112 protein-coding genes, 1 tRNA gene and 1 pseudogene (2 of these 114 cut by a window edge) are annotated in these 110,022 nt (G+C 65.3%); 25 read left to right on the top strand and 89 right to left on the bottom strand.

Going from position 1 to position 110,022, the window contains the following annotated elements; all coding sequences use genetic code 11:
• The 3 genes from ACQR1D_RS11930 to ACQR1D_RS11920 form a co-directional block, all read right to left on the bottom strand.
• Window positions 1-1,401, bottom strand: the 5' portion of a protein-coding gene (locus tag ACQR1D_RS11930) for a hypothetical protein (RefSeq protein WP_434838331.1). It extends 2,229 nt beyond the left edge of the window; only the first 1,401 of its 3,630 coding nucleotides appear in the window; its start codon is at window positions 1,399-1,401; its stop codon lies off the left edge, out of view.
• A 7-nt stretch (window positions 1,402-1,408) separates the two neighbouring features.
• Window positions 1,409-2,161, bottom strand: a complete 753-nt coding sequence (locus tag ACQR1D_RS11925) for a hypothetical protein (protein WP_315804858.1) — start codon at window positions 2,159-2,161, stop codon at window positions 1,409-1,411.
• Window positions 2,162-2,383: 222 nt separating this feature from the next.
• Window positions 2,384-2,779, bottom strand: coding sequence for a hypothetical protein (locus ACQR1D_RS11920; RefSeq protein ID WP_315804857.1), 396 nt, complete (start codon window positions 2,777-2,779; stop codon window positions 2,384-2,386).
• 592 nt (window positions 2,780-3,371) lie between these two features.
• On the opposite strand from ACQR1D_RS11920, the gene ACQR1D_RS11915 reads away from it, so the two are divergent.
• The 3 genes from ACQR1D_RS11915 (at window position 3,372) to ACQR1D_RS11905 (ending at window position 5,894) form a co-directional block, all read left to right on the top strand.
• Complete coding sequence (locus ACQR1D_RS11915; protein ID WP_316216072.1) at window positions 3,372-4,559, top strand: acyltransferase family protein; 1,188 nt, start codon at window positions 3,372-3,374, stop codon at window positions 4,557-4,559.
• Between the two features lie 796 nt (window positions 4,560-5,355).
• Complete coding sequence (locus ACQR1D_RS11910; RefSeq protein ID WP_315804960.1) at window positions 5,356-5,538, top strand: hypothetical protein; 183 nt, start codon at window positions 5,356-5,358, stop codon at window positions 5,536-5,538.
• 161 nt (window positions 5,539-5,699) lie between these two features.
• Entirely contained in the window at window positions 5,700-5,894 is a 195-nt protein-coding gene (locus ACQR1D_RS11905; RefSeq protein WP_315804854.1) for a hypothetical protein, read from the top strand.
• Window positions 5,895-5,960: 66 nt separating this feature from the next.
• Here ACQR1D_RS11905 and ACQR1D_RS11900 read toward each other — a convergent pair whose 3' ends face one another.
• The 4 genes from ACQR1D_RS11900 to ACQR1D_RS11885 all read right to left on the bottom strand — a co-directional run bounded on the left by ACQR1D_RS11900 (window position 5,961) and on the right by ACQR1D_RS11885 (window position 8,386).
• On the bottom strand, window positions 5,961-6,407 hold the full coding sequence (locus ACQR1D_RS11900) for a host attachment protein (protein ID WP_315804853.1): 447 nt from the start codon (window positions 6,405-6,407) through the stop codon (window positions 5,961-5,963).
• 69 nt (window positions 6,408-6,476) lie between these two features.
• Entirely contained in the window at window positions 6,477-6,890 is a 414-nt protein-coding gene (locus tag ACQR1D_RS11895; protein ID WP_315804852.1) for a DUF3775 domain-containing protein, read from the bottom strand.
• Window positions 6,891-7,096: 206 nt separating this feature from the next.
• The gene (locus ACQR1D_RS11890; RefSeq protein WP_315804851.1) at window positions 7,097-7,561 is read right to left on the bottom strand and encodes a hypothetical protein; all 465 of its coding nucleotides are present in this window, start codon (window positions 7,559-7,561) and stop codon (window positions 7,097-7,099) included.
• Between the two features lie 114 nt (window positions 7,562-7,675).
• Window positions 7,676-8,386: a hypothetical protein gene (locus tag ACQR1D_RS11885; protein ID WP_434838332.1), complete on the bottom strand. Its 711-nt coding sequence runs from the start codon at window positions 8,384-8,386 to the stop codon at window positions 7,676-7,678.
• Window positions 8,387-8,608: 222 nt separating this feature from the next.
• On the opposite strand from ACQR1D_RS11885, the gene ACQR1D_RS11880 reads away from it, so the two are divergent.
• Window positions 8,609-8,992, top strand: coding sequence for a VOC family protein (locus ACQR1D_RS11880; protein WP_315804849.1), 384 nt, complete (start codon window positions 8,609-8,611; stop codon window positions 8,990-8,992).
• 16 nt (window positions 8,993-9,008) lie between these two features.
• Here the strand turns inward: ACQR1D_RS11880 and ACQR1D_RS11875 are convergent, their stop codons facing one another.
• The 9 genes from ACQR1D_RS11875 to ACQR1D_RS11835 all read right to left on the bottom strand — a co-directional run bounded on the left by ACQR1D_RS11875 (window position 9,009) and on the right by ACQR1D_RS11835 (window position 22,589).
• Complete coding sequence (locus ACQR1D_RS11875) at window positions 9,009-9,464, bottom strand: hypothetical protein (protein WP_409997977.1); 456 nt, start codon at window positions 9,462-9,464, stop codon at window positions 9,009-9,011.
• Window positions 9,465-9,589: 125 nt separating this feature from the next.
• Entirely contained in the window at window positions 9,590-12,271 is a 2,682-nt protein-coding gene (locus tag ACQR1D_RS11870; RefSeq protein WP_434838333.1) for a PAS domain-containing protein, read from the bottom strand.
• 113 nt (window positions 12,272-12,384) lie between these two features.
• A complete protein-coding gene (locus ACQR1D_RS11865; RefSeq protein WP_316237757.1) occupies window positions 12,385-13,188 on the bottom strand; it encodes an NUDIX hydrolase in 804 nt (267 codons plus the stop codon).
• 2 nt (window positions 13,189-13,190) lie between these two features.
• The gene (locus tag ACQR1D_RS11860; RefSeq protein WP_316237756.1) at window positions 13,191-14,144 is read right to left on the bottom strand and encodes a dihydrodipicolinate synthase family protein; all 954 of its coding nucleotides are present in this window, start codon (window positions 14,142-14,144) and stop codon (window positions 13,191-13,193) included.
• 118 nt (window positions 14,145-14,262) lie between these two features.
• A complete protein-coding gene (locus ACQR1D_RS11855) occupies window positions 14,263-15,141 on the bottom strand; it encodes an SDR family oxidoreductase (RefSeq protein ID WP_316182076.1) in 879 nt (292 codons plus the stop codon).
• Between the two features lie 159 nt (window positions 15,142-15,300).
• On the bottom strand, window positions 15,301-16,161 hold the full coding sequence (locus ACQR1D_RS11850) for a MaoC family dehydratase (protein WP_316183707.1): 861 nt from the start codon (window positions 16,159-16,161) through the stop codon (window positions 15,301-15,303).
• Window positions 16,162-16,598: 437 nt separating this feature from the next.
• Window positions 16,599-16,988: a Zn-ribbon domain-containing OB-fold protein gene (locus ACQR1D_RS11845; RefSeq protein WP_315800936.1), complete on the bottom strand. Its 390-nt coding sequence runs from the start codon at window positions 16,986-16,988 to the stop codon at window positions 16,599-16,601.
• A complete protein-coding gene (locus ACQR1D_RS11840; RefSeq protein WP_316183709.1) occupies window positions 16,988-18,136 on the bottom strand; it encodes a thiolase domain-containing protein in 1,149 nt (382 codons plus the stop codon). Before ACQR1D_RS11840 ends, ACQR1D_RS11845 begins: the two co-directional genes overlap by 1 nt.
• 961 nt (window positions 18,137-19,097) lie before the next feature.
• Window positions 19,098-22,589 carry an indolepyruvate ferredoxin oxidoreductase family protein gene (locus tag ACQR1D_RS11835; protein ID WP_434894036.1) on the bottom strand — a complete coding sequence of 1,164 codons (3,492 nt, stop codon included), beginning with the start codon at window positions 22,587-22,589 and terminating at the stop codon, window positions 19,098-19,100.
• 77 nt (window positions 22,590-22,666) lie between these two features.
• Between ACQR1D_RS11835 and ACQR1D_RS11830 the strand changes: the two genes are divergently transcribed.
• On the top strand, window positions 22,667-22,843 hold the full coding sequence (locus ACQR1D_RS11830) for a hypothetical protein (RefSeq protein WP_316237754.1): 177 nt from the start codon (window positions 22,667-22,669) through the stop codon (window positions 22,841-22,843).
• Window positions 22,844-22,906: 63 nt separating this feature from the next.
• On the opposite strand, the gene ACQR1D_RS11825 is transcribed toward ACQR1D_RS11830, so the two are convergent.
• On the bottom strand, window positions 22,907-23,551 hold the full coding sequence (locus ACQR1D_RS11825) for a trimeric intracellular cation channel family protein (RefSeq protein WP_316177159.1): 645 nt from the start codon (window positions 23,549-23,551) through the stop codon (window positions 22,907-22,909).
• Between the two features lie 148 nt (window positions 23,552-23,699).
• Here ACQR1D_RS11825 and ACQR1D_RS11820 point away from each other — a divergent pair, with 148 nt between their 5' ends.
• Together ACQR1D_RS11820 and ACQR1D_RS11815 are read left to right on the top strand one after the other, a co-directional pair.
• Window positions 23,700-24,113, top strand: coding sequence for a hypothetical protein (locus ACQR1D_RS11820; protein WP_434894035.1), 414 nt, complete (start codon window positions 23,700-23,702; stop codon window positions 24,111-24,113).
• A gap of 211 nt (window positions 24,114-24,324) precedes the next feature.
• Window positions 24,325-24,633: a hypothetical protein gene (locus tag ACQR1D_RS11815; protein WP_434894034.1), complete on the top strand. Its 309-nt coding sequence runs from the start codon at window positions 24,325-24,327 to the stop codon at window positions 24,631-24,633.
• A 68-nt stretch (window positions 24,634-24,701) separates the two neighbouring features.
• Here ACQR1D_RS11815 and ACQR1D_RS11810 read toward each other — a convergent pair whose 3' ends face one another.
• Both ACQR1D_RS11810 and ACQR1D_RS11805 read right to left on the bottom strand, forming a co-directional pair.
• Window positions 24,702-25,520 (bottom strand): isocitrate lyase/PEP mutase family protein, encoded by an 819-nt coding sequence (locus tag ACQR1D_RS11810; protein ID WP_434894033.1) that lies wholly within the window; start codon window positions 25,518-25,520, stop codon window positions 24,702-24,704.
• 46 nt (window positions 25,521-25,566) lie between these two features.
• Window positions 25,567-25,881: an NIPSNAP family protein gene (locus ACQR1D_RS11805; protein WP_316177153.1), complete on the bottom strand. Its 315-nt coding sequence runs from the start codon at window positions 25,879-25,881 to the stop codon at window positions 25,567-25,569.
• A 75-nt stretch (window positions 25,882-25,956) separates the two neighbouring features.
• On the opposite strand from ACQR1D_RS11805, the gene ACQR1D_RS11800 reads away from it, so the two are divergent.
• Window positions 25,957-26,655, top strand: a complete 699-nt coding sequence (locus tag ACQR1D_RS11800; RefSeq protein ID WP_434894032.1) for an ArsR/SmtB family transcription factor — start codon at window positions 25,957-25,959, stop codon at window positions 26,653-26,655.
• A gap of 105 nt (window positions 26,656-26,760) precedes the next feature.
• Entirely contained in the window at window positions 26,761-27,765 is a 1,005-nt protein-coding gene (locus ACQR1D_RS11795) for an alpha/beta fold hydrolase (RefSeq protein ID WP_434894031.1), read from the top strand.
• Between the two features lie 95 nt (window positions 27,766-27,860).
• Here ACQR1D_RS11795 and ACQR1D_RS11790 read toward each other — a convergent pair whose 3' ends face one another.
• The 5 genes and pseudogenes from ACQR1D_RS11790 to ACQR1D_RS11770 all read right to left on the bottom strand — a co-directional run bounded on the left by ACQR1D_RS11790 (window position 27,861) and on the right by ACQR1D_RS11770 (window position 31,967).
• Window positions 27,861-28,220: a twin-arginine translocation signal domain-containing protein gene (locus tag ACQR1D_RS11790; protein WP_316216058.1), complete on the bottom strand. Its 360-nt coding sequence runs from the start codon at window positions 28,218-28,220 to the stop codon at window positions 27,861-27,863.
• A gap of 128 nt (window positions 28,221-28,348) precedes the next feature.
• Window positions 28,349-28,662, bottom strand: a pseudogene (locus ACQR1D_RS11785) (hypothetical protein).
• Between the two features lie 56 nt (window positions 28,663-28,718).
• Complete coding sequence (locus ACQR1D_RS11780) at window positions 28,719-29,423, bottom strand: alpha/beta hydrolase (protein WP_410051913.1); 705 nt, start codon at window positions 29,421-29,423, stop codon at window positions 28,719-28,721.
• Window positions 29,424-29,599: 176 nt separating this feature from the next.
• Complete coding sequence (locus ACQR1D_RS11775; RefSeq protein ID WP_316177147.1) at window positions 29,600-30,058, bottom strand: hypothetical protein; 459 nt, start codon at window positions 30,056-30,058, stop codon at window positions 29,600-29,602.
• 376 nt (window positions 30,059-30,434) lie between these two features.
• A complete protein-coding gene (locus tag ACQR1D_RS11770) occupies window positions 30,435-31,967 on the bottom strand; it encodes an acyl-CoA carboxylase subunit beta (protein WP_434894030.1) in 1,533 nt (510 codons plus the stop codon).
• A 125-nt stretch (window positions 31,968-32,092) separates the two neighbouring features.
• On the opposite strand from ACQR1D_RS11770, the gene ACQR1D_RS11765 reads away from it, so the two are divergent.
• The 3 genes from ACQR1D_RS11765 (at window position 32,093) to ACQR1D_RS11755 (ending at window position 34,389) form a co-directional block, all read left to right on the top strand.
• Entirely contained in the window at window positions 32,093-32,527 is a 435-nt protein-coding gene (locus ACQR1D_RS11765; protein ID WP_316177145.1) for a DUF4260 domain-containing protein, read from the top strand.
• Window positions 32,528-32,834: 307 nt separating this feature from the next.
• Window positions 32,835-33,803, top strand: a complete 969-nt coding sequence (locus ACQR1D_RS11760) for a dienelactone hydrolase family protein (RefSeq protein WP_316177144.1) — start codon at window positions 32,835-32,837, stop codon at window positions 33,801-33,803.
• 100 nt (window positions 33,804-33,903) lie between these two features.
• Window positions 33,904-34,389 carry a hypothetical protein gene (locus ACQR1D_RS11755; protein ID WP_316177142.1) on the top strand — a complete coding sequence of 162 codons (486 nt, stop codon included), beginning with the start codon at window positions 33,904-33,906 and terminating at the stop codon, window positions 34,387-34,389.
• 164 nt (window positions 34,390-34,553) lie between these two features.
• On the opposite strand, the gene blaOXA is transcribed toward ACQR1D_RS11755, so the two are convergent.
• From blaOXA to ACQR1D_RS11735, 4 genes are all read right to left on the bottom strand, one after another.
• Window positions 34,554-35,372 (bottom strand): OXA-1091 family oxacillin-hydrolyzing class D beta-lactamase, encoded by an 819-nt coding sequence (blaOXA, locus tag ACQR1D_RS11750; protein ID WP_434838340.1) that lies wholly within the window; start codon window positions 35,370-35,372, stop codon window positions 34,554-34,556.
• Window positions 35,373-35,454: 82 nt separating this feature from the next.
• Window positions 35,455-35,736, bottom strand: coding sequence for an EscU/YscU/HrcU family type III secretion system export apparatus switch protein (locus tag ACQR1D_RS11745; protein ID WP_315714536.1), 282 nt, complete (start codon window positions 35,734-35,736; stop codon window positions 35,455-35,457).
• Complete coding sequence (locus ACQR1D_RS11740) at window positions 35,733-37,382, bottom strand: flagellar hook-length control protein FliK (protein ID WP_316177138.1); 1,650 nt, start codon at window positions 37,380-37,382, stop codon at window positions 35,733-35,735. The genes ACQR1D_RS11745 and ACQR1D_RS11740 overlap by 4 nt, the downstream gene beginning before the upstream one ends.
• A gap of 61 nt (window positions 37,383-37,443) precedes the next feature.
• Window positions 37,444-38,226: an ATP12 family chaperone protein gene (locus tag ACQR1D_RS11735; protein ID WP_316177137.1), complete on the bottom strand. Its 783-nt coding sequence runs from the start codon at window positions 38,224-38,226 to the stop codon at window positions 37,444-37,446.
• Window positions 38,227-38,315: 89 nt separating this feature from the next.
• Here ACQR1D_RS11735 and ACQR1D_RS11730 point away from each other — a divergent pair, with 89 nt between their 5' ends.
• Both ACQR1D_RS11730 and ACQR1D_RS11725 read left to right on the top strand, forming a co-directional pair.
• Window positions 38,316-38,756, top strand: a complete 441-nt coding sequence (locus ACQR1D_RS11730; protein WP_316177135.1) for a hypothetical protein — start codon at window positions 38,316-38,318, stop codon at window positions 38,754-38,756.
• Window positions 38,757-38,814: 58 nt separating this feature from the next.
• Complete coding sequence (locus ACQR1D_RS11725) at window positions 38,815-38,988, top strand: RNA polymerase sigma factor region1.1 domain-containing protein (protein ID WP_316177133.1); 174 nt, start codon at window positions 38,815-38,817, stop codon at window positions 38,986-38,988.
• A 9-nt stretch (window positions 38,989-38,997) separates the two neighbouring features.
• Here the strand turns inward: ACQR1D_RS11725 and ACQR1D_RS11720 are convergent, their stop codons facing one another.
• Window positions 38,998-40,380: an RluA family pseudouridine synthase gene (locus ACQR1D_RS11720; protein ID WP_434838341.1), complete on the bottom strand. Its 1,383-nt coding sequence runs from the start codon at window positions 40,378-40,380 to the stop codon at window positions 38,998-39,000.
• A 106-nt stretch (window positions 40,381-40,486) separates the two neighbouring features.
• Here ACQR1D_RS11720 and ACQR1D_RS11715 point away from each other — a divergent pair, with 106 nt between their 5' ends.
• Window positions 40,487-41,434, top strand: coding sequence for an alpha/beta hydrolase (locus ACQR1D_RS11715; protein ID WP_434838342.1), 948 nt, complete (start codon window positions 40,487-40,489; stop codon window positions 41,432-41,434).
• A 156-nt stretch (window positions 41,435-41,590) separates the two neighbouring features.
• On the opposite strand, the gene ACQR1D_RS11710 is transcribed toward ACQR1D_RS11715, so the two are convergent.
• Genes ACQR1D_RS11710 through ACQR1D_RS11700 form a run of 3 tightly spaced genes read right to left on the bottom strand, consistent with a single transcriptional unit; the run spans window position 41,591 to window position 44,754 of the window.
• Window positions 41,591-42,925 (bottom strand): replication-associated recombination protein A, encoded by a 1,335-nt coding sequence (locus ACQR1D_RS11710; RefSeq protein ID WP_434838343.1) that lies wholly within the window; start codon window positions 42,923-42,925, stop codon window positions 41,591-41,593.
• Entirely contained in the window at window positions 42,922-44,316 is a 1,395-nt protein-coding gene (locus tag ACQR1D_RS11705) for a DegQ family serine endoprotease (protein WP_315800958.1), read from the bottom strand. Before ACQR1D_RS11705 ends, ACQR1D_RS11710 begins: the two co-directional genes overlap by 4 nt.
• A gap of 60 nt (window positions 44,317-44,376) precedes the next feature.
• The gene (locus ACQR1D_RS11700) at window positions 44,377-44,754 is read right to left on the bottom strand and encodes a winged helix-turn-helix transcriptional regulator (protein WP_431334774.1); all 378 of its coding nucleotides are present in this window, start codon (window positions 44,752-44,754) and stop codon (window positions 44,377-44,379) included.
• A 117-nt stretch (window positions 44,755-44,871) separates the two neighbouring features.
• Here ACQR1D_RS11700 and ACQR1D_RS11695 point away from each other — a divergent pair, with 117 nt between their 5' ends.
• Complete coding sequence (locus ACQR1D_RS11695) at window positions 44,872-45,888, top strand: zinc-binding alcohol dehydrogenase family protein (RefSeq protein ID WP_434838344.1); 1,017 nt, start codon at window positions 44,872-44,874, stop codon at window positions 45,886-45,888.
• 229 nt (window positions 45,889-46,117) lie between these two features.
• Here ACQR1D_RS11695 and ACQR1D_RS11690 read toward each other — a convergent pair whose 3' ends face one another.
• The gene (locus ACQR1D_RS11690) at window positions 46,118-46,513 is read right to left on the bottom strand and encodes a hypothetical protein (RefSeq protein ID WP_316177125.1); all 396 of its coding nucleotides are present in this window, start codon (window positions 46,511-46,513) and stop codon (window positions 46,118-46,120) included.
• A gap of 211 nt (window positions 46,514-46,724) precedes the next feature.
• Between ACQR1D_RS11690 and chrA the strand changes: the two genes are divergently transcribed.
• Window positions 46,725-47,954, top strand: coding sequence for a chromate efflux transporter (gene chrA / locus ACQR1D_RS11685; protein ID WP_434838345.1), 1,230 nt, complete (start codon window positions 46,725-46,727; stop codon window positions 47,952-47,954).
• A 79-nt stretch (window positions 47,955-48,033) separates the two neighbouring features.
• Here the strand turns inward: chrA and ACQR1D_RS11680 are convergent, their stop codons facing one another.
• Window positions 48,034-48,330, bottom strand: a complete 297-nt coding sequence (locus tag ACQR1D_RS11680; protein WP_316216044.1) for a hypothetical protein — start codon at window positions 48,328-48,330, stop codon at window positions 48,034-48,036.
• Window positions 48,331-48,692: 362 nt separating this feature from the next.
• Here ACQR1D_RS11680 and ACQR1D_RS11675 point away from each other — a divergent pair, with 362 nt between their 5' ends.
• On the top strand, window positions 48,693-50,156 hold the full coding sequence (locus tag ACQR1D_RS11675) for a hypothetical protein (RefSeq protein ID WP_316177119.1): 1,464 nt from the start codon (window positions 48,693-48,695) through the stop codon (window positions 50,154-50,156).
• A gap of 139 nt (window positions 50,157-50,295) precedes the next feature.
• Here ACQR1D_RS11675 and ACQR1D_RS11670 read toward each other — a convergent pair whose 3' ends face one another.
• The 34 genes from ACQR1D_RS11670 to rpsL form a co-directional block, all read right to left on the bottom strand.
• Window positions 50,296-51,633: a chloride channel protein gene (locus tag ACQR1D_RS11670; RefSeq protein WP_434838346.1), complete on the bottom strand. Its 1,338-nt coding sequence runs from the start codon at window positions 51,631-51,633 to the stop codon at window positions 50,296-50,298.
• A gap of 21 nt (window positions 51,634-51,654) precedes the next feature.
• Complete coding sequence (locus tag ACQR1D_RS11665) at window positions 51,655-51,951, bottom strand: DUF1330 domain-containing protein (protein WP_316216042.1); 297 nt, start codon at window positions 51,949-51,951, stop codon at window positions 51,655-51,657.
• 8 nt (window positions 51,952-51,959) lie between these two features.
• Entirely contained in the window at window positions 51,960-52,754 is a 795-nt protein-coding gene (locus tag ACQR1D_RS11660; protein ID WP_434838347.1) for an SDR family NAD(P)-dependent oxidoreductase, read from the bottom strand.
• Window positions 52,755-53,076: 322 nt separating this feature from the next.
• Complete coding sequence (gene rplQ, locus ACQR1D_RS11655; protein ID WP_006611863.1) at window positions 53,077-53,490, bottom strand: 50S ribosomal protein L17; 414 nt, start codon at window positions 53,488-53,490, stop codon at window positions 53,077-53,079.
• Window positions 53,491-53,607: 117 nt separating this feature from the next.
• The gene (locus ACQR1D_RS11650) at window positions 53,608-54,639 is read right to left on the bottom strand and encodes a DNA-directed RNA polymerase subunit alpha (RefSeq protein ID WP_315800968.1); all 1,032 of its coding nucleotides are present in this window, start codon (window positions 54,637-54,639) and stop codon (window positions 53,608-53,610) included.
• Window positions 54,640-54,751: 112 nt separating this feature from the next.
• Complete coding sequence (gene rpsK, locus ACQR1D_RS11645; RefSeq protein ID WP_006611861.1) at window positions 54,752-55,141, bottom strand: 30S ribosomal protein S11; 390 nt, start codon at window positions 55,139-55,141, stop codon at window positions 54,752-54,754.
• Window positions 55,142-55,270: 129 nt separating this feature from the next.
• Window positions 55,271-55,639, bottom strand: a complete 369-nt coding sequence (rpsM, locus tag ACQR1D_RS11640; protein ID WP_315714555.1) for a 30S ribosomal protein S13 — start codon at window positions 55,637-55,639, stop codon at window positions 55,271-55,273.
• Between the two features lie 195 nt (window positions 55,640-55,834).
• Window positions 55,835-56,704 carry an adenylate kinase gene (locus tag ACQR1D_RS11635; RefSeq protein WP_434838348.1) on the bottom strand — a complete coding sequence of 290 codons (870 nt, stop codon included), beginning with the start codon at window positions 56,702-56,704 and terminating at the stop codon, window positions 55,835-55,837.
• Window positions 56,705-56,788: 84 nt separating this feature from the next.
• Window positions 56,789-58,123 (bottom strand): preprotein translocase subunit SecY, encoded by a 1,335-nt coding sequence (gene secY, locus ACQR1D_RS11630; RefSeq protein ID WP_315714557.1) that lies wholly within the window; start codon window positions 58,121-58,123, stop codon window positions 56,789-56,791.
• Between the two features lie 156 nt (window positions 58,124-58,279).
• The gene (gene rplO, locus ACQR1D_RS11625) at window positions 58,280-58,765 is read right to left on the bottom strand and encodes a 50S ribosomal protein L15 (protein WP_009031841.1); all 486 of its coding nucleotides are present in this window, start codon (window positions 58,763-58,765) and stop codon (window positions 58,280-58,282) included.
• An 11-nt stretch (window positions 58,766-58,776) separates the two neighbouring features.
• The gene (gene rpmD / locus ACQR1D_RS11620; protein WP_006611856.1) at window positions 58,777-58,968 is read right to left on the bottom strand and encodes a 50S ribosomal protein L30; all 192 of its coding nucleotides are present in this window, start codon (window positions 58,966-58,968) and stop codon (window positions 58,777-58,779) included.
• Window positions 58,969-59,012: 44 nt separating this feature from the next.
• A complete protein-coding gene (gene rpsE, locus ACQR1D_RS11615; RefSeq protein ID WP_006611855.1) occupies window positions 59,013-59,585 on the bottom strand; it encodes a 30S ribosomal protein S5 in 573 nt (190 codons plus the stop codon).
• Window positions 59,586-59,633: 48 nt separating this feature from the next.
• On the bottom strand, window positions 59,634-59,996 hold the full coding sequence (rplR, locus tag ACQR1D_RS11610; RefSeq protein WP_006611854.1) for a 50S ribosomal protein L18: 363 nt from the start codon (window positions 59,994-59,996) through the stop codon (window positions 59,634-59,636).
• Window positions 59,997-60,007: 11 nt separating this feature from the next.
• Window positions 60,008-60,541: a 50S ribosomal protein L6 gene (gene rplF, locus ACQR1D_RS11605; protein ID WP_172108074.1), complete on the bottom strand. Its 534-nt coding sequence runs from the start codon at window positions 60,539-60,541 to the stop codon at window positions 60,008-60,010.
• A 13-nt stretch (window positions 60,542-60,554) separates the two neighbouring features.
• Window positions 60,555-60,953 (bottom strand): 30S ribosomal protein S8, encoded by a 399-nt coding sequence (gene rpsH / locus ACQR1D_RS11600; RefSeq protein ID WP_315714559.1) that lies wholly within the window; start codon window positions 60,951-60,953, stop codon window positions 60,555-60,557.
• Between the two features lie 13 nt (window positions 60,954-60,966).
• Window positions 60,967-61,272 carry a 30S ribosomal protein S14 gene (gene rpsN, locus ACQR1D_RS11595; RefSeq protein ID WP_315800970.1) on the bottom strand — a complete coding sequence of 102 codons (306 nt, stop codon included), beginning with the start codon at window positions 61,270-61,272 and terminating at the stop codon, window positions 60,967-60,969.
• Between the two features lie 43 nt (window positions 61,273-61,315).
• Window positions 61,316-61,873, bottom strand: a complete 558-nt coding sequence (rplE, locus tag ACQR1D_RS11590) for a 50S ribosomal protein L5 (protein ID WP_315800971.1) — start codon at window positions 61,871-61,873, stop codon at window positions 61,316-61,318.
• Window positions 61,866-62,180 (bottom strand): 50S ribosomal protein L24, encoded by a 315-nt coding sequence (rplX, locus tag ACQR1D_RS11585; protein WP_315737601.1) that lies wholly within the window; start codon window positions 62,178-62,180, stop codon window positions 61,866-61,868. Before rplX ends, rplE begins: the two co-directional genes overlap by 8 nt.
• Entirely contained in the window at window positions 62,180-62,548 is a 369-nt protein-coding gene (gene rplN / locus ACQR1D_RS11580) for a 50S ribosomal protein L14 (protein WP_006611848.1), read from the bottom strand. The genes rplX and rplN overlap by 1 nt, the downstream gene beginning before the upstream one ends.
• Window positions 62,549-62,647: 99 nt before the next feature.
• Window positions 62,648-62,896 (bottom strand): 30S ribosomal protein S17, encoded by a 249-nt coding sequence (gene rpsQ / locus ACQR1D_RS11575; RefSeq protein ID WP_015667612.1) that lies wholly within the window; start codon window positions 62,894-62,896, stop codon window positions 62,648-62,650.
• 10 nt (window positions 62,897-62,906) lie between these two features.
• Window positions 62,907-63,113, bottom strand: coding sequence for a 50S ribosomal protein L29 (rpmC, locus tag ACQR1D_RS11570; RefSeq protein WP_006611846.1), 207 nt, complete (start codon window positions 63,111-63,113; stop codon window positions 62,907-62,909).
• Between the two features lie 5 nt (window positions 63,114-63,118).
• Entirely contained in the window at window positions 63,119-63,532 is a 414-nt protein-coding gene (rplP, locus tag ACQR1D_RS11565; RefSeq protein ID WP_008963467.1) for a 50S ribosomal protein L16, read from the bottom strand.
• Window positions 63,533-63,572: 40 nt separating this feature from the next.
• Window positions 63,573-64,283 carry a 30S ribosomal protein S3 gene (gene rpsC, locus ACQR1D_RS11560; RefSeq protein WP_012045041.1) on the bottom strand — a complete coding sequence of 237 codons (711 nt, stop codon included), beginning with the start codon at window positions 64,281-64,283 and terminating at the stop codon, window positions 63,573-63,575.
• Between the two features lie 21 nt (window positions 64,284-64,304).
• The gene (gene rplV / locus ACQR1D_RS11555) at window positions 64,305-64,685 is read right to left on the bottom strand and encodes a 50S ribosomal protein L22 (RefSeq protein ID WP_315714562.1); all 381 of its coding nucleotides are present in this window, start codon (window positions 64,683-64,685) and stop codon (window positions 64,305-64,307) included.
• Between the two features lie 10 nt (window positions 64,686-64,695).
• Window positions 64,696-64,974 carry a 30S ribosomal protein S19 gene (rpsS, locus tag ACQR1D_RS11550; protein ID WP_006611842.1) on the bottom strand — a complete coding sequence of 93 codons (279 nt, stop codon included), beginning with the start codon at window positions 64,972-64,974 and terminating at the stop codon, window positions 64,696-64,698.
• 12 nt (window positions 64,975-64,986) lie between these two features.
• Window positions 64,987-65,820, bottom strand: coding sequence for a 50S ribosomal protein L2 (gene rplB / locus ACQR1D_RS11545; RefSeq protein ID WP_006611841.1), 834 nt, complete (start codon window positions 65,818-65,820; stop codon window positions 64,987-64,989).
• Window positions 65,821-65,832: 12 nt separating this feature from the next.
• Entirely contained in the window at window positions 65,833-66,132 is a 300-nt protein-coding gene (locus tag ACQR1D_RS11540; protein ID WP_172108066.1) for a 50S ribosomal protein L23, read from the bottom strand.
• Window positions 66,129-66,749, bottom strand: a complete 621-nt coding sequence (gene rplD, locus ACQR1D_RS11535; protein WP_006611839.1) for a 50S ribosomal protein L4 — start codon at window positions 66,747-66,749, stop codon at window positions 66,129-66,131. The genes ACQR1D_RS11540 and rplD overlap by 4 nt, the downstream gene beginning before the upstream one ends.
• Window positions 66,750-67,469 carry a 50S ribosomal protein L3 gene (gene rplC / locus ACQR1D_RS11530; protein WP_006611838.1) on the bottom strand — a complete coding sequence of 240 codons (720 nt, stop codon included), beginning with the start codon at window positions 67,467-67,469 and terminating at the stop codon, window positions 66,750-66,752. It lies immediately after the preceding gene.
• Between the two features lie 57 nt (window positions 67,470-67,526).
• The gene (gene rpsJ / locus ACQR1D_RS11525; protein ID WP_002712302.1) at window positions 67,527-67,835 is read right to left on the bottom strand and encodes a 30S ribosomal protein S10; all 309 of its coding nucleotides are present in this window, start codon (window positions 67,833-67,835) and stop codon (window positions 67,527-67,529) included.
• Between the two features lie 90 nt (window positions 67,836-67,925).
• Entirely contained in the window at window positions 67,926-69,116 is a 1,191-nt protein-coding gene (gene tuf, locus ACQR1D_RS11520) for an elongation factor Tu (RefSeq protein ID WP_006611837.1), read from the bottom strand.
• 39 nt (window positions 69,117-69,155) lie between these two features.
• The gene (gene fusA / locus ACQR1D_RS11515) at window positions 69,156-71,228 is read right to left on the bottom strand and encodes an elongation factor G (protein ID WP_434838349.1); all 2,073 of its coding nucleotides are present in this window, start codon (window positions 71,226-71,228) and stop codon (window positions 69,156-69,158) included.
• A 33-nt stretch (window positions 71,229-71,261) separates the two neighbouring features.
• The gene (gene rpsG, locus ACQR1D_RS11510) at window positions 71,262-71,732 is read right to left on the bottom strand and encodes a 30S ribosomal protein S7 (protein WP_006611835.1); all 471 of its coding nucleotides are present in this window, start codon (window positions 71,730-71,732) and stop codon (window positions 71,262-71,264) included.
• 30 nt (window positions 71,733-71,762) lie between these two features.
• The gene (rpsL, locus tag ACQR1D_RS11505) at window positions 71,763-72,134 is read right to left on the bottom strand and encodes a 30S ribosomal protein S12 (RefSeq protein ID WP_006611834.1); all 372 of its coding nucleotides are present in this window, start codon (window positions 72,132-72,134) and stop codon (window positions 71,763-71,765) included.
• A 649-nt stretch (window positions 72,135-72,783) separates the two neighbouring features.
• Here rpsL and ACQR1D_RS11500 point away from each other — a divergent pair.
• The gene (locus ACQR1D_RS11500; RefSeq protein ID WP_434838350.1) at window positions 72,784-74,016 is read left to right on the top strand and encodes an FAD-dependent oxidoreductase; all 1,233 of its coding nucleotides are present in this window, start codon (window positions 72,784-72,786) and stop codon (window positions 74,014-74,016) included.
• Here the strand turns inward: ACQR1D_RS11500 and ACQR1D_RS11495 are convergent.
• The 15 genes from ACQR1D_RS11495 to ACQR1D_RS11425 all read right to left on the bottom strand — a co-directional run bounded on the left by ACQR1D_RS11495 (window position 73,944) and on the right by ACQR1D_RS11425 (window position 98,447).
• Window positions 73,944-76,268 carry an ABC transporter ATP-binding protein gene (locus ACQR1D_RS11495; protein ID WP_434838351.1) on the bottom strand — a complete coding sequence of 775 codons (2,325 nt, stop codon included), beginning with the start codon at window positions 76,266-76,268 and terminating at the stop codon, window positions 73,944-73,946. The two genes, ACQR1D_RS11500 and ACQR1D_RS11495, sit on opposite strands and share 73 nt — an antisense overlap.
• 86 nt (window positions 76,269-76,354) lie before the next feature.
• Window positions 76,355-78,418, bottom strand: coding sequence for an FAD-dependent oxidoreductase (locus ACQR1D_RS11490; RefSeq protein ID WP_434838352.1), 2,064 nt, complete (start codon window positions 78,416-78,418; stop codon window positions 76,355-76,357).
• 338 nt (window positions 78,419-78,756) lie between these two features.
• Window positions 78,757-82,956 carry a DNA-directed RNA polymerase subunit beta' gene (gene rpoC / locus ACQR1D_RS11485; RefSeq protein ID WP_315800976.1) on the bottom strand — a complete coding sequence of 1,400 codons (4,200 nt, stop codon included), beginning with the start codon at window positions 82,954-82,956 and terminating at the stop codon, window positions 78,757-78,759.
• Between the two features lie 131 nt (window positions 82,957-83,087).
• The gene (gene rpoB, locus ACQR1D_RS11480) at window positions 83,088-87,206 is read right to left on the bottom strand and encodes a DNA-directed RNA polymerase subunit beta (RefSeq protein ID WP_315800977.1); all 4,119 of its coding nucleotides are present in this window, start codon (window positions 87,204-87,206) and stop codon (window positions 83,088-83,090) included.
• 548 nt (window positions 87,207-87,754) lie between these two features.
• A complete protein-coding gene (rplL, locus tag ACQR1D_RS11475) occupies window positions 87,755-88,132 on the bottom strand; it encodes a 50S ribosomal protein L7/L12 (RefSeq protein WP_172108050.1) in 378 nt (125 codons plus the stop codon).
• Window positions 88,133-88,192: 60 nt separating this feature from the next.
• On the bottom strand, window positions 88,193-88,711 hold the full coding sequence (rplJ, locus tag ACQR1D_RS11470; protein WP_434880768.1) for a 50S ribosomal protein L10: 519 nt from the start codon (window positions 88,709-88,711) through the stop codon (window positions 88,193-88,195).
• 723 nt (window positions 88,712-89,434) lie between these two features.
• Complete coding sequence (locus ACQR1D_RS11465; protein WP_434894029.1) at window positions 89,435-90,082, bottom strand: Isoquinoline 1-oxidoreductase subunit; 648 nt, start codon at window positions 90,080-90,082, stop codon at window positions 89,435-89,437.
• Window positions 90,079-92,262, bottom strand: a complete 2,184-nt coding sequence (locus ACQR1D_RS11460) for a molybdopterin cofactor-binding domain-containing protein (RefSeq protein ID WP_434894028.1) — start codon at window positions 92,260-92,262, stop codon at window positions 90,079-90,081. The genes ACQR1D_RS11465 and ACQR1D_RS11460 overlap by 4 nt, the downstream gene beginning before the upstream one ends.
• A gap of 2 nt (window positions 92,263-92,264) precedes the next feature.
• Window positions 92,265-92,729 carry a (2Fe-2S)-binding protein gene (locus tag ACQR1D_RS11455; RefSeq protein ID WP_315800980.1) on the bottom strand — a complete coding sequence of 155 codons (465 nt, stop codon included), beginning with the start codon at window positions 92,727-92,729 and terminating at the stop codon, window positions 92,265-92,267.
• A 214-nt stretch (window positions 92,730-92,943) separates the two neighbouring features.
• Window positions 92,944-93,894 carry a 2-hydroxyacid dehydrogenase gene (locus tag ACQR1D_RS11450; RefSeq protein ID WP_316237728.1) on the bottom strand — a complete coding sequence of 317 codons (951 nt, stop codon included), beginning with the start codon at window positions 93,892-93,894 and terminating at the stop codon, window positions 92,944-92,946.
• Between the two features lie 76 nt (window positions 93,895-93,970).
• Window positions 93,971-94,663, bottom strand: coding sequence for a 50S ribosomal protein L1 (gene rplA / locus ACQR1D_RS11445; protein ID WP_315754183.1), 693 nt, complete (start codon window positions 94,661-94,663; stop codon window positions 93,971-93,973).
• A gap of 6 nt (window positions 94,664-94,669) precedes the next feature.
• Window positions 94,670-95,098, bottom strand: coding sequence for a 50S ribosomal protein L11 (rplK, locus tag ACQR1D_RS11440; RefSeq protein ID WP_012045056.1), 429 nt, complete (start codon window positions 95,096-95,098; stop codon window positions 94,670-94,672).
• Window positions 95,099-95,481: 383 nt separating this feature from the next.
• Window positions 95,482-96,039: a transcription termination/antitermination protein NusG gene (nusG, locus tag ACQR1D_RS11435; RefSeq protein WP_009031827.1), complete on the bottom strand. Its 558-nt coding sequence runs from the start codon at window positions 96,037-96,039 to the stop codon at window positions 95,482-95,484.
• Window positions 96,039-96,230: a preprotein translocase subunit SecE gene (secE, locus tag ACQR1D_RS11430; protein ID WP_315800982.1), complete on the bottom strand. Its 192-nt coding sequence runs from the start codon at window positions 96,228-96,230 to the stop codon at window positions 96,039-96,041. Before secE ends, nusG begins: the two co-directional genes overlap by 1 nt.
• A gap of 288 nt (window positions 96,231-96,518) precedes the next feature.
• Entirely contained in the window at window positions 96,519-98,447 is a 1,929-nt protein-coding gene (locus ACQR1D_RS11425; RefSeq protein WP_434838355.1) for an invasion associated locus B family protein, read from the bottom strand.
• A gap of 296 nt (window positions 98,448-98,743) precedes the next feature.
• Between ACQR1D_RS11425 and ACQR1D_RS11420 the strand changes: the two genes are divergently transcribed.
• The gene (locus tag ACQR1D_RS11420) at window positions 98,744-99,964 is read left to right on the top strand and encodes an ABC transporter substrate-binding protein (RefSeq protein ID WP_434838356.1); all 1,221 of its coding nucleotides are present in this window, start codon (window positions 98,744-98,746) and stop codon (window positions 99,962-99,964) included.
• Window positions 99,965-100,053: 89 nt separating this feature from the next.
• On the opposite strand, the gene ACQR1D_RS11415 is transcribed toward ACQR1D_RS11420, so the two are convergent.
• Window positions 100,054-100,129, bottom strand: a tRNA-Trp gene (locus tag ACQR1D_RS11415).
• A gap of 150 nt (window positions 100,130-100,279) precedes the next feature.
• Here ACQR1D_RS11415 and ACQR1D_RS11410 point away from each other — a divergent pair.
• The gene (locus ACQR1D_RS11410; protein WP_315800984.1) at window positions 100,280-101,515 is read left to right on the top strand and encodes a serine hydrolase domain-containing protein; all 1,236 of its coding nucleotides are present in this window, start codon (window positions 100,280-100,282) and stop codon (window positions 101,513-101,515) included.
• Between the two features lie 294 nt (window positions 101,516-101,809).
• Here the strand turns inward: ACQR1D_RS11410 and ACQR1D_RS11405 are convergent, their stop codons facing one another.
• On the bottom strand, window positions 101,810-102,577 hold the full coding sequence (locus ACQR1D_RS11405; RefSeq protein ID WP_434838357.1) for an SDR family NAD(P)-dependent oxidoreductase: 768 nt from the start codon (window positions 102,575-102,577) through the stop codon (window positions 101,810-101,812).
• A gap of 152 nt (window positions 102,578-102,729) precedes the next feature.
• The gene (locus tag ACQR1D_RS11400; protein WP_434838358.1) at window positions 102,730-103,437 is read right to left on the bottom strand and encodes a histidine phosphatase family protein; all 708 of its coding nucleotides are present in this window, start codon (window positions 103,435-103,437) and stop codon (window positions 102,730-102,732) included.
• Window positions 103,438-103,582: 145 nt separating this feature from the next.
• Here ACQR1D_RS11400 and ACQR1D_RS11395 point away from each other — a divergent pair, with 145 nt between their 5' ends.
• Window positions 103,583-104,368, top strand: a complete 786-nt coding sequence (locus ACQR1D_RS11395) for an SDR family NAD(P)-dependent oxidoreductase (protein ID WP_316237726.1) — start codon at window positions 103,583-103,585, stop codon at window positions 104,366-104,368.
• 1,057 nt (window positions 104,369-105,425) lie between these two features.
• Window positions 105,426-105,704, top strand: a complete 279-nt coding sequence (locus ACQR1D_RS11390) for a hypothetical protein (RefSeq protein ID WP_316177091.1) — start codon at window positions 105,426-105,428, stop codon at window positions 105,702-105,704.
• Between the two features lie 121 nt (window positions 105,705-105,825).
• On the opposite strand, the gene ACQR1D_RS11385 is transcribed toward ACQR1D_RS11390, so the two are convergent.
• Both ACQR1D_RS11385 and ACQR1D_RS11380 read right to left on the bottom strand, forming a co-directional pair.
• Complete coding sequence (locus ACQR1D_RS11385) at window positions 105,826-106,884, bottom strand: phosphotransferase family protein (protein ID WP_434838359.1); 1,059 nt, start codon at window positions 106,882-106,884, stop codon at window positions 105,826-105,828.
• A gap of 226 nt (window positions 106,885-107,110) precedes the next feature.
• Complete coding sequence (locus tag ACQR1D_RS11380) at window positions 107,111-108,346, bottom strand: acyl-CoA dehydrogenase family protein (protein WP_316177088.1); 1,236 nt, start codon at window positions 108,344-108,346, stop codon at window positions 107,111-107,113.
• 226 nt (window positions 108,347-108,572) lie between these two features.
• On the opposite strand from ACQR1D_RS11380, the gene ACQR1D_RS11375 reads away from it, so the two are divergent.
• Both ACQR1D_RS11375 and ACQR1D_RS11370 read left to right on the top strand, forming a co-directional pair.
• Window positions 108,573-109,241, top strand: coding sequence for a TetR/AcrR family transcriptional regulator (locus ACQR1D_RS11375; protein ID WP_434838360.1), 669 nt, complete (start codon window positions 108,573-108,575; stop codon window positions 109,239-109,241).
• A 33-nt stretch (window positions 109,242-109,274) separates the two neighbouring features.
• Entirely contained in the window at window positions 109,275-109,520 is a 246-nt protein-coding gene (locus ACQR1D_RS11370) for a hypothetical protein (RefSeq protein WP_315800992.1), read from the top strand.
• 164 nt (window positions 109,521-109,684) lie between these two features.
• On the opposite strand, the gene ACQR1D_RS11365 is transcribed toward ACQR1D_RS11370, so the two are convergent.
• On the bottom strand, window positions 109,685-110,022 hold the 3' end of the coding sequence (locus ACQR1D_RS11365; RefSeq protein WP_316216030.1) for a CaiB/BaiF CoA transferase family protein. Its footprint extends 889 nt past the window's final position; 338 of the gene's 1,227 nt are visible here — the last part of the coding sequence; its start codon lies off the right edge, out of view; the stop codon is at window positions 109,685-109,687.

The raw sequence follows: 110,022 nt of genomic DNA, 5'->3' as shown, positions 1-110,022 counted from the left end.
CGGCGCCGATTGCAGGATCGCGACGTCCTCGGCGCCGGCGCCGGCCTCAGCCGCAGCGTAGATCGCGCTGCCTTCGGGCTCTGCGAGATAGTCGACGGCGCCGCCTCCGGAGACGATGGTCACCCAGGAGGTCTGATGCTCGTCCGTCAGGCGCGCCGCGACGGCACCGCTCGTGGGACGGTTGAGGTCCGCCGTCTCGAATGGAAACACCGGCGCGTAGCCCGGCTTCGAGGGAATGGCGTTGAGACGATCGTTCTGGGCTGCAGGCAGGCTGACGTCGTACGCCTTGAAGCTCAGCGCTTCCGATCCGAACAGTCCGCCCATCAGCTTCGCCAGCTGCCCCGCCGAGCTGCCATCGGCGCCGAGCGCGTAGTGGCCGGCCAGGCTCAGATAGGTCGTGCCTGTCTCGACCGCGACCGTCTTGGCGGCGCTGGTCGCAAAGGCGAAGCCCCCTGCCCCGAGCGCCGGCGCCGTATCCGTGCTGCCAGCCCCGAGCGGCGTCAGTTGCACGACACGCCCGCCGGTCGTACGGAATTCGCTGGTCAGCGCCGGCGCCCCCTTGATGGCGAAACCCGAACGCAGATAGCCCTGCTCGAGCTGCTCTCGGCCGATCGCGCGGTTGGCCGGATCGCCGAGGTCGAAGGCGCCTGCGATCGAAAGCTGCGACGGCAACGCCGCCACCGTAATGGCGGCATATTGCGCAGCTTGCGGCGACGTCGTCGCGTTGTTGTTGATGACGTAGCGGACGCCCTGCTCCAAGCCCTGGCTGACGAACGCCTGCTTCGAATCGAGCAGCCCATCAAAGGTGACGCAACCGGTGTTGGCACCGCCGAACGGCACGTAGGCGTAGATGCGATTGTTGGAGGTCCGCGCAAGCCGAATGCCGAGCGGGTTGTCGCCCTTGCCCGAGAAGCCGACGAACGGAGGCGAGCTCAGCGCCGAGCCCGACAGGCGCAGCGCCCCACCATCGATCTCGATCCGGGTCTGATCGAGAATGTAGAATTTGGCGTTGCGGGCGAACCAGAGGTTCAGGTTGCCCGAGACCTGGTAGACCGGCGGCAGGTTGATGAAGGAGATGCCGTAACTCTCGAAGTCGCCAAACCTGACCGGATTGGCCGAGGCCAGCCAGACGACGGCGCGGTTGCGCGTCGCCTTGCTGATATAGGTCCGCACACGCTCGGCGAACCCGCCGGGATCACGATCAAGATCGGCGGGCCGCTGCGTCGCGAAAATATAGCTGCCACCGTACTTCTTCAGCGAGTCATCGTAGTTGATGAACGGTGGCAGCGACGAGCCCGTGCCGAGAAGGTAGCCGGCCCAGCCAACCGAGCCGGCAACCCTGGTCTCGTAAATCGCAGAGGAGTCGACCTGCTCGAACTGCGCTGACGCGGACGCGTCCATGCTCGTATCACCCGATCGGGAAAATGCCGAGCAAGGTGCCCGCCAGTGAATAGAGAGCGCGATCGTCGATGATATCGCCCTTGATGATGGTCACCGTATATTGCGCCGAGCCCAGCGCAGCATATTGCACCGTGATGCCCGCCTTCCACGTCGTCGCGCCGATCGTGATATCCGCGGCGAGAACCGCGGTGATCTGGGACTGCGAGACGATCGGCGTCCAGACCGGGATGCGGCCCTGGTACTGGAACGAAACGTAGGTCGTGTTGTTGGTGTCGCCGCTTGGCGTCGTCACCACGTTGCTGTTCGGACTGGTCGGCGTATTCACCGTCGGCAGCGCCGTGAAGGCGGCGCGCGGATACTCTTCGGTCCGCGTAGTCGCGGGCGGCGCTGCCTTGACATCCAAACCGATCGGGAAGATGCCGAGCGTCACGCCCTGGAGCAGGTAGAGCCCACGATCGTCCACGATCTCGCCCGAGATGATGGTCACGGTGTACTGGGTCGATCCCAGCGCCGCATACTGGATCGTAATGCCCTTGCGCCAAGTCGTTGCGCCGATCGTGATGTCAGTCGCCAAAACGACCTGAGGTTGCGCCTGCGAGACAACCGGCGTCCAGACCGGAATGCGCCCCTGATACTCGAACACGAGCTGCGTCGTGTTGTTTTGATCGCCCGTCGGCGTCGCGACGACCTCGGTGTTGGGGCTTGTGGGGGTGGTGACAACGGCGGGAGCCGAAAAACGAAGGCCTTCATGATGAGCCATGGCTATCTCCTTTTCTAAAACACAGATTGAAACCCGCAGTACGCAACCGCCGGCGCGGCTGAAACGAATGGAAAATCAACTAAGCTACCAATGATTGAAATCTATCAGAGGTTGTGGCGTGTAACAGGGTTCGCCGCGGTGGTCAATCGGGCCAGATCACAGTCTTCCCCCCACGCCCGGTCACATTCTGGTGTTTACATTTCAGGCGAAGCCGGGCGCCGCTCAGCGGCTGACTTGTTTCCGGAGCATCTGCATTGCACGCTTCATCGCTGCGGACCGGATGAACGAGCCGAGCACGAATCCGGTAAAGCTGCTCTCCTTTCCGGAATCGACAATCTCCCCGCTCATCGTGACCGTGTAGTAGCGACCCATCGGGTGCATGGTCACGGTCAGTCCCTTGCGCAGGACGATGCCTGCAATGGCAATGTCCTCGGTCAGCTCGACCTCCACTTCGCCAATCGACACCAGCGCTCTCCAGCACGGGATCGTACCGTTGAAAAAGAAGGTCACCCAGGTGCTGTCATTCGTGTCGAACGTTGCAGCCACCTGCGCATTGCAATTCGTCGTCAGCTGGGTGTTGACGGTTTGATCGGTGAGCTGAGATGGCGCAGCGAGCAAGGCGACTCCCGTTCTCTTCAGGCGCTCAGCGTCGTGCAAAACGACCCGCTAGAGGGTAACAAATAACTAGCTGTGGTCGGTTTGCGAGTCCATTTGCAATCCGGCCCCTGCACCAGTCCGGACGGGGGCTCTGCATCTCACGCAGGGGCGACCATGCCCCTGGCCGTCACGTCCCGCGGATCGAGGAGTCCAGGCGGCTTTTCGCAACCGGCCCGATCCGCTGCAAGAGCTGCTCTTCCCAGGTTTCCTCAAACTCTAGCAGCCCTGTTGCCCGCTCCTTCCCCCCCCGCCGATCGCATGCCGCGCGCCGGGAAACGCCTCGACCGGTGGTCGGACGCTGCTGACGGCAAAGTTGATTTTTCCATATTTTTCAATCCGTTGTCGTGACTGCAACGTGAGATGCCGCCGCGGCGGACGTCGCAAGCGGCAGACGCCGGAATGATCAGGCGCAGAATCATCTCCGGCCTGGACGCCTGATCGTCGCTCGGCGGGCGGCAATCCCGTCTCCGGCGGCGTGCGTCGGGTTGCCTCCAGGCCCTGCTGTTTCTACAACAGCCGGAGCGCCTCCCAAGCATCAGGACCATCCCCAAAAGTGAACGAGCAACGCTTCATCGGCTCGCTGACCGGCTTGCGCTTCGTCGCGGCCGCAACGGTCGCCATCGGCCATGGCGCCCCGTCGTTGGCGCAAGGCCCGCTGCCGGAGCTCATCGCACAAATCAGCAGCATCGGAATGACGATGTTCTTCGTGCTGAGCGGATTCGTCCTGTGGCTCAACTACGCCGAGCGCTTCCAGTCGCAACCGCTCGGAAGCGCTCTTCGCGAATTTGCCATCGCGCGCTTCGCCCGGCTCTACCCCATGTACGCCGTGATTGCGCTCGCAGTCGTCGCATACATCGTGATTGCGCGAGGTCTTTCGGCCCCGTCGCTCGGCTTCATCCTCACGATGACGCAAGCCTGGTTTCCCGTGCAGAACGGCACCATGCTGGTCGCAGTCGTGCCATCGCTGCAGCACCTCTGGTCCATCAGCGTGGAGCTGTTCTTCTACCTGCTGTTTCCATTCGTCTGCCTGCTGTTTGCAGCCGTCGTCCGGCTGCAAACGATCATCTGGATCGCGCTGGTGAACATCGTGACGTTCGCGCTGACGATCGCGGCCGCCTTCACCTTCGGGGATGCGTTGCTGCGGGCCGTCGCGCCGAGCCTGACGCAAAACGGGATGCAGTGGCTCACCTACTACTCTCCCTATCTTCACATCGCTCAGTTCCTGGCCGGCTGCCTTGCCGCCATGATCTACAGGAACCGCGCCGATGCCAGCGTCGGTGACGGGGAGCGGCGCTGCGTGAGGCTCCTGTTCTGGCTTTCGCTGGTGAGCCTCATCTGTGCGCCTGTGCTGCTGTTTCTGCAGCCTCGTCTGCCCGGCTGGTCATTCGCGATCGAACTTGCCGTACGTCTCATCGAGATCTCGGGATTTTCGATCGTCTTCGTCGCCGCCAGTCGATACGGCCATGCCCCCTGGCTGTCGTCCAGAGCCCTGATCATTGGTGGCGAATGCAGCTATTCGATCTATCTGCTGCATCCCTTTCTCATTCGGCTTGCGATGATCGGAAAGTCAGATGCTCCTGGCGCTCTTGAGCTCGCACTGCGGCTCGGTCTGTTCGTTGCGATTGCGACGGCGATGGCCTGGATCACCTACATGCTCATCGAGGCACCGTCGCGGGCATGGTTACGGAGAGCCTTCCGCACCAGCGCACCACGCGACGTGATCCATGCGAGGCCGGTCTGAGCGCCGGAGCTTCGTCTTGCTCCTGATACAAGGCACGGCTCGCGACAGCCGGCGGTCCGACCCACGTTCTCGCGCCGGTGATCAGCCCTCGTATATTCACCTGCTGACACAGGCCTTCGCCTGTCTGCTCCATTTGAACGCGGTTCCGCACGGCGGTCTTGGCCGAGCGCCCGCGGGGCATTCGTTCCACACCGGCGCTCCCACCTCCCAGCCATTCACGACGCAGCCGCCATTCGGCGCGACGTGGCACCCTGGGCCGCAGGACTCATTGGCGTCCATCCGGCCGGCCCCTGCCGCAAGGCCGGTCAGTAGCACGACCGAGAACATCAGCCTCATCGCTTCGCTCCGTTGCCTCTGAGACGACGAGCCCATGCGACTGCGCCCCAGCTGAAACCATGAACGTGCCAAACCGTTCCTCAGTTTGTCGCAGCCTGCTCGAGCTGCTTTCGTCGGAGATCGTCGCCGCCAGCCTGTGACGAAACACCGCGCCGCCACCACACTCCAGCCCCACTACGCGCACGACTGCGCCATATCCGTGCACGGGAATGGGAAACCATCGTAGCGAGAAGGTTTTCACCATGTTGGGCGATGATTGCGCAGCCTGGGCGAGCCGGAAGCGGAAAAGTCACCTCTCCACGCCAGTTTGATCGTGGTGAGGCGCTGGGGCGCGCGCTTAGAAGCGGGACGAGCCAAACAACATCAAGAACCGGCGGCACGAACTGCCGGCCAGCCTTGGATCGTCCGGATGTATGCCGGACGGGCCCGTGGCGAATGCAGGGAGCGACAGATCGACATCATGACACGAAAGCTTTCAGTCCGCGAAGTCATTGCCAGATCCTATCCCAGTTGGGACTATGCCATGGCGGACCGGTTGATCGCATGGCTCGATCATTGTGGTTACGAGATCGTGGAGAAGAAGCCGGAGCGCACCGCGGCTCTCGTGACCGATGACGCGCGGCCACACGTGATCGGCGCTTGATGAATTGAGCGCCTTTCGCCGGGGCGCGGTGAACGATCAGCGCTCCTTGAGCGGCAGCGCTCGGGCGCCGCAGGAACTGTGCATCCCGTCCTGGGGTTCAGGATGACAAGACCAACGCTCGACGTTTCATCGAGCACCATGAGATCAGGGAAGGATCACCAATGTCTCGCAAGCTCACGCCACGCCAGGTCATCGCACGCTCCTACCCGACCTGGGATTACGCCATGGCCGATCGCTTGATCGCCTGGCTGGACGATTGCGGCTACGAGATCGTCGAAAAAGGAGCTGCGCATGTGGGCGCAAGCCTCGTGCCTGCGGCGCCGGAATCGACACCGTCGCATGAAAGCACACATTGATCCCGTCGCGATCACCGAGACCGCGAACGGGGTCTCCGGACACTCATTGGCATGAGACAGCCTGGCTCAGGCAAGCAGTTGCTTCTCGATTTCGTAGACCGGAAGCTTGACCAGATCCTTGTGGACCTCGCCATGCAGCGCCTTTCGTACCGCGTCGGAATAGTCGGCGCGGATGATCCCGAGCGCGCGCGGCGACGCCACCATCGTGACGGCTTTGGTTTCGCCTGAAATGACAGCATGATGCAGGCGATCGGCAAGCTGCTTGAGAAAGATGCGCTCAGCCTGATCATGCCAATCCGTCTGATCCACTGAACTCCGAGCATTGCCAAATGACGGCTGCACCGAGCCGGGAGCGTCCGTACCCTGAGCGCTCGTGCGGTCGTTCTCCTGTTCACGGACCTCTTTGGTGTGCAGGTTCGGAAACATGCTGTCACCGACGTTCTCGAGGATCAGCGCCTTGCGCCCGTCGCACACGACGATCCAATCACCGGTTCCGACCTTCATCTTGTCCATGAGATTACTCCATCATCCGAATTACAGCGAAGAATGTGCCGGCGAGCTCATCGGGAGAAGCCGCCGCAGCTATATGCCTTCTTCGAAATCTTCCAAGGAAAGGCCGAACTCCGAGAGAGCCTCCTCCAGATAGTCGCCGAGCATCGGCGTTTCGATCAGATACGTCGCCGTGCGATTGTTGTGCGCCTGAGCGGCCTGCGCACGAAGCTCATCCCAATTGTCCAGCGAGCCGTCGCCCCGGCCCAGCCACATCAGCGTGACCAGATCGATCTGTTCGTCGACATTGAGGCCCCTGATGAAGCTGACGAGCTCCGACCGGTCCGTTTTCAGGCCTCGCCCACCGGTACCGGGCGCCGTGTCGTCATCTGCCAAATCTGCCAGCAATTCGGGTTCGGCCGCTTCCATTTCGTGCTGGTGGATCTTGGTCACGACGAAGGCGACCTTCTCCGGCGAGATCGAGAGGGTGGGCGTGGTAGTCGTCATTCAGCGTCTCCTGGGTCCCCGGGCAAACGCCCCCAGGTCCCGTGCAGAGACGCTAGGCGTTCCGGAAGGAGCGCACTTTGCGCAAGATCAAGGCAGCGTAGCGGCGTGAAAACCGGCGCAGCACCCCGCGCGAGCCCCGGAGCGCGATTGCAGCGGGACCGGCAGCGGGACCGCTTGGATCGACCAGGGACCGCGGGCGATCGATACTACCAAGTCCAATCGAGAGAGCCGACATGCGGCTGCTGCGCGACCAGAATCATCGGTCTGCCCGGATGAGCTTTTGCGGTCCTTCGCTTCTTCGCCTCTGCAGCCGGCTTGCCTGTGTCGGCAATCCGCGTCGCGCGAGGCTTCTCGGCGGACTTCACGGCCGCAACCTGCGGGTTGGTCTCGACGGCGCTCATCTGCGCGAAGGCGTCGCGGGCACTGGGCTTGGCCACTTCTGCCGCAGGCTGCTCCGCCTTCGCGAGCTTCACCGGAGCCGGCGTGGCGATCGAGGTGTCCATCACGATCCGCTCCGGCCACTTTCTGGTGGACTGAATGCGCACCGGGGGAAGGTCCGACGCAGACGACAGGCTTGCAGGCAATGGTACGCTGGGAAGCACGGCATCCGCCAGGACCAGCAGCGCCAGCAGAGTTCCACCGACGAAAAGAAAGTAACGCAGAATGGGCATAATTTACCGCTCCGTCGGCACCTGCGCCGACATCCACCTAACGGAGGATCATGACAGTATGTTCCCGCGTCGAACGCTCGGGTTCAAAAACCGTGGGAGACTAGCGCGACATAATTAGATTTTCGTCGCTGCAACCAGCGCGCATTTGGCCGTGCTGACGTTAACGTTGACGAATCCGACATGGACCGCCGCGAAGGTCTTCCGGCTGCGCGGCCCGACTTGGCCAGGCACGATCCGTCGGCGGTCGCTGACATGACTACCGTCCCGCCGGCTGAAGGCGCAGGTGATTTCGACGTCCTTGATTGCGAAACTGTTGGCATTCTGTACCGTGAAGGTCACCAGCGCCCTCGACCCAAGACCGCCGCGCCGCCAGGACTGGGAACTGATCCGCAGGCCGGACAGAGCGGCCGGGTCGAGCGCAGGGGATGAAGCAGGCGTCATCGTCGGCGAAAGGCTGGCATTGGCGTCCATGACGGTCCGGCCGGAGCCGACCACCGGGGACGAATCGGGGTGCGCGCTGGACTTGGCCGCCGGGCTGGGCACCACCAAGGAGAGTCCACGCGACGTCTCCGTCCCGTCTTCATCCCCTTCATAGCCGCTGCTCGGGGAGGCCGATCCGACCCGCGTGAGGCTGGAGTCGGCCACCTCCTCCTCTTCGACCGACATGATCAGCCACCCGACGACGCTGAACATGATCAGCGCGAGGATCGCCAACCCCGACACCGCAGCTCCCAATGGGATGGACGCTCCGTCGCTTCGGCGCATGGCCAGCGACGCCGTGGCATCGGGCTTGCGCCCCAGCAAACGAGAGAGACCCGCGCTCATGTCTGCACCATCGGCTGCCCGGCGGGGGCATCTGGAAGCTTCAATCGGCAAACATCGATAGGGTTGCATGCAAAGCCGACAATTGGAGGGCAGGCCCGGATACCGGTCGGTATGCCGGGCTGGCGCGGCCGGTGACGGGCCGGTAAACATCCGACCCGTTGCCGGCACCTCAAGAAACGCCGCCGCGCCGCAGGCGGTTCACTCCTTCGAAAGATCTCGACGATGTTGAATGTCACGTGGGACCACATCCATCTCCGCAGCCCGGACCCGGAAGCCACCGCTAATTGGCTTCACGACATTCTCGGCGGCGAGATCATCCGCAATCCCGGCCGCATCGACGTCAGGCTCGGCGGCGCCAGCGTGTTCATCGCCAAGGTCGAGCCGAACGACGGCGTCAACGCGCCGCCTGTGACGCCGCACCAGGGCCTCGATCATTTCGGCCTCACCGTGAAGGACATTGACGCCGCGGCCGCCGAGCTCAAGGCCAAGGGCATCACCTTCACGACCGAGCCGACCACGATCCGCCCCGGTGTTCGCATCTGCTTCATCCGCGGGCCGGAGGGCATTTCCATCGAGCTGCTGGAGCGCGACAAGAAATACACCTGAGCGCCGCCCCGTCCGGCTACGACATGCTACCCGGCATGAAGCAGCGGATCTGGAGGCCCTGATAGCCGCGCATCGGCCACACCATCGTGCGGCCGACCCGGTTGGGCTCCGTGATGACAGCGTCGTCGGGAACGTCGAGCCATTCACCCTCGATGCGGACGCGGTAGTGACCGCCCCTGCTCTCCCAGTCGACATCGCTGACGGCGCTGCCATCGGCGTCCGAACAGCACGGGCCCTTGCCGCTGCGCAGGCCGTCGAACCATGCCTTCATCTCCGGCGACGAGTTCGCGTACTGGCCGCGATCGCGCGCCAGTGACGGTGGCGCGGCGAGTGCGATCAGCAGCGCCGCACTGCCGACCTGGACAGGTGGCTTCCATCGCGCGGCCGCCTGCGGCCTCGAGACCGTCCTGCTGATGTCGGAGCGATCAGCTCGATGCGGCTCACGGCCGCGGCAAACAATCCATCTGCTCATTTCCATCTGGTCCATCTGGCTCCTGCACCACCCCAGGGTGCACGGATAGAAATGCATCAACCGGGCCAGATTTCGTTTCGATCTCGGCTTCGTGAGAGTCAATCCGGGGTTTTACGCAGACCGCCCTATTCGGCCGCCTGCTCCAGCGGCGCGACCCGCGGCAGAATGATCTGGACGCGCGTGCCGGCGCCCGGCTCGGAGTCGAGATCGAGCCGGCCGCCGAGCCGGCTGGTCACGATGCTGTAGACGATGTGCAGGCCGAGCCCGGTGCCGCCCTGGTCGCGGCGCGTCGTGAAAAAAGGATCGAAGGCGCGGCGGCGAACGTCGAGCGACATGCCGCAGCCATTGTCGGAAAAGATGATCTCGACATTGTCGCGGCCGGACTCACGCGCCCTGATTTCGATCACGCCGCTCCTTCCGTCCGGAAACGCGTGCGCGACCGCATTGAGGAACAGATTGGTCAGGACCTGCCCGTACGGCCCGGGGTAGCTGTTCATCACCAGGTCGGGCTGGCAATCCACATTCACCGTCAGGTTCTGTCTGCGCACGCCCGGGCGAAGACTCATCACCACCTGCTCGGTGAGATCGGCGAGATCGAAGCTGCGTTGATCGGAGTAGTTGCGGTCCGCCGCCACCTGCTTGAACGACTGGATCAGCTCGGCCGCGCGATTGAGATTGGCGACGAGCTGTCCCGCGGCGCTGCGGCTCATCTCGATGAACTCAGTGAGACTCGACCGCCGCAGCTCGCCCCGCGTGACCGCCTCGCTGAAGCGCTCGGTCTTGCGCTCGAGCGCGGAAGCGACCGTCAGGCTGATGCCGACGGGGTTGTTGACCTCGTGAGCAACACCGGCGACCATGCGCCCGAGCGCCGCGAGCTTCTCGGCTTCGATCAGCGAGGCCTGGGTCTCGCGCAGGTTCCGGAGCGCGGTCTCGGCGGCCTCCTTGGCCTTGCGCATCTCCAGTTCGCTCTTCTTGCGCTCGCCGATGTCGAGCGCCACCGTGACGATCTTGTCGACCTCGCCGTCGGCATCGAGAAGCGGTAGCTTGTTGACCAGCCATTGCCGCATGACGTTGCATGAATCGAGGTATTCCTCCTCGTAGAACCCGAGGCCCGCCTTCGTCGCCAGCACGCGCTTGTCGTTCGAGTCGGTCTTGTTCGCGCCGTAGCGCGACATCAGCTCGCCCGTGGTACGACCGAGCGCATCCTCGGGCTCGACGTTGAAGATGCCGGCCATATAGCGGTTCATCAGGACATAGCGCAGCTCGCGATCCTTGACGTTGATCACCGCCGGCACCGTGTCGATGACCTGCTGCAGCAATCGCCGGCCTTCCGCGATCGCGTCCTCGGCGCGCTTCTGATCCGTGATGTCGCGGACCACGCCTTCGTAGCGAACCACCTCGCCGCTCTCGTCCCGCACCACCGTGGCGCTGTCGGAAAGCCAGCGGACCTCACCGGTGCGCCGGCGCACCTGGTATTCGAACTCGCGCACCATGCCGTCGCGCCGCATCAGCCGCTGATAGCGTTCGCGCGCCAGGGGATGGACATAGATCGTATCCGCGATGTCGTTGACGCTCTGGATCAGCTCGCTCGCGGATTCGTAGCCCATGATGCGCGCGAGCGCCGGATTGGCATTGAGCACAAGACCGCTCGGTGTGGTCACATAGATGCCGTCGATCGAGGCTTCGAACAGCTTGCGATAGCTCTCCTCGGCCAGCCGCTGCTCGGCCAGCGCGCGGACCGCCGCCTCGCGCGCCGCGTCGGCGTCCTGCAAAGTCTGCCGGAAGACCTCGGCCGCCCGCGCGATGTCGCCGATCTCGTTCTGAACGTCGGTCTGGGGGATCGACGCCGCCTTTTCGCCTGCCGCCAGTGCCCTGATCGAGCGTGCGATCGAGGCCAGCGGCCGCACGGTGCGCCGGACCACGAAAGACGCAGCGAAGATGCCGATCAGAACGCCCGCCGTGCCGAAGATGATGCTCTGCCATTTCGTCTCCGCCAGGGTACGGGCGAAGTCGCGCGACAGCACCTTGCCCTGGCTCGCGCTCAAGGCGCGCAGCAACTCGGTGACCCGGCCGATCAGCCGCCCCTCGATGCCCAGCACCTCCTTGTCGAGCCGCGCGATCTCGTCCTCGGTGCCGGCGATGGCGATGATCGCCTCGGCATAGCGGTCGGCGGCCGCACGAAGCGCGCCGTCCTCGATCGGCATCGCGCGCATGCTGCGGGCGGCCTGCTCGGCGCCGGCCGGGTCACGCGCCAGCAGCGCCGCGCCAACCTGGTTCTGCACCTGGAACAAGGCCCGCGCCGTGCCCCGATCGGTCAAGCCGGCGATGGCGTCCTCGAAGCCCTCGCGCGCCGCCGGCAAACCCGACAGCAGCTCGGCACGCCGGGCGATCAGCGCACTGATCCGGTCGATGCCCTCGCGGTAATTGGCGAGCCGCTGGGCGACGCCATCGATGGTCGCCTGCTGCTCCGGCGCGAGCTGCAGGCGCGTCTTCTTCAGGAGCGCGCTGAGCTCGGTCGCCGCCTCCATGGCCCGGTCGGAACGCGAACCGGGATCGGTGACAAAATCACGCGCCGCGAGCCGCAGCTCGTTCATGCGCTGGTCGATCTCCTCGGCGAGATCGCCGACGCCCTGCAGCCGCTGCAACTCGGCAAAGGTCGAATCGATGTGACGGATGGCGATCACGCTCGCCATGCTGGTTGCGGTGATGACGGCGAGCAGCAGCAAAAAGCTGCCAAAGATCATCCGCCCGATCGTCATCGATCGGAGGCTGCTGCAGGCCGTGTCGAGGTCCGGTAATCTACTCATGGGATCCGATGGTCGGAACCGCACTATATACGAGCCGCCGCGCGGCTGAATGAACAAATAGAGAACAATTCCCGTCTGCGCATCATCCGCCGGACGAAAAATAGCCTGTGCGGTTAACCGGCCGCACCGAACTCGAACACCTCCCCATCATAGCCTGCCTCGCGGGGAATGCGCAGCTGACGGCCGCCCTCGGCGGTCTTGGTCATCACCGGCATCACGGTGACGATGTCCATGTCGCGCGCCGCCGCCAATGCCCCGGCCACGGCCGGCTGTTTGCCCAGACGGATCAGGTTGCGGGTGGTCGGGAACGGCAGCTTGAAGCGACCGTCCTCGCCGCCCGCCAGCGCCTCGCGCGGCGAGACCCAGACGGAGTCGGTCGATTCCCGGCCGTCATGGGCGCCCAGCTGGTCCGGCGGCGCGGCCGCCAGGAAGAACCAGGTGTCGAAGCGCTTCGGCATGCCCTCGGGCGTGATCCAATGCGCGTAAGGGATGAGCGTGTCGAGCGCCAGCACCAAGCCGTGCGCCTCGATGACCTCGAGAAAGCTGGTCTTGCCCTCGCACAACGCCAGGCGATGCGCAGCCTCGATCTCGCGGGCGGCCGCGGCCTCGATCAGCGTGCGCGCGCCGCGCGCTCGCGCCAGCAGGATGCCGCTCTCCTCGAAGGTCTCGCGCACCCCGGCGATGCGGAAGCCGAGCGCCTCGGCGTCCAGGCCATCGTCGCCGGCATAGAGCTCCGGCCTGCCGGCGATCTCCTGATCGCCCTTGTCGACGCTGCCGCCTGGAAACACCAGGGCGCCCGAGTTGAACTCGATCTGATGGTGGCGCACCATCATGAATACCTCGATCTCACGTGCGGCTGCGCTGTCGCGCAGCAGCAGCACGGTCGAGGCGGGACGGACGGCGGCAGCGTCAGCCATGGTCACTCCGCGGCGGTGGCTCGGGGTTGCAGATTGGCGCGGGCGTCGGTGCGGGCGACACGCGACAGCAGATAGTCGACCTCGGCCTTGGCGGCCGCCGTGATCGCCGAGCCCGGCTTGCGCTGTGCGCTGGAGGCGATCGCGCCGCGCTTCTGCAGCACGTATTTGCGCACGGCAAGGCCGGCGCCGGGCTGCTGCTCGTAGCGGACCAGCGGCAGATGCGCGTCGAACAGGTCGTGCGCGGCGTCGCGCTTGCCGGCCTGCGACAGCTTGACGACGTCGACCAGCATTTCCGGGAAGGCGTAGCCGGTCATCGCGCCGTCGGCGCCGCGCTCCATCTCGAAGTCCAGGAACAGGCCGCCATTGCCGCACAGGATCGACAGCGGCCGCAGCGAGCCGTCCTTCTGGAAGCCGCGGAGCGCCGAGATCTTCTCCAGGCCCGGCCAGTCCTCATGCTTGAGCATCACGCAGGACGGACTGTCCATGACGATCCTGCGGATCACCGCCGGCGTGAACTGTACGTTCAGCGTCAGCGGATAGTCCTGCAGCACCCACGGAATGTCCTCGCCGATCGCCTCCTGGGCCTGCTTGAAATAGCCCGTGATCTGATCGTCGGTGCGCAGGGTCGGCGGCGGCGCGATCATCACGCCGGCAGCGCCGGCATCCATCGAGGCGCGCGCCAGCGCGCGCATCGTCGCGAACCCCGGCGCGGAGACACCGACGATGATCTGCAGGTTCTTGGCGCGCTTGGCAAAGCGCACCGCAACCTGCTCGGATTCCGCCGCGTCCAGCTTCGGCGCCTCGCCCATGATGCCGAGCACCGTGATGCCGTCGCAGCCTGCCTCGGCATAGAAATCGACCAGCCGGTCGATCGAGGCGTCGTCGATGCGGCCGTCATCATGGAACGGGGTCGGCGCGATCGCGAAGGTGCCCTTGGCGGCGGCGGTGAGCTTCATCATCTGTCTCCAATCTCTCTGGCGTCATTCCGGGATCGTCCGCAGGACGAGACCCGGAATCTCGAGATTCCGGGTTCGCTCGCCGTCGCGAGCGCTCCGGAATGACGACCTGAATACATCAAAACCGCCGTGCGGACTTGGCTATCTCGGCCTCCGAAAAGAATATCTCCCCTGCATGGGCGGCGATGTCCTCGGCCTTCCAGGCCGACGACGGCGGTTTCCATCCGTCCATTTCCATCATGCGCAACTCGCGCACGCCGCGTGGGCCGGAGACGCCGAGCACCTTGCCGGTCTGATCCCCCGAGAGACTGCTGACCATGTAGAGCACGGCCGGCGCAATGCCCTCGGGCGTCAGCGCCGCGCCCGGGTTCTCCTTGTAGCGCGGCAGGTCGGCCGTCATCCGCGTCAGCGCGCCGGGCGCCAGGGTCCACACCCGGATGTTGTACTTGCGGCCCTCGATTGCCAGCACGTTGGACAGGCCCCAGATACCGCCCTTGGCGGCGCCGTAGTTGGACTGGCCGAAATTGCCGATCAGGCCCGAGGTCGATGAGGTGTTGACGATGACGCCGCCGCCATTGTCGCGCATCCAGCGGAACACCGGCAGGGTGCAGCAGAAGGTGCCTTTGAGGTGCACCTGGATCACCTTGTCCCAATCCGCTTCGCTCGACTTGGCAAAGGTCTGGTCGCGCAGGATGCCGGCATTGTTGACCAGGATGTCGGCGCGGCCGAAATGCCGGATGGCGTCGTCGAACACAGACTGCCCGCCGGCCATGGTGGAGATGTCGGCGGCGTTGGCGACGGCGTGGCCGCCCTCGGCCTTGATCGCGGCCACCACCTGCTCGGCCATCGACAGGTCGGAGCCGGAGCCGTCGCGCGGCCCGCCAAGGTCGTTGACCACCACCGCCGCGCCCTCGCGCGCGAACAGTTTGGCGTAGGCCTCGCCGAGGCCGCCACCTGCGCCGGTGATCAGCGCCACCTTGCCGTCGAGCAGTCCCATGGGTGCGTCCTCCGCTTATGTTCTTGCTTTCTCCGTCATGGCCGGGCTTGACCCGGCCATCCATCTCCTGAACCGTCCATCCATCACCAGAAGAGGATGGATGCCCGGGTCAAGCCCGGGCATGACGATAACTAACAGCTGTGCCTCACATCACGAGGATCATCCCAGCACTGTCTTGCCGTTCTTGATCACCGTGACGTTGCGCGACTTCACGCGCGCTTCGAAGGAGATCACATCGCCATCCTTCCAGAGATCGACCGTCACGGTCTCGCCGGGGAACACCGGCGACGAGAACCGCGCGGCGTGCTGGCGGAACGCCGAGGCGTCGTAGTCGGCATAGGTCTGCAGCACGGCGCGGCAGGTGAGGCCGTAGGTGCACATGCCGTGCAGGATCGGCCGTGGGAAACCGGCGCGACGGGCAAACTCGGGATCGGAGTGCAGCGGGTTGCGGTCCCCGCACAGGCGGTAGATCAGCGCCTGGTCAGGCCGTGTCGAGATGTCGACGCTGCGATCCGGTGCGCGGGTCGGCACCGGGTGCGGCTCGGGAATGCCGCCAGACGGACCGCCGAAGCCGCCGTCGCCGCGGGCGAAGCGTGAGGCGACCAGCGTCGTCAGCGGCGCGCCGCCCTCGTCGCGCAGGATGGTCTGATGGCGGATGACGGCGCCCTTGTCCTTGCCCTTGTCGGACACCGCGAGCACGGAGGAGTCGGCCGTGATCTTCGCGGCCACCGCCAGCGGCTTGTGAAAGGTGATGTCGCGCTCGCCGTCGACCACCAGCACGCGGTTGAGCTTCATGTCGCCGGGACCGGCGCCCCAGGCCGCGACGGAGGCAAAGGTCGGCACCACCTTCAGCGGCCGCGGCTCGGCGGTGGCCTCGTTGACGAAGGCGAGCTCCTTCTCATCCATGGGATCGGCCCCCATGCCGATGCCATAGGCGTACAGCATCACCTCGCGATCACCGTAGGCATAGGGCTGCCCGATCGCCTTCATCGCCATCAGCTCATCGTAGTTGATCGGCATGTCGCCTCCCCGAACTTCGTTCTCTTGTAGGGTGGGCAAAGCGAAGCGTGCCCACCGCCTTTCTTGTTGTATATCGGTGGGCACGGCGCTCCGCGCCTTAGCCCACCCTACGCACGTCTTCCGATGCCCATTGCTGCGCCCTCTCCCCTTGTGGGAGAGGGCAGCGCAACTATCAATTCCGACCTCACTCGGGTGAGGGGTTGTCTCCACAGCCGCACTGTCTGCGCGGAGAGAGACCCCTCACCCGGCTCAATCTCGCTTCGCTCGATCTCGCCACCCTCTCCCACAAAGGGAGAGGGTACACCATTGTTGGAGCACGCAGATGCATGCCCCATCGTCATTGCGAGCGGAGCGAAGCAATCCAGGGCTGCGCGAGGACTCTGGATTGCTTCGTCGCTTCGCTCCAATGACGTGGAGCCGCATCCGTGCTCACTCACCTACGCCGGTGTAAAGAACGGCAGCGGGGCGCCGTCGGTGGGCTTGAACACAACCCTCACCTTCTGGCCGATCTTCAACGCATCGAAATCGCAATCGACGAAATTGGTCTGCAGCGACGGCCCCTCCTTCAAGGTCACGTAGCCGATCGCATAGGGCCCGGTCGGCGACTTGCGCATGATCGAGAACGTGTAGATCTCGCCCTCGCCCGCGCTCTGCTCCCACACCGTCTGGTCGGAGAAGCAGAACGGGCAGATCGAGCGCGGGAAATAATGCGCCTCGCCGCATGCCGTGCAGCGCTTGATCATGAATTTGCCCTCGGCGGCGGCATCCCAGAACGCCTTGGTCTCGGGATTGGTGACGGGGGCCGGAAGTTTCTTGGCTTCGGACATCAGACGCGCTCCAGAATGCAGGTCGAGGCGGCGTGGCGCACGCCGAGCAGGCCGCCGGTGCCATGGGCGATGGCGAGGTCGCAATTCGGCACCTGGACCTTCGGATGAGCTTCGCCGCGCAGCTGGCGCACGGCCTCGATCACCTTGGTCATGCCGCCGCGGTTGACCGGATGGTTGCTGCACAGGCCGCCGCCATCGGTGTTGAACGGCAGCTTGCCGACGCCGGAGATGAGGTTGCCGTCGGCGACGAACTTGCCGCCCTCGCCCTTCTTGCAGAAGCCGAGGTCCTCGAGCTGCATCAGCACCGTGATGGTGAAGCTGTCATAGATCGAGGCGTATTTGATATCATTCGGGGTCACGCCCGCCTCCTCGAAGGCGCGCGGGCCGGACCACACACCGGCGGAATAAGTGAGATCGAGGTCCTTGCCGCCGCGCGGCCCCTTCATCGCCTCGCCATGGCCGATCAGCCGCACCAGCGGCTTCTTCAGGCTCTTGGCGATCTCCGGCGTGGTCACGATCAGCGCACCGCCGCCGTCGGTAACGACGCAGCAATCCATGCGGTGCAACGGATCGGAGATCATCGGCGAGTTGATCACGTCCTCGACCGTCACGACCTCCTTCAGCATCGCATGCGGATTGTACTGCGCGTGATGCGAGGCCGCGACCTTGATCCAGGCGAGCTGCTCCGACGTGGTGCCATAGTCGTGCATGTGGCGCATGGCGCACATGCCGTAGGCATTGTGCGTGGTGGCGCCATAGGCCATCTCGAAGTCGGCTTCCGCGCCGGCGGCGCGCGGCGGCATCGGGCCGGTGCGCGGCTTGCCGGCCAGCGTGATCAGCGCGATCGAGCATTTGCCGGCGGCAATCGCCTCAGCGGCGTGGCCGACGTGGATCAGATAGGAGCAGCCGCCGGTCTCGGTGGAATCGATGTGCCGCACCTTCAAACCGAGATAGTCGACCATCGGCCACGCGCCGCCCGGCGCATCGCCGGCGCAGAAATAGCCGTCGACATCTTTCGCGCTCAACCCGGCATCCTCCAGCGCCCCCTTGGCGACCTCGGCATGCAGTTGTGCGGTCGATTTGTCCGGTGCGTGCCGGGTCGGATGCTCATAGATCCCGGCAATGTAGGCCTTGCCCTTGATGGTCAATTCCGTCTCCGCTTGTCGTCGTTTCCTGCCCGATGGTTGGAGATTTTCTGGACCCTCGCATGAGGCTTGGCAAGCGGTGAAAATATTCCGCGCGGTGGAGATGACGCATGGTCTCGCCCTTCACTCCGCCGTCGTCCCGGGCTTGACCCGGGACCCATAACCACCGGCGGATCTTGTTGGACTCGATGGTCGCCCCGCGTGCCCTCTCACACCCGCCGGTGGTTATGGGTCCCGGGTCAAGCCCGGGACGACAGCGATCGTGTGGCGCGAGCGAGCACATATCGAACTACACGTGACCCAGCACTCCCGCGACATCACTGCCCGGGTCATGCTGATCTTGTTCGCCCTCGTCGAATCGGAGGGCGCAGGGAAGGCCAGGCGTCGGCTGACGCCTGCGGCCCGCCTGCGAAAAAAATGCAGGCGGCAGGTACCACAGGTGCAGCCGAGAACACCCGGCCTTCCCTGCGCGATGGTCTTCACGCTTATACGCAGTCTGCCTGGTGCGCCGGGCTTGTTGGCCACCATGATCCGCGCGGCGCGTCAGCGCCGTCACGAACGTGACACCAGCGTCGGGGTGCCAGCACGCTGCGACTTCACGTCCGCGCCGAACCGTTCGTCCGCGCATCCCTCAAGGACACGCTGCGGCTCCATCGCGGCCATCGCTCCCCGCCCCGCGTGTCGTGACGATCGCGCGCAACGCCCCTTCCGAGTGAGGCGGGATGGCGGCAATAAAGCATGATTTCCGATATTCGTCAATATAAATCTGTAAATCAGAATTTGAACGAGGCCTGTCACCCGGGTGAGCGCAGCGACACCCGGGACAGCCGTCTCGCATATCGCTTCGCTCATGCGGGCTACGGCTCTCTCCGCGTCATTGCGAGCGAAGCGAAGCAATCCAGAGTCCCGCGATGGCTCTGGATAGCTTCGTCGCTGTGCTCCTCGCGATGACGGAGAGAGCGCCCTACTCCGCCGCCATCTGGCGCGGTGCCGGCGGCGGGTTCGCCAAATCGGCGGCGAGCTGGGCGTAGCGCGCCTTGGCGTCCTGCACGGCCTTGTCCTTCACCGGGCCGTAGCCGCGGATCTTGTCGGGCAGCGACAGGAATTCGACGGCGATGTCGGCATTGGCGGGCGACAAGAGGCTGAGCACCGTCGCGACGTCCCTTTCGTAGCCGGCGATCAGGTCGCGCTCCATCTTGCGCTCGGCGGAGTAGCCGAAGATGTCGAGCGGCGTGCCGCGCAGGCCCTTCAGCCTGGCCAGCAGCCGGAACATCTTCATCATGCCCGGGCCATAGCTCTTCTTCTTCGGCCGGCCCTGGGGATCGAGGCCGGAATTGAAGATCGGCGGCGCCAGGTTGAAGGAGATCTTGTAGTCGCCTTCGAAGGCGTCGTGGAGCTGCTTCTCGAAGGTGCCGTCGGAGAACAGCCGCGCCACCTCGTACTCGTCCTTGTAGGCGAGCAGCTTGGCGTAGTTGATCGCAACGGCGCGCGGCAGTGCCTCGCCGTAGCCGCCCTTGTCGGCGGCCTCGCGCACCTGGTCGACCAGCTTGCGGTAGCGCTTGGCGAGCCGGGCGTTCTGGTAGGCCGTGAGATAGGTCATGCGATGGGCGATGATCTCGTCCAGCGTCATCGCGTCGAGCGATTTCGGCGGCACCGTCTCGTCCTGTCCGGTCATCATGCCGGCGACACGCTCGGGGTTGACCACCACGAGGCGGCCGAGCCGGAATGCCTCGGTGTTCATCTTGACCGCGACGCCGTTGATCGCGATCGCCTTCTCGATGGCCTCGGCCGAGAGCGGCAGCAGGCCCTTCTGATAGGCATAGCCCATCATCATCATGTTGGTGGCGATGGAGTCGCCGAGCAGTGCCTCTGCCGGCTTGGTGAAGTCGAAGAACGTCGAGTCCTTGCGCAGCGCCGTTTCCAGCAGGCTCGTCACCTTGCGGTTCTGGAAGTTGAAGTCGCGGTTGAGCACGAAGTCGGCGGTGGGAATGAGATGGCTATTGATGACGCCATGGGTGCGCTCGGCATCGCACAGCGTGATCGTCTCCTTGGCACCCGCGACCACCTCGTCGGCGGCGATGACGAGATCTGCGGTGCCGGTGACGATGCGCGAGCAGGTCACGTCGGCGGTGTTCTCCGACAGGCGGACGTGGCTGAGCACCGCGCCGCCCTTTTGCGCGAGGCCCGACATGTCGAGGATCATCGAGGCCTTGCCCTCGATATGGGCGGCCATGCCGAGCAGCGCGCCGATGGTCAGCACACCGGTGCCGCCGACGCCGCCGACGGCGACATTGTAGGGCCGCTCCAGCGACGGCTTGGTCAGGGGCTCCGGCATCACGCCGATGTCGCCGAGCTCGGCCGGAGCCCGCGAGCGCGGCTTGCCGCCGTCGATGGTCACGAAGGACGGGCAGAAGCCCTTCACGCAGGAATAGTCCTTGTTGCAGGACGACTGGTTGATGACGCGCTTGCGGCCGAGTTCGGTCTCCAGCGGCTCGACCGAGATGCAGTTCGACTGCACCGAGCAGTCGCCGCAGCCTTCGCAGACGGCCGGGTTGATGAAGACGCGGCGCTGCGGATCCTCCATCGTGCCGCGCTTGCGGCGGCGGCGCTTCTCGGCGGCGCAGGTCTGCACGAACACGATGGCGGAAGCGCCTTTGGTCTGGCGCAGCGTCTTCATGACGTTGTCGAGCTCGTCGCGATGCGCCAGCTTGACGCCGGGCGCGATGCTGTCACTCGGGTACGAGTCTGGATTCTCCGAGACCAGGTAGATCTCGCGGATGCCTTCCGAATGCAGCTGGAAGGTGATCTGCTGCGGCGACAGATCGCCGTCATGGCGCTGGCCGCCGGTCATCGCGACGGCGTCGTTATAGAGAATCTTGTAGGTGATGTTGGCCTTGGAGGCGACCGCCTGGCGGATCGCGAGGCTGCCGGAATGGAAATAGGTGCCGTCGCCGAGATTGGCGAAGATGTGCCTCTCATCGGTGAACGGCGCGATGCCGACCCACGGCACGCCCTCGCCGCCCATATGCGTGAACGTCTCGGTGTTGCGGTTCATCCACAACGACATGAAGTGGCAGCCGATGCCGGCCAGCGCGCGGCTGCCTTCGGGCACTTTCGTCGAGGTGTTGTGCGGACAGCCGGAGCAGAAATACGGCGTGCGCGCCACCGGCGAGACCAGCTGCATCTGCGAGGCGTCGCGGCCGTTGAACCAGTCGGCCTTGGCACGCAGCATCGCCTTGATCTCGGGATTGAGGTCGAGGCGGAGAAGGCGTTCCGTGAGCGATGTCGCGAGCGAGGCGACGGAGAGCTCGGTCGCGAACGGCAGGAAGCGCTTGTCGTGGTCGTCCATCTTGCCGACGATGCGCGGGCGGACGTCATCGCGCCAGTTGAACAGCTCCTGCTTGACCTGGTTCTCAACGATCTCGCGGCGCTCCTCGACGATGAAGATCTCCTCGAGCCCGACCGCGAACTGCCGCACGCCTTCCGGCTCCAGCGGCCAGGGCATGCCGATCTTGTAGAGCCTGAGACCGATCTTGGCGGCGACCTCCTCGGTAATCCCCAACTCGCGCAGCGCCTGCCGGATGTCCTCGTAGCTCTTGCCCGACGCCATGATGCCGTAGCGGGCGTTCGGCGAATCCATCGTGATGCGGTTGACCTTGTTGGCGCGGGCGAAGGCGATCGCCGCAAAGCCCTTGTAGTCCTGCAGCCGGCGGTCCTGGTCGAAGCGATCGTCGGGCCAGCGCAGGTTGAGGCCGCCCGGCGGCAGCTCGAAGTCGGTGGGAACGACGAACGGCGTCATCTCGTCGTTGAGGTTGATCTCGGCGGTGGTCTCGACCGTCTCGGTGATCACCTTCATGCCGACCCAGCAGCCGGAGTAGCGCGACATGGCGATGCCGAGCAGGCCCATCTCGATCATCTCGTGGATCGAGGACGGATAGAGATAGGGCATCAGCGCCGACATGAAGGCGTGGTCGGACTGGTGCGGCACGGTAGAGGACTTGGCGCCGTGGTCGTCGCCGGCGAGACAGAGCACGCCGCCGTTCTTGGCGGAGCCCGCGGCATTGCCGTGGCGGAACACGTCACCACAGCGGTCGACGCCGGGGCCCTTGCCGTACCAGATGCCGACCACGCCGTCATACTTGCCGCCGGGCGACAAATGAAGCTGCTGCGAGCCCCACACGGCGGTCGCTGCCAGGTCCTCGTTCACCCCGGGCTGGAACTTGATGTTGTACTGCTCGAGATGCTTGCGCGCGGAGAACAGCTGCTGGTCGTAGCCGCCGAGCGGCGAGCCGCGATAGCCGGAGATGAAGCCGGCGGTGTTGAGGCCGGCGGCGCGGTCGCGCCGGATCTGGGCCATCGGCAGCCGCACCAGCGCCTGGATGCCGGTCAGGAAGATGTGGCCGGAGCTTGCGGTGTATTTCTGGTCGAGATTGATCTCGCTCTCGTTGATGCCCATTCCGCCCTCTTGCCGTGCTTTATCAGGGGTGCGCGGCTGCCGCCAGACGGCGGAAGCGCGCGTTCTGCCAATCATTTATGTCTGCTTTTGAAGAATGCGCATCACAAATCTCGTCCGCGCAGGGCAGCCAACCGAAATCGCAATTTCATGGCGGCAGCCGGCTGCGGCTTTTGCGGTTTGTGTCGAAAACGGCGGCTGCCGCGAAATGGGATGATGCGCGCGATGGCTTTGGCGGCTCGGCGGACGGTGACTGAACCGTTGTAGCCGGCGCGATTCTGGCCCCAACGAATTGTGCAATGCGATAGGACCGCCGCCGTTCAGCCGCGCTCCTCACCTGAAAATACGAAGCGCGGCATGTTCCATTTATAGCGGATCGCGAGCAGCCGGAACGACAGTCCGAGCGCGAAGGTCAGCGCCGTCCACCATCCGCTGGCGATGCCGAGCGACAGCCCCGTCGCATAGACCAGGCCCGTGACGAGGGAGACGCTGGCGTAGAGCTCGGCGCGAAACAGCAATGGCACGTCATTGCACAGGATGTCGCGCAGCACGCCGCCGGCGCAGCCGGTGATCATCCCGGCGACGATGACGATGCCGATCGGCACGTTCATCTGCCAGGCGATGTCGCAGCCGGTCATCGTGAACACGACGAGGCCGACGGCATCGAGAACGAGGAACGCCATCGTCAGCCGGTGAACCAGGCGCGCCATGGCGATCGTCACGAACGGCGCCAGCACCGTGAGCAGCAGCAGGGACGGCCGCTCGACCCAGGCGAGCGGATAGTGGCCGAGCAGAACGTCGCGCAAGGTGCCGCCGCCGAGCGCGGTGATCGCCCCCAACAAACAGACGCCCATCCAGTCCATGCTGCGGCGTCCCGCCGCGAGCGCGGCCGTCATCGCCTGCGCCGCCAGCGCCACCCAGGTCAACAGATGCAGCACACTGTCACCGGGCGGCAGGTTCCACATCGAAAGGCTCCAACAACAGGACGACGAATCGCGGTGCGGGAGGAACCTTAGCGCGCCGTGCAGCGGATCGACTGGGGAATTCGCAAGGTTTCGCGGAACAGAGCCGGGGCTGCGCTGGTTGTCGGGTGACAATTGCAAGGAGGACATCATGGCCAACGAACGGCTCCCGAACGAACGCTATCCCGACGGCATGAACCGGCCGGACGTGACCACCCGGCCCGGCACGGTCGGTGCTGACATGACCGGCGCCGAGTACGAGCGCGCGGCGCGGATGGACAGCCAGCTGCAGCCCGATCCCGAGCTGAGGGAAGGCTCCGCCTCGACCGGCCGTATTGCCGCCTACGCCCTGGGCATCGCGATCCTGCTCGGCGCCGTGTTCTACGGCCTCAACAACATGTCGATGCGTAGCGATCAGGCGAGCACGACGCCCGCCTCGCAGTCGGCGTCGACGAGCAATGGCAGCAGCAACAGCTCGTCCGGCGTGACCACCGGCGCCGCGGGCGACCGCACCACGCCGCCGCCGGCCCCGAAGGCTCCGACCACGACCAACAACATGAAGTAATTCGTTGATCTCGCGGACGGCATGATGCCGTTCTCAACTTGGGCGGCGGGTGAGCGATCACCCGCCGCTCTTTTGCGGCTGATCATCGAGAAGGTTGATATCGGCTCGCACGTCACGGCGACAACAAACAGGTTTCGGGGGTGGAACCATCTGCGCGCCTGCCGATTGCCTGTGCGGCACTTTGACCCACACTGATTGGAGGAGATTTGTGATGAAGGCTTTCATTCTCGCGGCCGCAGCAGGCACGCTCGTGATGACCGCAGCACAGGCTGCGCCGCTCTCGGTCGATGTGTCGGCCGTCCCCCAGCGCGACGTCCAGACCGTCCGCATGGTCTGCAACGAGGACGGCCATTGCTGGCGCGAGCGCCACGAGCGCCGTGTGATCATTCACGACGACCGCGACTCCTACGCCTATGCGCCGCGCGAGCGCTACATCGAACGACGCACCTATGAACACCGCGACGGCATCGGCATTCGCGCCCCCGGCGTGAGCATCGGAATCGGAACGGACCGCGACTGAACAGTTGTAGCGAATGGATCGAAAAGCCGCGGCAGGTCCGCGGCTTTTCTGCATGCGCGTAGCCCAACTCAACCAAAGAGCTTGTTCAGCTCGCCACCGGGATAGCCGCCTGCCAGCTCGCTGAAGGTGCCCTGCTCGGCCATCTCCTTGGCCGCCCGGACGAAGCCGGCCCAGGCCACCCGCGCCAGCGACCCGCCGACGCTGATGCGGCGCACGCCGAGCTCGGCGGCCTGGCTCAGCGAAAGACCGGAGGCGCCGATCAGCAGGTTGACCGGCTTGGGCGCCACCGCTTTGACGACAGCCGTGATCTCCTCGACCGACTTGATCCCGGGAGCGTACAGACAATCCGCGCCGGCCTCGGCATAGGCCGCGAGGCGGTCGGTCACCAGCGCGAGGTCGGGCTTGCCCCAGAGAAACGCCTCGCAGCGGCCGGTCAGCAGGACATCGCCGCCGCTGGCATCGATCGCCTGGCGCGCGGCGCGGATGCGCGCCACCGCCAGTTCGCGTTCGTAGAGCGGATCATCCTTGTCACCCGTGGAGTCCTCGATCGACAGACCCGCGACGCCGGTCGCGACCGCACGCGTGACGTTGGCGGCCACGCCCTCGGGGGCATCGGCGAAGCCGCCCTCGAAATCGGCATTGACGGGAATGTCGACCGCCGCTGACAGCGCCGCCAGATGCGCGAGCATCTCATCGAGCGTCGTGCCGGTGTCGGCCTTGCCGATCGACCACGCGAAGCCGGCGCTGGTCGAGGCGACCGCCTTGAAGCCGAGATGCTGCAGCATTTTCGCCGTGCCGGCATCGAACGGGTTCGGCAAAATAAAGCAGCCGGTCTCGTGCAATTTGCGAAAGGCCGCACGCTTGTCCGCCGTGCTGGTCACCGTCATGTCATCCTCCCATGCATCTCTTCGTTGCACCAGGATAGTCCCGCTCTCATGGCGCCGCCACGACATTGCGCAGAAATGTTCGCTCTTCGCCCAGAATGAGTTTGTGCTCCTCCGCGAGTGCGAAGTTCGCCCGTCCCTCGCCATCGCTGCGCAAGGTTGCGCGATAGCGCTCGTAAGCCGCGAGACTGTCGAATGAAATCAGGCCATAGGCGACGTCGTTCGTGCCTTCATGAGGCATGAAATAGCCGATCAGGTCGCCGCCGCAGCGGGGAATGATCGACAGCCAGCGCCTGGCGTAGGCTTCGAACACGTCGCGCTGATGCGGATCGATGCGATAGCGGATGAAGACGGTGATGGCCATGACAACCTCCGGTAAGTTTCGTATCATCGACACTATCCGCTTGCGGGGCGAGAATGCTTCGGCTAGCATCGAACTATGAAATCGGGTCCGGACATTGCGATGGTGGCGGCGCTGGTCGGCGATCCCGCCCGCGCCAACATGCTGACGGCGCTGCTCTCGGGCCGGGCGCTGACCGCGACCGAGCTCGCCCAGGAAGCGGGCGTGACGCCGCAGACGGCGAGCTCGCATCTTGCCAAGCTCGAAGGCGGCGGCCTGGTCGAGCCGGAAAAACAGGGCCGTCACCGCTACTACCGGCTCGCCGATCCGGACGTCGCCGACGTGCTGGAGAAGCTCGCCGGGCTCGCCGCGCGCGCCGGCCACATGCGGGTGCGCACCGGACCGAAGGAGCCGGAGCTGCGGCGCGCGCGCATCTGCTACGACCATCTCGCCGGCGATCTCGGCGTGCAGATGCTCGACAGCATGACGCGGCAGAAGCTGGTGCGCCGGCGCAAGCAGGAGATAGTGCTCACCGAGGACGGCGAGCAATTCCTGGCGCGCCATTTGCGGATCTCGCCGGAAATGCTGGCGCATCCGCGCCGGCCCGTCTGCAAGGCCTGCCTCGACTGGAGCGCGCGGCGGCATCATCTCGCCGGCACGCTCGGCGCAGCGTTGATGAAGCGCTTCACCGAGCTGAAATGGGCGGCGCGCGATGCCACTCCAGGCAGTCGCGTGGTCAATTTCAGCCGCGCCGGCGAAAAGCATTTCGCGGCGCTGTTCGGTCCGGCCGAGGACTGACGATCACGTGCTGTTTATCGCAGCAATGCCTTCGTGCATTGCGGCCAGAGCGAACGCAGGGCACGGCGAGACGGTTGACGACCCCATCTCGCTCCCGGAGTCTCCATGTCCCGTTTCGCTGCCGCGCTCTGCGCTGCCCTGCTCACCGTCGCGCCGATCGCCGCCCGCGCTGCGGAGATGCCGCGCGAGCCCTATGGCATCAACCTCGAAGGCTTCGCCTATCCCTACCCGGTCAGCCTGCTGCCCCTGGTCAACGACAGCGAGCAGCTGCGCATGGCCTACATGGATGTCGCGCCGGCGCAGCAGAACGGCCGCGTTGCGCTGCTGCTCCACGGCCGCAACTTCCCCTCGAGCTACTGGGCGCCCGTGATCAAGACACTGACCGACGCCGGCTTCCGCGTCGTGGTGCCCGACCAAGTCGGCTTCGGCAAATCATCCAAGCCGTCGGGCGAACTGCATTTCGACACGCTGGCGCGCAACACGATGACGCTGCTCGATCACCTCGGCATCGCCAAGGCCGACATCGTCGCGCATTCGATGGGCGGCATGCTGGCCGTCCGCATCGCCCGCGCCCATCCCGACCGGGTCGCGCATCTCGTGCTGACCACGCCGATCGGGCTCGAGGACTACCGCGCCTACGTGCCGCCGGTCCCGTCGGAAAAGATCAGCGAGAGCGAGGACCGGCTGACGTCGGACGGCTATCGCAAGCAGCTGGAGACCAACTACGCGCTGAAGCTGCCACCGGAGCAGGTCACGCCGTTCATCGATGCCCGCTTCAACCTGAAGCAAAGCGCCGACTATCCGCGCTGGCTGAAGAGCTTCGTCAGCTCCTATCAGATGATCTACCGCGAGCCGGTGGTGCACGAGATCCCGCTGCTGACGCAGCCGACGCTGTTCATCATGGGCGCGGACGATCACAACGCGCCGGGACGGCCGAACGCGCCGGAAGCCTTGAGAGCGAAGATGGGCCAGAACGCCGAGCTGGCAAAGGACCTGGCCAGCCGGATGCGCGATGCCCGCGCCGAGGTGGTCGCCAATGCCGGCCACCTCGTCTTCCTCGACGCGCCGGACAAATACGACGCGCTGCTGCTGGACTTCCTCGGCAGGTAGTTCAAACGGACACGACCGGCAGGGATCGCGCCGATCCCTGCCGTGCCGCAATCACGAGTCCGAAACGGCGCCTGGCCGCAACGCGGCCGGGCCGATCACCAGGAGTGGCGCCGATGCCAATGGCGGCGCCAGTGCCGATGATGGTGACGCCAGCCCCAATGGCGGCGCCGCCAACCCCAATGCCGCCGGCGCCAGCCCCAGTGATGGCCGTGGCCGTGATGTCCGTGATGATGACCGTGGTGTCCCCAGCGCACCTGCTCCGGCGCGAGCCGATCGGCCTCGTCCTGCGAGCCGACCGCGCGCTCGACGTGCTGATCCCTGGCTGAAGGCGCGGCTTCGTTCAGCGGCGACGGCGAGAGCGGCGCGGCGACCGCATCGCTGGTGCGAAGCACGGCGCCGGCCGCCGCTGCACAGCCGAGCCCCAATGCCAGCTTGAGGAAATTCCGTCGTTCCATCGCACGCCTCCATGATCCACGAGCCAGAGCATGACGGAGTATTCGGCCGATCACCTGAACGTGAGCTGAACCGGATCGCAGTACGGTGATGGAAGCGCCACGCCTTCGTCGTCGAAGGCAACGCAAGCTCAGCCGTCGACCGTCTGCGCCAGCACGAAGCTCTCGCGCGTCCGGGTCACGTCGGGCCAGTCGCGATTGAAATCGGCGGTCAGGCGTTTCATCTCGCGCCGCCGATCGCACGCTCCACCGCGGCGATGGCATCGAACTGATACATCGCCTGATGCACCCTGGGATCAGCGAGACTCCACACCCGCCACGCCTTGCGCACGCCGAAGCTCCTGATCGCGTCGGGCAGATGAACGTCGCGATACCAGCGGTCGAACGCATCGCGTTTCGCCGGATCCGACACGGTGGCGCGGACGACGAAGATGGCTGACGGCATCGAGTTTCCTCCGGACCACGTCGCTTTTGTTCCGGAGTCTACCCGCAATCCGGCGCTCAGCGAAACCCCGCGGCCAGGCCGACCACCTGCCCGTCGAGCCCGTTGAAGCCGTGATGGCCGCGCGCCTGACAGGGATCCCCCTCTTCCGCGCCGCCCGACAGCCACTTCGCGCGCGCCCGGCCGCCGGACCATCTGATGAACGGGTCGACGCCTGCCGGCAGCGTGAACTTGCAGGCGTCGCTGGTATGATGGATGACCAGCGTCCGCGGCAAGGCCGAGGGCGAGCCGAGGATCGACATCACGTTCGAGGAGCTCCCCGACTCCGGACTGAGGAAGCCCGAGGTCAGCACCAACGCATCCGGCCGGGCACCGCGCGCGATGCCTTCCGCGGCGCGCAACGTGCCGCGGCTGGTGCCGATCACCGTCACCGGCCGCTTGATCGTGGCCATGTAGTCCACCGCGGCCTTCAGATCGGTACTGGTGTCCGCGACCATCACGGCGAGCCCGCGTGCGGCATAGGCGTTGCGCGTGCGCACCAGCTGGTTGCCGAGCAGGCCGTGAATGTCGCCGCGCTCGCCGACATGGATGGCGCCGTCACCGCCGGGCAGCAGGATCACGCTGGCGCGCACCGAGGCCGGCCTGATCAGCGCGACGCGGGAGCCGCCGATCGTCACGGTCTCATCGGCGAAGGCTGCTCCGGCTGCGACAGCCGACATCGCAACTGCCAGCCAGATACGTATCCAATTCGCCGGTCTGATCATCGGAGCCTCCCCGCGCGGACTCGCGCTGCCGCGGGAGGCTATCAGAAATCAACGAGGCCCGGAGTGCCTAGGAGTCCGGGCCTCGTCACCTCGCGACCTCGCGCGAGCGAAGCCGGTCGGTATTTGACAATGTCTAGCGTCCGATCACGCCGATCGCATTGAGCTGGCTCAAGACGTCAGTAGCAGCGCGTGATCGTGACGGTGTGATCGCCGCCGCGGCGTCCCGGCACCGTCACGGTCTGCATCGGGCAGCTCGATACGTAGGGGCGATCGGATGGCACGACGTTCGGTGGAAAGCGGTGGGCCCAGTCCCACGGGACGTCGTAGGTATAGGTGTAACGCACGTCGGCCGAGGTCCGCTCCGGGATCTGCTGCGGCACGGGCTCGTCATAACCGCCATAGGCGAAGGCGCCGGCGGCCGGCAGATAGGCGCGAGCGCCGCGATAATGGTGATGACGCAGGCCGGGCCTGATCCCAGGCGCCGGCCGGACGACCTGGCTCGGTCCAACGGGACCGGCAGCCACTGCGGCGCCAGACCGGGCCGATGCGGCCTCGGTCGAGAAGATCAGCGCAGCGGCCGCCGCGCAGACGACGAAAACGCCTGAATTCCGAAATGCCGATGTTCTGTCAGCCATGATACGCGACCCTACTCTTCCGACCCACCCGCAACCCGGCAAAGCTAGGCCAGCGGCCCAGTTCCCGCAAACCCATCGTTAAAGGTTAGTTAAGCGACAGGCTTAACGCCAGGGCGAGAGAAGGCGCCCGATTGCCGCATTCTCCGTGATGCAGGCCGGGCACGAGCCCCTGGATTGCTTCGTCGCTGCGCTCCTCGCAATGACGATGGGTGCGACGGGCTTTCATCCCCGGCCGACACAGCGGGACGAGGACAGCGCCCGGCGCGCGCGCCGCGTTCTCCGTCATTGCGAGCGAAGCGAAGCAATCCAGGGCCACGCGGCAGCTCGCAATGATTTTGTCGCCGCCGCCCGCGAGGACGACGGCTCGAGCCGATGCCTACAGCGGCAGATTGTCGTGCTTCTTCGCCGGCATCTCCATCTTCTTGTCGCGGAGCATCGCGAGCGCACGGGCGATGCGGCGGCGGGTGGAGTGCGGCATGATGACGTCGTCGATATAGCCGCGCTCGGCGGCGATGAACGGCGACAGGAAGCGGTCCTCGTATTCCTTGGTGCGCGCGGCAATTTTCTCCGGGTCCGCCATGTCGGCGCGGAAGATGATCTCGACGGCGCCCTTGGCGCCCATGACCGCGATCTGCGCCGTCGGCCAGGCGTAGTTCATGTCCGCGCCGATCTCCTTCGAGGCCATGACGTCGAAGGCGCCGCCATAGGCCTTGCGGGTGATGACGGTGACGAGCGGCACGGTGCATTGCGAGTACGCGAACAACAGCTTCGCGCCGTGCTTGATCAGGCCGCCATATTCCTGCGCGGTGCCCGGCAGGAAGCCCGGCACGTCGACGAAGGTGACGATCGGAATGTTGAAGGCGTCGCAGAAGCGGACGAAGCGCGCCGCCTTGCGCGAGGCATCCGAGTCGAGCACGCCGGCCAGCACCATCGGCTGGTTGGCGACGAAGCCGACCGTGCGGCCCGCGATGCGGCCGAAGCCGGTGACGATGTTCTTGGCAAAACCTTCCGCGATCTCGAAGAAGTCGCCCTCGTCGACGACCTTCAGGATCAGCTCCTTCATGTCGTAGGGCTTGTTCGGATTGTCCGGGATCAGGGTATCGAGCGACATGTCGACGCGCTCGATGTCGTCGAAGCTCGGCCATTCCGGCACGCCGTCGCTGTTGTTCGACGGCAGGAAGTCGATCAGGCGGCGCATCTGCAACAGCGTCTCGACGTCGTTGTCGAAGGCGCCATCGGCGATCGAGGAGCGCGTCGCATGCACCGAGGCGCCGCCGAGCTCTTCCGCGGTGACGACCTCGTTGGTCACGGTCTTCACGACGTCGGGTCCGGTCACGAACATGTAGCTGGTGTTCTTCACCATGAAGATGAAGTCGGTCATGGCCGGCGAATAGACGTCGCCCCCGGCGCACGGGCCCATGATGACGGAGATCTGCGGGATCACGCCGGACGCCAGCACGTTGCGGCGGAAGACGTAGGAATAGCCTGCGAGCGCCGCGACGCCCTCCTGGATGCGGGCGCCGCCGGCGTCATAGAGGCCGATGATCGGCGCGCGCGCCTTCATCGCCATGTCCTGCAGCTTGGTGATCTTCAGCGCGTGGGTCTCGGACAGCGAGCCGCCGAACACGGTGAAATCCTTGGCGAAGACGAAGGTCTTGCGGCCGTTGACGGTGCCCCAGCCGGTGACGACGCCGTCGCCGGGGACCTTGGTCTTCTCCATGGAGAACTCGGTGGAGCGGTGCTCGACGAACATGTCGAACTCCTCGAACGAGCCCTTGTCGAGCAGCAGCTCGATGCGCTCCCGCGCCGTCAGCTTGCCGCGCGCATGCTGCGCCTCGATGCGCTTCTCGCCGCCACCGAGCTTGGCGCCTTTGCGCCGTTCCTCGAGGGTGTCCAGAATGTCCTTCATGCGCTTCCCGCCCGTTCCCGATGTCGTGACTGTTGGCGGCCTTCTAACACGGCTATTTCGAAGCCGGAAAGCCGCTTTCGGCAGTGCCGCCCCTCCTCCCACAGCTCGGAATTGGAAGCAGAATCATGGATATGGCCGCGCAACCGGACCTGGTCACTGAGCCCTTGGGCACATCGCGTGGCGCCGTCCAGGGCGGCCTGCGCCTGCTGCTGCGGCTCGAAGGGCTGGTGCTGGCGGCCGCCGCGATCGCCTTCTACGCCCACCAAAGCGGCTCGTGGTGGCTGTTCGCGGCCCTGTTCCTGGCGCCCGACGTCAGCTTCGCCGCCTATCTCGGCGGCCCGCGGATCGGCGCCGTGGCCTACAATGCCGTCCACAGCACGCTGGCACCCGCCGCCCTGCTCGCGATCGGGCTGGCGGCCGGACAGCCACTGGTGGTCGAGATCGCCACGATCTGGCTGGCCCATGTCGGCGTCGACCGGCTCGCCGGCTACGGCCTGAAATATGCCGACGGCTTCGGCTTCACCCATCTCGGCCGGATCGGCGGAGTTCGTCGACCCTGACACCGCGGTCCGAGATGCCGGAGTCTCAAAGAGGCCCGCGGCCCCTTGTTTCGCGGCGCACCAGGCTCGGTGTTGTCCACCGCTGTCAGCCAGCGCGCCGCGCACGGCTGTTTGACAGCTCCGCGATCGCTCGTTCTACTTGGTTGCAAAGCCGCGCCACAAGCGGCGAGCCAGGAGGACGGTCATGGAGCGACACATTGTTGCTGCCTCATCGACGCTTGCCGTGGACGCTCGTGTTGCCGTCTCGCATCGACCGCGCCGCGCCGTTGGAGGGTCCCGTTGCCGACAGGCGGTGGTGGCCGTGACGATGCTGCTGACAGCCTTGGCCGGTGACTTCGGCAGCAGCGCCAGCGCCCAGGGCTTCACCAAGGATATGCCCGCCCGGGTCGAGATGTATCCGATCCCGTCGCTGACCTTATCCGATCGGCAGTTCCTCTCCGGCGACGACGGCGGCAAGCCGGTGACCGTCGTCGGCGAAATGCGCGTCGCGCAGGGCAGCGGCAGGCTGCCGGTGGTGGTGCTGATGCACGGCTCGGGCGGCGTCGGCGCCAACATCGCGGCGTGGAGCCGCACCTTCAATGCGATGGGGATCTCGACCTTCGCGATCGACGGCTTCACCGGGCGCGGCATCACCGCGACCAGCACCAACCAGGCCCAGCTCGGCCGGCTGAACCTGATCATGGACATCTACCGTGCGCTGGACGTGCTGGCGAAGCATCCGCGCGTCGATCCCGAGCGCATCGTGCTGATGGGCTTTTCACGCGGCGGTCAGGCGGCGCTGTATGCGAGCCTCGAGCGCTTCCACAGGCGCTGGAACAATTCGGGGCTGCAGTTCGCCGCCTATATCCCGTTCTATCCCGACTGCTCGACGACCTATCTCGGCGACACCGACGTCGTGGCGCGGCCGATCCGGATCTTTCACGGCGGGCCGGACGACTACAATCCGGTGCGGACCTGCAAGGCCTATGTCGAGCGGCTGAAGGCCGCGGGCCGCGACGTCGCGCTGACGGAATACGCGGACTCGCCGCACGGCTTCGATCTCGGCCTGCTCGGCGCCAACATGCTCGCAGTCGCGCCGAAGGCGCAGACCGTGCGCAACTGCCGCATCAAGGAGAGCGACGGCGGGATGCTGATCAATGCCGACACGCAGCAGCCCTTCACCTATCAGGACGCCTGCGTCGAGTTCGATCCGCATGTCGGCGGCAATCCGGCCACGGCCGAGGCGGCGCGCCAGGCGGTGACGGATTTCCTGCGCGCGCTGTTCAAGCTGTCGTGAGCAAAAATAGAACGATTTGGATCAATTTTTGAGGTGACAGATCGAACGTATCGGGTCTTGCTGCGTTGTCGCTCGCTTTTCGACGATGAAACGGAGCCCGATGATGCGCGCCTCTCGCCTTGCGATCCCCACTTTGCTGACCGCCCTCGCCTTGGGCGGCACGGCCCATGCGGCGCCTGCCGCGCCGTTCCGGGGGCTGCAGGGCTCCTGGACCGGCGGCGGCGTGATCAGCCTGTCCGACGGCAACCAGGAGCGGCTGCGCTGCCGCGCGGCCTATGACGTCGGCGGCGCCGGCGAGCAGCTCCGGCTCAACATCCGCTGCGCCAGCGACAGCTACAACATCGATCTCTCCAGCGACGTCGCCTATCGCGGCGGCGAGATCTCGGGGCAATGGAGCGAGTCGAGCCACAACGCGTCCGGCACGATCGAGGGCCGCGCCGTCGGCAACCGCATCGAGGCCCAGGCGCGCGGGCAGACGTTTTCCGCCGGCCTGTCGCTGACGACGCAGGGACGCCGGCAGACCGTGTCGATCCGCCCGGCCGGCACGGACATCAGGGGCGTCGACCTGGAGCTGGCGCGGCGGTGACGTACGCTAGGTCGCCACGATATCGTTGCTTCGCGTAGCAACGCGCCGCTCTATCCACGTCGTTGCGAGCGCAGCGAAGCAATCCAGAGTCCCACACACCACACTGGATTGCTTCGCTACGCTCGCAATGACGGTGGCGAGAGCATGCGCGCCTCACGATTCGCTCACAGCGCGCCGATCTCCTTCAGGCACGCTTGGGTCAACGTCATGCGGGCTTCGACGTGGCGCGGCTCCGGGCAGTCCATGTTGAGCGCGAACACGGTCGGCTGGTCACCCTTGTCGACCCAGCCGACCATCCAGCCGAGTGAGCCCTGCTCCTTGCCGAGCAATCCCGACTTGAAGTGAATGACGGCGTCGCCGACCTTGGTCGTCGGAATGATGTCGCGCGTCAGATCCTGGCTGCGCTTCGACACCGTCAGCGCGCCACGGCGCAGGCGATCGATGAAATCGACCTGCTCCACCGGATCGATGCGAAGCGCGCCGGTGAGCCAGAACTGGTCGATGCCGCCGCCGATGTCGTGATTGCCGTAGTCGAGCTCCTCGAGATATTTTTGCATCCGCTCGGGACCGATGCGGCGCGCGATCTCCTGATAGACCGGCACGGCGGAGACCGCGATCGCGCTGCGCAAGGTGTGATCCCTGTTCCAGGCCTCGATCGATCTCGTGACGCCATCCCATTTGAACACATCCTTGTCGGGATCCTCGACGACGCCCGTCTCCAGCGCGATCAGCGAGTTCGCGATCTTGAAGGTCGAGGCCGGCAGCTTCGCCTCGCCGGAGCGATCGGCATCGCTGGCGATGATGAGATATTCCTCGACCTTGTAGGCCAGGAACGTGCCCTTGGTGCCCTCGTCGGTGAAGCGCTTGGTGAGCTCGCCGCGGATCTCGTTGCGTGGCGGTGCGACATGCGCAAATGCGCGCGCGGGCAACAGGCTGGCGCCGGTCATCAGGGCGAGCGCGTGGCGGCGGCTCATCATGGGCATCGCAAATCTCCGTCGTCGTTCGCCCTCCCTACCACAGGGCGGTGACGACCGACGCATGACGGAGATCACAAATGCGGCGCGCTCAGCGCATCGGCCGCGACAGGTTGAGCACGAACACCAGCACCTCGGCGACGGCCTTGTAGAGCTCCTCCGGGATCTCGTCGCCGAGCTCGACATTGGAGAGCGCGCCGGCCAGCACCTCGTTCTCCTCGATCGGGATGTCGTGCGCCTTCGCGACCTCGATGATCTTGGCGCCGATCGTGCCCTTGCCCTTGGCGACGACGCGCGGCGCGCCCTGGCCCTTGTCGTAGTGCAAGGCGACGGCGAGCTGGGTCTTGTTGGCGGCCTTCACCTCGATGCTCATAGCGCGCGATCCAGGAAATGGCCGGCCCTGGGCGGCATCACGGCCGGCGGCGCGCCGTCCTGCACCACGAGATCGCCCGGCGAGAGCTCGGCACGGCTGAGGGCCTGGCTGAGGTCGGCAAGGCCGGCGCGCAGCCGCGCGGCGGTGACCGGACGCTCGGCCCACATCCGCACGGAGGTGCGCTCGGCGCTGAATGAGATCATCGCATGCACCGGGCCGGCCGGCTCGACGTCGAGCGAGAAGCGCGCCCGCCAGACGCGCTTGGCCGCGTCCGGCGATTGCGTGCCGCCGTCGCGCGCGATCTCGAACTGCGCCATGGCCGTGCCCTGCGGGGTGGCGAAGGGAATCTCGAAGTTCCAGCGCGGCGGCGCCGGGTCGGTGCGCGCGGTCGAGGCGTCCGGGCGATCCGGCAGCGAGGCGACCTGCAGCAGGGTCTGGCGCGACAGCGCCTGGTCGGTCTCGTCGAGCAGCCGGTGCGCGATCGCCGACAGCGGCGTGTCGGGACCGAGCGTCGGCATCGCCACGGCCTGCGGCATCGGTGCAGCCCCGCGGAACGGCGGCGGCGGGGTGTTGGTGCGCACGACCATATCGGCGCGGCCGTTGGCGTTGCGTCCGGGAACGAGGCCCGCGGCGCGCGGAATCTGCTGCTGCGCTTCCTGCAGCACGGCCAGCACCGTGCCGGGCGTGAGCGACTGCGCCTTGGCGCCCGTCAGGGCCTCGATCAGCGCCGAGCCGGTGAAGCCGGCAGACGCGGCGTCGGGCCGCCCCATTCCCGTGGCCCAGGGCTGGGGCGGCAGCTCGATCTCGATGTCGGGCACCAGCGAGGGAGCGCCGCTCTGTTGCTGCGCGGCGGCGGCGCGGCCGGCCTCCGACAGCACCGAGGCATAGGAGCCACCGGGCGACGGCTGCGCCGATGCCGCCATACCGGGATCGGCGGTCTGCAGCACCGTCGCCAGCGTCTGGCGCAGCACGATCAGCGCCGCCTTCAGGTCGGGCGTGCCGGTGCCGGTAGTGCCATTGGCGAGCGAGGATTCCAGGAACAGGCCGGATTGCTGCACGGCGGTCTGCACATCCTCCGCAGTCAGCGCCGGCGAGAGCGGGGTCTGCTGCGCCAGCACCTGGGCCACGGCGGCTCGCAAGGCCGGTGGAAGGTTCGGCGAGTCGGCGACGGCCTGGAGATCGGCGAACAATTGGCCCTGGCTGCCCTGGCGGGTCGCCGCCTCCTCGCTGGCGATCGACAATGCGAGCCGCTCCAGCCCGGTCAGCGGATCCGGCGGTGGCGGCAGCGCCGGTGCCAGCCGGCCGGTGACGTCGACGACGGTGGCGGCCGGCGTCGGGGTGCCGGTGGTGCCAGTGGCAGCGCTGCCGCCCTGCCCGACGATGGCGAGCTGCAGCCCTTGCGCGGTCTGCGACACCGCGACCTGCACGGTCTGGCCGGCCTGCAGCGGCAGCTCGCTCGCGAGCTCCATCGACAGGTTTCCGATCGCGACCTGGACCAGGTTCTCGGCGAGCACCTGCTGCACCCTGGCGCTGACCAGTGCGCCGGCCTGCAGCGTGGTCGCTGCCGCCACCGTGGTTCCGGCCGGCGAGCTGCCGACGCCGCGGACGGCGCTCACGGAAGGCGACGGGGTGACACTCTGGACCATGCGCGTACTCGGGTTACGCGCACAGCCTAGCGGGTGCCCCTAAACCCGGCGTTAACCGGCCTCAGAGCGCGGCGTCGACTGCCCGGAGGATGCGGACGGCGGCTTGGTAGTCGATCTGCTTGGCGGCGCGGCGGCTCATCGCCTCCTCGTCGGCCCCCCATTGCGCGACGTTCCAGTCCTCGTCGACATGGGCTGCCGCCCAGACCTGATCGGCGTCGCGCACCCCATGCACCAGCGCCAGCGCCAGCAGCGCCGAGCCGGTCAGTGTGGTGACGACATGCGCGGCCGCCACCGTCCACGGGCCGGTCGGCAGCGCAGCGCGCGCGGCCTGGACCGCAGCCTCCGGCTGGGCCACATGCATGATGCCTTCGGACAGGATGAAATGCGCGCCCAGGCCGTCGCGCGCCCAGTCCAGCACCGGGTCCCAATGCTCGGCCTCGCGCGCGACCAGCCCCTCGGGATGACCGGCCCGGTAGAACAGCAGGTCGGACTGGAGATATTTGGCAATGTCCTCGCGCACCGCGTCGGTGCGGTCGACCACCGACTGCACGACGCTGTTGGCGAACCGCGTCAGCGGCATCGTGGCGGGATCGATGTTCTCACCCTGGGCCTGCCACTCGGCGGCGACGGCCTCCGCCAGCTCCCCGGCGGGAACGATGACGACGCGCCCCGACGGCGTGCGGATCGGCCGGCCATCGAGGGTGACGTTGAAGCCGCCCTCGGCCGCGGCGGTCCCGGCCTCCTTATAGAAGCGCTTGCGCAGCGGCGTCCGCATCGCCTGGCGCGCCGATTCCTGCGGATCGAGCGGCGACCGGCCGACGACCTCGTCAAACAGTTCACGCATCAGAATTCCAGCCCTCTCGCGGGATGATCACACGGGATCCGTTGTTTTCGCGGTAGATAAGCCCTGTCCGCCCGAAATGCGAGCTGCCGATGCGTCCGCTGCTCTCCGCCCTCGTCCTGCTCGGCAGCGCCGTTGAGGCCGCCGCCGGCTTCCGCTCGCCGGAATCGCTGGTGCGCAACGTCTATGCGCATTACGGCCGGGGCGCGCCGGAGCTCTCCGCCGGGCTGCCGCGGACGGCCGAGACCGCGCGGCAGTTCTTCGATCCGAGCCTCGCCGGGGCCTGGGCGGCGCCGCGGCGTGAGCCCTACGATTTCCTGGTGCAGAGCCCACGCTGGAAGCTCGGCCCGGTCGCGATCTCGATCTTGCGCAAGCAGTTCGACAAGACCTATGTCGCCGCCAGCTTCGACAACCAGGGCCACCGCGTGACGATGAACTTCATCGTGGTCAAGGGGCCGGACGGCTGGGTCATCCTCGACGTCGAAACGCCGCACGATTCGCTGCGGTTATTCCTGGAGCAGTTCCGGAAGTGAGCCGCGGCGGGATCGACTCTCCTCGCCTTAGATAGAGGCCCACCTCAGGAGGATAACCATGACTGTGGCCGAGATCATTCGTCGCGCGATCGCGCTGAGTGAGCCGGACGGCGAGATCACGTTCGACGAGCTGAACGACCTTTTCGGTCCGGAACGCCCGCCCGAGGACGTCGAAGACGTGTTCTTGGCGCTTCATGACGCGGGCATTCAGCTCGTTGAGCAGAGGAGCTGAATCTGCCGCTCACTCCTCCGGCGCGTTCTCGATCGGGTCGAAGCGGTCGTGCTCGAGGCCGAGCAGGTTCCACGACTGCAGCATGTGCGGCGGCAGCGGCGCGGTGGCGTCGATGAATCCGCCGCGCGGATGCGGGATGACGATGCGGCGCGCCAGCAGATGCAGCCGGTTCTGCAGGCCGCCGGGCAGCGCCCAGTTCTCGATGTTGAAATATTTGGGATCGCCGACGATGGGATGGCCGATATGGGCCATGTGCGCGCGCAGCTGATGGGTGCGGCCGGTCACCGGTTTCAGCGACACCCAGGCGAGCTTGTTGGCCGAGGCCTCGACCACCGCGTAGTAGGTCACGGCGTGGCTGGCGCCCTCGTCGCCATGGGCGGCGACGCGCATGATGGTGTCGTCCTCGCTCTCCTCCTTGGCAAGATAGGTGGAGATGCGGCCCTGCTTGGGCTTGGGCACGCCCGCCACCAGCGCCCAGTAGATCTTGCGCGCCGAGCGGCTGCGGAAGGCGCCGGTCAGATGCGTCGCGGCGAAGCGGGTCTTGGCGATCAGCAGGCAGCCGGAGGTCTCGCGGTCGATGCGGTGCACGAGCCGCGGCTTCTGGCCCTTGGCGTCGCGCATAACCTCCAGCATCTGGTCGATATGACGGGTCATGCCGGAGCCGCCCTGCACCGCGAGCCCGGCCGGCTTGTTGAGGACGAGCACGTCGACGTCCTCGTACAAGGTCATCGCCTTGAGGCTCTCCAGCGTCTTGCGCTCGCCCTCGGTGAGGCCGGCGCGCTCCTTCGGCGCGTCCAGCTTGAGCGGCGGAATACGCACGCTCTGGCCTTCTTCAAGGCGATCCTTGGAGTCGGCGCGCTTGCCGTCGACGCGCAGCTCGCCTTTGCGGACGATGCGCTGGATGTGCGAGAACGACAGGCCGGGAAAGCGCGCCTCGAGGAAGCGGTCGACGCGCATGTTGTTCTCGTCGGCCGTGACCACCACGGTCTGCACCTTCGTCGGCAGCAGCGGCGTCTCCGGCTCGACCTTCTTCGGCGGCGGCGCCGCAGGCCTGCGCTCGGCACGCTCCGAGCTGAACCGCGCGGGCTTGCCGGCACCGGCGCGCTTGGCCGGCGGCCGCTCGCGCGGGGCGAAGCTGTCGCGGCGATCCTCTCCCTCGGCGCGCGGCGCACGGCTGCGCTCGGCCTTGCCGCGCCCGAAATCGCCGCGCGGTGCCGCCTCGCGGTCACCGGCAAAACGGTCGCGCCGCGGCCGCTCGGCATCGGGACGCTTCGCAGACTCACGCTTGGCCGCGGCGCCTGCGCTGCGGGCGGCCTCGGCCTTCGGCCGCTCGCTGCGGCGATCGGTCGGGCGATCGGATCGGGTCTGGGTTCGCTTGATACGGCGGCTCATGGCAGGTTGCGTATCGCAAAAGCCCCTGCCAGTCACGGCGAAATCGCGATAAATCCGCTTGTGAGTCGGCCGCTTGGGCCATCGATACTGATCGGAGCGAATTCGAATGACGCTCACGCGACTGGGCCTGGCGATCCTGGCAGCCACGCTGGCGACGACCGCCACGCAGGCGCAGCAGAGCCCCATGCCCGACGACATCGCCTGGAAGCTGATCGAGATCGGCCGGGTCATCGCCCCGCCGAAGACCGCCGCGATCTACACGCCGCTGCAGGCCAAGGAACCCTACACCGGCGTCAAGGTGCAGCGCGATGTGAGATACGGCACGGCCGAACGCAATCTGCTCGACGTCTTCACGCCGGATGCCGCGGCCGCGCCCCGGCCGGTGCTGATCTTCGTGCATGGCGGCGCCTTCATCGGCGGCAACAAGCGCACCACGCCGGACGGCCCGTTCTACGACAACATCATGCTGTGGGCGGTGAAGAGCGGCTTCGTCGGCGTCAACATCACCTACCGCCTGGCGCCGAAATTCTCCTGGCCTGCCGGCGTCGAGGATGTCGCCAGCGCGGTGCAATGGGTGGCCGCCCACGCCGCCGAGAACGGCGGCGATCCCGCGCGCATCTATCTGATGGGCCATTCGGCCGGCGCGGTGCACGTCGCGACCTATGTGGCGCATCCCGAATTCCACAAGGTCGCCGGCGGCGGCCTTGCGGGCGCGATCATGGCCTCGGGCGTCTACGACCTCACCGCGACGCCGCTTGGCGACCAGGAGATGGCCTATTTCGGCACCGATCCCTCGCGCTTCAAGGAGCGCTCGTCGCTGCAGGGGCTGCAAGCCTCGCCCTTGCCGCTGATGATCGTCTCCGCCGAGCTCGACCCGCCGCGCTTCGTCGAGCAGTTCGATCTGCTCAAGCAGGCCGCCTGCAAGCGACCGTCCGGCTGCGCCCGCGCGGTGATGCTGCCGCAGCACAGCCACATGTCGGAGGTGTATGCGATCAACACCGAGGACGACCGGCTGACGCGGGAGATTGCGGAGTTCGTCAAGACGGGGAAGTAGTAGCGCGCTCCCTCCACCGTCATTACCCGCAGCGAAACAATCCAGGGCGTCGCGAGGACTCTGGATTGCTTCGCTGCGCTCGCAATGACGTGGAGAGAGCATGACGCAACATAAGCAGCGCGACACGCGGTGACAGAACGAGCGGCGTCGGGGCTCCTACCCACCCCGCTCCTTCCGCAGCTTCGCCCAGTAGTCCAGCCGCTTCCTGATCTCGCGCTCGAAGCCGCGCTCGGGGGGATCGTAGAACTGCTGGCGGCCGAGGGCGTCGGGGAAGTAGTCCTGGCCCGAAAACGCGTCCGGCGCATCGTGGTCGTACTGATAGCCCGCGCCGTAGCCTTCGCCCTGCATCAGCTTGGTCGGCGCGTTCAAGATGTGCTTTGGCGGCAGCAGCGAGCCGCCCTCTTTCGCCACGCGCTTGGCGGCGCCGAACGCTTTGTAGGCGGCGTTCGATTTCGGCGCGGTCGCGACATAGATCACGGCCTGCGCGATCGCGAGCTCGCCCTCGGGTGAGCCCAAGAAGTCATAGGCATCCTTGGCGGCGTTGGCGATCACCAGCGCCTGGGGATCGGCGAGGCCGATGTCCTCCACCGCCATCCGAACGATGCGGCGAGCAAGGAACAGCGGATCCTCGCCGGCGTCGAGCATGCGGGCGAAGTAGTACAGCGCCGCATCCGGATCGGAGCCGCGCACCGATTTGTGCAGGGCCGAGATCAGGTTGTAGTGGCCGTCGGCCGATTTGTCGTAGATCGGCGCACGGCGCTGCAGGATGTCCTGCAACTGCACCGCGTTGAAGATCTCGTCCTTGCGCGCCGAGCGCCAGACTTCCTCGGCGAGCGTCAGTGCGGCGCGGCCGTCGCCGTCGGCCATGCGGATCAGCACGGCGCGCGCCTCGTCGTCGAGCGGCAGCTTGCGGCCCTCGGCGGCTTCCGCGTTGCTGTAGAGCTTCTCGATCGCGGCGGCGTCGAGCGAGTGGAACACCAGCACGCGCGAACGCGACAACAAAGCGGCGTTGAGCTCGAACGACGGATTCTCGGTGGTGGCGCCGACCAGCACGACGGTGCCGTCCTCCATCACCGGCAGGAAAGAGTCCTGCTGCGCGCGGTTGAAGCGATGCACCTCGTCGACGAACAGCAGCGTGCCCTGCCCGGTCTCGCGGCGCGCGCGCGCGGCGTCGAAGACTTTCTTCAGGTCGGCGACGCCGGAGAACACCGCCGAGATCTGCTCGAAATGCAGCTCGGTAGCATCGGCCAGCAGCCGCGCCACCGTGGTCTTGCCGGTGCCGGGCGGGCCCCAGAAGATCAGCGAGCCCAGCGTGCGCGTCTCCAGCATGCGCGTCAGCGCGCCGTCGGGACCGAGGATGTGGTCCTGCCCGACGACGTCGGACAATTTGTGCGGACGCAGCCGCTCGGGCAGCGGCCGCGGCGCATCCTGCTCCATCCCCGCCGCGGCGAAGAGGCTCGGGCCTCCCTGCTGGGGACGCTTCGGGCTCATCCGCCGAGCGTGACGTTGATCTGCTGGCCGCCGCGCAGCACGGTGATGCGCCAGATGCGCGCGGCCTCGCGCGACGCCTTGTCGAGGTCGGCGGTCTTGGCGATCTTCTGGTTATTCACGGCCATGATCACGTCGCCCTTCTGGAAGCCGACATTGGCCGCGGTGGTGCCGTCGCCCGGCTCGAGCACGACCACGCCCTCGGTGTCGGCATCGAGATGCAGCTCATCGGCGACCGCCGGAGAGATGTTGGCGACCTTGGCGCCCTGGAACGGCGAGCGGCCGTTGATCACCATCTCGTTGCGTCCGGTGTCCGGCGCGGTCTCCAGCGCGACCGCGACCTTCACCGGCTTGCCGCCGCGCTGCAGCTCGATCTGCGCCGTGCCGCCGAGCGGCCGGGTCGCGAAGCGATAGTCGAACGCGTTCGGGTCATCGACGGTCTGGCCGTCGATCGACACGATCAGGTCCGACGACTTGATGCCCGCCTTTGCCGCCGGGCTGTTCGCGACCACGGAAGCGACCAGCGCGCCGGTCGGCGAGCGCAGGCCGAGGCTCTCGGCGATCTCGGGCGTCACCGCCTGCAGCCGCGCGCCGAGCCACGGGCGCTTCACCGCCTTGCCGCCGCTCTTCGCCGAAGCCACGACCACGCGCACCATGTTGGCAGGGATCGCGAAGCCGATGCCCTGCGAGCCGCCGGACTTGGAATAGATCGCGGTGTTGATGCCGACGAGACGTCCGGTCATGTCGACCAGCGCGCCGCCGGAATTGCCGGGATTGATCGCGGCATCGGTCTGGATGAAGAACTGATAGTCGGTGATCCCGACCTGCGTGCGCGCCAGCGCCGACACGATGCCGTGGGTCACGGTCTGGCCGACGCCGAAGGGATTGCCGATCGCTAGCACGACATCGCCGACCAGGAGATCATCGGAGTTGGCGAGGTCGAGCGTCGGAAACTGCTCCTTGGTGCCCTTCAGCTTGAGCACGGCCAGATCAGTGCGGCTGTCCTTCAGCACGATCTCGGCTTCGAACTCGCGCTTGTCGGCGAGCGAGACCTTCACCTCGTCGGCGCCCTCGATCACGTGCACGTTGGTGACGACGAGACCGGACGCATCGATCATCACGCCCGAGCCGAGCGAGCGCTGCATCTGCTCCTGCGGCCCGCCCTGCAGGCCGAAGAAGCGGCGGAAGATCGGATCGTCGAGAAAGGGATTGCGGTTCTGCACCACCTTGGCGGCATAGACGTTGACGACCGCCGGCTGCACGCGCTGCACGATCGGCGCATAGGACAGCCGCAGCTCGGCCGCGGACTGCGGCACGCGCCGGTCCTGCGCCGCGAGCGGAGTGGCTGCCAGCAGAGACAGCAGCAGGACCAGTGTGGAGCGAATCAACGTCATGCGAACAATCCTGGGAAAATGACGGCTTGGATATAGGCGGAACGGCCGCCGCGGCCAAGCTCAGGCGGCCTGATGCGGCGTTTTGATGGTCTCTGCAACGGGGCCGCAGGACAGCCGTTCCTGGTGCCGCTCGCCCCAGCTCCTGAGGACCTCGATCACCGGCCGCAGGCTCTCGCCGACCTCGGACAGGGTATAGTCCACCCGCGGCGGCACCTCGGCATAGACCTTGCGAACCACCAGCCCGTCGTCCTCGAGCGCCCGCAGCTGCTTGGTCAGCATCCGCTGGGTGATGCCGGGCATCAGGCGGCGCAGCTCGCCGAAGCGCTGGCTGCCGCCCTGCAGGTGGTAGAGGATCACGCCCTTCCACTTGCCGTCGATCAGATCGAGCGTGGCTTCGACCGCGCAGCCCGGACGGCGGGTGAAATTCTTCCGTTTCATCGCGTTTTGGCCCAATAGTATCCAAACGGGGACTAGTTCCCCATTTTTACAGTACTTGCTGAAATGACGCCAGAAGGACAAACAGATCCTATCGCCAAGCCAACCAGGAGGTTGTTCATGAAGGCCGTCGGATACCAGCAGTCGCTCCCCATCACCGAGGACCGCGCGCTGTTCGACTTCGAGACCGCCAAACCCGAGCCGAAGGGACGCGACATCCGCGTCGCAGTGAAGGCGGTGTCGGTCAATCCGGTCGACACCAAGGTGCGCAAGCGCGCCGCACCGCCCGCCGGCGAAACCAAGATCCTGGGCTATGACGCCGCTGGCGTGGTCGAGGCTGTCGGCCCGGACGTGAGCCTGTTCAAGCCCGGTGACGAGGTGTTCTACGCCGGCTCGATCCTGCGCCAGGGCACCAATGCCGAATTCCATCTGGTCGACGAGCGCATCGTCGGACGCAAGCCGAAGAGCCTGTCGTTCGCCGAGGCCGCCGCCCTGCCCCTGACCTCGATCACCGCGTGGGAGCTGCTGTTCGACCGGCTCGGCGCCGTCCCCGGCAAGAGCCTCGATGACCGCACCTTGCTGATCACGGGCGCCGCCGGCGGCGTCGGCTCGATCCTGATCCAGCTGTCGCGCCGCCTCACCGGCCTGACCGTGCTCGCTACCGCCACCCGGCCCGAGTCGCGCGACTGGTGCCTGAAGCTCGGCGCCCATGCCGTGATCGACCATGGCAAGCCGATGAAGGCGCAGATCGATGCGCTGAAGCTGCCGCCGGTCGCGCTCATCGCGAGCCTCACCCACACCGACCAGCACTACAAGGCGATCGCCGACTTCATGGCGCCGCAGGGCAAGTTCGGCCTGATCGACGATCCCGCCGAGTTCTCACTCGCAGCCTTCAAGGGCAAGGCGATCTCGATCCACTGGGAATCGATGTTCACGCGCTCCTCGTTCACGACGCCCGATATCATCGCGCAGCACAACCTGCTCAACGATGTCTCTGATCTCATCGACAAGGGCGTGATCCGCACCACCCTCGGCGACAACTACGGCACCATCAACGCCGCCAACCTCAAGCGCGCCCATGCGCTGATCGAGAGCAACACATCGCGCGGCAAGATCGTGCTGGAGGGGTGGGGTTAAGTAATAGCGCTCATAGGGTGGGCAAAGGCGTGGCTCAGGTCTCTCCACGTTCGAGGTCGCGGTGGCGCCGTGCCCACCATCTCGCCGGTGCACTCGCTGACGGACGGTGGCACGCTGCCGCCTGACGGCGGCTGCTTTGCCCACCTACGGCACCGCCACCCTCAACTAACAAGCCCGCGCTTCATAGCTTTCCGTCATTGAGAGCGAAGCGGCAACGGCGTCCGGTCGCTCATTGCCGCGCTGGTCCCCAAGCGTAGGCCTCATCGGGAGTGCTGAACGCCCTGATCACCGGCTCGGAAAAGCCGAGCGCCTCGTAGCAGTACTCACTGCCGACGAAACTGAAATGCCGGGGTCGACGGCCGACCGGATCGATCGCCTCATAGGCATTCAACAAGGCCGATTGCTCGGCCTCCTTGATATAGACGCCGCCGTCGTACACGACGGTGTCGGCGCCATGCGCCGACACCGCGTAAGCGACCTCTTCGAACCCGGCATAGATCTGGCACGCGATCTCGATGCCGTAGGCGCGCAAACCGGGCGGCGATGCCACGACGATCAGGTGGAGCACGCCGCGCCAGAGACCTTGATCGAAGACCGCAGGCGGTCGTTCGATGCCGTCGATCATCGAGGGGTAAGGACGCCATTTGATGGAAGGGTCCGGAAACAAGAAACCTCCAGGCAGATCTTGATCATGGATCATAGCGCGGCATGTAGGGGCTGCATATTCGCCCTGCATTCGATAATTCGGAGGGCTGCGAGGCCATGATGGGCGAGGACTGGCCGGCCGGGCCGATCTCCTTTAACGAAGCGCGACATTCGCATCTGGAACGGCGTCCGTGAGCAGCCTCGAGCAAGAGACCCATTCGTCCGCCGATCGCGGCCCGCGCAGCGGATCGCCGCTCGAGGTCCTCAGCATCTTCCTCAAGCTCGGCCTCACCTGCTTCGGCGGGCCGATTGCCCATATCGGCTATTTCCGCGACGAGTTCGTCGTCAGGCGAAAATGGATCGACGAGCATGCCTATGCCGATCTGGTCGGGCTGTGCCAGTTCCTGCCCGGTCCCGCCAGCAGCCAGGTCGGCTTCTCCATCGGGCTGATGCGCGCCGGCTATCTCGGTGCGCTCGCGGCCTGGACCGGCTTCACTTTGCCGTCGGCCGCCGTGCTCATCCTGTTCGCCTATGGTGCGGGCCGATTGAGTGGACCGATCGGCAGCGGCCTGCTGCACGGGCTGAAGCTGACCGCAGTCGCCATCGTCGCACAGGCGGTCTGGGGCATGGCGCGCACGCTCTGTCCCGATCGCACGCGCGCCTCGATCGCGGTCGCCGCAACGTTGATCATTCTGCTCAGTTCGGCCTCGGCCGCGCAGATCGGGGCCATCGTGCTCGGCGGACTCGCCGGCCTCTGGCTGTGCCGCGGCGAGGCGGCGCCGTCGGGACACGTCGCGATCCCGGTGTCGCGGAGCGTGGGGGTCATGGCGCTCGTGCTGTTCGTCGTCCTGTTGGCGGGACTTCCGCTGCTGCGCGGCTCAACGGGATCGACGCCGCTTGCCTTGTTCGACGCGTTCTATCGCTCCGGCGCGCTCGTGTTCGGCGGTGGACATGTGGTGCTGCCGCTGTTGCGCGAAGCCTTCGTCGGACCAGGCTGGCTGAGCGACGACGCCTTTCTCGCCGGCTACGGTGCGGCGCAGGCCGTCCCGGGCCCGCTCTTCACCTTCGCCGCCTATCTCGGCACCGTGGTCGCTCCGAAGCCGCATGGGATCATCGGGGCCGCGCTCGGTCTCCTCGGAATCTTCCTTCCGGGCATGCTGGTCCTGCTCGCCGCGCTGCCGTTCTGGGACTCGTTCCGCAAGCGCGCCGGCGCCCAGGCCATGATGCGGGGTGTCAACGCTGCGGTCGTCGGTGTGCTGGGAGCAGCCCTGTACAACCCGGTCTGGACAACCACCGTCCATAACGCGGCAGATTTTGGCATCGCGCTGGTCGGTTTCGTCCTCTTGGTCGCCTGGCGCGCGCCGCCGCTCGTCGTGGTGACGTTCAGCGCGATTGCCGGCGTCGCGGCCGCGCTGGTGTAAGCGGCGGCGCCGCCGCATCACATGGTTGGCAAAGCGCCGCCGAAGCGGCGCTCTGCCCCCAGCGAGCTGCCGTGCGCGGCTAGTTATGCTTCTTCCAGAAGATGCGCGCGCCCTGCACGGATTGCGCGACGTTGATGCGTGCACGCTCGAACGGCGTCACCATGCCGTCGGCCTTGGCCTTGTTTTCCAGCTTCTGCACGTGGATCTGGCCGCGGACGAGCTGCTGCGCCTCCGGATAGGTCAGCCGCCCGCTCACGATGCCATTGTAGATGCGATGTGACTGGTTGCGCTGACGCGCATCGATCAGCGGCGTGCCCGCAAGGCTTGCGCCCGACGTCAGCGCGAGCAGCAACACAGCGGCCATGATGGACTTCATTTCACTCTCCTGTGGTTGTCGTCCACCGGCGTGAAGACGTCATTGTCCGCACTCGTCCAGCGAACGGCCGCCAGGATGCGCGCGATCGGCCGTGTCGACCGTGCCCGGGCTCACACGCGGCCGTGTCGTCCGATGACGACGAATGCTGCAGTGATCGATCGTCGGGTGGAGCCGCATGTCACGCCGCGGGGGCCTCCGCAAAAAAATTGCGGCTTGCGTGAGCTGCCGGTCTTGCAAATCTCACCTTTGGGTGCATGTTCGCCGCGCACTACTTTTGAATGAATCATTTTTAACAATCATTGGCGACGCATGGCGGCGAGACCAACAGCCCATCCCAGCGCGCACATCCATGGAGACCGGCCATGAGAACGATTCAGTGGCTCATGCTCACTTTCGCGACGACCGTCACCGCAAGCGGCCTTGCCGGCGCCCTCAGCCCTGCGAGCGCCGCCCCGCCTCCGCCGGCGAAGAACTGCCCGGCCTTCGGCTGGTCGGAGGGACTTGGCAGTTATCTCAAGCCGGACGCCGCCTTCCCCACCTCCGACACCAAGACCATCCCGACGCCGGACTGCAATTTCCATCAATGGTCGTGGGAGGCCTTCGTCTGGGCGACGGCTCTGGTGAAGGATTCGGGCTCCGGCGCCGCCGTGCCGCGGTTCATGACCTTGGCGACGCCCGACGAGTTGCTCAACAACGCCGAGAATGCCGGCGCCCCACGGCCGCGCCCGCTGACCTTGGCGGCCCGTGCCCAGGTCTTCCATGGCATGGCCGGCTTCACCGAAGGCGCCGGCGCCATCGTCGAAGCCGACGGCAACATGCTGGTCGCGCAGAACGGCTATCCCGTCTACGCCTCGGTTCACATGAACCAGAGCTATTTCAACACCGCGCGCAAGAACCTGATCGCGACCGGCGGCTACCAGAGCCAGCCGGCAGATTCCTCCTTCGCCGTGGGCGATGCGGTGTTCAAGGCGACGTGGCTGCGGCTCGACCCCGGCCAGGCGCCGCCCGCGGGCGCCTATACGACCCAGGCACAGGTGCCGGTGCTGGAGAACAACGTCACCCCCGGCCTGATCACGATCCGGCCGGCGCCCGGCAAATTCGTCACGGTGACGGTGGCGCTGGTCGGCCTGCACGTCGTCGGCTACACCGAGAACCACCCTGAATTCCTGTGGGGCACGTTCGAGCTGAAGAACAACTCACCGCAGACGCCGGACAACACCTTCGCGCCCTCGGCAAGCCGCTCGGATCCGAAGAACTATACGCTCTACAAGGGCAGCACGCCGTTCTCGCAGGTCAACATCGCGGCGCAGCCCGGCGCCAACCGGCCGCAACTGCGGCTCGATCCGGCGACCCAGAAGCTGACGCCGGTGACCAACGTCGTGCTCGAAAACCAGACCGGCGGCGAGAACCAGCCCAACGGCGTCGGCAACATCTTCGCGATCACGGCGCAAGCCCAGGGCTTTCTCTCCGGCCTGAAGGGCCCGCAATCGACGTTCGCGAACTACGCCCTCGACGGCACCGTCTGGATGCTCCCCAACTCGTACAATCTGAACAGCAACCAGACCAATGCGGTCGGTTCGGTCAATCTCGCCAACGCCACCGCCGAGACCTTCGTGCAGAACGCCGACAACACGCCGATCAAGAACGTGCTGAACTGCTTCCTGTGCCACAACCCGACGTCCTATTCGTTCCAGACGCCGCCGCCGGCCAAGCTGCCGAACCGGCTGATCGCGCTCAGCCACGTGCTGTCGATCGGCTCGCCCTACGAGGTGCCGAACTCGATCTCCGGCCGGCTCCTGATGCGGCCGGATCCGTTCAGGAAGTAGACCGACGACGCTTGCGCGGCGGCGCCGGCAACGGGGCCGCCGCCGTTTCGAGCCGATGGCAGATCTCAGGATCTGCCATCAAGCGATTGAACCGACGCCGGCTATCGGCGCGCTCCGAACCGCTGCTTGAGCGCTGGGATCAGGATGGCGCGGCAACCTGCTTCGGCTCCTGCGCTGCCTCAGCCTTCGTCTCAGCTCTGGCGACGAAGCCCTTGGCGAGGGCGTGATAGAGCCCCTCCTCGCAGATCAGGCGCGAGGTGCCGTAGGCGATCAGCGACGCCATCATCAGCGGCACCACCATGGCGTGGTTGTCGGTCATCTCGGTGACGATGACGAAGGCGGTGATCGGCGCCTGCACCACGCCGGCGAAATAGGCGACCATGCCGAGCAGCATGATCGGCGCCAGCGGCGACTGCTGGAACAGGCTGGCGACGTTGGCGCCGATGCCCGCCCCGACCGCCAGCGACGGCGCGAAGATGCCGCCGGGAATGCCGCTGATCGCGGCAAAGGTGGTGGCGAGGAATTTCAGCACGCCGAAATCGCTCGGCAGCGGCGTGCCGGTCTCCAGCGCGCCTTTCACCTGTGCATAGCCGGTGCCGTAGACCGTATCGCCCGAGGCCAGCCCGCACAGCGCGACGGCAAAGCCGCAGGCGAGCGCGAACGGCAGCGGGTGGCGTTTGATGAGGCGGCCGCCAGCGCCGGACAGTCCGCGCGCCATGGTGATCAGGATGCGGCTGAACAGGCCGCCGGCGGCGCCGCCCAGGACCCCGCAGACGGGCACCGCCAGCCAGTCGATGCCCTTGCCGAGCGCGATCGGCGTCGTGCCGAAATAGGCGTAATTGCCCATCAGGGCCAGCGAGGTCAGGCCCGCGGCGATCACGGTGGCGATGATGAGGCTCGAGGTCCGCGTCTCGAAGGCACGACTCATCTCCTCGATGCCGAACACGATGCCGGCGAGCGGTGTGTTGAAGGCGGCCGCGACCCCGGCGGCGGCGCCGGCCAGGATCAAGCCCGGCTGCCGCCGCGGCGATAGCCGGCCGAGCGCGAACATGATGGAGGCGCCGACCTGCACTGTCGGGCCCTCGCGGCCGACCGAGCCGCCGCACAGCAGCCCCAGCAGGGTCAAGAGCACCTTGCCGATGGCGATGCGGATCGACACCAGCGGGCTGCGCGCGCTCGTGTCGGTCAGGTGCCGAGCGGCGATCGCCTGAGGGATGCCGCTGCCTTGCGCGTTCGGGAAGAAGCGCTGGGTCAGGTAGACCGACAGCGCGAAGCCGGCGGGCGTCACGATCAGTGAGGCGTAGCGTGATTTCGACAGCAGCCAGTTGAAGGCGAGCTGGGCCAGGTCGGCGAGCTCCGCCAGGGCCACGGCCGCCGCGCCCACCACCAGGCCGCCGGCCACGAACAGCACCCGCCGCTGCCAGCGCGCCGAGGTCAGCTTGAGCCAACGCTTGCGGCGGGGGGTGATGGTCAGCATGGGCGCAACGGAGTCCGTTCTCTACGCAGGTGCAGCACCCTCGACGAAAATCAGCCGGCGGTCCAGCGCCTTCCCGCGCTCGCCCAGGGCGTCGGCGTATTCGGCCGACGCATACCATTCGCGCAGCCGGGCCATCGACGGGAACTCGACGATGATGAGGGTCTTGGCCGGCGGACCGCCTTCGACCGTCTCGGAGATCCCGCCGCGGACCAGATAGCGCCCGCCATACTGCGCGATCGAGCGCGCCGCGAGCATGCGGTAGCGCTCCATCGCTTGGGCGTCGCGAACCTCGGCCTCGGAGATGACGTAAGCCGCCATGGCCGGCCTCAGGCGATGGTGTCGAGGATGCCGCCCTCGGCGCGTAGCGCGGCTCCGTTGGTGGCAGAGGCCTGCTGCGAGGCGGCATAGACGACCATGTTGGCGATCTCGTCGACGCTGGCGAAGCGCTGCAGCAGCGAGGCTGGCCGGTGCTGCTTGACGAAGGACGAGGCCGCCTCCTCCTCCGACTGGCCGTTCTGGCGGGCGAGATCCCTCACAAAGGTCTCGACGCCTTCCGACATCGTCGGACCCGGAAGCACGGCATTGACTGTGACGCCGGTGCCGCGGGTCAGCTTGGCAAGCCCGCGCGAGATCGCGAGTTGGGCGGTCTTGGTCGTGCCGTAGTGGATCATCTCGGTCGGAATGCTCACCCCGGACTCCGAGGAAATGAAGATGATGCGGCCCCAGTTGCGCTTCAGCATGCCCTGCATGTAGGCGCGTGCCATGCGCACGCCGGACATCACGTTGGTCTCGAAGAAGCGGCTCCAATCCTCGTCGGGAATGTCGAAGAAGTCCTTGGGCTCGAAGATGCCGGCATTGTTGACGAGGATGTCGACCTCGGGGAGCGCGGTGACGATGGCATTGCAGCCGTCGATCCGAGCGACGTCGCCGACGACGCCGCGCAGCCGGGCGGCCGGGACAAGCTGCTTGAGCTTCGCGACCGTCTCGTCGACCCGGGCTTGGCTGCGACCATTGATGACGACCTCCGCGCCGGCCGCGGCCAGCCCCTTGGCGATGGCAAAGCCGATGCCGGCGGTCGAACCCGTGACGAGGGCGGTCTTTCCCGAGAGGTCGATGTGCATGAGCAGCTCTCCGTTGTGCTGAAGCAACGGATGTGGGGCGTCGTCGCGCCAACGCAACGCAGAGCTGATCCTCGAGAAGAACGGTGAATGGCGCGGGCAAATGCCGCCGGCGGCCTCCGTAGGGTGAGCAAAGCGGCCGCCGAAGGCGGCGGCGGGCCCACCATCGATCGACGAATTCTCGGTGAGATGGCGGGCGCGGCGCCGCCAAGAGCACGTGCGAGGCGACGGCGTCGACCCGTCTTTGCCCACCCTAGAAGCGACCACCCTCAAACGAAAACGGCGCCCGAAGGCGCCGTTCTGAAAACTCGGGTCGGATCGCCGCTTACGCGGCTTCCGAGGTCTCCTGCACCGGGCCGGAATCCTGCCCCTTGGCATCGACGTCGCGGTCGACGAACTCGATCACGGCCATCGCGGCGTTGTCGCCGTAGCGGAAGCCGGCCTTGATGATGCGGGTGTAGCCGCCGTTGCGGTCCTTGTAGCGGGGCGCCAGCACGTCGAACAGCTTCTTGACCTGGTCGACGTCGCGCATCTCGGCGATCGCCTGACGGCGCAGCGCGAGTCCGCCCTTCTTGCCGAGGGTGACGAGCTTCTCGACGATCGGCCGCAGCTCCTTGGCCTTCGGCAGCGTGGTGACGATCTGCTCGTGCTTGATCAGCGCGGCGCACATGTTAGCGAACATCGCCTTGCGGTGCTCGGCGGTGCGGTTGAGCTTCCGATGAACCTTGCCGTGACGCATAGTGTTAGTCCTTCATTTCAATCTGCCGCGACGGTTCGTCGGACATGTTGCTCAGGTGGGCTGCCTGCGTTCGCCCGGGTGGTTACGGTGGCGGGTAGGACCCTACCCGCCCGCCGCTCAGTAGTGATCCTCGAAGCGCTTGGCCAGCTCGTCGATGTTCTCCGGCGGCCAGCCGGGCACTTCCATGCCGAGATGCAGACCCATCTGGGCCAGCACTTCCTTGATCTCGTTCAGCGATTTGCGGCCGAAGTTCGGGGTGCGCAGCATTTCCGCTTCCGACTTCTGCACGAGGTCGCCGATATAGACGATGTTGTCGTTCTTCAGGCAGTTCGCCGAACGCACCGACAGCTCAAGCTCGTCCACCTTCTTGAGGAAGGCCGGGTTGAAGGCGAGGTCCGGGATGATCTCCTGAGCGACTTCCTTGCGCGGCTCTTCGAAGTTGACGAACACGTTGAGCTGATCCTGCAGGATGCGCGCGGCATAGGCCACCGCGTCCTCCGGCGAGATCGCGCCGTTGGTCTCGATCGTCATGGTCAGCTTGTCGTAGTCGAGGATCTGGCCCTCGCGGGTGTTCTCGACCTTGTAGGAGACCTTGCGGACCGGAGAGAACAGGCTGTCGACCGGGATCAGGCCGATCGGCGCGTCCTCGGGACGGTTACGATCGGCGGCGACATAGCCCTTGCCGGTCGCGACCGTGAACTCCATGCGGATCTCGGCGCCCTCGTCCAGAGTGCAGAGCTGCAGGTCGGGGTTCAGAACGACGATATCGCCGACGGTCTGGATGTCGCCGGCGGTGACCGCGCCCGGACCCTGCTTCTTCACGACCATCCGCTTCGGGCCTTCGCCCTGCATCTTGATCGCGATGTCCTTGATGTTCAGCACGATGTCGGTGACGTCCTCGCGGACACCGGCGATCGAGGAGAACTCGTGCAGCACGCCGTCGATGTGCACCGACTGCACAGCGGCGCCCTGCAACGACGACAGCAGGATGCGGCGCAGCGCATTGCCGAGCGTCTGGCCGAAACCGCGCTCCAGCGGCTCGGCAACCACGGTGGCGAAACGGGTCGCGTCGGAGCCCGGCGTGACCTGGAGCTTGTTCGGCCGAATCAATTCTTGCCAATTCTTCTGGATCGTCACTGTTTCACCCATGGGCCAGTCATGGGATCTGACTGACTGGCGTTGGAGAACCGCGCTTCAGATCGCGGCAGTCGAAATGTCTCAAAAGCACGACGAGGCGGACATGCTGTCCGCCTCTTTCAGATTAGACGCGCCGACGCTTGCGCGGGCGGCAACCATTGTGCGGGATCGTCGTCACGTCGCGGATCGAGGTGACGGTGAAACCCGCAGCCTGCAGCGCACGGAGCGCCGATTCACGGCCGGAGCCAGGGCCGGCAACCTCGACCTCGAGGGTGCGCATGCCGTGTTCCTGAGCCTTCTTGGACACGTCCTCCGCCGCGACCTGCGCGGCATACGGGGTCGACTTGCGCGATCCCTTGAACCCCATCGTGCCGGCCGACGACCAGGCAATAGTGTTGCCCTGCGCATCGGTGATGGTGATGGTGGTGTTGTTGAACGACGAATTCACGTGGGCGACGCCGGAGGCGATGTTCTTGCGCTCACGACGGCGGACGCGTGCGGCTTCCTTGGCCATATAAGTACCTTTCTCGAGATCTCAACGCCGCCGTAGTGCCAGCGGCTACACCAGAAAGGCGAATGGTGAATAGCGAGTAGCGAATAGGGATCGCCCCTATCCGCCACCCGCCATCAGCAGTTCGCCAGATTACTTCTTCTTGCCGGCAATCGCCTTGGCCGGTCCCTTGCGCGTGCGCGCATTGGTGTGGGTGCGCTGGCCGCGCACCGGCAGACCGCGGCGATGGCGCAGGCCGCGATAGCAGCCGAGGTCCATCAGACGCTTGATGTTGATGCCGGTCTCGCGCCGCAGGTCGCCCTCGACGACGTAGTCGCGGTCGATGATTTCGCGGATCTGCAGGACTTCCTGGTCGCTCAGCTGGTTGACGCGACGATCCTCGGCGATCTTGACCTTGTCAATGATCTCGCCCGCGATCTTCGGGCCGATGCCATGGATATACTGGAGCGCGATCAGAACGCGCTTGTTGGTCGGGATGTTGACACCGGCAATACGGGCCACGGACTTCTCTCCTGTCACCGATCCCAGGATGGACCGGCCTTCGTTCTCGCTATCTCGGGCAGGCGTCCGCAAACGCGAACAAGACGCCCACCCCTCGATTCGTGGGGCCCGGCATCTTTGGAAAACCATCCGACTTGGATGCGGGCTTATTAATGGATTCACACGGCGGTCGTCAACCGCCCCTACAAGATTCGATCACCTCTTGGCGCGCTTTTTTGCAGCCTTTGCAGAGGTTTTCCGGGTTCCCTTGGCCGCCTTGGCAGCGGGCTTGGGAGCCTTCTTCGAGGCCTTGGAGGCTTTCTTGGGGGCCGCCTTTGCTCCCTTTTTGGCTGTCTTTGCGGCCTTTTTCGTCGGCGCAGGCGCCTTCGGAGCCTTTTTAGCGACCTTCTTGGCCGATTTGGCCGGCGCGGTCTTCCCCGCAGCCTTGGCACTGCGCTTGGCCGGGCTCGCCTTCTTCGCCGCCCGGCTGCCGCCGGTGTTACCGACGGCGGCCAGGATCCGTCCGATCTCCTCGGTGACCTGCTCGATCGGCATCATGCCGTCGACGGTCGCCAGCATCCGGTGGTCCGAATAATAGTGGATCAGAGGCTCGGTCTGGTCGCGGTAGCTGGCCAGGCGCTTGGTCAGGACCTCCGGCGTATCATCGGCCCGCACAGCCTCGCCGCGCGCGCGGGTCTCGGCGGCCCGGCGCTCGACGCGCTCAAGCAGCACGCCCTCATTGACCCGGAGCTCGATCACCGCGTCGAGCTTCATCTGCTTCTGCTTCAGCAGCGCATCCAGCGCCTCCGCCTGCGGCACCGTGCGCGGGAAGCCGTCAAGGATGAAGCCATTGGCAGCGTCCGGCTGCTCGATCCGGTCCGCGATGATGCCGACCACGACCTCGTCAGGCACCAGACCGCCCGCCGCCATGATGTCCTTCGCCTTGAGCCCGATCGGCGTCTGAGCGGCGACCGCGGCGCGCAGCATGTCGCCGGTCGACAGCTGAACGATGCCGTATTGCTGGACCAGGCGCTGCGCCTGCGTCCCCTTGCCCGAACCGGGCGGCCCCAGAAGAATGAGTCTCATCGAATTTCGCCCCCCGGCACACGGTGAGCGACCCTCCCGCACACCTTGTTCTTGGCTTGGTGGTTCCCGGGCCGCGATCCGCCGCTATCCGCGGCGGCGCCCCCGCAACTTCGACTTCCTGATCAGCCCCTCATACTGATGGGCGAGCAGATAACCCTGAACCTGCGCCACGGTATCCATCGTAACGCTGACCACGATCAGAAGCGAAGTGCCACCAAAGTAGAACGGGACGGAAGCGTAGGAAATCAGAATTTCCGGGATCAGACACACGATCGCCAGATAGATGGCGCCGAGCACGGTGATCCGCGACAGCACGTAATCGATATATTCCGCGGTGCGCTCGCCCGGCCTGATGCCCGGGATGAAGCCGCCATGCTTCTTCAGATTGTCGGCGGTCTCGGTCGGGTTGAACACGATCGCGGTGTAGAAGAAGGCGAAGAACAGAATCAGCGCCAGATACAGCACCAGGAACAGCGGCCGGCCATGGCCGAGCTGGGTGGTGATCCACTGGAACCACTCGGGTCCCTTGCCGGCGTTGAAATTGGCGACCGTGGTCGGCAGCAGCAGCAGCGACGAGGCGAAGATCGGCGGGATCACGCCCGATGTGTTCAGCTTCAGCGGCAGATGCGAGGACTGGCCCTCGAACATCTTGTTGCCGACCTGGCGCTTCGGATACTGGATCAGGAGCCGGCGCTGGGCGCGCTCCACGAACACGATGAAGGCGATCACGGCAACCGCCATCACGATGACGATCAGGATCAGGCCGGTCGACAGCGCGCCCTGGCGGCCGAGTTCCAGCATGTTGGCGAGTGCAGAGGGCAGCTCCGCGACGATGCCGGACAGGATGATCAGCGAGATGCCGTTGCCGATGCCGCGCGAGGTGATCTGCTCGCCGAGCCACATCAGGAACATGGTGCCGCCGGTCAGCGTGATCGCGGTCGAGAGGCGGAAGAACAGGCCGGGATCGGCGACGACGTTGCCGGCGCCTTCGAGGCCGACGGCGATGCCGTAGGACTGCACGGCAGCCAGGATCACCGTCAGATAGCGGGTGTACTGGTTCAGCATCTTGCGGCCAGCCTCCCCCTCTTTCTTGAGGGCTTCGAGCTGGGGCGAGACGGTGGTGAGCAGCTGAATGATGATCGATGCCGAGATGTACGGCATGATGTTCAGCGCGAAGATCGCCATGCGGTGAATGCCGCCGCCGGCGAACATGTTGAACATGCCGAGAATGCCGCCGGCCTGGGTGCGGAACACCGAGTCCCAGATGTTCGGGTCGATGCCGGGCAGCGGAATGTAGGTGCCGAGGCGGTAGACCAGCAGCGCGCCGAGGGTGAACCAAATGCGCTTCTTCAGCTCATCGGCCTTCGCGAGCGCGCCGAAATTGAGGTTTGCCGCCAGTTGTTCCGCTGCTGAGGCCATGTCTAGCTTTCTCCCGCCGCCCTTCTTGACCGCATCAGCCCCGCGAGGGCTCGCGAGGCTTGGGCAGACGTCGGATATTATCTGGTACGCGAGCGCGTTCTGTCCATTGCCCTGCCCTCTCCAGCACAAGCCGGCAGCAGGGCAATGACGCAGATGTTACGCCGCCTCGCCTTCGTCCTTGGCTGGCGCCAGGAGCTTGACGGTGCCGCCGGCCTTCTCGACCGCCGCGATCGCCGACTTCGAGGCACCATGCACCTCGATGTTGATCTTGGCCTTGAGCTCGCCGCGGCCGAGCAGACGCACGCCGTCCTTGGCGCGACGCAGCGCACCGGACTTCACGAGGGACTCGGCGTTGATCACGCTGCCGGCATCGAGCTTCTTGGCATCGATCGCCTGCTGGATCCGGTCGAGATTGATCTCGACGAAATCGAGCGCGAAGATGTTGTTGAAGCCGCGCTTCGGCAGACGGCGATGCATCGGCATCTGACCGCCTTCGAAGCCCTTGATGCGCACGCCGGAGCGCGCGGTCTGGCCCTTGCCGCCACGGCCCGAGGTCTTGCCCTTGCCGGAGCCGATGCCGCGGCCGACGCGCATGCGCTTCTTGCGCGCGCCGGCGTTGTCGGCGATATCGCTGAGCTTCATCGCCCTTCTCCTTACTTCTCGTCGACGATGCGGACGAGATGATGAACCTTGGTGATCATGCCGCGGACCGCCGGCGTATCCGGCAGCTCGGTCACGCGGCCGATCTTGTTGAGCTTCAACCCGATCAGCGTCTCGCGCTGCGAGTGATGCCGGCGGATCGGGCTGCCGATCTGCTCGATCTTGATCGTCTTGGCGCTAGCCATGGTCTTCACTCCGAGATGCGCCGGCCAGAGGCGGCGCGCGTTCGTTAGTCGGCAGCTGCCTCGGCATCGCCACCGACGCGGCGGGCCTGCAGGGTCGACACCTTGATGTTGCGGCGCGCGGCAACCGAGCGCGGTGAATCCTGGTGCTTCAGCGCGTTGAAGGTCGCGCGCACCATGTTGTACGGGTTGGACGAGCCGATCGACTTCGCCACCACGTCCTGGATGCCCAGCGTCTCGAACACGGCGCGCATCGGGCCGCCGGCGATGATGCCGGTACCGGCCGGAGCCGCACGCAGATAGACGCGGCCCGCACCGTGACGACCGAAGATGTCGTGGTGCAGGGTCCGGCCCTCGCGCAGCGCGACGCGGGTCAGGTTGCGCTTGGCGGAGTCCGTCGCCTTGCGGATCGCCTCCGGCACTTCGCGTGCCTTGCCGTGGCCGAAGCCGACCCGGCCCTTCTGATCGCCGATCACGACGAGCGCCGCAAAGCCGAAGCGCTTACCGCCCTTCACGACCTTCGCGACTCGGTTGATGTGGACGAGCTTGTCGACGAACTCGCTGTCGCGCTCCTCGCGCTCCTTGCGATCGCGACCGCCTCGTTCCCGTTCACCTGCCATGGTGCTATCCAATCTTCTGAGGGGCTCTCGCGCCCATATCCATTGATGTTAGAAGCTCAGCCCGCTCTCGCGCGCCGCGTCGGCCAGGGCCTTGACGCGACCGTGATAGAGATAGCCGCCGCGATCGAACACGACTTCCTTGATCCCCGCCTTCACCGCGCGCTCGGCGAGCAGCTTGCCCACCGCCTTCGCCGCATCGATGTCGGCACCGGTGTTGCCGGCCGAGCGCATCTCCTTCTCCATCGACGACGCGGAGGCGAGCGTCTCGCCCTTCTGATCGTCGATGACCTGAGCGTAGATGTGCTTCGACGAACGGAACACCGACAGGCGTGGACGGCCGCCGGCGGAGCGGCGCAGCGACAGCCTCACGCGCTGCTTGCGCCGGGCATTCGTAACCTTTGCTCTCGACATGTCCGGCTCCGTTACTTCTTCTTGCCTTCCTTGCGGAAGATGAATTCACCCGCGTACTTCACGCCCTTGCCCTTGTAGGGCTCCGGCGGCCGGTAGGCGCGGATTTCGGCGGCCACCTGGCCGACGCGCTGCGGGTCGATGCCCGTGACCGTGATCTCGGTCGGCTTCGGCACCGCGATCGTGATGCCCTCCGGGATCTGGTAGACGACGTCATGGCTGTAGCCGAGCGCGAGCTGCAGGTTCTTGCCCTGCATCGCGGCGCGGTAGCCGACGCCGGTGATCTCGAGCTTCTTCTCGAAGCCCTTGGTCACGCCTTCGACCAGGTTGGCGATCTGGGCGCGCGCGGTGCCGTACAGCGACCGGGCGCGCTTGGTCTCGGCGCGCGGAGCAACCTTGACCTGGCCGTTCTCGAACTTCACGTCCACGTCGTCATGGACGATGAACTGAAGCTGGCCCTTCGGCCCCTTCATCTTGACGGTCTGTCCGTCGACGGAGGCCGTCACTCCGGACGGCACCGCCACAGGCTTCTTGCCAATACGTGACATGGCTCAATCCTTCTTAGAACACCGTGAAGAGAACTTCACCGCCGACATTCGCGTCACGCGCGCTATGGTCGGCCATGATTCCCTTCGGCGTCGACAAAACAGAAATTCCGAGCCCGTTGTTCACGCGCGGCAGGTTCTTCACCGAGGTGTAGACGCGGCGGCCGGGCTTGGAGACGCGCTCGATCTCGCGGATCACGGGCTCGCCGTCGAAATATTTCAGCTCGATCTCGATCTCGCTGCGGCCCGACGGATGCTCCAGCGTGGCATAGCCGCGGATGTAGCCTTCGGACTTCAGCACCTCGAGCACGCTGGCGCGCATCTTGGAGCCGGGAGTCGAGACCTTCGACTTCGAGCGCATCTGCGCGTTGCGGATGCGGGTGATCAGATCGCTGATGGGATCGTGCGTTGACATGGTGCGATCCTCCTTACCAGCTCGACTTCACGAGGCCCGGAACCAGGCCCTTGGACCCGAGCTCGCGCAACGCGATGCGGCTCAGCTTGTTCTTGCGATAGTTCGACCGCGGACGGCCGGTCAGCTCGCACCGGTTGCGGATGCGGGTCGCCGACGAATTGCGCGGCATCTCGGCCAGCTTCAGGGTCGCGGCAAAGCGCTCCTCCATCGGCTTTTCCTTGTCGGCGATGATCGCCTTCAACCGGGCGCGCTTCGGGGCGGCGTTCTTGGCCATCCGCTTGCGCCGGTTGTTCTTCTCGACTGAACTCTTCTTTGCCATGCTTGGCTCCTGGGTATCCGCGTTTGAGAGGCTGTTCAGCGTCTCACTGCCGGAACGGGAAATTGAATGCGGTCAGAAGGGCACGGGCCTCGTCGTCGGTCGTCGCGGTGGTGCACACCGTGATGTCCATGCCCCAGCTCTCCCCGGCCTTGTCGAAGTCGATCTCGGGGAAAATGATGTGCTCCTTGATGCCGAGCGAATAGTTGCCGCGGCCGTCGAAGCTCTTCGGGTTCAGGCCGCGGAAGTCGCGGACGCGCGGCAGCGCGACGTTGATCAGGCGGTCGATGAACTCGTACATCTTGGTCTTGCGCAAGGTGACCTTGCAGCCGATCGGCTGGTTCTCGCGCAGCTTGAAGGTCGCGATGGCGACGCGCGAATAGGTCACGACCGCCTTCTGGCCGGCGATCAGCGACAGGTCGGCCGCCGCCGTCTCCGCCTTCTTGCGGTCGTTGACCGCCTCGCCGATGCCCATGTTGAGCACGACCTTGTCGAGCCGCGGCACCTGCATGACGTTGGCGTAGCCGAACTTCTCGGTCAGCTGGCTCTTGATCTTGCGATCATATTCCTCGCGCAGGCGCGGGGTGTAAGCGGTCTCAGCCATCGATCTCAACTCCCGAGCTCTTGGCAACGCGGACCTTCTTGCCGTCCGCCTGAATCTTGAATCCAACGCGCGTCGGCTTGCCGTCCTTGCCGACATACGCGACGTTAGACAGGTTGATCGGCGCCTCCTTGGAGATGATGCCGCCTTCCTGGTTCTGGGTCTGCTTCTGGTGACGCTTCACCAGGTTGATGCCGCGTACCAGCGCGGTGCCCTCGTCGGGACGCACCTCGAACACCTCCCCGGTGCGACCCTTGTCGCGGCCGGTCAGGACGATCACCTTGTCGCCCTTGCGGATCTTGGCAGCCATCACAGCACCTCCGGCGCAAGCGAAATGATCTTCATGTGGTTCTTGGCGCGCAGTTCGCGCGGCACCGGCCCGAAGATGCGGGTGCCGACCGGCTCCGACTGGTTGTTGATCAGGACGGCCGCGTTGCGGTCGAAGCGGATCACCGAGCCGTCGGCGCGGCGGATGTCCTTGCGGACGCGCACCACGACGGCCTTCATGACGTCGCCCTTCTTCACCTTGCCACGCGGAATGGCTTCCTTGATCGACACCACGATGATGTCGCCGACGGTGGCATAGCGGCGCTTCGAGCCGCCCAGCACCTTGATACACATGACACGGCGTGCGCCGGAATTATCGGCCACGTCGAGGTTGGTCTGCATCTGAATCATTGATGCACCTCGTCCTCTTCATCTGCTGCGCAGGAAAGCTGCGCCTTGTTTGATCCCGAAAGCGAAACCGGCCCCTTTGACAGGGCCGCGTCTCGCGCCTCAGGCGGTTTTCTTGTGCTCGCCCCGGATCACGGTCCAGCGCTTGAGCTTCGAGATCGGCTTGCTCTCCTCGATCCACACCATGTCGCCCGGCTTGAACTCGTTGTTCTCGTCGTGCGCGTGGTAGTTCTTCGAGCGGCGGATGGTCTTCTTGTAGATCGGGTGGGTGAAGCGCCGGTCGACGCGCACAACGATCGTCTTGGCCTGCTTGTCGCTGACGACGACGCCCTGAAGGGTCCGTTTCGGCATGTCGAGCCTCTTACTTCGTCTTGGCGCGCTGCTGCGCGGCGATGGTCTTGATACGGGCGATGTCGCGGCGCGCCTCACGCAGCCGCGCGGTATTCTCCAGCTGCCCGGTGGCACGCTGGAAGCGCAGGTTGAAGCGCTCCTTCTTCAGATTGACGATCGCATCGTCCATCTGATCGGGGCTCATCGCGCGAATGTCGGCAATCTTCATCTCGGCCATGACCATTACTCCGCAATGCGTTCGACGAAGCGCGTCTTGATCGGCAGCTTGGCGGCCGCCAGCAGCAGCGCCTCGCGCGCGATCTGGTTGCTCACGCCGTCGATCTCGAACATCACCCGGCCCGGCTTGACGCGGGCCACCCACAATTCCGGCGAGCCCTTGCCGGAGCCCATGCGGACCTCGGCCGGCTTCTTCGACACCGGAAGATCCGGGAACACGCGAATCCAGACGCGGCCGGCGCGCTTCATGTGACGGGTCAAGGCACGACGAGCGGCCTCGATCTGGCGCGCGGTGACGCGATCCGGCTCCATCGCCTTCAGCCCGAACTGGCCGAAGGCCAGCGTCGCGCCCGAGGACGCAACGCCGTGGATACGGCCCTTATGCGCCTTTCGGAACTTGGTCTTCTTTGGTTGCATCATGGCTTTGAGCCCTCAAACCTGTCTTGTCGCGGCTGATCGATCAGGCCGCGTCGCGGCGCGACCGGGGCTGCGAGCTCTCGCCGCCGCCTTCGTTCATCCGCTTGTCCTGTGCCATCGGATCGTGCTCGAGGATCTCGCCCTTGAAGATCCAGACCTTCACGCCGCAGGTGCCGAAGGTGGTGAACGCGGTGGCCACACCGTAGTCGATGTCGGCGCGCAGCGTGTGCAGCGGCACCCGGCCCTCACGATACCACTCCATGCGGGCGATTTCCGCGCCGCCCAGACGACCCGAGCAGTTGATGCGGATGCCCTCGGCGCCGAGACGCATCGCCGACTGCACGGCGCGCTTCATGGCGCGGCGGAACGCAACGCGACGCTCGAGCTGCTGCGCGATCGATTCGGCGACCAGCGTGGCATCGAGCTCCGGCTTGCGGATCTCGACGATGTTGATGACGACGTCCGACGAGGTGATGTCGGCGACGCGCTTGCGCAGCTTGTCGATGTCGGCGCCCTTCTTGCCGATCACGACGCCCGGACGTGCCGAGTGGATCGTGACGCGGCACTTCTTGTGCGGACGCTCGATCACGATGCGGGCAACGGCCGCCTGCTTGAGCTCCTTGTGCAGGATCTCACGGATCTTGACGTCTTCATGCAGCAGCTTGCCGTACTCGGCCTTGCCGGCGAACCAGCGCGAATCCCAGGTCCGGTTGATGCCGAGACGCAGACCGATCGGATTGATCTTTTGACCCATCGTATTCTCCCAGCGCCTGCTTTAAGCGCTCGCCTCGACCTGACGCACAATGATCGTCAGCTGCGAAAACGGTTTGAAAACTCGGCCCGAACGGCCACGGCCGCGCGGCGAGAAACGCTTCATCACGATTCCCTTGCCGACGAAAGCCTGCGATACGACGAGATCGTCGACCTCGAGCTCGTGATTGTTCTCGGCATTGGCGATCGCCGATTCCAGGCACTTCTTGACGTCGACCGCAATCCGCTTGCGCGAGAACTGCAGGTCGGCGAGGGCGGCCGACGCCTTGCGGCCGCGGATCATCTGCGCCACCAGGTTCAGCTTCTGCGGGCTCACCCGAAGCATCCGGGCCACAGCCTTGGCCTCGTTTTCGGGGAGGCTCCGTTCGCGCTTTGGTTTGCTCATCGCTTAATCCTCAAGCCTTCTTGGCTTTCTTATCGCCCGAATGGCCGTGGAAGGTGCGGGTCGGCGAAAACTCACCGAACTTGTGGCCGACCATCTCTTCGTTGATCGCCACCGGCACGTGCTTCTGGCCGTTGTAGACGCCGAACGTCAGGCCGACGAACTGCGGCAGGATGGTCGAGCGGCGGCTCCAGATCTTGATGACGTCGTGACGGCCGGACGCGCGCGCCGCATCTGCCTTCTTGAGCAGCGACGCCTCGACGAACGGGCCTTTCCAGACTGAACGAACCATGTCCGTCGTTCCTTACTTCTTCCGCTTGTGGCGGCTCAAGAGAATGAATTTATCGGTCGACTTGTTGGTGCGGGTCTTCTTGCCCTTGGTGGGCTTGCCCCACGGAGTGACCGGGTGACGACCGCCCGAGGTACGGCCTTCGCCGCCGCCGTGCGGATGGTCGATCGGGTTCATCGCGACACCGCGGTTGTGGGGCCTGCGGCCCATCCAACGCTTGCGGCCGGCCTTGCCGATCGAGGTGTTCATGTGGTCCGGGTTCGACACCGCACCGATGGTGCCGCGGCAGCGGCCATGCACCAGACGCTGCTCGCCCGAGTTCAGGCGGACGATCACGTAGTCCTGGTCGCGGCCGACGATCTGGGCGTAGGTGCCGGCCGAACGCGCGAGCTGGCCGCCCTTCCCGATCTTGACCTCGATGTTGTGCACGATCGTGCCGACCGGCATGTTGCCCAGCGGCATGACGTTGCCCGGCTTCACGTCGACATAGTTGCCGGCGACGATGGTGTCGCCGACCGCCAGGCGCTGCGGCGCCAGGATGTAGGCGAGCTCGCCATCCTGATACTTGACCAGGGCGATGAAGGCGGTCCGGTTCGGATCATACTCCAGGCGCTCGACGGTCGCGGGAACGTCGACCTTGTCGCGCTTGAAGTCGACCGTGCGGTACGACTGCTTGTGGCCGCCGCCGAGGAAGCGAACCGTGATGCGGCCGGTGTTGTTGCGACCGCCGCTCGACTGCTTGCCTTCGGTCAGCGCCTTGACCGGCTTGCCCTTGTACAGGGCCGAACGATCGACCATCACCAGCTGGCGCTGGCCGGGCGTCGTGGGATTGAATGTCTTCAGTGCCATGGCAGCTCAGCCTTACAGTCCGGTGGTCACGTCGATACGGTGGCCCTCTTCGAGGGTCACGATCGCGCGCTTGCTGTCCGATTGCGAACCGAAATTGCCGCGGAACACCTTGGTCTTGCCCTTGCGGACGAGCGTGTTGACGCTCTTGACCTTGACGTCGAACAGCTTCTCGATCGCTTCCTTGATCTGCGGCTTGGTCGCCTTTGCGGCCACCTTGAACAGAACCTTGTTGTGCTCCGAGGCGAACGTCGCCTTCTCGGTCACGACCGGCGCGATGATGATGTCGTAGTGGCGCGGATCGATGGTCTTCATTTGAAGCGCGCCTCCAGCGCATCGATCGCCGCCTTGGTCAGCACGAGCTTCTGACGGCGCAGGATGTCGTAGACGTTGATGCCCTGGATCGGCAGCACGTCCAGGTTCGGGATGTTGCGGGCCGCAGCGGCGAAGCCGTTGTGCAGCTCGGCGCCGTCGATGATCAGCGCGTTGGTCAGGCCGAGACCCGAGAAGTGGCCGATCAGCGCCTTGGTCTTCGCCGCCTCGAGGGTGGCGTTCTCCAAGACGACCAGATCACCGTCCTTGGCCTTGGCCGACAGCGCATGCTTCAGAGCGAGCGCACGGACCTTCTTCGGCAGGTCGGTCGCATGCGAGCGCACGACCGGACCGAAGGCGCGGCCGCCGCCACGGAACTGCGGCACGCGAGCCGAGCCGTGACGAGCACCGCCGGTGCCCTTCTGCTTGTACATCTTCTTGCCGGTGCGCCAGATCTCGGCGCGCCCCTTGGCCTTGTGAGTGCCGGCCTGGCGCTTGTTCAGCTGCCACTGGACGCAACGCTGAATGATGTCAGCGCGCGGCTCCAGACCGAAGATGGCGTCGGACAGCTGGACGGAGCCGGCTTCCTTGCCCTCGAGGGTGGTGACTTTCAGTTCCATTTATGCGCCCTCCTGCACGGCCGGCGCTTCGGCAGCCTGCTCACCCGCGACCTTGAACTTGCCGGGCTTCGGCGCTTCCTTCGGCAGCGGCTTCTTGACGGCGTCCCGCACCGAGATCCATCCGCCCTTGGAGCCGGGCACCGCGCCTTCGACCAGGATCAGGCCGCGCTCGACGTCCGTCTGCACCACACGCAGGTTCAGCGTGGTGATGCGGTCGACGCCCATGTGACCGGGCATCTTCTTGTTCTTCCAGGTCTTGCCGGGGTCCTGACGACCACCGGTCGAACCGATCGAACGATGCGAGATCGACACACCGTGCGTGGCGCGAAGACCGCCGAAGTTCCAGCGCTTCATGCCGCCGGCGAAGCCCTTACCGACCGAGGTGCCGGTAACGTCGACGAACTGGCCGACGACGAAGTGGTCGGCCTGGATCTCGGCGCCGACCGGGATCAGCGAATCCTCGCTGACACGGAATTCGGCAAGCTTACGCTTCGGCTCGACCTTGGCGACCGCGAACTGGCCGCGCTCCGCCTTCGGCATGTAGACCGTCTTGCGGCTGCCGCTGCCGAGCTGCAGCGCGACATAGCCGTTCTTCTCGGTGGTGCGGTGACCGACCACCTGGCAATTGCCGAGCTTCAGCACGGTCACGGGGATATGTTCGCCGGTCTCCGTGAAGACCCGCGTCATCCCGACCTTTTGTGCGATCACTCCGGAGCGCATCGGCGTGCTTCCTGTTCTTCTCTATGTCCGCGATGGGGCGAACGTGAATCCAAAAACTTAGAGCTTGATCTCGACGTCGACGCCGGCGGCCAGGTCGAGCTTCATGAGAGCATCGACGGTCTGCGGGGTCGGATCGACGATGTCGAGCAGGCGCTTGTGGGTACGCATCTCGAACTGCTCGCGGCTCTTCTTGTCGACGTGCGGCGAACGGTTCACGGTGAACTTCTCGATGCGGGTCGGCAGCGGAATGGGTCCGCGAACCTGCGCGCCGGTCCGTTTCGCCGTGTTGACGATCTCGCGCGTCGACGTATCGAGGATACGATGGTCAAACGCCTTGAGACGGATGCGGATATTTTGGCCGTTCATTGCCGTATCTTTCTTTGAGTAGTGAGTGGCGAGTAGCGAACGGCGAATGGATATCTCCATTCGCCACCCGCCATTCCCTATTCGCTGTTGTTACTCGATGATCGAGGCGACGACGCCGGCGCCGACGGTGCGGCCGCCCTCGCGGATGGCGAAGCGCAGCTTCTCCTCCATCGCGATCGGCACGATCAGGTGCACTTCCATCGCGATGTTGTCGCCCGGCATCACCATCTCGGTGCCTTCCGGCAGGTGAACGACGCCGGTCACGTCGGTCGTGCGGAAGTAGAACTGCGGACGATAGTTGGTGAAGAACGGCGTGTGACGGCCGCCCTCTTCCTTGGTGAGGATGTACGCCTCAGCCTTGAACTTGGTGTGCGGCTTGACCGAACCCGGCTTGCACAGCACCTGGCCGCGCTCGACGTCCTCGCGCTTGGTGCCGCGGAGCAGCGCACCGATGTTGTCGCCCGCCTGGCCCTGATCGAGCAGCTTGCGGAACATTTCAACGCCGGTGACGGTGGTCTTCTGCGTCGGACGGATGCCGACGATCTCGATTTCCTCACCGACCTTGATGATGCCGCGCTCGACACGGCCGGTCACGACGGTGCCGCGGCCCGAGATCGAGAACACGTCTTCGACCGGCATCAGGAAGGGCTGATCGATCGGACGCTCCGGCTGCGGAATGTACTCGTCGACATTGCGCATCAGCTCGAGGATGGCGTCGTGGCCGAGCTTCTTGTCCGAATCTTCGAGAGCGGCGAGCGCCGAGCCCTTGATGATCGGGATCTTGTCGCCCGGGAATTCGTACTTCGAGAGCAGCTCGCGAACCTCGAGCTCGACCAGCTCGAGCAGCTCCGGATCGTCGACCATGTCGCACTTGTTGAGGAACACGACCAGCGCCGGCACGCCGACCTGGCGGGCGAGCAGGATGTGCTCGCGGGTCTGCGGCATCGGGCCGTCAGCAGCCGACACGACCAGGATCGCGCCGTCCATCTGCGCGGCGCCGGTGATCATGTTCTTCACGTAGTCGGCGTGGCCGGGGCAGTCGACGTGCGCGTAGTGGCGGTTCTTGGTCTCGTACTCGACGTGAGCGGTCGAGATGGTGATGCCGCGAGCCTTCTCTTCCGGCGCCTTGTCGATCTGGTCGTAGGCAGTGAACGTCGCACCGCCCGTCTCGGCCAGGATCTTGGTGATTGCAGCCGTCAGCGAGGTCTTGCCGTGGTCGACGTGACCGATGGTGCCGATGTTGCAGTGGGGCTTGTTACGTTCAAACTTAGCTTTGGCCATTTGACTCTCCGTTCAGTCGCTAACTTGAGCTAACGACAATCAGGCAAACTTCTTCTGGACTTCGGCCGACACGTTGGCCGGCGCTTCAGCGTAGTGCGAGAACTGCATCGTGAAGGTCGCGCGGCCCTGGCTCATGGAGCGCAGGTTGTTCACGTAACCGAACATGTTCATGAGCGGCACCATCGCGTTGATGACGTTGGCATTGCCGCGCATGTCCTGGCCCTGGATCTGGCCACGACGCGAGTTCAGGTCGCCGATGACCGAGCCGGTGTAGTCTTCCGGGGTCACCACCTCGACCTTCATGATCGGCTCGAGCAGAACCGACTTGCCCTTCTGCAGCGCCTCGCGGAAAGCCGCGCGAGAGGCGATTTCGAAGGCCAGCGCCGACGAGTCGACGTCGTGATACTTGCCGTCGACCAGCGCCACCTTGACGTCGACCACCGGGAAGCCGGCGACCACGCCCGCGCCGAGCACGCTCTCGATGCCCTTCTCGACGCCCGGGATGTATTCCTTCGGAACCGCACCGCCGACGATCTTGGACTCGAACACGTAGCCGCCACCCGGCTCGTTCGGCTCGACCACGAGGCTCACGGCCGCGAACTGGCCGGTGCCGCCGGTCTGCTTCTTGTGGGTGTAGTCCACATTGGCCGGCTTGGTGATGCGCTCACGGAACGCCACCTGCGGCGCGCCGATGTTCGCATCGACCTTGTAGGTACGCTTCAGAATGTCGACCTTGATGTCGAGATGGAGCTCGCCCATGCCCTTGAGGATGGTCTGGCCCGACTCGTGATCGGTCGAGACGCGGAAGGACGGATCTTCCGCGGCCAGCTTCGCCAAGGCGACGCCGAGCTTCTCCTGGTCGGCCTTCGACTTCGGCTCGATCGCAATCTCGATGACCGGCTCCGGGAATTCCATCTTTTCCAGGATCACCTGGTTCGACGGATCGCACAGCGTATCACCGGTGCGGGCTTCCTTGAGGCCTGCGAGGGCGACGATGTCGCCGGCATAGGCTTCCTTGATGTCCTCGCGGTTGTTCGCATGCATCAGGAGCATGCGGCCGATGCGCTCCTTCTTCTCGCGGGTCGAGTTCACGACGCCGGTGCCCGAGGTCAGGACGCCCGAATAGATGCGGCAGAAGGTGATGGTGCCGACGAACGGGTCGTCCATGATCTTGAACGCGAGCAGCGCCAGCGGCTCCTTGTCGTCCGCCTTGCGCACGACCTCGTTGCCCTTGTCGTCGGTGCCCTTGATCGCAGGCACGTCGAGCGGCGACGGCAGATAGTCGACGACGGCGTCGAGCAGGGGCTGCACGCCCTTGTTCTTGAAGGCCGAGCCGCACAGCACCGGATAGAACGCACCGGTCAGCACGGCCTTGCGGATCAGGCGCTTCAGGGTCGCCTCGTCCGGCTCCTTGCCGTCCAGGAACGCGGTGAGCGCGTCGTCATCGAGCTCGACGGCGGCTTCCACCAGCTTCTCGCGATATTCCTTGGCCTGATCGGCCAGATCAGCCGGGATCTCGGCGTAGTCGAACTTCGCGCCGAGCGCCTCGTCGTTCCAGACGATCGCCTTCATGGTCACGAGGTCGATGCAGCCCTTGAAGTTGTTCTCAGCACCGATCGGCAGCTGGATCGCAACCGGCTTCGCGCCCAGGCGGTCGACGATGTCGGCCAGGCACTTGAAGAAGTCGGCGCCGGTCTTGTCCATCTTGTTGGCGAAGACGATGCGCGGCACCTTGTACTTGTCGCCCTGGCGCCAGACGGTCTCGGTCTGCGGCTCGACGCCCTGGTTGGAGTCGAGCACGCACACGGCGCCGTCGAGCACGCGAAGCGAACGCTCGACCTCGATGGTGAAGTCGACGTGGCCAGGGGTGTCGATGATGTTCAGGCGCTTGCCGTTCCAGAACGCGGTGGTGGCAGCCGAGGTGATCGTGATGCCACGCTCCTGCTCCTGCTCCATCCAGTCCATCGTCGCGGCACCTTCGTGCACTTCGCCGATCTTGTGGCTCTTGCCGGTGTAATAGAGGATGCGCTCGGTCGTCGTGGTCTTACCGGCGTCGATATGCGCCATGATACCGAAGTTACGGTAGTCCTCGATGGCATGTTGGCGGGGCATGAAGGTGTTCCCTGATTTCCGTTCGGGCCGCTGTTACCAGCGGTAGTGCGAGAAGGCGCGGTTGGCTTCCGCCATCCGGTGCACGTCTTCACGCTTCTTCACGGCGTTACCCCGATTGTTCGAGGCGTCGAGCAGCTCCGCCGAAAGCCGCTCAGTCATCGTCTTCTCGTTGCGGTCGCGCGCGGCCGAGATCAGCCAGCGGATGCCCAGCGCCTGCCGGCGGGTCGAACGAACCTCGACCGGCACCTGGTAGGTCGCGCCGCCGACGCGGCGGGAGCGGACCTCGATGGTCGGCATGACGTTTTCGAGGGCCTGCTCGAACACCGTCAGCGGGCTCTGCTTGGTCTTGGCCTCGATGATGCCGAACGCGCCGTAGACGATACCTTCGGCGACCGACTTCTTGCCGGCGTACATCACCGAGTTCATGAACTTGGTGACGATGATGTTCCCGAACTTCGGATCCGGAAGCACTTCACGCTTTTCGGCTGAATGGCGACGCGACATGTGATCTTGTTCCCGCTTCTCTCGAACGTCTTACTTCGGACGCTTCGCGCCGTACTTCGAACGGCGCTGCTTACGGTTCTTGACGCCCTGGGTATCCAGCACGCCGCGGAGGATGTGGTAGCGCACGCCCGGCAAGTCCTTGACGCGGCCGCCACGGATCATGACCACCGAGTGCTCCTGCAGGTTATGGCCTTCACCCGGAATGTAGCCGATCACCTCGAAGCCGTTGGTCAGGCGCACCTTGGCGACCTTACGAAGCGCCGAGTTCGGCTTCTTCGGGGTCGTGGTGTAGACGCGCGTGCAAACGCCACGCTTCTGCGGCGACTGCTGCAGCGCCGGCACCTTCTTGCGCGACTTCTGCACTTCGCGCGGATTTGCGATCAGCTGGTTGATCGTCGGCATCTTGGCCTTCACCCTTCTCAACGTTCGCACGGAGACCGCGACCGGCTTCCGCAAATTCTGTTCGAGGTTCCCCGCCTCACCGGGCCGTTTCGCGCGATCAAAACCCGCGCAAAACGAAATCGCGCCAACCGTTCATCGCTGAACGGAAAGCGCTTGACGCCACAGAGGACCGCGATCACCACCAGTCAGCTTGCGCTGGCGGGCGGCCTACCGAGGTCATGCATCCGAAATTGGTCTCCAGAGAACGAGCTCGAGAGATCTAATATCGTTTTGGCATTGCCTAGCTATGATCGACAGCGTTTGAGCGGCATTCGTCGAGGGTGGTGCCCGTCCCGCCCTGTTCCGGGTGGTCTGGGTGATCCGTACCGACGCTGGCGAAGCTCACCGCCTGTCGTTGAGTGCCGGCCTTTTATAAGCGGTAAATATCCAAGTCAAGCAAAACGACGCCGCAGGACGCGCAAAGAAGCGCTTCTGGCCGCTGCAGTTTCCGCTCCGACCGCGCCCCTACATCCTAAGGTATCTGTAGACCGCAGAGCCCTGCCCGCGCCGGCCCAGCCCCTCTCCAACCCAGGGACATATCCAGAGACATTGAAGATAAGGCTTTTTTTGGCTTTGGCCGACAAGGATGGCGCCCACGACGAGGCGCCCCGTGACAGACTATACCGATATTGCGATCATTGGCGGCGGCTTGGCCGGCTCGATCACGGCCGCCATGCTCGGGCGTGCCGGCATCCCGGCGATTCTGGTCGATCCCCACGCGATCTCCCCGTCCGACTTTCGAATCGAGAAGATCTCCGGTGCCGGGCAGATCGGCCGATTCCGTCGCACCGGGATCGCCGACAAGGCGTTAACCCAAGCCACCCTGACCCCGGAGAACTGGATCGCCCGATTCGGCTACGTGCTCGAACGGGCTCCGGTCCCGCAATACGGCATCCTTTACGACACGCTGGTGACGGCCGTGCGCGACGAGATCCGCGGCCGCGTGACGCGAATCGTCGCCAAGGCCGTGGCGATCACGCCAGGCGAGGATCGCCAGTCGGTCGTGCTGTCCAACGGGCAGACGATCTCCGCCCGTCTCGTCGTGCTCGCCAACGGGCTGAACGTTGGGCTGCGGCACATGCTGGGAATCACCCGCAAGATCACCAGCCCCGCCCATTCGATCTCGATCGGGTTCGACCTGACGCCGGCCGGCCGCGCCGCCTTCCCGTTCCCGGCCATGACCTACTTCCAGGAGCGGGCCGACGCGCGGGTGCCCTACATCACCCTATTCCCGATCGGCGAGCGTATGCGGGCGAACCTGTTCGCCTATCGCGAGGTGGACGACCCCTGGCTGCGGGCGATCCGGCGCGCCCCGGTCGAAACGCTGATGGCCGCCCTGCCCGGCCTGCGGCGGATCACCGGCCCGTACGCCGTGAGGGGGGAAGTGAAGGTCCGCCCCGCCGACCTCACCATCAACACTGGATACCGCATGCCGGGCGTCGTGCTCGTCGGCGATGCCTTCTGCACCACCTGCCCCGTCACCGGCACCGGCTCCGACAAGGTGTTCACCGACGTCGAGCGCCTCTGCAACGTCCACATTCCGCGCTGGCTGGCGACTGACGGCATGGGCGAGGCCAAGATCGCGGCCTTCTATGCCGACCCGGTCAAGATCGCCTGCGATGCGTGGTCGCTCGACAAGGCCTGGAATTTCCGATCGGTCTCGATCGGGGCCAGCCCCTATTGGCAGGCACAACGCTGGGCGCGCTTTGCGGTCTCGCTCGGCCGCGGGATTCAGCAGCGGCTGACGAAGACCAATGCGCCGCTCAACGTCTATTCCTCGTCATCGTCATCATCCTCCTCGTCGTCGTCATCCTCCTCATCATCGCTGTCGTCGTCGGCCTGATCGAGCCGGCTCGGCTGATGGCCCTGGTCGTCCCAGAGCTTGCGATAGGTCCCATTCTTCGCCAGGAGCTCGGCGTGGCTACCGCGCTCGATCGCCCGGCCGCCGGAGATGACGATGATCTCGTCCATCTCGACCACCGAGGTCAGGCGGTGGGTCGACCAGATCATGGTACGGCCCTTGGCGACCTTCAGCAGGGTGCGGTTGATCGCGGCTTCCGTGGTCTGGTCCAGCGCCGAGGTCGCCTCGTCGAGCAGCAGCACGGACGGGTTGCGGATGATGGCACGGGCGATCGCGATGCGCTGGCGCTGGCCACCGGACAGCGTGTCGCCGCGCTCACCGACGATGGTGTCGTATTTCTGCGGCAGGCTCATGATGTAGCGGTGGATCTCGGCCTTCTTGGCCGCCTCCTCCACCTCCGCGTCGGTGGCGCCCTCCTTGCCGAGCCGGATGTTTTCCCGCAGCGACATGTTGAACAGCATGTTCTCCTGGAACACCACGGCCATGCTGCCGCGCAGCGAATCGCGCGTCACCTTGCGGATGTCGACGCCGTCGATGGTGACGCGGCCTTCATCGGGCACATAGAGCCGCAGGATCAGGTTGAGCAGCGTGCTCTTGCCCGAGCCCGACGGACCGACGATCGCGATCCGCTTGCCGACGTCGAGCTTGAGGCTCAGATTGTCGAGCACCGGCGTCTGGCTACCCTCGTACTGGAAGGTCACGCGCTCGAAGGTGATGTCGTGGCTGATGCGGGGCAGATCCGGCGCGCCGGGCCGGTCGGCACCGCGGGTCGGCTCGTCCAACAACTCCTGCATGTGCCGGATCGCGGCCGCCGACGAGATCGACACCGGCACGAAGTGCATGACATGGGCGATGTTGTAGGACACCTCCCAGAATGCGCTCTCGAAGGTAACGAAGGTGCCGATCGTGATCTGGCCCTTGGTGGCGAGATAGGCGCCGAGAGCGAGCACGACGAGATGCAGCAGCAGCACCGAGATCGTGACGGTGCGCTCGACCATGGTCGACAGGAACATCGCATCGGCCATCTTGCGCCGCGCCGCGTCGTTGCGGAAGCTGAACCAGCCGAACACCTTGCGGTGCAGGCTGAAGGCCTTGATGACGGCTTGCGCCGCGATGTTCTCCTGGATCACGCCGAGCAGCGACGCTTCGTTCAGTTTCTGCTCGTAATTGGCCTGAACCGCCTTCGGCGTCAGGATGCGCGGGCCGATCAGGGTGATCGGAAACACCAGCAGCGCGATCGCAGCGAGCTGCCAGTTCAGGAACAGCATCAGAATGATGCCTGCAATCAACTCGAGGAACGGCAGCACGGCGCTGTTGGCGAAACTCTTCACGACGTTCTCGAACGCCGACATGTCGACCGAGAAGCGCGACAGGATCTCGCCGCGCTTGGTGCGCTGGAAATAGGCCGCCGGCAGGTTCTGCACGTGGTCGAACAGCCGGGTGCGGACATCCGAGATGACGCAGGCCGCCAGCCGCGCATCCCAGCGCTCGTAGAGCACGGCAATGATCGAGGTGACGATGCCTGCAACCGCGAGCACGCCGAGGATGCGATAGAGCGCCTCGAAATCCTCTTCGCCGAGCGCATCGTCGATCAGGAACTTGAGGCTGAGCGGCATGATGACGTTGAACAGGGTCTCGATCAGCACGCCGATCGACACGAAGGCGAGCATCTTCTTGTATTTCGCGAGCAGCGGCGAGACGAAGCCGTAGATGGTGGCGAGCGCGCCGGCGGCCTCGCGCGCGGTGTAGACGACGAGGTCTTCGTCGTCATCGTCGTCGTCGAGATCGTCGTCCTCGTCCTCGCCGTCCTCGTCGTCATCATCGTCGGAAGGCGGCGGCGCAGGCTTGCTGGCTTGTGGCGGCTTTGAGGGCTGCGCCGGCTTTGAAGGCGGCGCCGGCTCTGGCGGCTGTGCCGGCTTGGTCGCCTCCGGCGGCGTGCCGGCCAGTAACGGCTCGGAGGGCTGCAGCGCTTCGGTGGTCGGCGGCAGGGCGGCGGCCGGTGCTTGAGTTGCCGGCGGCGATTCGGGTGTCGTTGGCGTCGCGGCGGTTCCGGAAAGCCGCTTTGCGATCTCGGCAGCGGCGCCGGCGGCAGCCGCAATTCGTTCGCCAGCGATCCGATCGTCTTCGGTCTGACCGGGCGCAGCCGAGGCCGAACCGGGTTTCGAGCCTCGCTTCGAGCCTGATTTGGAGGCCGGACCCGACCCTGACTTGGACTCTGGTTTCTTGGGCGCCATGCAACCAACCGAAGCAGCGTGGCCGACGACGCGCCAGCCTTGCGCGTCAGGCCTTTAACATCTGCACGGCGCCGCGGCCAGCGTCCTCAGTCTTCGTCCTCGACCTTGTCGAAGAACGAGTAACGCAGGCTGTCCGCGTCGGCGTACCATTGGCCCGGGCCTTTGTTGGCCGCGAGCGTCGCGGCCCACACCTCGTCGGTGCAGTCGCGGCGATGCATGGCAAGATCGAAGCCGTTGCCGAAGAACAGCTCCGACCACTCCCACCAGGTGCCGAGCTTCTTGACCCCGCGCAGCAGGTCGTAGCGGTCGACGAGCGCCGGAGCCATGTCCGAGGTGATCGAGCCGAACACGAGGCCGGTCTTGACGACGCGGTTCAGTTCGCGAATCGCGCGCGCAACCTGCTTGTCACCGAGGTGGCAGAGGCTGGTCTCGAACACGAAATCGAACTCGCCGGTCTTGAACGGCATGTCCGTGATCGAGCCGAGCTTGTTGTACTTCTTGAGCGCCTTCGGCGTCTTGCCGTGGATGTAGCGGTTGTTTTCGATGCCCCAGGCATCGATGCTGCGCTCGCGGAGCGCTCCCACCAGTTCACCGCTCGCGGAGCCGGCGACCAGGAGCTTGTAGCCTTTGCCCTTGCCGGCCCGGTTCCAGACGATCTTGATCAGGCTGGTCAGATAGTCCGGATCGGTGAACTGCGACCACGCTTCGCTGTACGGCCCCCGCCCGCGATAATTGTCGAAATAGTCCCGGTCGATCTTGTCCGACAGCGGCATCTCGGCCTGCGAGCGGACGCGGCGCAGCCGCATCATTTCGGTCAGGATGATGTCGGTGGCGGCGTCCGAGGAATCGAGCAGTCCGTTCAAGGTTGAATCGAACAGGTAGTCACCGACCACGACGATGCCGGGGTGCTCCTTCGGCTCAGGCCGGTGATTGGTCATGACGTCGCGTACCGGCAGACCGCCGGGCAGCGCGTTGACGGACGACAGCCAGCGATGGATCTTGCCTTCCATGAAGTGCGCGCGCGCGTCGCCGAGCGCCGCCGGGAGCGACTTCAGCGCGGCATCGATCAGTTCCTGGTCCGACAGGTTGGCGAAGGCGAGCGCATCCGAGCCTGCGATCAGCCAGTTGAGCACGCCGTGCTTGCCGACATCGTGGCGCGAGCCCTCGTTGTAGATGCAGCAGCCGCCGAACGCCTCAGACATGAACCAGGAGCCCGGAATCTTCTCGCCCCAGAACGGCTCGTCGAACAGGATCGAGACGCGCAGGTAGTGCGCGGGACGATCGAAATAGGCGATGTGCTTGATCATCGACTGGCGCAGCTTCTCGCCCTCCCAGCCGACCGTCGACAGCCAGGAATGCGGCAGGCACACCAGCACGAGATCGAACTCGCGCGTCTCCGGCCCCTTGCCGTTCATCATGTTGAGCCGGTAGCGGCCCGCCTCCGTCTTGCCGATGCGGAGCACGCGATGATTGAGCTGGATGTCGGCATCGACCTCGGAGCGCAGGCACTCGATCAGTTGCTCGTTGCCGTTCTGAATCGAGTACAGGCCGATATAGTCGTCGATATCCATCACGAAGTTCTTGAGCGCATTGAGGCCGTTGGTGTTGTGGGCCTCGGTCGCGAGGTCGGAGCGCGACATCACCTTGAAGAAGCGCTTGGCGGTGGGATCCTCGACCTCCTCATCGAGCAGCTCCTCGCAGGTCTTGTAGGCCCAGGGGTGCTCGTTGTCGTGGGCGCCGACGCCCTCGTAATATTCGACCGGCGACATCACGTCGGTGCAGCGCTTGCGGAACGCCTCGACCGCGGCGGCCGTCTTCGGCCCGTATTTGCGGCGCAGCCCCGGCACGTCGTCGAGCAGCTCGCCGTCGAGCTGGACCTGCAGCGCATCCATCGGAATCGTCTGCAGCCCGAAATGCTGGATCAGCTCGCGCAGCGGATCAGGGCCGGTCATCGAGTAGTCGTAGATTTCTGCGACACCAGCCTCGTACATCGCCGGAGCGGTATCGAACTTGCGCGTCACGATCTTGCCGCCGAGCCGGTCGGATGCCTCGTAGATCGTCACCTTGCAGAGATCGCCGAGTTTGCGCCTCAGATACCAGGCGCTCATCAGGCCACCCGGACCGCCACCAACAATCGCAAGGTCAAGCATCGAAGTTCCGCCATCTCCGGCTGTCAGCGACGTTGCCGGTCGTCCATATCAGGGGTCCTGCCACCCTCGGGGCTCGATCGGCCATAGCCTACCCGGCCCGCAGAAGGTTTGCGCCGGAGCAAATCGGCGCATCGCCACGGGAGTCGACGGAAATCAGCTCAGCGGATCTGATGCTTCCAAAAGCGCCTCTGTCCCTGAAGGGAAGATGAACAACGGGGCAGCAGCGCGGCAACAGGAGAAGAAAATGTCAAAAAAAGGCCGGCAAACGCCGGCCTTTTCTACGCGTGATGAACGCACGGCAGACCCCGACACCGTCAGGGTCATGCCGCAACCGTCCGTTACTCTGCCGGCGGCAGCGCGAGCGGCTGAGGCTCGGGCTGCGCTGGCACGATCGCCGCCTGCTTCTCGCGCTCGTCGAGAATCAGCTTGTCGCGCTTGAGAGCGACTTCGCGGATGCGGGCCATCGAGGCGCCGGTACCGGCCGGGATCAGACGGCCGACGATGACGTTCTCCTTGAGACCCTCGAGCGGATCGATCTTGCCATTGACCGCCGCCTCGGTGAGGACGCGGGTGGTCTCCTGGAACGAGGCCGCCGAGAAGAACGACCGGGTCTGCAGGCTCGCCTTGGTGATGCCGAGCAGAACCGGAGTTCCCGTGGCCGGCTTCTTCGCCTCCTCCACGGCCTTCGCGTTGAGCAGGTCGAACTCGATCTTGTCGACCTGTTCGCCCGAGATCATGTCGGTATCGCCCTGGTCGGTGATCTCCACCTTCTGCAGCATCTGACGGACAATCACCTCGATGTGCTTGTCGTTGATGAGCACGCCCTGCAGCCGGTAGACCTCCTGGATCTCGTTGACCAGATAGGCCGCGAGCTCCTCGATGCCCTTGATCGCCAGGATGTCGTGCGGCGCCGGGTTGCCTTCGACGATGAAGTCGCCCTTCTCGACGATGTCGCCATCCTGCAGATGGATGTGCTTGCCCTTCGGGATCAGGTACTCGCGCGGCTCCTCGGTCTTGTCGACCGGCTCGATCGAGATGCGACGCTTGTTCTTGTAGTCGCGACCGAACCGGATGGTGCCGGCGATCTCGGCGATGATCGCGGCATCCTTCGGCTTGCGCGCTTCGAACAGCTCCGCCACCCGCGGCAGACCGCCGGTGATGTCGCGCGTCTTGGCGCTTTCCGTCGAGATACGCGCCAGGATGTCGCCCGGCTTCACCGTCGAACCGACGTCGACCGACAGAATCGCGTCGACCGACAGCATGTAGCGGGCATCGCCGCCGCGGGCGAGCTTGAGCACCTTGCCGTCCTTGCCCTTGATCACGATTGCCGGACGCAGATCCGCGCCACCGCGCGTTCCACGCCAGTCGATGACCACGCGCTTGGCGATACCGGTGGATTCGTCGAGCGTTTCCGAGATCGACAGACCCTCGGTCAGATCCTCGAACCCGATCGTACCCTCGGCTTCCGTGAGGATCGGACGGGTATAAGGATCCCACTCGGCGATGCGCTGGCCGCGCTTGATCATGTCGCCGTCGTCGACATGCATGCGCGCGCCGTACTGGATGCGGTGCGTCGCACGCTCGGTGCCGTCGGGGTCGACGATCGTCACGACCATGTTGCGGACCATCGCGATCAGGTGACCCTCGCTGTTGCGGGCGATCGCCTTGTTCTTGATGACCACCTTGCCTTCGAAGTTCGATTCCACGAAGGACTGCTCGTTCAGCTGCGCCGCACCACCGATGTGGAAAGTGCGCATCGTCAGCTGGGTGCCGGGCTCACCGATCGACTGCGCGGCGATGACGCCGACGGCCTCACCGTGGTTGACCGGCGTGCCGCGCGCCAGATCGCGGCCGTAGCACATCTTGCAGATGCCGTTGACCAGCTCGCAGGTCAGCGCCGAGCGGATCTTCACCTCCTGCACGCCAGCCTGCTGGATGGCGTCGATGTGGCTTTCCTCCATCAAGGTGCCGGCCTTGACCAGCACCGCGTTGGTCGCGGGATCGCGCACGTCGTCGCAGGGCACGCGGCCCAGGATGCGCGAGCCGAGCGAGGCCACGACCGTGCCGGCATCGACGATGGCGCGCATCTTGATGCCGAGATGGGTGCCGCAATCGTCCTGCGTGATGATGCAGTCCTGCGCCACGTCGACCAGACGGCGGGTCAGGTAGCCCGAGTTCGCGGTCTTCAACGCGGTGTCCGCGAGGCCCTTGCGGGCGCCGTGGGTCGAGTTGAAGTACTCGAGAACCGAGAGACCTTCCTTGAAGTTCGAGATGATCGGCGTCTCGATGATCTCACCCGACGGCTTGGCCATCAGGCCGCGCATGCCGGCGAGCTGACGCATCTGGGCCGGCGAACCGCGGGCACCGGAATGCGACATCATGTAGATCGAGTTGATGTCGGCATCCGCCCCCGTCGCCGTCTTCTTGGTGACGGAGATCTCCTTCATCATCTCCTTGGCGATCTCTTCCGAGGCCTTCGACCAGGCGTCGACGACCTTGTTGTACTTCTCGCCATGGGTGATCAGACCGTCATTGTACTGCTGCTCGAAATCCTTCGCCAGCGTACGGGTGGTGTCGACGATCTTCCACTTGCCCGCCGGCACGACCATGTCGTCCTTGCCGAACGAGATGCCCGCCTTGAAGGCGTTGTAGAAACCGAGCGCCATGATGCGGTCGCAGAAGATCACCGTCTCCTTCTGGCCGCAGTGACGATAGACCTGATCGATCACGCCCGAGATCTCGCGCTTGGTCATCAGCTTGTTGATGACCTCGAACGTCACGCGCGGATGCTTCGGCAGGAGATTGCCGAGCATCACGCGGCCCGCGGTGGTCTCGATCCAGCGCTTGGCGATCTTGCCTTCCTCGTTCATCCCCTCCCAGCGGTACTTGATCTTGCTGTGGAGATGGATGGCCTTGGCGTGCAGCGCATGCTCGAGCTCGGCCATGTTGCCGAACGCCATGCCCTGGCCGGGCATGCCTTCGCGCATGATCGAGACGTAGTAGAGACCGAGCACGATGTCCTGCGACGGCACGATGATCGGCTGACCATTGGCCGGATGCAGGATGTTGTTGGTCGACATCATCAGGACGCGCGCTTCCAGCTGCGCTTCGAGCGACAGCGGAACGTGCACGGCCATCTGGTCGCCGTCGAAGTCGGCGTTGAACGCCGAGCAGACCAGCGGATGCAGCTGGATCGCCTTGCCCTCGATCAGCACCGGCTCGAACGCCTGGATGCCGAGGCGATGCAGCGTCGGCGCGCGGTTCAGCAGCACCGGATGCTCGCGGATGACCTCGTCCAGGATGTCCCAGACCTCGGGGCGCTCCTTCTCGACCAGCTTCTTGGCCTGCTTGACGGTCGTCGAGAGGCCCTTGGCGTCGAGCCGCGAGTAGATGAACGGCTTGAATAGCTCGAGCGCCATCTTCTTCGGCAGGCCGCACTGATGCAGGCGCAGCTCGGGACCGACCACGATGACCGAGCGGCCGGAATAGTCGACGCGCTTGCCGAGCAGGTTCTGACGGAAGCGGCCCTGCTTGCCCTTCAGCATGTCGGCGAGCGACTTCAGCGGACGCTTGTTGGCGCCGGTGATGACGCGGCCGCGGCGGCCGTTGTCGAACAGCGCATCCACCGCCTCCTGAAGCATGCGCTTCTCGTTGCGGATGATGATGTCCGGCGCGCGCAGCTCCATCAGCCGCTTCAGGCGGTTGTTGCGGTTGATGACGCGACGGTAGAGGTCGTTGAGGTCCGAGGTCGCGAAGCGGCCGCCGTCGAGCGGCACCAGCGGCCGCAGATCCGGCGGGATCACCGGAACAACGGTCATGATCATCCATTCCGGCTTGTTGCCGGAGTGGCGGAACGCCTCGACGATCTTCAGGCGCTTGGCGAGCTTCTTGTGCTTGATGTCGGAGTCGGTCTCCTGCATCTCGGCACGCAGCGTCTGCTCGAGCTTCTCGAGCTCGAGGCCGCGCAGCAGCTCACGGATGGCCTCGGCGCCGATCATGGCGGTGAAGCTGTCCTGGCCGTATTCGTCCTGCGCCTTGAGGTACTCGTCTTCCGACAGCAGCTGACGGTCCTTGAGCGCGGTCAGACCCGGCTCGAGGACGACGTAGTATTCGAAGTACAGGATCCGCTCGAGATCCTTCAGCGTCATGTCGAGCAGCAGGCCGATGCGCGACGGTAGCGACTTCAGGAACCAGATGTGCGCGACCGGAGCGGCGAGCTCGATATGGCCCATGCGCTCGCGCCGGACACGCGACAAGGTCACCTCGACCGAGCACTTCTCGCAGATGATGCCCTTGTACTTCATCCGCTTGTACTTGCCGCACAAGCACTCGTAGTCCTTGATCGGCCCGAAGATGCGGGCGCAGAACAGGCCGTCGCGCTCGGGCTTGAAGGTACGGTAGTTGATCGTTTCCGGCTTCTTGATCTCGCCGTAGGACCAGGACAGAATCTTCTCCGGAGACGCAATCGAGATCCGGATCTGGTCGAAGACCTGAGCCGGCGTCGTCGGATTGAAGAGATTCATAATTTCTTGGTTCATCGTATTCTCCTCGCGGGCCGATCGGGGGTCGGCCGCAAATTCGAAAATCTCTCAACGGGCGCCTTGTCCTGACCCGCGGGGGAAGGCGCCGGCACCCGGCCGTCCGAGACGGCCGGGCCTGATCTCTTGACCTACTCGGCGGCTTCCGACGTCGGCGCCGGTCCGAGCTTGGAGTTGTGCAGGTCGACGTTGAGGCCGAGCGAGCGCATTTCCTTGACCAGCACGTTGAACGATTCCGGAATACCGGCCTCGAACGTGTCGTCGCCGCGCACGATCGCCTCGTAGACCTTGGTGCGGCCGGCGACGTCGTCCGACTTCACCGTCAGCATCTCCTGCAGCGTGTAGGCCGCGCCGTAGGCTTCGAGCGCCCACACCTCCATTTCGCCGAAACGCTGGCCGCCGAACTGGGCCTTGCCGCCCAGCGGCTGCTGGGTGACCAGCGAGTACGGGCCGATCGAACGCGCATGGATCTTGTCGTCGACCAGATGGTGCAGCTTCAGCATGTAGATGTAGCCGACCGTCACCTTGCGATCGAATGCATCGCCGGTGCGGCCGTCATAGACCGTCGACTGACCGGATGCGTCGAGGCCGGCGAGCTTCAACATCTCCTCGATGTCGGCCTCCTTGGCGCCGTCGAACACCGGCGTGGCGATCGGCACGCCGCGGCTCAGATTGTGACCAAGCTCGATCAACTCGTTGTCGTTGAGCGACTTGATGGTCTCGTCGTCGCCGTAGATCCGCTTCAAGGTCTCCTTCAGCGGCTTGACGTCCTGCTTCGACAGGTAGGCATCGACCGTCTGGGCGATACGCTTGCCGAGGCCGGCGCAAGCCCAGCCCAGATGGGTCTCGAGGATCTGCCCGACGTTCATGCGCGAGGGCACGCCCAGCGGGTTCAGCACGATGTCCGCATGGGTGCCGTCCTCGAGGAACGGCATGTCCTCGATCGGCACGATCTTGGACACGACGCCCTTGTTGCCGTGACGGCCGGCCATCTTGTCGCCCGGCTGGATCTTGCGCTTCACGGCGACGAAGACCTTGACCATCTTCATCACGCCGGGCGGCAGCTCGTCGCCACGCTGCAGCTTCTCGACCTTGTCGAGGAAGCGCTGTTCCAGCCCCTTCTTCGACTCGTCGTACTGCTTCCGCATGGCCTCGATCTCGGCCATCAGCTTGTCGTTCGGCGATGCGAACAGCCACCACTGCGACTTCGGATACTCGTCGAGCACCGCGCGGGTGATCTTGGTGTCCTTCTTGAAGCCCTTCGGACCGGAAATGCCCTGGCGGCCATCCAGCATGTCGGCGAGACGGCTGTAGACGTTGCGGTCCAGGATCGCCTGCTCGTCGTCGCGGTCCTTGGCCAGACGCTCGATCTCTTCCCGCTCGATCGCCAGCGCACGCTCGTCCTTGTCGACGCCGTGGCGGTTGAACACGCGGACTTCGACGATCGTGCCCTGCACGCCCGGCGGCACCCGCAGCGACGTGTCGCGGACGTCCGAGGCCTTTTCGCCGAAGATGGCGCGCAGCAGCTTCTCTTCCGGCGTCATCGGGCTCTCGCCCTTCGGCGTGATCTTGCCGACCAGGATGTCGCCGGCGCGCACTTCCGCGCCGATGTAGACGATGCCGGCTTCGTCGAGGTTCTTCAGCGCCTCCTCCGACACGTTCGGAATGTCGCGCGTGATTTCCTCCGGACCCAGCTTGGTGTCGCGGGCCATCACCTCGAATTCCTCGATGTGGATCGAGGTGAAGACGTCCTCCTTCACGATCCGCTCGGAGAGCAGGATGGAGTCCTCGAAGTTGTAGCCGTTCCACGGCATGAACGCGACCAGCACGTTGCGGCCGAGCGCGAGCTCGCCGAGATCGGTCGACGGACCGTCGGCGATGATGTCGCCCTTCTTGACGATGTCGCCGACCTTCACCAGCGGACGCTGGTTGATGCAGGTCGACTGGTTCGAACGCTGGTACTTCATCAGCCGATAGATATCGACGCCCGACTTGGTCGGATCGAGATCCTCGGTGGCGCGGATGACGACGCGGGTGGCGTCGATCTGGTCGATCACGCCCGAGCGGCGCGCCGCGATGGCGGCGCCCGAGTCACGGGCGACCACGCCTTCCATGCCGGTGCCGACGAACGGCGCCTCGGCGCGAACCAGCGGCACCGCCTGGCGCTGCATGTTCGAGCCCATCAGCGCGCGGTTGGCGTCGTCGTTCTCGAGGAACGGGATCAGCGCCGCGGCCACCGAAACCAGCTGCTTCGGCGACACGTCCATGTAGTCGACCTTGTCGGGCGTCATCGGCACGACTTCGCCGGCATGACGGCAGACCACGAGGTCCTCGGTGAAGCGGCCCTTGGCATCGAGCGGCACGTTGGCCTGCGCGACGCGGTAGCGCCCTTCCTCCATGGCGGACAGATACACCACCTCGTCGGTAACGCGGCCGTCCTTGACCTTGCGGTACGGCGTCTCGACGAAGCCATACTTGTTGACGCGGGCGAATGTCGCCAGCGAGTTGATCAGGCCGATGTTCGGACCTTCCGGCGTCTCGATCGGGCAGATGCGGCCGTAATGCGTCGGATGCACGTCGCGCACCTCGAAGCCGGCGCGCTCGCGGGTCAGACCGCCCGGTCCAAGCGCCGACAGGCGGCGCTTGTGGGTGATCTCCGACAGCGGATTGGTCTGGTCCATGAACTGCGACAGCTGCGACGAGCCGAAGAACTCGCGCACCGCGGCCGCGGCCGGCTTGGCGTTGATCAGGTCCTGCGGCATCACGGTGTCGATGTCGACGCTCGACATGCGCTCCTTGATGGCGCGCTCCATGCGCAAGAGACCGATGCGGTACTGGTTCTCCATCAGCTCGCCGACCGAGCGGACGCGGCGATTGCCGAGATGGTCGATGTCGTCGATCTCGCCCTTGCCATCGCGCAGGTCGACCAGGGTCTTGATGACCGCCAGGATGTCTTCCTTGCGCAGCGTGCGCTGGGTGTCCGGCGCATCCAGCTCGAGGCGCATGTTCATCTTGACGCGGCCGACCGCGGAGAGGTCGTAGCGCTCGGCATCGAAGAACAGCGACTGGAACATCGCCTGCGCGGAATCGAGCGTCGGCGGCTCACCCGGACGCATCACGCGGTAGATATCGAACAGCGCGTCCTCACGCGTCATGTTCTTGTCCGCCGAGAGCGTGTTGCGGATGTAGGGCCCGACATTGACGTGGTCGATGTCGAGCAGCGGCAGGTCCTTGTAGCCCTGCTCGTTCAGCACCTTGAACAGCTTGTCGGTGATCTCCTCGCCCGCCTCGGCGTAGATTTCGCCGGTCTTCGGGTTGACGAGATCCTCGGCGATGTAGTTGCCGAGCAGCTCCTCGTCCGACATGCGCAGCGCCTTCAGCCCCTTCTCCTGGAGCTGGCGGGCGGCGCGGACGGTGAGCTTCTTGCCGGCTTCGAGCACGACCTTGCCGGTGTCGGCGTCGATCAGGTCGTTGACGGTCGAATAGCCGCGGAAGCGGTTGGCGTCGAACGGAACGCGCCAGCCTTCCTTGATGCGCTTGTAGATCAGCTTCTTGTAGAAGGTCGACAGGATGGTCTCGCCGTCGAGGCCGAGCGCGAACATCAGCGACGTCACCGGCAGCTTGCGGCGACGGTCGATGCGCGCGAACACGATGTCCTTGGCGTCGAACTCGATGTCGAGCCAGGAGCCGCGATACGGGATGACGCGGGCGGCGAACAGCAGCTTGCCCGACGAATGGGTCTTGCCCTTGTCGTGGTCGAAGAACACGCCCGGCGAACGGTGCATCTGCGAGACGATGACGCGCTCGGTGCCGTTCACGATGAAGGTGCCGTTCATGGTCATGAGCGGGATGTCGCCCATGTACACGTCCTGCTCCTTGATGTCCTTGACCGACTTCGCGCCGGTCTCCTCGTCGATATCGAACACGATGAGGCGCAAGGTCACCTTGAGCGGCGCAGCGAAGGTCATGCCACGCTGACGGCACTCGTCGACGTCATATTTCGGCGGCTCGAACTCGTAGCGGACGAACTCCAGCATCGAGGTGCCGGAAAAGTCGGAGATCGGGAACACCGAGCGGAACACCGCCTGCAGGCCCTCATCCGGCCGCCCGCCCGTGGGCTCGTCCACCATCAGGAACTGGTCGTAGGACGCCTTCTGAACCTCGATGAGGTTCGGCATCTCCGCGACTTCCTTGATGTGTCCAAAGAACTTGCGAACGCGTTTGCGACCGGTGAATGTCTGCTGCGCCATCGTGGCCTCTCATTTCGTCGCCCGGAGGGGCGAACCTTCCGAAACAGCGGCTGCCACCGCCCCTTCGGGTTGAATTTCGATCCATTTCGAGGATCTGAGGCTCAAAGCCGGAACGGAAACGTCCCAGATCTGTTCTTCAGACCAGCAAAACGCAAAACGACGCGCGAGGCGCGAGGACGCACCCGCTCGTCACAACCATCTCGTCACGGACTGCAAAAGCCCGAAATTGCCTATCTCCCAGCGGCTTACGGACGGAGACGCCACTCCACCGATCAACCGGCTTTTCGTGCTGCCGACCCAATATGGGTTGACAATAATCGAGATTCGAGAGCGAAGCCCCCAAATCTCCACACTTTTCCGTGTTCAGCCCACAACAGACGGTTCCGTTGCACGCCTTTTGCAGTGATTCCGAGCCGCGCCCAATACCCCTGCAAAACTCCTTGTCCACATGATGACCGGGCGATGTTACCACCCGGCCATCATAATCTCTCGAAAGCCCCGGACCTGCCCATGGCAGCCCGGGGACTTCGTTCGCGTAATCGAAGCGATTACTTGAGCTCGATCTTGGCGCCAGCCTTCTCGAGCTGAGCCTTGATCTTCTCGGCCTCGTCCTTGTTGACGCCTTCCTTGACCGGCTTCGGAGCGCCCTCGACGAGGTCCTTGGCTTCCTTCAGGCCCAGGCCGGTGATGGCGCGGACTTCCTTGATGACCTCGATCTTCTTGTCGCCGGCCGAAGCCAGGACAACGGTGAACTCGGTCTTCTCTTCCGCCGGAGCGGCAGCGGCGCCACCGGCACCCGGAGCAGCGACGGCCACGGCGGCCGCGGCGGACACGCCCCACTTCTCTTCCAGGAGCTTGGCGAGCTCAGCGGCCTCGAGAACGGTGAGGGCCGAGAGGTCGTCGACGATCTTCTGCAGGTCAGCCATTGAAGTAGTTCCTTGATTTGGTTCGGTTCGAAACCAGGTTGTGAGTGTTTGCGAAGGGCGTCAGGCCGCTTCGCCCTTTGAGGCATGAGCCTGAATGACGCGCGCGACCTTGGCCGCGGGTGCATTGGCGAGCTGGGCGAGCTTGGTCGCCGGAGCCTGGATCAGGCCGACGAGCTTGCCGCGCAGTTCGTCCAGCGACGGCAGCGAGGCCAGAGCCTTGACGCTGTCGACATTCAGGACGGTTGAGCCCATCGAGCCGCCGAGGATGACGAACTTTTCGTTCGCCTTGGCGAATTCGATGGCAACCTTGGGCGCCGCGACAGGATCGCTCGAAGTTGCGATCACGGTCGGCCCCTTCAACAGGGAACCGATGCCGACGACGTCCGTGCCTTCAAGAGCAATTTTGGCGAGACGGTTCTTCGAGACCTTCACCGACGCGCCAGCCTGCTTCATCTGCATGCGCAGCTTCTGCATCTGGGCCACGGTGAGGCCGGAATAGTGAGCGACGACGGCAACGCCCGTGGTCTTGAAGACCTCGTGCAGCTGCTCGACCGCCTCTTTTTTTGCCGCTCGTTCCACAGCAAGCTCTCTCCGGTTGGCGGCCTTCGCCCGAAAGCGGGACCGCCGGGTTGCACCCGCCGTCCCACCAAACCTGACCTCCGGACGGAAGAACCCGAGGACACGCAAGGCAAAACGGCGATGAATAGCCTGCCCTTCCGAAAGCCCCAGGGATCCCTGGGAGGCTCGCGGAGTGTCGAGGTTCGAACCAAACCTGCATGCCACCACGACGAAGGCAGTGGACATGCCGAAATCCGGTCTTCACCCGTCTATGCAGGCTGGATGATTAAGCCATTGAGGAAATTGGATTCCACGCCGGCGCCTGCAGTCTCGGACAGGATCGGGGTGATCGGCGGACCGACCTCCCCTGCGGCATTTTCGAGAGCAGAAAGATCCTTCTTCCTTCCGAGAAATCCAAACGGATATCCTCAAAAGGAATGCTGGCTCCTCTCAACTTTCGGAATGCGCACACAGGCGCGCCAGCAACAGCCGGCCCGCCTGGAAGCCGGTTCTTTAACCGCTCGATCGCGACTTGCCAAGACCCCAAGAGCAAAAATCGCACCAGTTGGGCCATGCCGTGGAGCCGGGTAGGAGCCCCGTCGCCCGGATGAGCGACAGCCGGCGCGCGGGACGCGCGTTCGGCGATAGCGACGTGCGGGGTCTCACGTGCCCTGCCGGAGAACCCGGATGTCGCTGCGCTCATCAGGGCCACCGGGCATTGCGCGCGCAGGGCGCAATCCCGCCTCAGCCCTTCGGACAGGCCGCTCCGGCGTCGGCCCAGGCCTTGATCAGCTCGCCGAACTGCTTCTGGGTTCCCGGGGCCGGGGTCCGCCCTGCTCCCGGATTCCAGCCCCAGCCGACCAGCTCATCCTCAGCCATATGGTGAATCAGCTGCGCCATGGTCTTGCCGCCGTTGCGATTTGGATCCTTGATCTGTGCGCAGATCTGGCCGAGCGACTTGCCCTGCCAAGCCATCTCGATCGGAGCCAGCTGCCATTTGGGATTACCCGGCACGCGCGCCGCGTCGAAATTGGCCTCGTGGTGGCAGGTCGTGCAGGCGAGCCCGCCGGGCGCACCCATGCCGGCCTCGCCGCGGACCACCAGCGGCTGATGCGGAATCATCCTGTCGGTCTGGGTCGGCCGGTCGCCGGCCGGATGGCAGTTCATGCATCGCGGCGACTGCAGCACCTTTCCGGCCTCTTCGAACAGCGCCACGGCGCGCTTGTCCTTGCTCTTGATCCTGGCGAAGTCCGCCACCGGCTTGAGCACGCCGGCGACGCGCGTCGCCTCGGGCGCCGCATCGGCGCGCCGCAGTGCCGGCAGGGCTACGATCGCAACCGCAGCCAGGCTGCCAGCGAGCAGCGCCATCGTCGCCGTTCTGAACAGGCTCATGCGGTGTCTCCCGGCCGGATCGGCAGTTGGGTCGGCCGCGGCAGACCTAGCCTGGCCATGGCGTTGGCGACGGCAGGTCCCAGCGGTGGCACGCCGGGCTCGCCGACTCCCGAGGGTTTCTCGGTCGACGGCACGATCGCAACCTCGATCTGCGGCATCTCGTGGATGCGCAGCGAGCGGTAGGTGTCGAAATTGCCCGACACCGGTCGTCCCTCGTCGAGCGGCTGCTGCGCATAGAGGATGTGGCCTAGCGCAAAGCCGATGCCGCCCTCCATCTGGGCGCGGATGATGTCGGGATTGACTGCGACGCCACAGTCGACAGCGCACCAGACCTTATGCACGACCGGTCCGTCGGCGCCCATCGACAGCTCGACCACCTGGGCGACGTAGGTGTTGAAGCTCTCGACCACGGCCACACCGCGGGCACGGCCCGCTTCGAGCTTGGCGCCCTTCCAGTCCGCGAGCTCGGCGACCGCCTTGAGCACACCGGCGTGACGCGGCTTGTCGGCCATCATCGCCAGTCGTCCCTCCACAGGATCCTGGCCGGCGGCTTCGAGCAACTGATCGACAAACGCCTCGACGGCGTAGCCGGTATGGGTGTGGCCGACCGAGCGCCACCACAGCACGGGCACGCCGACATCGACCTGATGCAGGTCGCAGCGGAAATTCGGCACCTGGTAAGGGATCTCGTTGGAGCCCTCATAGGCCGTCGAATCGAGGCCGTTCTTCATGGTCATCGCCTCGAACGGCGAGCCCTTCATGATCGACTGCCCGACGATCGTATCCGACCACGCCACGATCTTGCCGTCGCGGACCACACCACGCATCCGGTGCAGGCTGAACGGTCGGTAGTAGCCGCCGCGCATATCATCCTCGCGGGTCCACACCAGCTTGACCGGACGTCCCGGCCCGATCGCCTTGGCGACCTGCGCCAGCTCTGTGGCGACGTGGGTCGACTGCTGCGCCCGCCGGCCGAAGCTGCCACCAGCGAGAATCGTCTTGAGATCGACCTTGGCGATGTCGAGCCCAAGCACCTGCGCGATCACGGCGTGATCAGGCGTCGGAAACTGGCTGCCATAGCGCGCCGAGGCGGTGTCGCCTTTCCAGTGGATGAAGGCGTTGATCGGCTCCATCGGCGCATGGGCCAGATACGGGAAGACGAACTCGGTCTCGATCAGCCTGCCGCCCCTGGCGATCTCGGCGTCAACGTCGCCCTCCTGCTTCACCAGCGCGCCCTGCTTCTTTGCGCGCGCGCGAAACTCCTCCAGCAGTTGCGCCGTCCCGCGCGTCTCCGCCTTGCTGTCGTCCCAGGAGATCTCGAGCAGGTCGCGCGCGGTCTTGGCCGGCCAGAAGCCCTCGGCATAGACGGCGACACCATTTGGCACCTCCTTGACGTCGACGACGCCAGGCACGGCCTTCGCTGCTGATGCGTCGAACGAGGCCACCCTGCCGCCGAAGCGCGGCGAGCGCGCCACCAGCACGGTCAAGGTCCCCGGATCCTTGATGTCGAGCGTATACTCGGCCGAGCCGTTCGACTTCGCCACGCTGTCGAGCCGGGTCACGGCGCCTTCCTTGCCGATCAGCTTGAAGGCGGAGGGATCCTTGAGCTGCGGGTCCGACGGCACCGGCTGCTGCATCGCCTTGGCGGCCAACGCGCCGAAACCGCTCTGCTTGCCGGAGGAATGTCGGACGATGCCTTTATCGACCGTGATCTCCTCAGCCGGCACCTTCCATTCGTCGGCGGCCGCAGCCACCAGCATCGCGCGCGCGGCGGCGCCGACCTTGCGCATCTGCTCGTAGGAATTGGCGATCGCGCTCGAGCCACCAGTGCCCTGCACCCCGAACAAGAGATTCTTGTAGAGCACCGGATTCGAGGGCGCGTGATCGGCGCGCATCTGCGACCAATCGGCATCGAGCTCCTCGGCCACCAGGGTGGCCATGCCGGTGAACGGGCCCTGTCCGAACTCGATGTGCTTGCAGAGAACGGTGACGGTGTCGTCCTGGCCGATCACCAGAAACGTGTTCGGCGCGATGTTGACGGACTTGGCCGCGGCGCCATCCTGCGCGTAAGCCACACCGTTGCGGGCGACATAGGTGGCGAGCACCAGGCCTGCGCCGGCTTTCAGGAGCGAACGCCGGGACAATGCGGTTGAGGCAGCGGGCTTCACATATGCATTCATCGTCAGCCCTCCAGCGACTTGGCGGCGGAATGGATCGCAGCGCGGATGCGGACATAGGTCGCGCAGCGGCAGATGTTGCCGTTCATCGCCAGGTCGATGTCCTGGTCGGTGGGCTTGGGATTGAGGCCGAGCAGCGCGGCCGCGCTCATGACCTGCCCCGATTGGCAGTAGCCGCATTGCGGCACATCGTGCGCGGCCCAGGCCTTCTGCACGGCGACGGCTTCAGTGGAGGTCAGCCCCTCGATCGTGGTCACCTCGCTCTTTCCGACCGCCGAGACGGGCAACGAGCAGGAGCGGACGGTCTGGCCATCGACATAGACGGTGCAGGCGCCGCACTGCGCGACGCCACAGCCATACTTCGTGCCGGTCAACCCGACATTGTCGCGGATGGCCCAGAGCAAGGGAGTTCCGGGATCGACATCGACCTGATGCTCGCGCCCGTTGATCTTCAATGTGAACGCCGCCATTGCCGCCCTCGCTGTCTTTCGTTCGACAACGCGAGTTAGATGCATTCGAGAATGGCTCGCAATTCACAGAGCCGTGCAGTGCATCAAAATATTTCTGCACCGGCGCGGAACGATCCGGCAGCGACGGAGCGAGATCCGTAGCCCGAATGAGCGGACGGCTGCGCCCGAAAGGGCGAAGGCGAAGCTCATCCGGGCTACGACACGCGTCCTGCGGCTACTTCACCGGATGCGGCATCGGCTCGCTGGCGAAGAACGCGGTAAGATTGGCGACCACGCAGGCCTGCATGGCGACGTGCGCCTCCCTGGTGTTGCCGCCGATATGCGGGGTCACCACCACGTTCGGCAGCATGGTCAGCTCATCCGGCGCATGCGGCTCGGTTTCGAACACGTCGAGGCCGGCGCCGGCGATGGTGCCGTCCTGTAGCGCCGCCAGCAGCGCGCGCTCGTCGATGACGGAGCCGCGCGAGATGTTGACGACATGGCCGTCGGGCCCCAGCCGCTTCAGGAGCCCGGCGTTGACGACGTGAGTGGTCTCGGTGCTGGCACGGACCGCGATCATCAGCACGGTGCACCATTCGGCGAGCGCCTCGAGGCTCGGAAAATATTGATACGGCAGGTCGTCGTAGCGCGTGCGGCTGAAATAGCCGATTTCGGTCTCGAACGCCGCGACCCGGGCCGCGATCTTGCGGCCGATCTCGCCCATGCCGTAGACGCCGACCTTGCAGCCGGCGAGGCTCGGCGGCGGCTTCATCAGCGGCGATGGTTTTGCGGACGCCCAGCCCCCGTCGCGGACGTAAGCGTCTGCCACCATCAGCCGCCGCGTGCTCGCCAGCATCAGCATCACAGCGACGTCCGCGACCGCCGCGGCATTGGCGCCCGGGCTGTGTGCGACGGCGATGTTACGGGCCGCGGCCGCCTCCAGGTCGACCCCGTCATAGCCGGTGCCATAGCAGACGATCGCCCCGAGCGCCGGGAGCCTGTCCATGTCGACTGCGCCGAGCGGCGTGCCGCCGGCCGTGATCAGCGCCCGGATCCGCGCGACCTCGTCCGCCGGAAAAACCTCGTGCGCCGGCTTGCCGCCGCTGTCGAGCAGTTCGAAGCGGTCGGCAAAGCGCTGGGTCAGCGACTTCGGCAGGCGGGAATAGATCAGGACCTTGTCGGGCATGGCGGCAGGCACTCCAAATGCGAAGGGCGGGATCGATGAACGATCCCGCCCTTCTAACTAACCTATGCCCGGCCGCTTACGCGAGCACGGTGCCCGGCTCGACCTTGACGCCGGGGCCCATCGTCGAGGACACCGCGACGCGCTGGACGTAGGTGCCCTTGGCGCCGGCCGGCTTGGCCTTCACCACCGCATCCGCCAGCGCCTTGATGTTCTCGACCAGCTTGTCCTCGGCGAACGAGGCCTTGCCGACGCCAGCCTGGATGATGCCGGCCTTCTCGACGCGGAACTCGACCGAGCCGCCCTTGGCGCCCTTGACGGCACCGGCGACGTCCATGGTCACGGTGCCGATCTTCGGGTTCGGCATCATGCCGCGCGGACCGAGCACCTTACCGAGACGGCCGACCAGCGGCATCATGTCGGGGGTGGCGATACAGCGGTCGAAGTCGATGTTGCCGTTCTGCACCTTCTCGACCAGGTCCTCCGCGCCGACCACGTCGGCACCGGCGGCCTTGGCTTCCTCGGCCTTGGCGCCGCGGGCGAACACGCCCACGCGCAGCGTACGGCCGGTGCCGTTCGGCAGCATGACGACGCCGCGGACCATCTGGTCGGCGTGGCGCGGATCGACGCCGAGGTTGATCGAGACCTCGATGGTCTCGTCGAACTTCGACACGGCCCGCTCCTTGATCATCTTGATCGCGTCAGCAAGCGGGTAGAGCTTGGTGCGGTCGATACCCTCGCGGGCCTTCTTCAAACGCTTTCCGAGTGCCATGGCCGCTTACCCCGCAACTTCCAGACCCATCGAGCGGGCGGAGCCCTCGACCATCTTCATGGCCGACTCGATCGAGTCGCAATTCAGGTCCTTCATCTTCTTCTCGGCGATCTCGCGCACCTGCGCCTTGGTCACCTTGCCGGCCTTGTCGCGACCCGGGGCCTTGGAGCCCGACTGGATCTTGGCGGCCTGCTTGAGGAAGTAGGACATCGGGGGGGTCTTCATCTCGAAGGTGAAGGACCGGTCCGCATAAATGGTGATGACCACCGGGATCGGGGTGTTCTTCTCTTCCTTCTGGGTCTGCGCGTTGAACGCCTTGCAGAACTCCATGATGTTGAGACCGCGCTGACCGAGCGCCGGGCCGATCGGCGGCGACGGGTTGGCCGCGCCGGCCGGCACCTGAAGCTTCAGGTAACCGGTTACTTTCTTTGCCATTGGGATTCTCCAATGCGCTCGCGACCTTGCCTGATGCGAACGCAACGCCTTGGGGCGACAAAACCCGTCGGGCGAGGTTTGGGACCGTGGTCCGGCGCGCTTGGCCCAGCTGGCAAAGCCGGTCACGCCTCCCACGAACGAAATCGCCCCCCGTTTGGGCAGCGAAGGGCGCCCGATACACGAGATCGGACAAAAAGGAAAGGGTTGAGGGCAAAGCTCCCTCCTCCCGTCATTCCGGGGCGCCCGCAGGGCGAGCCCGGACTCCATAGCCACAGGGTGCCGCGTGAGGCACGCTGGAGCTGGCACTTCGCCGTCCCATTCCCGATCGAGGCTATGGATTCCGGGCTCAGCTCTGACGGCGGAGAAAGCGTGGATCGCCGGCCTCAGCCGACGACCTTCTCGACCTGGTTGAACTCGAGTTCGACCGGGGTGGCGCGGCCGAAGATCGACACCGCGACCTTGAGGCGCGAGCGGGCCTCATCGATTTCCTCGACCACGCCGGAGAACGAGGCGAACGGGCCGTCGGCGACGCGGACGTTCTCGCCGATCTCGAACGACACCGACGATTTCGGCCGCTCCACGCCTTCCTGCATCTGGTTCAGGATGCGCATCGCCTCGCCTTCGGAAATCGGCATCGGCTTGTTCTCGGCACCGAGGAAGCCGGTCACCTTGGGCGTGTTCTTGATCAGGTGGAACGCCTCGTCGGTCAGCTTCATCTTCACCAGCACGTAGCCGGGGAAGAACTTGCGCTCGGCGTTGATCTTTCGGCCGCGGCGCACCTCGGTGACGTTCTCGATCGGCACCAGCACCTGCTCGAACAGATCCTCGAGATTGCGCTGCTTGGCCTGCTCGCGGATCGACTCCGCGACCTTCTTCTCGAAGTTCGAATAGGCGTGGACGATGTACCAGCGCTTGTCGGAGCTTTGCGTTGCGATTGCCATCAGTGGATGCCCAGCACGAGGGTGATGAGATAACGGATGATCTGATCGGCGGCGAAGAAGAAGATCGAGGCCAGCGCCACCATCACGAACACCATGATCGTGGTGATGGTGACCTCGCGACGGCTCGGCCACGAGACCTTGGCGGTCTCCGAGCGCACTTCCTGCAGGAATTTGAACGGGCTGGTAGCCATCGTCAGGGGTCCTCGTCCGTCATCGGACGATTGAAGAGTTGACTGGGAAAACCGAACAGCCGACCGTGGCCCACCCTCTTGTCGGAGAGATGAGCCGAATCCACGGGCTCGCTTGTTCGGGGAGTGAAAAGCCGCGCCGGATATCCGCGTGTAGCGGGCCGGCTGCAGGTCCTCGATATCTACTGTCGACCCGGCCGAAGGTCAAGGTACCGAGGTGAACGACGCTCCTACGGCCCTCCGGCCCGGTCGGTTGGTGGATCTGCCCCAGGCGCGTGCGGCCGACGCGTTTCACTTCGGCGTCGCAAAATAGAAGTCGACCCGCCCTGGCACCGAGCCATAGGTATACGGCTGCTGCCGGCGTTCGGTCATGTCCATCACGTCGTCGCGCACGTTGTCGAACAGGCGGCGAACCTCGAGACCCGGAACCTGCATGTTCTTGACGAAGGCCGTGGCGAACGGCGAGTTCGCTGTATCGCCGTCGAGAGCGGTCTCGCCATGCTTTGCGGCGAACACGACCAGCGTCCCGGGATCGGGCTCCATCTGCGCCAGACCGCGGCTGACGGACCTGGACGCCACCGTCATGGTTCGCTTCATCTGACTGGCGAAGGGATTGTCGCGACATGCATCCAGCAGCACCAGGCGCAGTTGCTTGGCCCGCTCCGCAGAGTTGAGCACCTGATCGATCGAGACCGCTTCGAGGCTGATGTCGCGATCGCTTGCGATCCTGGCATCGACCGGGATGAGATAGTTGACTCCTGCGACCTCCATGCCATGTCCGGCGTAATAGACGACGGCCCAGTCGGCGGACTCGGCCTGCCGTGCAAACTCGCGCAGCGCACCGACGAGTTGATCTCTGCCCAGGTCGTTCTCCAGCATCACGGTCTGAAAATTCGCCCGGCGTAGCGCGTCCGCCACCAGAGCGGCGTCCCGGCCAGGATTGGGGAGCGTCGGAACGTTCTGATAGGCCGAATTGCCGATCACCAGAGCGATTCGTTTGCCGGGTGAGTGGCCGGAAGCAAGAACGGCACCGAGGGCAGCCTGCTTGGTCTGGGCGGGCGGCGCAGCGTCGGCGCCGATGGCGTCGGCGATGTTGGCCTGCTGCCCCGTCTTGGATCCCTTCGCGCGCTGCGCCAGCTCCTGCTGCAGCTTCTTCTGCTGGGCTTCGAACGCTTTTGGGTCCGTCGGAGGACCGTCATAAGCCTTGTTGAAGTCACGCAAGGGCAGGTTCATCGAAACCACCTGCCCGGTATTCATCGTGGCCTGAACGTTGATGGTCTGACCGCGGCGCAGGCTGCCCAACAGTTCCGGGGTGAGCTCGTAGTCCGACATACAACCGTTCTTGAAGCAGATGATGAACGGCTTCTGCAGACTCCGCTCGCTGTCGATCATCAACCGGGTGCCTTCGGCGAAATCCATGCCCAACGGCAGCGTGATCCGCAGCAGCCTCTTCGGGTCGGCTTCCGGCTCGATGACCACGGCCGCGAGCAAGGGTTGGCCCGTTTCGATCCGGCCGTCCTTGCCCGTGAAGCAGACCAACTTGGCATCGGCGTCCTTGCCCTTCAGGCAGAACTTGGTCCAGGGCGCCATGATAGAGAGATTCGGTTTCAAAATCGGGAGGCTCTTGTTGTTCCTGATCTTGAACAGAGCCACGAACATCTTTCTTTGCTGCTCGTCGACAGCATTCCAGTTGCCTGCCTTGGCACCGAGCGCCTGGGCCAAATCGGCGAGCGGAAGCGGAAGCGACAGCGGTGCGCCATTCGCATTGATGGCTTGAACGACCAGGCTCTTGCCGTTCTTCAGCATTTCGATCAGCTCAGGCGTCGCATTGTAGTCCGAGACGCAGCCGTCTGCGCCGCAGAACAAATAGGTGCTCTGGATCGGCTTCTCCGCGTCGACGATGATCCGCGTTCCGTGAACGGTTTGCAGACCGAGCGGGAGAACCACCCTTAAGACCTTACGGGCCTCCCCGTCTCTCTCGACGAGCACGGCCACGACAACTCGCTCGTTCTCGGCGGACCGCGCTGTCTTGGTGGTGAAACAGATCTGCTTGCCGTCAACATCTGCTTCGCGCGTACAGGCCTTCGCCCATGGCGAATACGACAGCTTGATCTCCTGCGCGGGCTTGGTCTGCGCTATCGCGGGTGAGGCCAGCACCGACAACAAGCCGAGCGCCAGTGCGATGCCGCTCCCGACCGCCAGCGCAGCAAAACTCCTCATGCTCCCAACCTCTTTCGCGCCTTCAATGCAGGGTTGAACGGCAGCCTACCGTGTTGCCGGGTTCGCGGCACGGAAAAAACAGCGCCTGCCCGACCGACATCGAGCATTCGCTCAACGGCCGCGCGGGCCTCGAAGACTGGCCACGGATTACCGCTGCCGACCCTGTCTTTCCGCGCGATGGGAGAACGGCGGAGCACCGCGACGAAATGCCGTGGTTCATGCGCAGCCCGCGCTTGCTCATGATGATTCGGGCCCGCATGCTGCAGCCCATAAGAACAATGATCCGGAGGAAATCCATGATGTCTGCCCCGCGGAAGGGCGTGATGAGCCTTGCGGCCATCGGCCTTGCCACTCTCGTCCTCACCGCCGTCCCCGCCCGCGCCCAGGCGCCGCTCAAGATCGGCGTGCTCAGCGACTTCTCGTCGGTCTATTCGGACATTGGCGGCCAGGGCAATCTCGAGGCGACCAAGCTCGCCATCGAGGAATTCGGCGGCACGATGTTCGGCAAGCCGATCGAGGTGATCAGCGCCGATCCGCAGAACAAGGCCGACATCGCCGCCGCGATCGTGCGCAAATGGTATGAGAACGAGGCCGTCGACATGGTCATCGACATGCCGACCTCGGCCACCGCGCTCGCCGGCATGGAGATGTCGAAGCAGTTCGAGAAGCTGATGATCGTGACGGATGCCGCGAGCTCCGACATCACCGGCAAGTCCTGCTCGCCCTACACCGTGCACTGGACCTACGACACCTACGGCAATGCGCACACGGTCGGCAGCGCCATCGTCAAGAACGGCGGCAACACCTGGTTCTTCATCACCGCCGACTATCTGTTCGGCCATTCGATCGAGCGCGACACCGGCGACGTCGTGCGTGCCGCCGGCGGCACGGTGGTCGGCAGCGCCCGCCATCCCCTCAACAACCAGGATTTCTCGTCCTTCCTGCTGCAGGCCCAGGCCTCCAAGGCCAAGATCATCGGCATGGCCAATGGCGGCGGCGACACCATCAACACCATCAAGCAGGCCGCCGAGTTCGGCATCGTCGCCGGCGGCCAGAACCTCGCCGGCATCGTGATGTTCATCTCCGACATCCACAGCCTCGGCCTGAAGCTGGCGCAGGGCCTGATCATCACCGAGGCCTATTACTGGGATCTCAACGACCGCACCCGCGCCTTCGGCAAGAAGTTCTTCGAGCGGATGAAGCGGATGCCGACCATGAACCAGGCCGCGACCTACAGCGCCACCCTGCACTATCTCAATGCCGTGAAGGCCGCCGGCACCCGCGACACCAAGCCGGTGCTCGCGAAGATGCGCGAGACCCCGGTGCGCGACGCCTTCACCGACAACGGCGTGCTGCGCGAGGACGGCCGCATGGTGCACTCGATGTTCCTGTTCGAGGTGAAGAAGCCGGAGGAATCGAAGGGCCCGTGGGACTATTACAAGGTGCTGGCGGAGGTGCCCGGCGACCAGGTGTTCCGGCCGCTGAAGGACGGCAACTGTCCCTATGTGAAGCAATAAGAGGTCGCCGAAACGCATTCGGGGCTCGCGCATCGCGGGCCCCGGCCTCACCTGTCTCGTCGATTTTTGGCTTAAGTGCTTGATCTCGCTGGCAGGAGTGGAGAGGCTCGAACTCCCAACCCCCGGTTTTGGAGACCGGTGCTCTACCAATTGAGCTACACTCCTAGCGAGCCGGGACAGTGTCGCCGGTTCGCGCGCTTTGAAGCATAGACCTCCCCCCGAATGCAAGGGTGCAATGGGGCAAATCGACTGGTCAGACCACAACTTCCGCGCCAGACTTGATGCGAACCGACAACAGGACTTCAGGGAGAGCCCATGACCCCGCCGACTGCCGCATCCAGCGTGCCCCTTTCCGCGCTCCGCTCGCTGACGCCGCCGCTGCCGGATGACCGCCCCGAGGCGCTGGGCCTGTCCCAGGCTCGGCTGCAGCGGGCCTCCGATGCATTCAAGCGCGAGGCCGACAAGGGAACCATCCCCGGCGCCACCCTGCTGGTCGGCCGCCGCGGCCGGATCGGCTGGTTCGACGCCATCGGCCGGCAAACGCCCGACGCCGACACGCCGATGCGGCCGGATTCGATCTTCCGCATCTTCTCGATGACCAAGCCGATCGTCTCGCTCGGGATCATGATGCTGGTCGAGGACGGCGAGCTGCTGCTGTCCGATCCGGTCGCCAAGTTCATCCCGGAATTCGGCGAGCAGAAAGTGGGCGTCGAGACCGGCGGCCAGCTGGAGCTGGTGCCGGTCGCCCAGCCGATGACGGTCCAGGACCTGCTGCGCCACACCTCGGGCCTCGCGTATGAGCACACCGGCACCGGGCCGGTGCACCAGCTCTACCAGCAGTCGCGGGTGCGCAGCCGCAAGATCACCAATGCCGAGCACGCGACAATCGTCGCCGGCCTGCCGCTGATCTGCCAGCCGGGCGCCGAGTTCAACTACAGCCGCTCGACCGACATTCTCGGGCGCATCATCGAGGTCGTCTCGGGCCAATCGCTCGGCGCCTTCCTCGCCGCGCGCATCCTCAAGCCGCTCGGCATGAACGAGACCGCCTTCTTCACCGCGGAGGTCAATGCCGGCCGGCTCGCCGAGCCGTTCGCCAAGGACCCGTGGACCGGCGAGGCGGTCAACCTGTTCAAGATGACCGAGCAGCCTCTGATGGAATCCGGCGGCGGCGGCCTTGTCGCGACCACCATGGACTACGCGCGGTTCTGCGCCATGCTGCTCAACCGCGGCAGCCTCGATGGCATCAGGCTGGTCGGCCGAAAGACGCTGGAGCTGATGGCCTCCGACCATCTCGGGCCTCATGTGAAGACGCAGGGCACCCTGCTGTCGCCCGGTCACGGTTTCGGCCTCGGCTTCGCCGTGCGCCGCGAGGCCGGCATCGCCCCCTTCCCCGGCTCGCCCGGCACCTTCTTCTGGAGCGGCATCGCCGGCACGTTCTTCTGGATCGATCCGAAGGAGGAGCTGTTCTGCGTGTTCATGGCCCAGGCTCCCGGACAGCGCGACTACCTGCGCACGCTGGTGCGCGACGTGGTGTATGCCGCGGTGGAGTGAGGGGGCGTTTGTAGCCCGGATGAGCGCAGCGACATCCGGGATCTCCCGTACTCTTCGTGTGAACCCGCATGTCGCTTCCGCTCATGCGGGCTACGGGGCCTATGACGTTTGCCCGGATGCAGCGACAATCACAACTGTCGTCCCGGCGAACGCCGGGACCCATACCGTGTGATCTGTCGTGGGATGTCACTGCCAGTTGCCTGCCTCATGACGGCCGGTGGTTGTGGGTCCCGGCGTTCGCCGGGACGACACTGTTGGGTGAGGCCGCACCGCCGGCCACGCGAATAGTTCCCCTCAACTGATCGTCGCGCCGCCGTCGATCACCATGGTCTGGCCGGTCATGAAATTGCCGGCGGCGGAGCCGAGGAAAACCGCCGCGCCGGCGATCTCGTCGGGGATGCCGATGCGCAGCAGCGGCGAGCGCGCGGTGGAGGCCTTGAGGTTGTCCGGATTGTCCCACAAGGCTTTGGCGAAATCGGTCTTGATCAGGCCGGGCGCGATGCAGTTCACGCGCACATTGTGCGGGCCGTATTCGCAGGCGAGGTTGCGCGCGAGCTGCATGTCGGCAGCCTTGGAGATCGCGTAGGCGCCGAGGATGGTCGAGCCCTTCAGGCCGCCGATCGACGACACGATGATGATCGAGCCGTCCTTGCGCGCGATCATCTGCGGCACGACCAGGCTGATCAGCCAGTTGTTGGCGACGATGTTGTTGTCGAGGATCTTCCGGAACTGATCGTCGGAGATGCCGGCGAGCGGCCCATAATAGGGATTGGAGGCGGCGTTGCAGACCAGCACGTCGATCTTGCCGTAGATGCGGTTGGCCTCGTCGACCAGGTTCTGCAGGTTCTCCTTGCTGGAGATATTGGCGGCGACGGCCGCCGCCGTGCCTGCACCGAAGCGGTCATTGAGCTCCTTGGCGACGGCATCGCAGACATCGGCCTTGCGCGACGAGATCACCACCTTGGCGCCATGCTCGGCCATGCGCTCGGCAATGGCGAGCCCGATGCCGCGGGTCGATCCGGTGATGACGGCGACCTTGCCGGTCATGTCGAACAGGGTCATGGGGAGTCCTCCTGGGTTGAGTTGTTATGAGTTGCGGAATGGCAGCCGCGAGCTCGGTCGCGTAGCCCGGATGAGCGCAGCGACATCCGGGGTCTCACGCGCTGCAACGGTGAACCCGGATGTCGCTGCGCTCGTCCGGGCTACGAAGTTCACTACGCCAGCTTGCTCGTCGTCACCTCCGGCCCGGCCGGCTGGTGCATCGCGCGGTGCGCGGCATCGGCGATCCATGGCTGCTGGTTGACCATCGGCAACCGCCAAGTGCTGACGTCGCCAGCCACGATGTGGTCGAGCCGGGTCACCGAGCAGTTGTCGATGTCGAACGCCAACCCCTTCTCGACCAGGCCGCCGAGCGCGAGGCCCACCGCGGCCTTGATGGTGCCGCCATGGCCGACGGCGATGACGTCGCGGCCGGCTTCCGAAACGGTGATACGAGCAATCGCCGCGGTGACGCGGGTGTAGAGATCCATGTAGCTCTCGCCGCCCGGCGCCGGCTCATCGATGGCGGCGAACCAGTGGCTGCCCGCGGGACGGCTGGCCAGGAACGCGGCGCGGTTCATGCCCTGCCATTGTCCGAGATGCTGCTCGGCAAAAGCGGCCTCCCTGACCATCGCTGCGGGACGCGGGAAGCCCGCGGCCCAGATCGCCTCCGCGGTCTGATGCGTGCGCATCAGATTGCTCGCATACCACGCCGCACTGCGCGGCAGGATTTTTGCGACCGCCTCGAACACCTCGCGATCGGAGGTATCGCAGGCGATGTCGGACTGGCCGTAGATATTGCCGCCGTCGCTGCGCACCGGCGCGTGACGCACCCACCACCAGCGCGTGGTGACGACAGAAGGTTTCGTTGCATCAACCGACATCGCTCAACCCTTCCCTCCGCTCGTCTCTCGCTGTACGTGAAGGCCCAGATCGTCTCAAGCCGCTTGGCGATCTCAGCACGTTTGAAACGGCGTTTGAATTCCGTTGCGCGGCACGCAACTGATCACAATTGAAGCAGGAGGAAACATGGGCCGCCTCGAAGGCAAATCCGTCATCATCACCGGCGCCGGCAGCGGCATCGGCCGCGCCGCATCCTTGATGTTCACGAAAGAAGGAGCGCGGCTGATCGCGGTCGATCGCAGCGAAGGCGTCAAGGAGACGGTCGAGCTCGTCAAGCAGCAGGGCGGCATCGCGGAGGCCGTGATGGCCGACGCCGGTTCGGAAGCCGACGTGAGCGGCTTCATCGATCGCGCCGTTGCCACTTACGGCAAGCTCGACGTCATCTGGGCCAATGCCGGCATCTCCGGCGGCTTGATCCCGATCGCCGAACAGACCGTCGAGCACTGGCAGGAGATCCTGCGCATCAATCTGATCGGCCCGTTCCTCGCGGTGAAATACGCGATGCCGCACATGGTGCGGCAGCAGCGCGGCGCCATCGTCTGCACGGCCTCCGTTGCGGGCCTGAAGTCCGGCGCCTCGGGCCATCCCTATGCGGCGAGCAAGGCGGGCGTCATCAGCCTGGTGCAGACCACGGCCTACTCGCTGTCCGGCACCGGCGTGCGGATCAATGCGGTCTGTCCCGGCCTGATCGAGACCGGCATGACCAAGCCGATCTTCGACGGCGCCAAGGAGCGCGGCACCGAAGGCAAGATCGGCCAGCTCAATCCGTTGAAGCGCGCCGGCCAGCCGCATGAGATCGCCGCCATGGCCCTGTTCCTCGCCAGCGACGAGGCCTCCTACGTCAACGGCCAGGCCTTTCCGGTGGACGGTGGGCTGACCGCGTCGATGCCGTATGCGGGCAAGCCGATCTAATTGAATGGCTGCCTCACTCTCCGCTGTCGTCCCGGCGAACGCCGGGACCCATAACCACCGGCCGGAGTGAGGCAGGTAACTGACAGCGACATCCCTCGATGGATCACGCGGTATGGGTCCCCGCGTTCGCGGGGACGACACCTGTTGTTGCCGCACGACTGCGGCCCCTAAACCACGATTGCCCGCCATCCCCACCGCTGTCGTCCCCGCGAACGCGGGGACCCATACCCCCAGGGAGCGGTTTGAGGCAGGCTGACGGTTGGCTTTTGGCCCAACACATCTGCTGCGGCGTATGGATCCCGGCTCTGCGCACCGCCAGCGCGTTCACGCTGTCGATGCTTGGCCGCAATGACGATATCCAAACATGCGCGTTCATTCCCGCGACGCATCCGCGCCCGAGTGATCCCAAGAAACTCACCGCCCTTCGCAATCGAAGGGCGCAGGGAAGGCCAGGCGTCGGCTGACGCCTGCGGCCCGCCTGCGAAAGAAATGCAGGCGGCAGGTACCACAGGTGCAGCCGAGAACACCCGGCCTTCCCTGCGCGATGGTCTTAACGCTTATACGCAGTCTCCCTGGTGCGCCGGGCTTGTTGGCCACCATCGCCGCGCGGCGCTCAGGCCAACGCGACTTGATACCAGCATCGGGGTATCAGGACCCTGCGACTTCACGTCCGCGAACTGCCGTTCGTCCGCGTAGCAAGCTACGCTGCGACATCTCCGCGGCCACCGCCTCCCCGCCTCGCGTGTCGTGACGATCGCGCGCAACGCCCCTCTCGTTGAGGCGGGATGGCGGCCATCAAATCACAAATTCCGAAAAAGCGAAAGTAAAATCTTTCGCCTGCCCAGGCTGAACGAGGCGATCACCTTGATCACGCTCGCAAACTTTCTTTGCCGGCGCGACCGCGTCGTGTCGCAGCGGACAGCGGTCTGGTTCAAGCGCAGGCATCGGCGCTCGCTGCGATTTTTTCAGCCCACGTCTTCGAACCGCCTGCTTCGAGCCTCCGTCGAACTTCGCAAGCGGACCATTCCGGCCTCGCCGAAACCGAAGGATGGATCAGATGTCGAGATTGTCGAAACTAGCCCTGCTCACCTTGGGCGCCCTGGCGGCCGGCGCGGCCATGACGGGCGCGAGCGCGCGCGAGATCCAATGGCCGGGCTGTGAGCTGGTCTCCTGGACGGCCTGCGGCACCGATGCACAGGTGCAGCAATCGCAGCGCCGCCAGAGCCGCGATACCTCGCCGATCTACATGAAGCAGACCGATCCGCGCTACAGCGGCGCGCTGACCGCGGCCGGTGGTGGTGGCGGCGGTGGTGGTGGTGGCGGCGGTGGGCGCTGAGCCCGCACCAACGCGGGCCTGATGAGGAGCCCGGATGCGCGAAAGCGGCATCCGGGTTCAGCACTTCTGCCGGTGAAGAACCCGGATGTCGCTTACGCTCACGCTCATCCGGGCTACCAAGCTACGCCGCTCCGGCCTTCTGCGCGTAGGCCCAGGCCTGCTTGGTCATCGGCACCATGCGCTTGACGGACTCGATGGCCTTGTCGTTGGCGGCGGTGCCGTCGCGGATGCGGCCGATGATGCCCTGCAAAATGCCGGCGAGCCGGAACAGATTGTAGGCGAAGTACCAGTTGAGGTCCGGCAGCTCGGTGCCGGTGACGCCGCAATAGATTGCGGCCGCCTCCTCCATGGTCGGGATGTTCAGCGCCTTCAGGTCGACCCCGTCGAGGCCCGGCATGATCCACTGCATCAAGAGATAGGTGAAATCGGCCATGGGATCGCCGAGCGTCGACAGTTCCCAGTCCAGCACCGCGATGACGCGCGGCTCTGATGCGTGGAAGATCATGTTGTCGAGCCGGTAGTCGCCATGCACGATCGAGACGCGCTGCTGCACCGGCAAGGTGCGCGGCAACCACTCGATCAGCTTCTCCATTTCCGGCAGGTGCTCGGTCTCGGAGGCGCGATATTGCTTGGTCCAGCGATCGACCTGGCGGGCGAAGTAGTTGCCCGGCTTGCCGAACTCGGCGAGGCCGATCGCCGCCGGATCATAGCTGTGCAGCTTCGCCAAGGTCTCGATCTTGCTGGCGAAGATCGCGCGCCGCTCGGGCGCTGCGACATGCGGCAGGGTCGGATCCCAGAACACCCGGCCCTCCTCCATCGACATGATGTAGAAGGCCGCGCCGATGACGCTGTCGTCGTTGCACAGCGCATAGGCCTTGGCGACCGGGAAGCCCTGCTTGCCGAGTGCTGCGATGACGCGGAATTCGCGATCGACTGCATGCGCCGACGGCAGCAGCTTGCCGAACGGCTTTCGCCTGAGCACGTAGGAACGCGCCGGCGTGTTCAGGCGATAGGTCGGGTTCGACTGGCCGCCCTTGAACTGGAGCACGGTCAGCGGGCCCTGATAGCCTTCGACATGCTCGGCCATCCAGGCCGCGAGCTTGGCCTCGTCGAAGCGATGCCGCTCCTCGACCGGCTTGGTGCCGGAGAATTCTTCGTCCTTCTTGACGCCGTCGGCCACGACGAACTCCCTTGGTGTTACGTCTCATCCTACGAGCCGCGGCGATTGCCGTCGCTCGTTTTTTTCGTCATTGCGGGCGTCGCCTGCGATGCCCGTGAGAGGGCTCAGTTACGTAGGGTGGGCAAAGCGAAGCGTGCCCACCCTCTTGCTTCGCGCTCGACAATGGTGGGCACGCCTCCGACTGCGCGCTTTGCGCACAGCCGGAGGCCTTGCCCACCCTACGAGTTCAGTGCCGCGGCTCGTTGGCGTATTTCTTCATTTCGAGCCGGGCGATGGCGCGGTTGTGCACCTCGTCGGGGCCGTCGGCAAGTCGCAGCGTGCGGATGTTGGCGTAGTCCTTGGCGAGACCCGCATCATCCGACACGCCGGCGCCGCCGAACGCCTGGATGGCGTCGTCGATGATCTTCAGCGCCATGTTCGGGGCGGCGACCTTGATCATCGCGATCTCGCCCTGCGCGGTCTTGTTGCCGACCTTGTCCATCATGTCGGCCGCCTTGAGGCACAACAGCCGGCACATCTCGATATTGGTCCGGGCCTCGCCGATGCGCTGCTCCCACACCGAATGCTCGATGATCTTCTTGCCGAACGCGGTGCGCGTCATCAGCCGGCGCACCATCTTCTCCAGCGACTCCTCGGCCTTGCCGATGGTGCGCATGCAGTGATGGATGCGGCCGGGGCCGAGGCGGCCCTGCGCGATCTCGAAGCCGCGGCCCTCGCCGAGCAGGATGTTCTCCGCAGGCACCCGCACGTTCTCGAGCAGCACCTGGGCGTGGCCGTGCGGCGCGTCGTCGAAGCCGAACACCGGCAGCATCTTCTCGACCTTGATGCCGGGGGTGTCGAGCGGCACCAGGATCTGCGACTGCTGCTGATGCTTGGCGGCCGACGGATCGGTCTTGCCCATCAGGATCGCGATCTTGCAACGGGGGTCGCCGACGCCCGACGACCACCATTTGCGGCCGTTGATGACGTAATGATCGCCGTCACGCACGATCCGCGTCTCGATGTTGGTGGCATCCGACGACGCCACCGCCGGCTCGGTCATCAGGAAGGCCGAGCGGATCTCGCCGTCCATCAGCGGGCGCAACCATTTGCGCTTCTGCTCCTTGGTGCCGTAGCGGATGAACACCTCCATGTTGCCGGTGTCCGGCGCCGAGCAGTTGAACACCTCGGAGGCCCACGAAATGCGGCCCATCTCCTCGGACAGCAGCGCATATTCGAGATTGGACAGACCGGCGCCGCGGAACTCGTCGTCCTCATGTGGCGACGGCGGCATGAACATGTTCCACAGCCCTTCGGCCTTCGCCTTGGCCTTGAGGTCCTCCAGGATCGGGATCACCTTCCAGCGATCGCCCTCGGCGTCCTGCTGCTTGTAGATCGGCACCGCCGGGCGGACATGCTTGGTCATGAAGCTGCGCACGCGCTCCAGCCATTCCTGCTGCTTCGCCGACATCGTGAAGTCCATGGGACTCTCCTTGGGTGTTTCCTCTGAAATTTTGGCCGCAGTGTCGGCCCGCCCACGGCGTCCGTGCAAGTGTGATCTTGCGCAACACGACCGCGCGAACCGTCGCTGCAGCGCCGAAATGTCGCCCCACGGAAGAACCGTGATTGACATTGCGGCCGTCTCAAACAATAGTTTCATACAATTGTTTGAAACGCAACTCCCCGCTTCATCGTTCGGGAGGACGAGCATGGCGACCGACCAGACCCGGACTGCGATCCTGATCGCCGCCGAGCGGCTCTATGCCGAACGCGGCTTCTCCGACGTGACCTTGCGCGACATCGTGGCGGAGGCGAACGTCAATCTCGCCGCGGTGAACTATCATTTCGGCTCCAAGGACGAACTGATCGCCGAACTGTTCGTGACGCGCTCGATCGCGCTCAACCGCGAGCGCCTGCGCGAATTGCGTGAAGCCGAGGATGCCGGCGGCGGCCGCGCCGACATCTCCGACATCCTGCGCGCCCTCGTCGGCCCGATCCTGCGCGGCTGCCTCGGCCCTGAGAACCAGCGCTCGGCGGTGGCGCAGTTCATGATCCGCGCCTCGATCGAATCGGTGCCGCCAATTCGCCGCATCAAGACCAAGGAAATCGACCATCTGCGGAAGTTCGCAAGCGCAATGCAGCGCGCCCTGCCCGACAGCTCCGAGGTCGATCTGTTCTGGGGCCTGCATTTTGCGCTCGCCATGGCGCATCACACCATCCGCGAGAGTGAGCGCCTCACCAAGCTCTCCGACGGTCAATGCGACCTCGACGATGTCGAGGATGTGATCGCGCGGGTGGTGCGCGGCGCCGTGCTCGGCTTGACCACGCGCGAGAGCGCGGCAAAGTCGAAGGTCAAGATTGCAGCGCGCAGCCCGTAGCCGGGATCCCACCATCCACCATGGAGTCCACTCGTGACGTACCGACCGCACCTGTTACTCGCCTTCGTCGCGTCCACGCTCGTGATGGTGACCGCCAGCGAGCCGGTGCTGGCCCGCGGCGCCGCCGCCAGCATCATGAACTCGCCGGGCTATCAGCGCCGTCTGCAGGAATCGCGGCAGCAGCTCGGCGCGCCACCGCCCGCCCGGTACGTTGTAGAGCCGCGCTATCATGCGCCGCGGCACAAGGCGAAGCGGCACCGTCATCACAGCCACAATTAGGAGCAAACTCTCTCCACGGGTCGTCCCGGCGAACGCCGGGACCCATACCGCATGATCCGTCTTGAGGCACGCGGAGAGATATCGAGAGTCAGCACGCCGGCCGGTGGTTATGGGTCCCGGCGTTCGCCGGGACGACACCGGAGAATGACGCGACTAGCGGTGCCCTACACGACGCCCTGCTGCTTCAACGCCGCGATCTTCGCCTCGTCATAGCCCAGCCCCGACAGCACGTCCTGGGTATGCTCGCCGAGCAGCGGCGGCGCGCGATATTCGGTGATCGGGGTGCCCGAAAAGGTCAGCGCGTTGCGGATCAGGGACAGCTGCGGCTCGAACGGGTGCTCGACCTTCACCTCCATGCCGCGCGAGCGGACATGCGGATCGGCGAACACGTGCGCAAAATCGTTGACCGGCCCGCATGGCACGCCGGCCTTCTCCAGCTCCTCCAGCCAATGCGCCACCGAGTTCTTCAGGAACAGGCCGGCGAAGATCGCCATGATCTCCT

This window comes from Bradyrhizobium sp. HKCCYLRH2047 (genome assembly GCF_051168175.1).
In the GTDB taxonomy this organism is placed as follows: domain Bacteria; phylum Pseudomonadota; class Alphaproteobacteria; order Rhizobiales; family Xanthobacteraceae; genus Bradyrhizobium.
The sequence above is the reverse complement of the archived record's forward strand: the minus strand, read 5'-3'. Positions and strand labels throughout refer to the sequence as shown.

Excerpts from the sequence above, each read along its gene's own strand:
- ACQR1D_RS11925 (WP_315804858.1), bottom strand. The coding sequence starts at position 2,161 with ATGGCTCATCATGAAGGCCTTCGTTTTTCGGCTCCCGCCGTTGTCACC.
- ACQR1D_RS11910 (WP_315804960.1), top strand. The coding sequence starts at position 5,356 with ATGACACGAAAGCTTTCAGTCCGCGAAGTCATTGCCAGATCCTATCCC.
- ACQR1D_RS11905 (WP_315804854.1), top strand. The coding sequence starts at position 5,700 with ATGTCTCGCAAGCTCACGCCACGCCAGGTCATCGCACGCTCCTACCCG.
- ACQR1D_RS11900 (WP_315804853.1), bottom strand. The coding sequence starts at position 6,407 with ATGGACAAGATGAAGGTCGGAACCGGTGATTGGATCGTCGTGTGCGAC.
- ACQR1D_RS11895 (WP_315804852.1), bottom strand. The coding sequence starts at position 6,890 with ATGACGACTACCACGCCCACCCTCTCGATCTCGCCGGAGAAGGTCGCC.
- ACQR1D_RS11890 (WP_315804851.1), bottom strand. The coding sequence starts at position 7,561 with ATGCCCATTCTGCGTTACTTTCTTTTCGTCGGTGGAACTCTGCTGGCG.
- ACQR1D_RS11885 (WP_434838332.1), bottom strand. The coding sequence starts at position 8,386 with ATGAGCGCGGGTCTCTCTCGTTTGCTGGGGCGCAAGCCCGATGCCACG.
- ACQR1D_RS11880 (WP_315804849.1), top strand. The coding sequence starts at position 8,609 with ATGTTGAATGTCACGTGGGACCACATCCATCTCCGCAGCCCGGACCCG.
- ACQR1D_RS11875 (WP_409997977.1), bottom strand. The coding sequence starts at position 9,464 with ATGAGCAGATGGATTGTTTGCCGCGGCCGTGAGCCGCATCGAGCTGAT.
- ACQR1D_RS11870 (WP_434838333.1), bottom strand. The coding sequence starts at position 12,271 with ATGAGTAGATTACCGGACCTCGACACGGCCTGCAGCAGCCTCCGATCG.
- ACQR1D_RS11865 (WP_316237757.1), bottom strand. The coding sequence starts at position 13,188 with ATGGCTGACGCTGCCGCCGTCCGTCCCGCCTCGACCGTGCTGCTGCTG.
- ACQR1D_RS11860 (WP_316237756.1), bottom strand. The coding sequence starts at position 14,144 with ATGAAGCTCACCGCCGCCGCCAAGGGCACCTTCGCGATCGCGCCGACC.
- ACQR1D_RS11855 (WP_316182076.1), bottom strand. The coding sequence starts at position 15,141 with ATGGGACTGCTCGACGGCAAGGTGGCGCTGATCACCGGCGCAGGTGGC.
- ACQR1D_RS11850 (WP_316183707.1), bottom strand. The coding sequence starts at position 16,161 with ATGCCGATCAACTACGATGAGCTGATGGCGATGAAGGCGATCGGGCAG.
- ACQR1D_RS11845 (WP_315800936.1), bottom strand. The coding sequence starts at position 16,988 with ATGTCCGAAGCCAAGAAACTTCCGGCCCCCGTCACCAATCCCGAGACC.
- ACQR1D_RS11835 (WP_434894036.1), bottom strand. The coding sequence starts at position 22,589 with ATGGGCATCAACGAGAGCGAGATCAATCTCGACCAGAAATACACCGCA.
- ACQR1D_RS11830 (WP_316237754.1), top strand. The coding sequence starts at position 22,667 with ATGTCTGCTTTTGAAGAATGCGCATCACAAATCTCGTCCGCGCAGGGC.
- ACQR1D_RS11825 (WP_316177159.1), bottom strand. The coding sequence starts at position 23,551 with ATGTGGAACCTGCCGCCCGGTGACAGTGTGCTGCATCTGTTGACCTGG.
- ACQR1D_RS11820 (WP_434894035.1), top strand. The coding sequence starts at position 23,700 with ATGGCCAACGAACGGCTCCCGAACGAACGCTATCCCGACGGCATGAAC.
- ACQR1D_RS11815 (WP_434894034.1), top strand. The coding sequence starts at position 24,325 with ATGAAGGCTTTCATTCTCGCGGCCGCAGCAGGCACGCTCGTGATGACC.
- ACQR1D_RS11810 (WP_434894033.1), bottom strand. The coding sequence starts at position 25,520 with ATGACGGTGACCAGCACGGCGGACAAGCGTGCGGCCTTTCGCAAATTG.
- ACQR1D_RS11805 (WP_316177153.1), bottom strand. The coding sequence starts at position 25,881 with ATGGCCATCACCGTCTTCATCCGCTATCGCATCGATCCGCATCAGCGC.
- ACQR1D_RS11800 (WP_434894032.1), top strand. The coding sequence starts at position 25,957 with ATGAAATCGGGTCCGGACATTGCGATGGTGGCGGCGCTGGTCGGCGAT.
- ACQR1D_RS11795 (WP_434894031.1), top strand. The coding sequence starts at position 26,761 with ATGTCCCGTTTCGCTGCCGCGCTCTGCGCTGCCCTGCTCACCGTCGCG.
- ACQR1D_RS11790 (WP_316216058.1), bottom strand. The coding sequence starts at position 28,220 with ATGGAACGACGGAATTTCCTCAAGCTGGCATTGGGGCTCGGCTGTGCA.
- ACQR1D_RS11780 (WP_410051913.1), bottom strand. The coding sequence starts at position 29,423 with ATGATCAGACCGGCGAATTGGATACGTATCTGGCTGGCAGTTGCGATG.
- ACQR1D_RS11775 (WP_316177147.1), bottom strand. The coding sequence starts at position 30,058 with ATGGCTGACAGAACATCGGCATTTCGGAATTCAGGCGTTTTCGTCGTC.
- ACQR1D_RS11770 (WP_434894030.1), bottom strand. The coding sequence starts at position 31,967 with ATGAAGGACATTCTGGACACCCTCGAGGAACGGCGCAAAGGCGCCAAG.
- ACQR1D_RS11765 (WP_316177145.1), top strand. The coding sequence starts at position 32,093 with ATGGATATGGCCGCGCAACCGGACCTGGTCACTGAGCCCTTGGGCACA.
- ACQR1D_RS11760 (WP_316177144.1), top strand. The coding sequence starts at position 32,835 with ATGCTGCTGACAGCCTTGGCCGGTGACTTCGGCAGCAGCGCCAGCGCC.
- ACQR1D_RS11755 (WP_316177142.1), top strand. The coding sequence starts at position 33,904 with ATGATGCGCGCCTCTCGCCTTGCGATCCCCACTTTGCTGACCGCCCTC.
- blaOXA (WP_434838340.1), bottom strand. The coding sequence starts at position 35,372 with ATGCCCATGATGAGCCGCCGCCACGCGCTCGCCCTGATGACCGGCGCC.
- ACQR1D_RS11745 (WP_315714536.1), bottom strand. The coding sequence starts at position 35,736 with ATGAGCATCGAGGTGAAGGCCGCCAACAAGACCCAGCTCGCCGTCGCC.
- ACQR1D_RS11740 (WP_316177138.1), bottom strand. The coding sequence starts at position 37,382 with ATGGTCCAGAGTGTCACCCCGTCGCCTTCCGTGAGCGCCGTCCGCGGC.
- ACQR1D_RS11735 (WP_316177137.1), bottom strand. The coding sequence starts at position 38,226 with ATGCGTGAACTGTTTGACGAGGTCGTCGGCCGGTCGCCGCTCGATCCG.
- ACQR1D_RS11730 (WP_316177135.1), top strand. The coding sequence starts at position 38,316 with ATGCGTCCGCTGCTCTCCGCCCTCGTCCTGCTCGGCAGCGCCGTTGAG.
- ACQR1D_RS11725 (WP_316177133.1), top strand. The coding sequence starts at position 38,815 with ATGACTGTGGCCGAGATCATTCGTCGCGCGATCGCGCTGAGTGAGCCG.
- ACQR1D_RS11720 (WP_434838341.1), bottom strand. The coding sequence starts at position 40,380 with ATGAGCCGCCGTATCAAGCGAACCCAGACCCGATCCGATCGCCCGACC.
- ACQR1D_RS11715 (WP_434838342.1), top strand. The coding sequence starts at position 40,487 with ATGACGCTCACGCGACTGGGCCTGGCGATCCTGGCAGCCACGCTGGCG.
- ACQR1D_RS11710 (WP_434838343.1), bottom strand. The coding sequence starts at position 42,925 with ATGAGCCCGAAGCGTCCCCAGCAGGGAGGCCCGAGCCTCTTCGCCGCG.
- ACQR1D_RS11705 (WP_315800958.1), bottom strand. The coding sequence starts at position 44,316 with ATGACGTTGATTCGCTCCACACTGGTCCTGCTGCTGTCTCTGCTGGCA.
- ACQR1D_RS11700 (WP_431334774.1), bottom strand. The coding sequence starts at position 44,754 with ATGAAACGGAAGAATTTCACCCGCCGTCCGGGCTGCGCGGTCGAAGCC.
- ACQR1D_RS11695 (WP_434838344.1), top strand. The coding sequence starts at position 44,872 with ATGAAGGCCGTCGGATACCAGCAGTCGCTCCCCATCACCGAGGACCGC.
- ACQR1D_RS11690 (WP_316177125.1), bottom strand. The coding sequence starts at position 46,513 with ATGATCGACGGCATCGAACGACCGCCTGCGGTCTTCGATCAAGGTCTC.
- ACQR1D_RS11680 (WP_316216044.1), bottom strand. The coding sequence starts at position 48,330 with ATGAAGTCCATCATGGCCGCTGTGTTGCTGCTCGCGCTGACGTCGGGC.
- ACQR1D_RS11675 (WP_316177119.1), top strand. The coding sequence starts at position 48,693 with ATGAGAACGATTCAGTGGCTCATGCTCACTTTCGCGACGACCGTCACC.
- ACQR1D_RS11670 (WP_434838346.1), bottom strand. The coding sequence starts at position 51,633 with ATGCTGACCATCACCCCCCGCCGCAAGCGTTGGCTCAAGCTGACCTCG.
- ACQR1D_RS11665 (WP_316216042.1), bottom strand. The coding sequence starts at position 51,951 with ATGGCGGCTTACGTCATCTCCGAGGCCGAGGTTCGCGACGCCCAAGCG.
- ACQR1D_RS11660 (WP_434838347.1), bottom strand. The coding sequence starts at position 52,754 with ATGCACATCGACCTCTCGGGAAAGACCGCCCTCGTCACGGGTTCGACC.
- rplQ (WP_006611863.1), bottom strand. The coding sequence starts at position 53,490 with ATGCGTCACGGCAAGGTTCATCGGAAGCTCAACCGCACCGCCGAGCAC.
- ACQR1D_RS11650 (WP_315800968.1), bottom strand. The coding sequence starts at position 54,639 with ATGGGTGAAACAGTGACGATCCAGAAGAATTGGCAAGAATTGATTCGG.
- rpsK (WP_006611861.1), bottom strand. The coding sequence starts at position 55,141 with ATGGCCAAGGAAGCCGCACGCGTCCGCCGTCGTGAGCGCAAGAACATC.
- ACQR1D_RS11635 (WP_434838348.1), bottom strand. The coding sequence starts at position 56,704 with ATGAGACTCATTCTTCTGGGGCCGCCCGGTTCGGGCAAGGGGACGCAG.
- secY (WP_315714557.1), bottom strand. The coding sequence starts at position 58,123 with ATGGCCTCAGCAGCGGAACAACTGGCGGCAAACCTCAATTTCGGCGCG.
- rplO (WP_009031841.1), bottom strand. The coding sequence starts at position 58,765 with ATGAAGCTCAGCGATATCGCCGACAACGCCGGCGCGCGCAAGAAGCGC.
- rpmD (WP_006611856.1), bottom strand. The coding sequence starts at position 58,968 with ATGGCTAGCGCCAAGACGATCAAGATCGAGCAGATCGGCAGCCCGATC.
- rpsE (WP_006611855.1), bottom strand. The coding sequence starts at position 59,585 with ATGGCAGGTGAACGGGAACGAGGCGGTCGCGATCGCAAGGAGCGCGAG.
- rplR (WP_006611854.1), bottom strand. The coding sequence starts at position 59,996 with ATGTCGAGAGCAAAGGTTACGAATGCCCGGCGCAAGCAGCGCGTGAGG.
- rplF (WP_172108074.1), bottom strand. The coding sequence starts at position 60,541 with ATGTCACGTATTGGCAAGAAGCCTGTGGCGGTGCCGTCCGGAGTGACG.
- rpsH (WP_315714559.1), bottom strand. The coding sequence starts at position 60,953 with ATGTCAACGCACGATCCCATCAGCGATCTGATCACCCGCATCCGCAAC.
- rpsN (WP_315800970.1), bottom strand. The coding sequence starts at position 61,272 with ATGGCAAAGAAGAGTTCAGTCGAGAAGAACAACCGGCGCAAGCGGATG.
- rplE (WP_315800971.1), bottom strand. The coding sequence starts at position 61,873 with ATGGCTGAGACCGCTTACACCCCGCGCCTGCGCGAGGAATATGATCGC.
- rplX (WP_315737601.1), bottom strand. The coding sequence starts at position 62,180 with ATGGCTGCCAAGATCCGCAAGGGCGACAAGGTGATCGTCCTGACCGGC.
- rplN (WP_006611848.1), bottom strand. The coding sequence starts at position 62,548 with ATGATTCAGATGCAGACCAACCTCGACGTGGCCGATAATTCCGGCGCA.
- rpsQ (WP_015667612.1), bottom strand. The coding sequence starts at position 62,896 with ATGCCGAAACGGACCCTTCAGGGCGTCGTCGTCAGCGACAAGCAGGCC.
- rpmC (WP_006611846.1), bottom strand. The coding sequence starts at position 63,113 with ATGGCCGAGATGAAGATTGCCGACATTCGCGCGATGAGCCCCGATCAG.
- rplP (WP_008963467.1), bottom strand. The coding sequence starts at position 63,532 with ATGATGCAACCAAAGAAGACCAAGTTCCGAAAGGCGCATAAGGGCCGT.
- rpsC (WP_012045041.1), bottom strand. The coding sequence starts at position 64,283 with ATGGGTCAAAAGATCAATCCGATCGGTCTGCGTCTCGGCATCAACCGG.
- rplV (WP_315714562.1), bottom strand. The coding sequence starts at position 64,685 with ATGAGCAAACCAAAGCGCGAACGGAGCCTCCCCGAAAACGAGGCCAAG.
- rpsS (WP_006611842.1), bottom strand. The coding sequence starts at position 64,974 with ATGGTTCGTTCAGTCTGGAAAGGCCCGTTCGTCGAGGCGTCGCTGCTC.
- rplB (WP_006611841.1), bottom strand. The coding sequence starts at position 65,820 with ATGGCACTGAAGACATTCAATCCCACGACGCCCGGCCAGCGCCAGCTG.
- ACQR1D_RS11540 (WP_172108066.1), bottom strand. The coding sequence starts at position 66,132 with ATGAAGACCATCGATCCGCGCCACTACGACATCATCATCGCGCCGGTC.
- rplD (WP_006611839.1), bottom strand. The coding sequence starts at position 66,749 with ATGGAACTGAAAGTCACCACCCTCGAGGGCAAGGAAGCCGGCTCCGTC.
- rplC (WP_006611838.1), bottom strand. The coding sequence starts at position 67,469 with ATGCGCTCCGGAGTGATCGCACAAAAGGTCGGGATGACGCGGGTCTTC.
- rpsJ (WP_002712302.1), bottom strand. The coding sequence starts at position 67,835 with ATGAACGGCCAAAATATCCGCATCCGTCTCAAGGCGTTTGACCATCGT.
- tuf (WP_006611837.1), bottom strand. The coding sequence starts at position 69,116 with ATGGCCAAAGCTAAGTTTGAACGTAACAAGCCCCACTGCAACATCGGC.
- fusA (WP_434838349.1), bottom strand. The coding sequence starts at position 71,228 with ATGCCCCGCCAACATGCCATCGAGGACTACCGTAACTTCGGTATCATG.
- rpsG (WP_006611835.1), bottom strand. The coding sequence starts at position 71,732 with ATGTCGCGTCGCCATTCAGCCGAAAAGCGTGAAGTGCTTCCGGATCCG.
- rpsL (WP_006611834.1), bottom strand. The coding sequence starts at position 72,134 with ATGCCGACGATCAACCAGCTGATCGCAAATCCGCGCGAAGTGCAGAAG.
- ACQR1D_RS11495 (WP_434838351.1), bottom strand. The coding sequence starts at position 76,268 with ATGGCGCCCAAGAAACCAGAGTCCAAGTCAGGGTCGGGTCCGGCCTCC.
- ACQR1D_RS11490 (WP_434838352.1), bottom strand. The coding sequence starts at position 78,418 with ATGCTTGACCTTGCGATTGTTGGTGGCGGTCCGGGTGGCCTGATGAGC.
- rpoC (WP_315800976.1), bottom strand. The coding sequence starts at position 82,956 with ATGAACCAAGAAATTATGAATCTCTTCAATCCGACGACGCCGGCTCAG.
- rpoB (WP_315800977.1), bottom strand. The coding sequence starts at position 87,206 with ATGGCGCAGCAGACATTCACCGGTCGCAAACGCGTTCGCAAGTTCTTT.
- rplL (WP_172108050.1), bottom strand. The coding sequence starts at position 88,132 with ATGGCTGACCTGCAGAAGATCGTCGACGACCTCTCGGCCCTCACCGTT.
- ACQR1D_RS11465 (WP_434894029.1), bottom strand. The coding sequence starts at position 90,082 with ATGAGCCTGTTCAGAACGGCGACGATGGCGCTGCTCGCTGGCAGCCTG.
- ACQR1D_RS11460 (WP_434894028.1), bottom strand. The coding sequence starts at position 92,262 with ATGAATGCATATGTGAAGCCCGCTGCCTCAACCGCATTGTCCCGGCGT.
- ACQR1D_RS11455 (WP_315800980.1), bottom strand. The coding sequence starts at position 92,729 with ATGGCGGCGTTCACATTGAAGATCAACGGGCGCGAGCATCAGGTCGAT.
- ACQR1D_RS11450 (WP_316237728.1), bottom strand. The coding sequence starts at position 93,894 with ATGCCCGACAAGGTCCTGATCTATTCCCGCCTGCCGAAGTCGCTGACC.
- rplA (WP_315754183.1), bottom strand. The coding sequence starts at position 94,663 with ATGGCACTCGGAAAGCGTTTGAAGAAGGCCCGCGAGGGTATCGACCGC.
- rplK (WP_012045056.1), bottom strand. The coding sequence starts at position 95,098 with ATGGCAAAGAAAGTAACCGGTTACCTGAAGCTTCAGGTGCCGGCCGGC.
- nusG (WP_009031827.1), bottom strand. The coding sequence starts at position 96,039 with ATGGCAATCGCAACGCAAAGCTCCGACAAGCGCTGGTACATCGTCCAC.
- secE (WP_315800982.1), bottom strand. The coding sequence starts at position 96,230 with ATGGCTACCAGCCCGTTCAAATTCCTGCAGGAAGTGCGCTCGGAGACC.
- ACQR1D_RS11425 (WP_434838355.1), bottom strand. The coding sequence starts at position 98,447 with ATGAGGAGTTTTGCTGCGCTGGCGGTCGGGAGCGGCATCGCACTGGCG.
- ACQR1D_RS11420 (WP_434838356.1), top strand. The coding sequence starts at position 98,744 with ATGATGTCTGCCCCGCGGAAGGGCGTGATGAGCCTTGCGGCCATCGGC.
- ACQR1D_RS11410 (WP_315800984.1), top strand. The coding sequence starts at position 100,280 with ATGACCCCGCCGACTGCCGCATCCAGCGTGCCCCTTTCCGCGCTCCGC.
- ACQR1D_RS11405 (WP_434838357.1), bottom strand. The coding sequence starts at position 102,577 with ATGACCCTGTTCGACATGACCGGCAAGGTCGCCGTCATCACCGGATCG.
- ACQR1D_RS11400 (WP_434838358.1), bottom strand. The coding sequence starts at position 103,437 with ATGTCGGTTGATGCAACGAAACCTTCTGTCGTCACCACGCGCTGGTGG.
- ACQR1D_RS11395 (WP_316237726.1), top strand. The coding sequence starts at position 103,583 with ATGGGCCGCCTCGAAGGCAAATCCGTCATCATCACCGGCGCCGGCAGC.
- ACQR1D_RS11390 (WP_316177091.1), top strand. The coding sequence starts at position 105,426 with ATGTCGAGATTGTCGAAACTAGCCCTGCTCACCTTGGGCGCCCTGGCG.
- ACQR1D_RS11380 (WP_316177088.1), bottom strand. The coding sequence starts at position 108,346 with ATGGACTTCACGATGTCGGCGAAGCAGCAGGAATGGCTGGAGCGCGTG.
- ACQR1D_RS11375 (WP_434838360.1), top strand. The coding sequence starts at position 108,573 with ATGGCGACCGACCAGACCCGGACTGCGATCCTGATCGCCGCCGAGCGG.